The sequence below is a fragment of the Arthrobacter sp. Soil763 genome, from assembly GCF_001428365.1.
Lineage (GTDB): Bacteria > Actinomycetota > Actinomycetes > Actinomycetales > Micrococcaceae > Arthrobacter.
This window is the reverse complement of the sequence record NZ_LMSH01000003.1, coordinates 402,198-517,540: the sequence shown is the minus strand read 5'-3', so window position 1 is coordinate 517,540 and position 115,343 is coordinate 402,198. Positions and strand designations below refer to the sequence as shown.

Annotated in this window: 99 protein-coding genes, 1 tRNA gene and 1 pseudogene (2 of these 101 cut by a window edge); 61 read left to right on the top strand and 40 right to left on the bottom strand. The window is 68.8% G+C overall.

Annotated elements, in window-relative coordinates; genetic code table 11:
* The 3 genes in view from ASG71_RS12085 to ASG71_RS12075 are tightly spaced (at most 7 nt apart) and all read right to left on the bottom strand, a layout consistent with a single transcriptional unit that may run on beyond the window.
* Positions 1–597, bottom strand: partial view of a COX15/CtaA family protein gene (locus ASG71_RS12085; RefSeq protein WP_056739516.1) — the 5' portion only. The gene continues 351 nt to the left of window position 1, outside the view; only the first 597 of its 948 coding nucleotides appear in the window; it begins with the start codon at positions 595–597; its stop codon lies beyond the left edge, outside the window.
* 7 nt (positions 598–604) lie between these two features.
* Positions 605–1,378, bottom strand: coding sequence for an ABC transporter permease (locus ASG71_RS12080; RefSeq protein WP_056739514.1), 774 nt, complete (start codon positions 1,376–1,378; stop codon positions 605–607).
* The gene (locus tag ASG71_RS12075) at positions 1,375–2,343 is read right to left on the bottom strand and encodes an ABC transporter ATP-binding protein (protein ID WP_056739512.1); all 969 of its coding nucleotides are present in this window, start codon (positions 2,341–2,343) and stop codon (positions 1,375–1,377) included. Before ASG71_RS12075 ends, ASG71_RS12080 begins: the two co-directional genes overlap by 4 nt.
* A 105-nt stretch (positions 2,344–2,448) precedes the next feature.
* Here ASG71_RS12075 and ASG71_RS12070 point away from each other — a divergent pair, with 105 nt between their 5' ends.
* The 6 genes from ASG71_RS12070 (at position 2,449) to ASG71_RS12045 (ending at position 7,657) form a co-directional block, all read left to right on the top strand.
* Positions 2,449–3,294 carry a helix-turn-helix transcriptional regulator gene (locus tag ASG71_RS12070; RefSeq protein ID WP_235564073.1) on the top strand — a complete coding sequence of 282 codons (846 nt, stop codon included), beginning with the start codon at positions 2,449–2,451 and terminating at the stop codon, positions 3,292–3,294.
* Positions 3,294–4,757 (top strand): Fe-S cluster assembly protein SufB, encoded by a 1,464-nt coding sequence (gene sufB, locus ASG71_RS12065; protein WP_056739510.1) that lies wholly within the window; start codon positions 3,294–3,296, stop codon positions 4,755–4,757. The genes ASG71_RS12070 and sufB overlap by 1 nt, the downstream gene beginning before the upstream one ends.
* Entirely contained in the window at positions 4,757–6,043 is a 1,287-nt protein-coding gene (sufD, locus tag ASG71_RS12060) for a Fe-S cluster assembly protein SufD (protein WP_056739508.1), read from the top strand. Before sufB ends, sufD begins: the two co-directional genes overlap by 1 nt.
* Positions 6,044–6,070: 27 nt before the next feature.
* Positions 6,071–6,430: a non-heme iron oxygenase ferredoxin subunit gene (locus ASG71_RS12055; RefSeq protein WP_056739506.1), complete on the top strand. Its 360-nt coding sequence runs from the start codon at positions 6,071–6,073 to the stop codon at positions 6,428–6,430.
* Between the two features lie 83 nt (positions 6,431–6,513).
* On the top strand, positions 6,514–7,311 hold the full coding sequence (sufC, locus tag ASG71_RS12050) for a Fe-S cluster assembly ATPase SufC (RefSeq protein ID WP_056739504.1): 798 nt from the start codon (positions 6,514–6,516) through the stop codon (positions 7,309–7,311).
* A gap of 13 nt (positions 7,312–7,324) precedes the next feature.
* Positions 7,325–7,657, top strand: a complete 333-nt coding sequence (locus ASG71_RS12045; protein WP_056739502.1) for a metal-sulfur cluster assembly factor — start codon at positions 7,325–7,327, stop codon at positions 7,655–7,657.
* 140 nt (positions 7,658–7,797) lie between these two features.
* Here ASG71_RS12045 and ASG71_RS12040 read toward each other — a convergent pair whose 3' ends face one another.
* A complete protein-coding gene (locus ASG71_RS12040; protein ID WP_056739500.1) occupies positions 7,798–8,682 on the bottom strand; it encodes a neutral zinc metallopeptidase in 885 nt (294 codons plus the stop codon).
* A gap of 58 nt (positions 8,683–8,740) precedes the next feature.
* Between ASG71_RS12040 and ASG71_RS12035 the strand changes: the two genes are divergently transcribed.
* On the top strand, positions 8,741–10,162 hold the full coding sequence (locus ASG71_RS12035; protein WP_056739498.1) for a class I adenylate-forming enzyme family protein: 1,422 nt from the start codon (positions 8,741–8,743) through the stop codon (positions 10,160–10,162).
* On the top strand, positions 10,155–11,405 hold the full coding sequence (locus tag ASG71_RS12030) for a thiolase family protein (RefSeq protein WP_235564072.1): 1,251 nt from the start codon (positions 10,155–10,157) through the stop codon (positions 11,403–11,405). Before ASG71_RS12035 ends, ASG71_RS12030 begins: the two co-directional genes overlap by 8 nt.
* 111 nt (positions 11,406–11,516) lie before the next feature.
* On the opposite strand, the gene ASG71_RS12025 is transcribed toward ASG71_RS12030, so the two are convergent.
* The 3 genes from ASG71_RS12025 to ASG71_RS12015 are packed head-to-tail and all read right to left on the bottom strand — an operon-like array spanning position 11,517 to position 13,581.
* Positions 11,517–12,146: an energy-coupling factor transporter transmembrane component T family protein gene (locus ASG71_RS12025; protein WP_056739496.1), complete on the bottom strand. Its 630-nt coding sequence runs from the start codon at positions 12,144–12,146 to the stop codon at positions 11,517–11,519.
* A complete protein-coding gene (locus ASG71_RS12020) occupies positions 12,143–12,916 on the bottom strand; it encodes an energy-coupling factor ABC transporter ATP-binding protein (RefSeq protein ID WP_056739493.1) in 774 nt (257 codons plus the stop codon). Before ASG71_RS12020 ends, ASG71_RS12025 begins: the two co-directional genes overlap by 4 nt.
* Complete coding sequence (locus tag ASG71_RS12015) at positions 12,913–13,581, bottom strand: biotin transporter BioY (RefSeq protein WP_056739999.1); 669 nt, start codon at positions 13,579–13,581, stop codon at positions 12,913–12,915. The genes ASG71_RS12020 and ASG71_RS12015 overlap by 4 nt, the downstream gene beginning before the upstream one ends.
* 476 nt (positions 13,582–14,057) lie before the next feature.
* Between ASG71_RS12015 and ASG71_RS12010 the strand changes: the two genes are divergently transcribed.
* A complete protein-coding gene (locus tag ASG71_RS12010; RefSeq protein WP_056739491.1) occupies positions 14,058–15,656 on the top strand; it encodes an ABC-F family ATP-binding cassette domain-containing protein in 1,599 nt (532 codons plus the stop codon).
* Positions 15,657–15,889: 233 nt separating this feature from the next.
* Here ASG71_RS12010 and ASG71_RS12005 read toward each other — a convergent pair whose 3' ends face one another.
* Genes ASG71_RS12005 through ASG71_RS11990 form a run of 4 tightly spaced genes read right to left on the bottom strand, consistent with a single transcriptional unit; the run spans position 15,890 to position 18,001 of the window.
* On the bottom strand, positions 15,890–16,357 hold the full coding sequence (locus tag ASG71_RS12005) for a YbaK/EbsC family protein (RefSeq protein ID WP_056739490.1): 468 nt from the start codon (positions 16,355–16,357) through the stop codon (positions 15,890–15,892).
* A gap of 10 nt (positions 16,358–16,367) precedes the next feature.
* On the bottom strand, positions 16,368–17,255 hold the full coding sequence (locus ASG71_RS12000; protein ID WP_056739487.1) for an SURF1 family protein: 888 nt from the start codon (positions 17,253–17,255) through the stop codon (positions 16,368–16,370).
* Positions 17,256–17,549 carry a hypothetical protein gene (locus ASG71_RS11995; protein ID WP_056739485.1) on the bottom strand — a complete coding sequence of 98 codons (294 nt, stop codon included), beginning with the start codon at positions 17,547–17,549 and terminating at the stop codon, positions 17,256–17,258. It lies immediately after the preceding gene.
* Positions 17,546–18,001: a DUF3099 domain-containing protein gene (locus ASG71_RS11990; RefSeq protein ID WP_056739483.1), complete on the bottom strand. Its 456-nt coding sequence runs from the start codon at positions 17,999–18,001 to the stop codon at positions 17,546–17,548. Before ASG71_RS11990 ends, ASG71_RS11995 begins: the two co-directional genes overlap by 4 nt.
* A 151-nt stretch (positions 18,002–18,152) precedes the next feature.
* On the opposite strand from ASG71_RS11990, the gene fabG reads away from it, so the two are divergent.
* Positions 18,153–18,878 (top strand): 3-oxoacyl-ACP reductase FabG, encoded by a 726-nt coding sequence (fabG, locus tag ASG71_RS11985; protein ID WP_056739481.1) that lies wholly within the window; start codon positions 18,153–18,155, stop codon positions 18,876–18,878.
* A gap of 193 nt (positions 18,879–19,071) precedes the next feature.
* Complete coding sequence (locus ASG71_RS11980; RefSeq protein ID WP_056739479.1) at positions 19,072–19,491, top strand: Hsp20/alpha crystallin family protein; 420 nt, start codon at positions 19,072–19,074, stop codon at positions 19,489–19,491.
* Positions 19,492–19,510: 19 nt separating this feature from the next.
* Here the strand turns inward: ASG71_RS11980 and ASG71_RS11975 are convergent, their stop codons facing one another.
* Complete coding sequence (locus ASG71_RS11975) at positions 19,511–19,903, bottom strand: DUF5655 domain-containing protein (protein ID WP_056739477.1); 393 nt, start codon at positions 19,901–19,903, stop codon at positions 19,511–19,513.
* 329 nt (positions 19,904–20,232) lie between these two features.
* On the opposite strand from ASG71_RS11975, the gene ASG71_RS11970 reads away from it, so the two are divergent.
* Complete coding sequence (locus ASG71_RS11970) at positions 20,233–20,997, top strand: SDR family oxidoreductase (protein ID WP_056739475.1); 765 nt, start codon at positions 20,233–20,235, stop codon at positions 20,995–20,997.
* Positions 20,998–21,070: 73 nt separating this feature from the next.
* Here the strand turns inward: ASG71_RS11970 and serB are convergent, their stop codons facing one another.
* A complete protein-coding gene (gene serB, locus ASG71_RS11965; RefSeq protein WP_056739473.1) occupies positions 21,071–21,976 on the bottom strand; it encodes a phosphoserine phosphatase SerB in 906 nt (301 codons plus the stop codon).
* 122 nt (positions 21,977–22,098) lie between these two features.
* Here serB and ASG71_RS11960 point away from each other — a divergent pair, with 122 nt between their 5' ends.
* From ASG71_RS11960 to ASG71_RS11940, 5 genes are all read left to right on the top strand, one after another.
* Positions 22,099–22,884, top strand: coding sequence for an ABC transporter ATP-binding protein (locus ASG71_RS11960; protein WP_056739471.1), 786 nt, complete (start codon positions 22,099–22,101; stop codon positions 22,882–22,884).
* An 18-nt stretch (positions 22,885–22,902) separates the two neighbouring features.
* Positions 22,903–23,688: a sulfite exporter TauE/SafE family protein gene (locus tag ASG71_RS11955; RefSeq protein ID WP_056739469.1), complete on the top strand. Its 786-nt coding sequence runs from the start codon at positions 22,903–22,905 to the stop codon at positions 23,686–23,688.
* A 7-nt stretch (positions 23,689–23,695) separates the two neighbouring features.
* Positions 23,696–24,505, top strand: a complete 810-nt coding sequence (locus ASG71_RS11950) for a TrmH family RNA methyltransferase (protein WP_056739467.1) — start codon at positions 23,696–23,698, stop codon at positions 24,503–24,505.
* A 155-nt stretch (positions 24,506–24,660) separates the two neighbouring features.
* On the top strand, positions 24,661–24,918 hold the full coding sequence (locus ASG71_RS11945) for a type B 50S ribosomal protein L31 (RefSeq protein WP_056739465.1): 258 nt from the start codon (positions 24,661–24,663) through the stop codon (positions 24,916–24,918).
* 100 nt (positions 24,919–25,018) lie between these two features.
* Positions 25,019–26,122 (top strand): biotin/lipoate A/B protein ligase family protein, encoded by a 1,104-nt coding sequence (locus ASG71_RS11940; RefSeq protein WP_056739462.1) that lies wholly within the window; start codon positions 25,019–25,021, stop codon positions 26,120–26,122.
* Between the two features lie 19 nt (positions 26,123–26,141).
* On the opposite strand, the gene pepN is transcribed toward ASG71_RS11940, so the two are convergent.
* Positions 26,142–28,748, bottom strand: a complete 2,607-nt coding sequence (gene pepN, locus ASG71_RS11935) for an aminopeptidase N (RefSeq protein ID WP_056739460.1) — start codon at positions 28,746–28,748, stop codon at positions 26,142–26,144.
* 68 nt (positions 28,749–28,816) lie between these two features.
* Complete coding sequence (locus tag ASG71_RS11930; protein WP_056739458.1) at positions 28,817–29,851, bottom strand: YeiH family protein; 1,035 nt, start codon at positions 29,849–29,851, stop codon at positions 28,817–28,819.
* A 158-nt stretch (positions 29,852–30,009) separates the two neighbouring features.
* Between ASG71_RS11930 and ASG71_RS11925 the strand changes: the two genes are divergently transcribed.
* From ASG71_RS11925 to ASG71_RS11915, 3 genes are read left to right on the top strand one after another with little or no spacing between them, the layout of a single operon-like run.
* Positions 30,010–31,605, top strand: a complete 1,596-nt coding sequence (locus ASG71_RS11925; protein WP_056739456.1) for a circularly permuted type 2 ATP-grasp protein — start codon at positions 30,010–30,012, stop codon at positions 31,603–31,605.
* Positions 31,598–32,524 (top strand): alpha-E domain-containing protein, encoded by a 927-nt coding sequence (locus ASG71_RS11920; protein ID WP_056739454.1) that lies wholly within the window; start codon positions 31,598–31,600, stop codon positions 32,522–32,524. Before ASG71_RS11925 ends, ASG71_RS11920 begins: the two co-directional genes overlap by 8 nt.
* Positions 32,521–33,372: a transglutaminase family protein gene (locus ASG71_RS11915; protein ID WP_056739453.1), complete on the top strand. Its 852-nt coding sequence runs from the start codon at positions 32,521–32,523 to the stop codon at positions 33,370–33,372. Before ASG71_RS11920 ends, ASG71_RS11915 begins: the two co-directional genes overlap by 4 nt.
* Before the next feature lie 40 nt (positions 33,373–33,412).
* Here ASG71_RS11915 and ASG71_RS11910 read toward each other — a convergent pair whose 3' ends face one another.
* Entirely contained in the window at positions 33,413–33,913 is a 501-nt protein-coding gene (locus ASG71_RS11910; protein WP_056739451.1) for a pyridoxamine 5'-phosphate oxidase family protein, read from the bottom strand.
* Between the two features lie 161 nt (positions 33,914–34,074).
* Here ASG71_RS11910 and ASG71_RS11905 point away from each other — a divergent pair, with 161 nt between their 5' ends.
* The gene (locus ASG71_RS11905; protein WP_056739998.1) at positions 34,075–35,775 is read left to right on the top strand and encodes a GAF domain-containing sensor histidine kinase; all 1,701 of its coding nucleotides are present in this window, start codon (positions 34,075–34,077) and stop codon (positions 35,773–35,775) included.
* A gap of 57 nt (positions 35,776–35,832) precedes the next feature.
* Here ASG71_RS11905 and ASG71_RS11900 read toward each other — a convergent pair whose 3' ends face one another.
* Complete coding sequence (locus ASG71_RS11900; RefSeq protein WP_056739448.1) at positions 35,833–36,588, bottom strand: response regulator; 756 nt, start codon at positions 36,586–36,588, stop codon at positions 35,833–35,835.
* 421 nt (positions 36,589–37,009) lie between these two features.
* Between ASG71_RS11900 and ASG71_RS11895 the strand changes: the two genes are divergently transcribed.
* Entirely contained in the window at positions 37,010–37,453 is a 444-nt protein-coding gene (locus ASG71_RS11895; protein WP_056739446.1) for a universal stress protein, read from the top strand.
* Positions 37,454–37,514: 61 nt separating this feature from the next.
* On the opposite strand, the gene ASG71_RS11890 is transcribed toward ASG71_RS11895, so the two are convergent.
* The 3 genes from ASG71_RS11890 to glgC all read right to left on the bottom strand — a co-directional run bounded on the left by ASG71_RS11890 (position 37,515) and on the right by glgC (position 41,049).
* Entirely contained in the window at positions 37,515–37,982 is a 468-nt protein-coding gene (locus ASG71_RS11890) for a pyridoxamine 5'-phosphate oxidase family protein (RefSeq protein ID WP_056739444.1), read from the bottom strand.
* Positions 37,983–38,052: 70 nt separating this feature from the next.
* Positions 38,053–39,546 (bottom strand): SDR family NAD(P)-dependent oxidoreductase, encoded by a 1,494-nt coding sequence (locus tag ASG71_RS11885; RefSeq protein ID WP_056739442.1) that lies wholly within the window; start codon positions 39,544–39,546, stop codon positions 38,053–38,055.
* A gap of 84 nt (positions 39,547–39,630) precedes the next feature.
* The gene (glgC, locus tag ASG71_RS11880) at positions 39,631–41,049 is read right to left on the bottom strand and encodes a glucose-1-phosphate adenylyltransferase (RefSeq protein ID WP_056739440.1); all 1,419 of its coding nucleotides are present in this window, start codon (positions 41,047–41,049) and stop codon (positions 39,631–39,633) included.
* 102 nt (positions 41,050–41,151) lie between these two features.
* Between glgC and glgA the strand changes: the two genes are divergently transcribed.
* Positions 41,152–42,351: a glycogen synthase gene (gene glgA / locus ASG71_RS11875; RefSeq protein WP_056739438.1), complete on the top strand. Its 1,200-nt coding sequence runs from the start codon at positions 41,152–41,154 to the stop codon at positions 42,349–42,351.
* An 80-nt stretch (positions 42,352–42,431) separates the two neighbouring features.
* Here the strand turns inward: glgA and ASG71_RS11870 are convergent, their stop codons facing one another.
* Entirely contained in the window at positions 42,432–44,585 is a 2,154-nt protein-coding gene (locus ASG71_RS11870; RefSeq protein WP_056739436.1) for an acyl-CoA dehydrogenase, read from the bottom strand.
* Positions 44,586–44,685: 100 nt separating this feature from the next.
* Positions 44,686–45,444 carry a TetR/AcrR family transcriptional regulator gene (locus tag ASG71_RS11865; protein WP_082575091.1) on the bottom strand — a complete coding sequence of 253 codons (759 nt, stop codon included), beginning with the start codon at positions 45,442–45,444 and terminating at the stop codon, positions 44,686–44,688.
* 95 nt (positions 45,445–45,539) lie between these two features.
* On the opposite strand from ASG71_RS11865, the gene ASG71_RS11860 reads away from it, so the two are divergent.
* The 3 genes from ASG71_RS11860 to ASG71_RS11850 are packed head-to-tail and all read left to right on the top strand — an operon-like array spanning position 45,540 to position 49,129.
* Positions 45,540–46,859 carry an acetyl-CoA C-acetyltransferase gene (locus tag ASG71_RS11860; RefSeq protein WP_200947995.1) on the top strand — a complete coding sequence of 440 codons (1,320 nt, stop codon included), beginning with the start codon at positions 45,540–45,542 and terminating at the stop codon, positions 46,857–46,859.
* A gap of 9 nt (positions 46,860–46,868) precedes the next feature.
* Positions 46,869–48,218, top strand: coding sequence for a 3-oxoacyl-ACP reductase (locus ASG71_RS11855; protein ID WP_056739432.1), 1,350 nt, complete (start codon positions 46,869–46,871; stop codon positions 48,216–48,218).
* Entirely contained in the window at positions 48,215–49,129 is a 915-nt protein-coding gene (locus tag ASG71_RS11850) for a MaoC family dehydratase (RefSeq protein WP_056739430.1), read from the top strand. The genes ASG71_RS11855 and ASG71_RS11850 overlap by 4 nt, the downstream gene beginning before the upstream one ends.
* A gap of 83 nt (positions 49,130–49,212) precedes the next feature.
* Here ASG71_RS11850 and ASG71_RS11845 read toward each other — a convergent pair whose 3' ends face one another.
* The 5 genes from ASG71_RS11845 to ASG71_RS11825 all read right to left on the bottom strand — a co-directional run bounded on the left by ASG71_RS11845 (position 49,213) and on the right by ASG71_RS11825 (position 53,886).
* Positions 49,213–50,373 carry an FUSC family protein gene (locus ASG71_RS11845; RefSeq protein WP_082575089.1) on the bottom strand — a complete coding sequence of 387 codons (1,161 nt, stop codon included), beginning with the start codon at positions 50,371–50,373 and terminating at the stop codon, positions 49,213–49,215.
* A gap of 65 nt (positions 50,374–50,438) precedes the next feature.
* Complete coding sequence (locus ASG71_RS11840) at positions 50,439–51,572, bottom strand: serine hydrolase domain-containing protein (protein WP_056739428.1); 1,134 nt, start codon at positions 51,570–51,572, stop codon at positions 50,439–50,441.
* 3 nt (positions 51,573–51,575) lie between these two features.
* Positions 51,576–52,643 carry a glutathione S-transferase family protein gene (locus tag ASG71_RS11835; RefSeq protein ID WP_056739426.1) on the bottom strand — a complete coding sequence of 356 codons (1,068 nt, stop codon included), beginning with the start codon at positions 52,641–52,643 and terminating at the stop codon, positions 51,576–51,578.
* Positions 52,644–52,749: 106 nt separating this feature from the next.
* Entirely contained in the window at positions 52,750–53,523 is a 774-nt protein-coding gene (locus ASG71_RS11830; protein ID WP_235564070.1) for a M50 family metallopeptidase, read from the bottom strand.
* Positions 53,524–53,532: 9 nt separating this feature from the next.
* The gene (locus ASG71_RS11825; RefSeq protein WP_056739424.1) at positions 53,533–53,886 is read right to left on the bottom strand and encodes a TraR/DksA family transcriptional regulator; all 354 of its coding nucleotides are present in this window, start codon (positions 53,884–53,886) and stop codon (positions 53,533–53,535) included.
* A 153-nt stretch (positions 53,887–54,039) separates the two neighbouring features.
* On the opposite strand from ASG71_RS11825, the gene ASG71_RS11820 reads away from it, so the two are divergent.
* The 4 genes from ASG71_RS11820 (at position 54,040) to ASG71_RS11805 (ending at position 62,428) form a co-directional block, all read left to right on the top strand.
* Positions 54,040–54,642: a hemerythrin domain-containing protein gene (locus ASG71_RS11820; protein ID WP_082575087.1), complete on the top strand. Its 603-nt coding sequence runs from the start codon at positions 54,040–54,042 to the stop codon at positions 54,640–54,642.
* A 6-nt stretch (positions 54,643–54,648) separates the two neighbouring features.
* On the top strand, positions 54,649–56,862 hold the full coding sequence (gene malQ, locus ASG71_RS11815) for a 4-alpha-glucanotransferase (RefSeq protein ID WP_056739420.1): 2,214 nt from the start codon (positions 54,649–54,651) through the stop codon (positions 56,860–56,862).
* Between the two features lie 263 nt (positions 56,863–57,125).
* The gene (locus ASG71_RS11810) at positions 57,126–59,729 is read left to right on the top strand and encodes a LuxR C-terminal-related transcriptional regulator (RefSeq protein WP_056739418.1); all 2,604 of its coding nucleotides are present in this window, start codon (positions 57,126–57,128) and stop codon (positions 59,727–59,729) included.
* An 11-nt stretch (positions 59,730–59,740) separates the two neighbouring features.
* Positions 59,741–62,428 (top strand): LuxR C-terminal-related transcriptional regulator, encoded by a 2,688-nt coding sequence (locus tag ASG71_RS11805; RefSeq protein ID WP_056739416.1) that lies wholly within the window; start codon positions 59,741–59,743, stop codon positions 62,426–62,428.
* A 90-nt stretch (positions 62,429–62,518) separates the two neighbouring features.
* Here the strand turns inward: ASG71_RS11805 and cysC are convergent, their stop codons facing one another.
* Positions 62,519–63,850 (bottom strand): adenylyl-sulfate kinase, encoded by a 1,332-nt coding sequence (cysC, locus tag ASG71_RS11800; RefSeq protein WP_056739414.1) that lies wholly within the window; start codon positions 63,848–63,850, stop codon positions 62,519–62,521.
* Complete coding sequence (locus ASG71_RS17005) at positions 63,847–66,669, bottom strand: TSUP family transporter (protein WP_157366407.1); 2,823 nt, start codon at positions 66,667–66,669, stop codon at positions 63,847–63,849. The genes cysC and ASG71_RS17005 overlap by 4 nt, the downstream gene beginning before the upstream one ends.
* A gap of 637 nt (positions 66,670–67,306) precedes the next feature.
* Here ASG71_RS17005 and ASG71_RS11790 point away from each other — a divergent pair.
* The 7 genes from ASG71_RS11790 to ASG71_RS11760 are packed head-to-tail and all read left to right on the top strand — an operon-like array spanning position 67,307 to position 74,662.
* Positions 67,307–68,866, top strand: coding sequence for a sugar transferase (locus ASG71_RS11790; protein ID WP_082575085.1), 1,560 nt, complete (start codon positions 67,307–67,309; stop codon positions 68,864–68,866).
* A gap of 10 nt (positions 68,867–68,876) precedes the next feature.
* Positions 68,877–69,686 carry a 3'(2'),5'-bisphosphate nucleotidase CysQ gene (locus tag ASG71_RS11785; RefSeq protein ID WP_056739985.1) on the top strand — a complete coding sequence of 270 codons (810 nt, stop codon included), beginning with the start codon at positions 68,877–68,879 and terminating at the stop codon, positions 69,684–69,686.
* Positions 69,673–70,599, top strand: coding sequence for a sulfate adenylyltransferase subunit CysD (cysD, locus tag ASG71_RS11780; RefSeq protein ID WP_157366434.1), 927 nt, complete (start codon positions 69,673–69,675; stop codon positions 70,597–70,599). Before ASG71_RS11785 ends, cysD begins: the two co-directional genes overlap by 14 nt.
* Positions 70,599–71,840, top strand: a complete 1,242-nt coding sequence (locus tag ASG71_RS11775) for a sulfate adenylyltransferase subunit 1 (RefSeq protein ID WP_056739410.1) — start codon at positions 70,599–70,601, stop codon at positions 71,838–71,840. Before cysD ends, ASG71_RS11775 begins: the two co-directional genes overlap by 1 nt.
* A gap of 52 nt (positions 71,841–71,892) precedes the next feature.
* Complete coding sequence (locus tag ASG71_RS11770) at positions 71,893–72,399, top strand: hypothetical protein (protein ID WP_056739982.1); 507 nt, start codon at positions 71,893–71,895, stop codon at positions 72,397–72,399.
* A 5-nt stretch (positions 72,400–72,404) separates the two neighbouring features.
* Positions 72,405–73,748 (top strand): glycosyltransferase, encoded by a 1,344-nt coding sequence (locus ASG71_RS11765; RefSeq protein ID WP_162254054.1) that lies wholly within the window; start codon positions 72,405–72,407, stop codon positions 73,746–73,748.
* A gap of 5 nt (positions 73,749–73,753) precedes the next feature.
* Positions 73,754–74,662, top strand: a complete 909-nt coding sequence (locus tag ASG71_RS11760; RefSeq protein ID WP_056739978.1) for a glycosyltransferase family 2 protein — start codon at positions 73,754–73,756, stop codon at positions 74,660–74,662.
* Positions 74,663–74,668: 6 nt separating this feature from the next.
* Here ASG71_RS11760 and ASG71_RS11755 read toward each other — a convergent pair whose 3' ends face one another.
* Positions 74,669–76,138, bottom strand: coding sequence for a carbohydrate binding domain-containing protein (locus tag ASG71_RS11755; RefSeq protein ID WP_082575081.1), 1,470 nt, complete (start codon positions 76,136–76,138; stop codon positions 74,669–74,671).
* A 276-nt stretch (positions 76,139–76,414) separates the two neighbouring features.
* On the opposite strand from ASG71_RS11755, the gene ASG71_RS11750 reads away from it, so the two are divergent.
* Entirely contained in the window at positions 76,415–77,758 is a 1,344-nt protein-coding gene (locus tag ASG71_RS11750) for a hypothetical protein (protein ID WP_056739404.1), read from the top strand.
* 22 nt (positions 77,759–77,780) lie between these two features.
* Here the strand turns inward: ASG71_RS11750 and ASG71_RS11745 are convergent, their stop codons facing one another.
* From ASG71_RS11745 to ASG71_RS11735, 3 genes are read right to left on the bottom strand one after another with little or no spacing between them, the layout of a single operon-like run.
* Positions 77,781–78,671, bottom strand: coding sequence for a sulfotransferase domain-containing protein (locus tag ASG71_RS11745; protein ID WP_056739402.1), 891 nt, complete (start codon positions 78,669–78,671; stop codon positions 77,781–77,783).
* Between the two features lie 56 nt (positions 78,672–78,727).
* Entirely contained in the window at positions 78,728–80,314 is a 1,587-nt protein-coding gene (locus ASG71_RS11740; protein ID WP_056739400.1) for a lipopolysaccharide biosynthesis protein, read from the bottom strand.
* The gene (locus ASG71_RS11735) at positions 80,311–81,882 is read right to left on the bottom strand and encodes a hypothetical protein (protein WP_056739398.1); all 1,572 of its coding nucleotides are present in this window, start codon (positions 81,880–81,882) and stop codon (positions 80,311–80,313) included. The genes ASG71_RS11740 and ASG71_RS11735 overlap by 4 nt, the downstream gene beginning before the upstream one ends.
* A gap of 228 nt (positions 81,883–82,110) precedes the next feature.
* Between ASG71_RS11735 and ASG71_RS11730 the strand changes: the two genes are divergently transcribed.
* On the top strand, positions 82,111–83,463 hold the full coding sequence (locus tag ASG71_RS11730) for an O-antigen ligase family protein (RefSeq protein WP_056739396.1): 1,353 nt from the start codon (positions 82,111–82,113) through the stop codon (positions 83,461–83,463).
* Positions 83,464–83,519: 56 nt separating this feature from the next.
* Positions 83,520–83,975 (top strand): serine acetyltransferase, encoded by a 456-nt coding sequence (locus tag ASG71_RS11725; RefSeq protein ID WP_082575077.1) that lies wholly within the window; start codon positions 83,520–83,522, stop codon positions 83,973–83,975.
* Between the two features lie 18 nt (positions 83,976–83,993).
* On the opposite strand, the gene ASG71_RS11720 is transcribed toward ASG71_RS11725, so the two are convergent.
* Positions 83,994–85,073, bottom strand: coding sequence for an alkaline phosphatase family protein (locus tag ASG71_RS11720; protein ID WP_082575075.1), 1,080 nt, complete (start codon positions 85,071–85,073; stop codon positions 83,994–83,996).
* A gap of 350 nt (positions 85,074–85,423) precedes the next feature.
* Between ASG71_RS11720 and ASG71_RS17145 the strand changes: the two are divergent.
* Both ASG71_RS17145 and ASG71_RS16995 read left to right on the top strand, forming a co-directional pair.
* Positions 85,424–90,347: pseudogene (locus ASG71_RS17145) on the top strand (PKD domain-containing protein); the annotation flags it as partial.
* 1 nt (position 90,348) lies between these two features.
* Positions 90,349–91,824 (top strand): PKD domain-containing protein (locus ASG71_RS16995; RefSeq protein WP_235564068.1); only part of this gene is annotated, 1,476 nt, incomplete at its 5' end.
* A gap of 103 nt (positions 91,825–91,927) precedes the next feature.
* Here the strand turns inward: ASG71_RS16995 and ASG71_RS16705 are convergent.
* Entirely contained in the window at positions 91,928–92,602 is a 675-nt protein-coding gene (locus ASG71_RS16705) for a hypothetical protein (RefSeq protein WP_157366403.1), read from the bottom strand.
* 319 nt (positions 92,603–92,921) lie between these two features.
* Here ASG71_RS16705 and ASG71_RS11700 point away from each other — a divergent pair, with 319 nt between their 5' ends.
* Positions 92,922–93,554, top strand: a complete 633-nt coding sequence (locus tag ASG71_RS11700) for a GNAT family N-acetyltransferase (RefSeq protein ID WP_056739388.1) — start codon at positions 92,922–92,924, stop codon at positions 93,552–93,554.
* Positions 93,555–93,565: 11 nt separating this feature from the next.
* On the opposite strand, the gene ASG71_RS11695 is transcribed toward ASG71_RS11700, so the two are convergent.
* Positions 93,566–93,970, bottom strand: coding sequence for a nuclear transport factor 2 family protein (locus ASG71_RS11695; protein WP_056739386.1), 405 nt, complete (start codon positions 93,968–93,970; stop codon positions 93,566–93,568).
* A gap of 120 nt (positions 93,971–94,090) precedes the next feature.
* A tRNA-Leu gene (locus ASG71_RS11690) sits at positions 94,091–94,173 on the bottom strand.
* Between the two features lie 168 nt (positions 94,174–94,341).
* On the opposite strand from ASG71_RS11690, the gene ASG71_RS11685 reads away from it, so the two are divergent.
* Together ASG71_RS11685 and ASG71_RS11680 are read left to right on the top strand one after the other, a co-directional pair.
* Positions 94,342–95,646 carry a M20/M25/M40 family metallo-hydrolase gene (locus tag ASG71_RS11685; RefSeq protein ID WP_056739384.1) on the top strand — a complete coding sequence of 435 codons (1,305 nt, stop codon included), beginning with the start codon at positions 94,342–94,344 and terminating at the stop codon, positions 95,644–95,646.
* Positions 95,647–95,663: 17 nt separating this feature from the next.
* Positions 95,664–96,839 carry an acyl-CoA dehydrogenase family protein gene (locus ASG71_RS11680; RefSeq protein ID WP_056739382.1) on the top strand — a complete coding sequence of 392 codons (1,176 nt, stop codon included), beginning with the start codon at positions 95,664–95,666 and terminating at the stop codon, positions 96,837–96,839.
* Positions 96,840–96,855: 16 nt separating this feature from the next.
* Here ASG71_RS11680 and ASG71_RS11675 read toward each other — a convergent pair whose 3' ends face one another.
* Positions 96,856–97,089: a DUF5703 family protein gene (locus tag ASG71_RS11675; protein ID WP_056739380.1), complete on the bottom strand. Its 234-nt coding sequence runs from the start codon at positions 97,087–97,089 to the stop codon at positions 96,856–96,858.
* A gap of 39 nt (positions 97,090–97,128) precedes the next feature.
* Between ASG71_RS11675 and ASG71_RS11670 the strand changes: the two genes are divergently transcribed.
* Both ASG71_RS11670 and ASG71_RS11665 read left to right on the top strand, forming a co-directional pair.
* Positions 97,129–97,398, top strand: coding sequence for a hypothetical protein (locus ASG71_RS11670; protein ID WP_056739378.1), 270 nt, complete (start codon positions 97,129–97,131; stop codon positions 97,396–97,398).
* A 304-nt stretch (positions 97,399–97,702) separates the two neighbouring features.
* On the top strand, positions 97,703–99,346 hold the full coding sequence (locus tag ASG71_RS11665) for a N,N-dimethylformamidase beta subunit family domain-containing protein (RefSeq protein ID WP_157366401.1): 1,644 nt from the start codon (positions 97,703–97,705) through the stop codon (positions 99,344–99,346).
* Positions 99,347–99,374: 28 nt separating this feature from the next.
* On the opposite strand, the gene ASG71_RS11660 is transcribed toward ASG71_RS11665, so the two are convergent.
* On the bottom strand, positions 99,375–100,310 hold the full coding sequence (locus ASG71_RS11660) for an aldo/keto reductase (RefSeq protein WP_056739373.1): 936 nt from the start codon (positions 100,308–100,310) through the stop codon (positions 99,375–99,377).
* A gap of 50 nt (positions 100,311–100,360) precedes the next feature.
* On the opposite strand from ASG71_RS11660, the gene ASG71_RS11655 reads away from it, so the two are divergent.
* Entirely contained in the window at positions 100,361–101,194 is an 834-nt protein-coding gene (locus tag ASG71_RS11655) for an undecaprenyl-diphosphate phosphatase (protein WP_056739371.1), read from the top strand.
* Positions 101,195–101,209: 15 nt separating this feature from the next.
* The gene (mshC, locus tag ASG71_RS11650; RefSeq protein WP_056739369.1) at positions 101,210–102,490 is read left to right on the top strand and encodes a cysteine--1-D-myo-inosityl 2-amino-2-deoxy-alpha-D-glucopyranoside ligase; all 1,281 of its coding nucleotides are present in this window, start codon (positions 101,210–101,212) and stop codon (positions 102,488–102,490) included.
* A 10-nt stretch (positions 102,491–102,500) separates the two neighbouring features.
* On the opposite strand, the gene ASG71_RS11645 is transcribed toward mshC, so the two are convergent.
* Positions 102,501–103,406 carry a PAC2 family protein gene (locus ASG71_RS11645; RefSeq protein WP_056739367.1) on the bottom strand — a complete coding sequence of 302 codons (906 nt, stop codon included), beginning with the start codon at positions 103,404–103,406 and terminating at the stop codon, positions 102,501–102,503.
* Between the two features lie 134 nt (positions 103,407–103,540).
* Between ASG71_RS11645 and ASG71_RS11640 the strand changes: the two genes are divergently transcribed.
* From ASG71_RS11640 to ASG71_RS11585, 12 genes are all read left to right on the top strand, one after another.
* Positions 103,541–104,251, top strand: a complete 711-nt coding sequence (locus ASG71_RS11640) for an HAD family hydrolase (RefSeq protein WP_056739365.1) — start codon at positions 103,541–103,543, stop codon at positions 104,249–104,251.
* Positions 104,252–104,322: 71 nt separating this feature from the next.
* Entirely contained in the window at positions 104,323–105,489 is a 1,167-nt protein-coding gene (locus ASG71_RS11635) for a site-2 protease family protein (RefSeq protein ID WP_157366432.1), read from the top strand.
* A 98-nt stretch (positions 105,490–105,587) separates the two neighbouring features.
* Positions 105,588–106,688: a tRNA (adenine-N1)-methyltransferase gene (locus tag ASG71_RS11630; RefSeq protein ID WP_056739360.1), complete on the top strand. Its 1,101-nt coding sequence runs from the start codon at positions 105,588–105,590 to the stop codon at positions 106,686–106,688.
* 81 nt (positions 106,689–106,769) lie between these two features.
* The gene (gene arc, locus ASG71_RS11625; RefSeq protein WP_056739973.1) at positions 106,770–108,566 is read left to right on the top strand and encodes a proteasome ATPase; all 1,797 of its coding nucleotides are present in this window, start codon (positions 106,770–106,772) and stop codon (positions 108,564–108,566) included.
* Between the two features lie 56 nt (positions 108,567–108,622).
* Positions 108,623–110,233 (top strand): depupylase/deamidase Dop, encoded by a 1,611-nt coding sequence (gene dop, locus ASG71_RS11620; protein ID WP_056739971.1) that lies wholly within the window; start codon positions 108,623–108,625, stop codon positions 110,231–110,233.
* Between the two features lie 100 nt (positions 110,234–110,333).
* Positions 110,334–110,534, top strand: coding sequence for a ubiquitin-like protein Pup (locus ASG71_RS11615; RefSeq protein ID WP_056739358.1), 201 nt, complete (start codon positions 110,334–110,336; stop codon positions 110,532–110,534).
* Between the two features lie 63 nt (positions 110,535–110,597).
* Positions 110,598–111,434, top strand: coding sequence for a proteasome subunit beta (gene prcB / locus ASG71_RS11610; RefSeq protein WP_056739356.1), 837 nt, complete (start codon positions 110,598–110,600; stop codon positions 111,432–111,434).
* Position 111,435: 1 nt separating this feature from the next.
* On the top strand, positions 111,436–112,143 hold the full coding sequence (prcA, locus tag ASG71_RS11605; RefSeq protein ID WP_056739354.1) for a proteasome subunit alpha: 708 nt from the start codon (positions 111,436–111,438) through the stop codon (positions 112,141–112,143).
* 1 nt (position 112,144) lies between these two features.
* Complete coding sequence (gene pafA / locus ASG71_RS11600) at positions 112,145–113,509, top strand: Pup--protein ligase (protein ID WP_056739352.1); 1,365 nt, start codon at positions 112,145–112,147, stop codon at positions 113,507–113,509.
* A 112-nt stretch (positions 113,510–113,621) separates the two neighbouring features.
* The gene (locus ASG71_RS11595; protein ID WP_056739350.1) at positions 113,622–114,551 is read left to right on the top strand and encodes an FKBP-type peptidyl-prolyl cis-trans isomerase; all 930 of its coding nucleotides are present in this window, start codon (positions 113,622–113,624) and stop codon (positions 114,549–114,551) included.
* Between the two features lie 40 nt (positions 114,552–114,591).
* The gene (locus ASG71_RS11590) at positions 114,592–114,987 is read left to right on the top strand and encodes an FKBP-type peptidyl-prolyl cis-trans isomerase (protein WP_056739347.1); all 396 of its coding nucleotides are present in this window, start codon (positions 114,592–114,594) and stop codon (positions 114,985–114,987) included.
* A 93-nt stretch (positions 114,988–115,080) separates the two neighbouring features.
* Positions 115,081–115,343: the beginning of a helix-turn-helix transcriptional regulator gene (locus tag ASG71_RS11585; protein ID WP_056739345.1), read on the top strand. It continues 1,756 nt past the right edge of the window; only the first 263 of its 2,019 coding nucleotides appear in the window; its start codon is at positions 115,081–115,083; the stop codon falls past the right edge of the window.

Sequence of the window (115,343 nt, the reverse complement as noted above, 5' to 3'; positions counted from 1 at the left end):
GAGGCACACGGCGACGGCGGCCATCAGCGCCGTGGCGGTCAGCACCGGGCGCGCCGCGCCGGGCAGTGCAGCCAGGTCCCTGGTCCGGGCCCGGCCGGTCCGGCCGTAGGCACGGTTGACCAGCAGGGTGGCCAGCACCACGAGCGCCATGGAAACCAGGAAGTGCAGCCCCACCACCCACGGGTTGAGCTGGGTGAGTACGGTGACGCCGCCGATCACGGCCTGCGCCGGGATGCTCGCCAGCAGGCCCAGCGCCAGGCCGAAGAGGTCGCGCCGTTCCTTGCGCAGGTTCCACAGGAACACGAGCATGGCGACGGCGACGGCGGCCAGGGCGAAGGTCAGCGTCCGGTTGCCGAACTCGATGATGCCGTGGATGCCCATTTCGGGGGTGTTCACCAGCGAGCTGTCCGTGCAGCGGGGCCAGGTGGGGCAGCCCAGTCCGGAAGCGGTGAGGCGGACGGCGCCGCCGGTGACCACCAGCACGGTCTGGCCGATGAGGGACAGCACGGCCAGCCGGCGCACCGTCTTGTCGACGGTGACGGGCAGCCGGGAGGACACCCGGGATACGAGCCGGGAAGGGCGGGAGGCCGTACTCACAGTTTTCTCAATTCCACTTGAACCAACGGGTTGCCGCGAGGCCGGCCAGCGCCGTCCAGAGCAGCAGGACAAAGGCGGCGGCCAGGTTGACGCTGCCGTGCAGGAAGGCGTCCCGCAGCGCCTGTCCCAGCGCGCCGGAGGGCAGGAAGTGCACCACCGCCTGCGCGGCTGCGGGGAGCCGCTCGGCCGGCAGGACGATGCCGCCCAAAGCTCCCAGCAGGATCCACAGCAGGTTGGTGATCGCCAGCGTTGCCTCGGGCCGGACGGTCCCGGCCACGAGGAGACCCAGCGCGGTGAAGGCCGCGGCCCCGAGGACCAGCAGCAGCAGTCCCGGCAGCAGGCCCGGCAGGGAGGGGCGCCAGCCCAGCGGCAGGGCGACGGCGGCGACCACCAGAACCTGCAGCACCAGCACCGCCAGCACGGCCAGGACCTTTCCGAGGATGAGCCCGGTCCGGCCCAGCGGCGTGGTGGACAGGAAGCGCAGGACCCCGTAGCGGCGGTCGAAGCCGGTGGCGATGCCCTGGCCGGTGAAGGCGGTGGACATGGCGCACAGGGCCAGGATGCCCGGGACGGCGATGTTGACCCGGCTTGAGCCGAGGCCGTCCAGCAGCGGGGTGACAGTGAGTCCCACCAGCGCCAGCAACGGAAGGATGACCGCCAGGATCAGCTGCTCGCCGTTGCGGAGCATGGTGACGGTCTCATACCGGCCCTGCAGCAGGACGCGGCGCAGCAATGATGCGGGCCTGCTGCCGAGCGTCGCCGCGGCGGGGGAGGTACTCATCGGGTCTCCCTTCCGGAGATGTCGAGGAAGACGTCTTCCAGGCTGCGGGCCGCCAGGCTCATCGAGGCGGGCATGATGCCGCGGGCGGCCCACCACGCCGCCACGGCGGAGAGGTCCGCCGGCGTCAGCGGGCCGGTGGCGCTGTAGCTGCCGGCGCGTGTTTCGCGGACGTCGACGGCGTCCGGCAGCACACCGGCGAGGTCCAGGCCCGGTTCGGCCTCGAAGAGCAGGGTGCGGATGTGCTGCCCCGCCGTGTCCTCCGTCAGCTCATGCCGCAGCAACTGGGCGACGGTGCCCTCGGCGACGTTGCGCCCGGCGTCGATGATGTAGACGTAATCCGCCAGCCGCTGGGCGTCGTCCATCAGGTGGGTGGTCAGGACAATGCCCATGCCGCGGTCGCGCAGCTCGCCGATCAGCTCGAACACGAGCTGCCGGGACTGCGGGTCCAGGCCGGCGCTGGGTTCGTCGAGGAAGAGCACCTCGGGCCGGCCGACCAGGGCCGCCGCGAGGGCCAGGCGCTGCTTCTGCCCGCCGGAGAGCCGCCGCACGGAGGTGCGGCTGAAAGCGTCGATGCCCAGCCGGGCGATCAGGTCGTCCACCGGCCACGGGTCCTGGTACATGCCGGCGATGTGCCGCAGCAGCGGCACGGGACGGGCCGACGGCGGCAGCCCGCCGTCCTGGAGCATCACGCCCACCCGGGCGCGCAGTTCGGCGCCGGCGGTGTCAGGGTCCGCGCCAAGCAGGCTGATCGTGCCGCCGGTCCGCTTCTGCAGCCCCTGGGCGCACTCGATCGTCGTGGTCTTGCCCGCGCCGTTGGCGCCCAGCAGCGCCGTGACCTGGCCGCGTTCGGCGGTCAGGGACAGCCCGCTGACCACCCGCAGCATCTTGCCGTCAAGGCTGGGCAGCGGGCCAACATCCTTGATGAGCCCGCGGATGGTGAGGGCGGGGGATTCGGGAGATCGCACCTGAGCATTCTACGCGATGTAGTAGCCGCGGAGCCGAGCCCGGCCCGCGGCGCGGGAAGCCATGCCTTACTGGATCGGGGGAGTAAATTACGACATGATTGTGTTGTGTATTCCATGAGCCCCTCGACGTCCGCTGTGCCCGCAGCCGAGCCTGTCGCCGCGCCCGTGCGCGCGGAGCCGCTCGCGGCGGGCCGGGCTGCGCACGCGCGCGAGGCCGACGAACGCACCCGGGACCGGGTCCAGGCCGCGGTGCTGGAGCACGGGCCGATCAGTGCCGCCGAGCTGGGCGAGATGCTAGGCTTCACCCCGGCCGCGGTGCGCCGGCACCTGGACCATCTCTCCCGCAACGGCGTCATCGAGGTCAAGCGCGCTGCCCGGGCAGGCGCCGGCGCGGGCCGGCCCGCCCGCCGCTACGTGCTCAGCTCGCAGGGCCAGTCCAGCCTGGGCAACGACTACCTGGACATTGCCGGGTCCGCCCTGCGGCGGATCGGTGACCTGGCCGGCCCGGAGGCGGTGCGCGAGTTCGCCGTCGAACGGTTCGCGCAGATGGAACGCCGCTACGCGCCGGAGATCGAGGCCGCGGGGGCTGACATCACGGCCCGCGCCCGGGCGCTGTCCGCGGCCCTGAGCCGGGACGGTTTCGTCGCCTCGGCGCAGTCCATCGAGGCCAAGGCACCGCTCCCGGCGGCGCTCTCGAGCGTGCAGCTGTGCCAGGGCCACTGCCCCATCCAGCAGCTGGCCTCGCAGTTCCCGGTGTTCTGCGAGGCGGAGACGGACGTCTTCTCCCGGCTGCTCGGCGTCGACGTCCGCCGGCTCTCCACGCTGGCGCGCGGCGGACACGTCTGCACCACCCACATACCTACGGGCCGTCCGGCCGCTCCCGGGGCCACCAGCCTCGCGGGCCAGGACAGTCCGGACGAAGTATCCAACCATCTGCAAGAAAGGCCGTGATGACGGACCAACTATCAGAGAAGAAGGTTGCTGAATCCACGGTGATTTCGGAGATTCTGGAAAAGAATCCCGAGCTCCACGGAATCGGCACCTACGAGTACGGCTGGGCCGACAAGAACGACGTCGGCGCCAACGCCCGCCGTGGTATCGATGAAGAGGTCGTGCGTGACATCTCGGCCAAGAAGGGCGAGCCCGAATGGATGCTCGACCTCCGCCTCAAGGGCCTGAAGTACTTCGACCGCAAGCCGATGCCCACCTGGGGCGCCGACCTCTCGGGCATCGACTTCGACAACATCAAGTACTTCGTGCGCTCCACGGAGAAGCAGGCCGCCAGCTGGGAGGACCTGCCCGAGGACATCCGCAACACCTACGAGAAGCTGGGCATCCCGGAAGCCGAGCGCAGCCGCCTCGTCTCCGGCGTCGCCGCCCAGTATGAATCCGAGGTGGTGTACCACCAGATCCGCGAGGACCTCGAAGCCCAGGGTGTCATCTTCCTGGACACCGACACCGCGCTGCGCGAGCACCCGGAGATCTTCCAGGAGTACTTCGGCACCATCATTCCGGTCGGAGACAACAAGTTCGCGTCGCTGAACACCGCTGTCTGGTCCGGCGGCTCCTTCGTGTACGTGCCCAAGGGCGTCCACGTGGACATCCCGCTGCAGGCCTACTTCCGCATTAACACCGAGAACATGGGCCAGTTCGAACGGACCCTGATCATCGCGGACGAGGACTCCTACGTCCACTACATCGAGGGCTGCACCGCGCCGATCTACACCTCGGACTCGCTGCACTCCGCCGTCGTGGAGATCGTCGTGAAGAAGGGCGCCCGCGTCCGCTACACGACCATCCAGAACTGGTCCAACAACGTGTACAACCTGGTCACCAAGCGCGCCGTCTGCGAAGAGGGCGGCACGATGGAGTGGATCGACGGCAACATCGGTTCCAAGGTCACCATGAAGTACCCGGCCGTGTACCTGGTCGGTGAGGGCGCCAAGGGCGAAACCCTCTCGATCGCGTTCGCCGGCGAGGGCCAGCACCAGGACACCGGCTCGAAGATGGTGCACATCGCGCCGAACACGAAGAGCTCGATCATCTCCAAGTCCGTGGCCCGCGGCGGCGGCCGTGCCGCTTACCGCGGCCTGGTCCAGGTCCGCGAAGGCGCCAAGCACTCGGCCAACACGGTCCGCTGCGACGCGCTGCTGGTCGACACCATCAGCCGCTCGGACACTTACCCGTACATCGACATCCGCGAGGACGACGTCGTGATGGGCCACGAGGCCACGGTCTCGCGCGTCAGCGAAGAGCAGCTGTTCTACCTGATGTCCCGCGGCATGCGTGAGGACGAGGCCATGGCGATGATCGTGCGCGGCTTCATCGAGCCGATCGCCCGCGAGCTGCCGATGGAATACGCGCTCGAGCTGAACCGCCTGATTGAACTGCAGATGGAAGGATCGGTCGGTTAATGACTGACATCACTACTGAAAAGGCGCGCATCGGCGCGCCCTCATCCCAGCCGTTCATCGACGGTTTCACCGAGGAAGGCGAAAGCCTTTCGCCGCTCAACTCCGCCGAGTCGAAGGCACCGCTCGCCGGTGACGCCGTCAAGGCGCACTCGCACGGCGGCGGCGTCGGCGTCCCGGACAGCTCGCGCGCCGGCCGCCTGACCTCCTACACCCTGGCGGACTTCAAGCCGCTGACCGGCATGGAAGAGGACTGGCGGTTCACCCCGCTCAAGCGCCTCCGCGGCCTGCACACCGAGGTCCTCGGCGGGGCCGCACCGGCCGTCGCCGTCACCGCGCCCGAGGGCGTCCGGGTCGAGACGGTCGGCCGGGACGATGCCCGCATCGGTTCCGCGGCCATCCCCGAGGACCGGGTGTCCGCCAACGCCTGGGAAAACTTCGCCGAGGCCACGGTCATCACCGTTCCCGCCAACGTCCAGACCGAAGGCGAGGTCAGCGTGGTGCTGACCGGTCAGGGCGAAGCGGCCTCCGCGCAGCACCTGGTCATCATCGCCGAGAAGTTCTCCCGCGGCGTCGTCGTCCTGGACCACCAGGGCAGTGCCGTCGTCTCGGAGAACGTGGAAATCCTCGTTGAGGACGGCGCGGAACTCACCGTCATCTCGCTCCAGGAATGGAACGACGACGCCGTGCACGCCTCCTCGCAGCAGGCGAAGCTTGGCCGCGACGCCAAGTTCAAGCACATCGTCGTCAGCCTCGGCGGCGACCTGGTCCGCGTCACGCCGTCGGCCCGCTTCACCGCGCCCGGCGCGGAAGCGGAAATGTTCGGCCTGTACTTCGCCGACGCCGGCCAGCACCTGGAGCAGCGCCTCTTCGTCGACCACGCGGTCGCGAACTGCAAGTCCAACGTCCTGTACAAGGGCGCCCTGCAGGGCCGCAACGCGCACACCGTGTGGGTGGGCGACGTCCTGATCCGCAAGGAAGCCGAAGGCACCGACACGTACGAGGCCAACCGCAACCTGGTCCTCACCGACGGCGCCCGCGCCGACTCCGTGCCGAACCTGGAAATCGAGACCGGCCTGATCGCCGGGGCCGGCCACGCCAGCGCCACGGGCCGTTTCGACGACGAGCACCTGTTCTACCTGATGGCGCGCGGCATTCCGGAGAAGGTCGCCCGCCGCCTGGTGGTCCGCGGCTTCCTCAACGAGATCATCCAGCAGATCCGGGTTCCCGCCATCGAGGAACGCCTCACGGCCGCCGTCGAGCGCGAGCTCGCCGCCACGGACAACTAGACGACGGACCAACGGAGAGGACACGGGATGACGGAACAGCCAAAGGGCGAGCTGGTGTGCAACGCCGCGGAAATCCAGGTGAAGCAGGCCCTGCGCATCCTGATCGACGACTACCCCGTAGCGGTCGTGAAGGATTCGATGGGGGAGATCCACGCGATTGGTGACACCTGCTCGCACGCGGACATCTCGCTCTCCGAGGGCGAGGTGGAAGGCTGCACGATCGAATGCTGGGGCCACGGCTCCCAGTTCGACCTGCGCAGCGGCCAGCCCCTGCAGCTTCCCGCCTACGATCCCGTGCCCGTCTTCGCGGTCACCGTCCAGGACGGCGGCGTCTATGTAGACGTCAGCACGGTCCTGAACGGGGCCGAGGCTCCGAACGCCGGCTGACCCGGCCACCCAGCTCCACAAAACTTTAACGACCAGAAAACCGCACCGCCGCCGAGCCGGCGGTGCAGAGGAGAACGAGACATATGTCTACTCTTGAGATCAAGGACCTGCACGTCAGCATTGACACCGAGCAGGGCACCAAGGAAATCCTGAAGGGCGTCAGCCTGACCATCAAGACCGGCCAAACCCACGCCATCATGGGCCCGAACGGTTCCGGCAAGTCCACCCTGGCCTCCACGATCGCCGGCCACCCCCGCTACAACGTCACCGGCGGCACCATCACGCTCGACGGCGAGGACGTCCTGGCGATGAGCGTCGACGAGCGCGCCCGTGCCGGCCTGTTCCTGGCCATGCAGTACCCGGTCGAGGTCCCCGGCGTGAGCATGACCAACTTCCTGCGCACCGCCAAGACCGCGATCGACGGCGAAGCGCCCAAGCTGCGTACCTGGACCAAGGACGTCAAGGAAGCCATGGCGAAGCTGCGGATCGACGCCGACTTCACCCAGCGCAACGTCAACGAAGGCTTCTCCGGCGGTGAGAAGAAGCGCGTGGAGATCCTCCAGCTCGAGCTCTTCAAGCCCAAGTTCGCCATCCTCGACGAGACCGACTCCGGCCTGGACGTTGACGCCCTGAAGGTCGTCTCCGAGGGCGTCAACCGCGCCCACGCCGAAGGCAACATGGGCACCCTGCTGATCACCCACTACACCCGGATCCTGCGCTACATCAAGCCGGAATTCGTGCACGTCTTCGTCGACGGCAAGGTCGTCGAAGAAGGCGGCCCCGAGCTGGCCGACCGCCTGGAAGAAGAGGGCTACGACCGCTACGTCCAGGGCGCCGGAACCGCCACCATCGCCGCAGCAGACGCCGCGGCACAGGCCTAGTTAGGACTACGCCATGACCGAAACCAACACGGCCCGCACGGGCCTCGAGGACGTCGAAGAGGCGCTCAAGGATGTGATCGACCCTGAACTGGGCGTGAACATCGTTGACCTGGGCCTGCTCTACGGCCTCAAGTACTCCGATGACGACGGCGCCCTGCTGATCGACATGACGCTGACCACCGCCGCGTGCCCGCTTACCGACGTGATCGAAGAGCAGGTGGGCAAGGCCCTGGACGGCATCGTCGACGACTGGCGCCTTAACTGGGTCTGGATGCCGCCATGGGGTCCGGAGCGGATCACCGAGGACGGCCGCGACCAGATGCGCGCCCTCGGCTTCAACATCTGAGTTCCTCCCCGGACGCACAGACGGCGGCGGGCCCACCTCGTGAGGTGGGCCCGCCGCCGTCTTTTGCGCCGTGCCGGCATCGGGTGCGCCGTCACCGCCATTCAGCCCGTCATAAGGGCGGTGACGCAGCAGCCGCCCGGCTACGGGGTTGCGACTTTAAAGGTGTCGCACTGGTTGATGTCGCCGGTCTTGTAGCCCTGGTAGAACCACTTCTGCCGCTGGGCGCTGGAACCGTGGGTCCAGGACTCCGGCGACACTCGGCCGGTGGCGGCCTTCTGGATCCGGTCGTCGCCGACCGACGAGGCCGCGGACAGGGCGTCCTGCAGGTCCTGGGTCTTCAGCGGCTCCAGGAACGGCTGGCCGCTCTTCGGGTCCTTGGTGGTGGTGGCGTACCTGACCCACAGGCCGGCGTAGCAGTCCGCCTGCAGTTCCACGCGCACCGCGCCTGACTCCGGTCCCTTCGGGTCCTGCTGGGCACGGTCGATCGTGCCCAGCACGTTCTGGATGTGGTGGCCGAACTCGTGCGCCACCACATACTCCTGGGCCAGCGGGCCGCCGGAGGAGCCGAACCGGTCCACGAGTTCCTGGAAGAAGCCGGGGTCGAAATACGCCGTCTGGTCGGCGGGGCAGTAGAACGGGCCCACCTCGGACGTGGCGCTGCCGCAACCGGTGTTGGTGGCACCGCGGAACAGCACGGTGTCCGGCTGCGGGTACTTGCGGTTGTACTGGGCCAGGTATTCCGGCCAGAACGCGTTCAGGCTGTTGACCGTGCCCACGATCCGGCACTCAAGGTTGGCATCAGCGTCGGCGCCGGTCTTGCACGCCGGGGCGGTGCTCTGGGTCTGGGACTGGTCGCCGGTGGTGCCGGCCAGGCCCTCGAGCAGTTGCGGGTTGATACCGAACAGGGCGGCCAGGAGCAGCACGATGCCGCCGCCGATCCCGCCGCCGATTTTGGTGCCGCGGCCCATGCCGCCGCGGCTTTGGACCTGGGAAGGGTCCAGCTGGACGTTGTCATTGAAACTCATGCTGAAACAATATCCCCTGCCACCCGCGGCGGAGAGTCCGGCCGGTAAAGTTGATCCGATGCCTTTCCTCGACCGACTCCAGCGCTGGGCCGACGACCGTCCCGACGGGACGGCCGTCGCCGTGGCCGGAAAGCGGCTGGACTGGGCCGGGCTGCGGGACGCGGCGGCGGCCCGGGTCCCGGCGTCGCCGGCCGTCACCGTGCTGGCGGAGCCGAATTCCCTGGATTTTGTGGTGTCGTTCGCGGCGGCTGTGGCGGGCCGGCGCCGCTGTGCCGTCCTCGACCCGACCTGGCCGCCGGAGCTCCTCGAGGGGCTGCGGTCCAGGATCTTGGCGGCGCCGCCCGGCGGGATGGGGGACCTCGGCGCCAGCGCGGGGCTCACGGACGGGCCGCCGGATACGCCGTTCCTGGTGGGGCTGACCTCCGGGACCACGGCCCTGCCGAAGGCCTTCAGCCGGTCGCGGCGTTCGTGGCAGGTCTCCTTCGATTCCTCGATCGAGTTCTTCGGCCTGACCGCCCGGGACCGGACGCTGGCCCCGGGACCGCTTGCCGCCAGCCTCAACCTCTACGCTCTTGCGGAGTGTCTGTACGCCGGCTCCGAGTTCCATGCCCTGGAGCGCTTCGACGTCGGCGATGCGCATACCGCCATCGCCCACGACGGCATCACCCGCCTGGTGCTGGTACCGACAATGCTCCGCCTGCTCAGCGAGCGCGGCCTGGCCGGCGGCGTGGACGCCTCCGGCCTCCGAAGCATCATCTGCGCCGGGTCAAAGCTGGACGCCCGGACGCTGGAGGCCGCCCGCCGCTGGGCGCCCAGCGCCACCATCTTCGAGTACTACGGCGCCGCCGAACTCAGCTTCGTCGCCGGCGCCGGTCTCGCCCCGGCCGGAGCCCCGGCGTCGAACGCAGGCCCTGAGGGAACCGGCATCGGCCGGGCGTTTCCCGGCGTGGACATCAGGATCCTCGACGGCGCGGGGAGGCCGCTCCCGGACAGCGAGGTCGGCAACGTCAGCGTCCGCAGCGGCATGGTCAGTGACGGGTACCTGTGGGGCGACGACGGGGAGGCGCTGCGGTGCTTCGACGGCTGGTACACGGTGGGGGACCAGGGGTACCTGGCCGACGGCATCCTGCACCTGCTCGGCCGCCGCTCGGACATGATCAACACCTCCGGTACCAACGTGTACCCCCACGAGATTGAACTCGCCCTCGCCTCGGTCCCGGGCGTCGCGGCGGCCGTGGCGGCCGGTGCGCCGGACGGCCTGCGCGGCCAGCGGGTCGTAGCCGCCGTGCTGGCCTCGCACGGCGGCCTGACCGCGACCCAGCTCCGGGCGGGTCTGGAGGACATCCTGCCGCGCAGCAAACGCCCCCTGGACTACTACGTGGTGTCCGAACTTCCCCTGACCGACCGCGGCAAGCCCAGCCGTCCGCTCCTGCTCGCGTGGATCGCCGGCAACGATCCACGCCTTCGGCGCCTTGGCTGACAACCGGACCCGCGTGCGGACCCGCGCGGCAGCCGCCGGGCCCGCGGCGCTCCCGGATGACCGGCAGCCCGTCATCATCGCCGCCCGCCGGACCCCGGTCTGCCGTGCCCGGGGAGCCCTGAAAGCTGTGCCGGCCCAGGAGCTGCTGGCCCCGGTCCTGCGCAGCCTGCTCGCCGACTCCGGAGCCGCGCCCGGGTCGGTCGCCGACGTCGTGGCTGGCAACGCCGTGGGCGGCGGCGGCAACGTTGCCCGGCTCTCGGCGCTGGAGGCGGGGCTGCCGGCGGCCGTCCCGGGACTGACCGTGGACCGGCAGTGCGGCTCAGGGCTCGATGCGATTGTCCTGGCGTCCCGGATGGTCGCGTCCGGTGGCTCCTTCGGCGGCAGCTCTCTTGGCGGCGACGGCGCCGTCTACCTCGCCGGCGGGGTGGAAAGCATCAGCACGGCCCCGCTGCGGGCGTTCCCCGGCGCCGACGGCCCCCAGTTCTTCAGCCGCCCCCGGTTCGCCCCCGACAGTTTCGGGGACCCGGACATGGGCGTGGCGGCCGAGAACGTCGCTGCCCGCTTCGGTATCAGCCGGCAACGGCAGGATGACTTCGCCCTGCGCAGCCACCGGCGTGCCCTCGCCGCCGCGGCCGCCGGAGCGTTCGACGGCGAAATCACCGCCGTGCCTGTCGCGGGCGGCACCGCGGCCGCGGATGACGGGCCGCGCCGGTCCCTCACTGCCGCCACGCTCGCGCGGTTTCCGGCCGCCTTCGTCGCCGGCGGCACCGTGACGGCCGGCAACTCCTGCTTCGACGCGGACGCGGCAGCCGCCGTCCTCGTCACCTCCGTGGCGCAGGCCCGCGCCCTGGGGGCCCGGGACGGGCTGCTGGTGCGGGCGACGCGGACCGCGGGCGTGGACCCGGCCCTGCTGGGGATGGGGGCGGCGGCCGCCGCGGAGCGCCTGTTGGCGGATACCGGAATCTCGGCCTCGGAGCTCGGCCTGATTGAGTTCAACGAGGCGTTCGCCTCCCAGACCCTGGCGTGCCTTGACCAGCTCGGCATCGACCCGGAGCGCGTCAACCTCGACGGCGGAGCCCTCGCCCTCGGCCACGCCTACGGCGCCTCCGGTGCGGTGCTCGTGACCCGGCTCCTGGCCCAGGCCCGCCGGCAACGCGTGGACGGCCTGCTGGGACTGGCGATGATCAGCATTGCCGGCGGGATGGGGACCGCGGCGCTGTTCGAGTACTGCACGCTGTCCTAGCCGGCCCTTCCATCCCGACGGACATGCTCATTCTTCGGGACGGTGAGTGGGCATAATCCGGTATGCCCAGTGGTCGGCCCCGACGACGGGCATGTCCCGTGGCGTTGAGGCTCAGTCTTCCGGGCCGGTCTCGCCGAGCCCGCGGGCGGCCAGGGCTTCGCCGGTCTGCCGGGCGAAGGCCACCGTCGTGATGAATACCGGCAGCACCAGGGCCCGGGGATTCCGGTCCAGGCCGCGGGCCCGGGCGGAGTCCCGCACGTCCGCGTAGGCCCCGGCGATAAACGGAATGCTGCGCAGCATGACGGCAATCGTCAGGGCGAAGCGCTCCGGATCGGCGCCCAGCCGGCGGAATGGCCGGGCCAGTGAGGCGACGCCGTCCAGCAGCGCCTGGACCGGAGTCGAAACTGTCAAAATCGACGCGGCCACGACACAGACCAGGATATTCAGCACGATCCGGGCCGCCGTCGGACCACCAAGCTGCCACCACTGGAACAGCCCGACCATGGCCAGCACCGGAAGGACCGGCCGGACCGCCCGGAACAGCCGGCGGCCGCCGGCGCCCGTACCCAGAAAGACGGCACAGAGGAGCGCGAGGACCACGGCGGCGACGGCCCAGTCGGCGACCAGGAAGGACGCCATGCCGCAGACCAGCACCAGCAGGAACTTCAGCCACAAGGGGGACCGGTGCAGCGGCGACGCGCCGGGGACGTACTGGGCAGAGAGGAAGCCATGGCCTCTCACGGGCCCGCCTCCGGCAAACCAGCACCGGACGCTGCCGGCCCCGGCGCCGCTGCTCCGGGAGAGTCCCCGGGGTCCGCCGTGCACAGGGCACGGTAGAACCCCACCGCCTCCGCCGGGCCGCCGTCGAACACAATCCTGCCGGCGTCGACCACCAGCACGCGGTCCAGGTCGAGGGCGAGGTCCAGGTCGTGGGTCGAGAGGATGACCTGCTGCTCGAGGCCGGCCAGGGTCCGGCGGAGCAGTTCCCGGTTCCGCAGGTCCAGCAGGGTGGACGGCTCATCGAGGACCAGGATGTCCGGGTCGACGGCCAGCACGGCGGCGAGAGCCATCAACTGCCGTTCGCCCCCGGAAAGCTCATAGATGCTCTGGTCCGCGAGCGCCAGCAGCCCGAACCGTGCCAGCACCGCCTCCGCCCGGGCGCGCCGCTCACGCCCGTCCCGCACCGAGCGGCGCAGCGACAGCTCCACGTCCTCCCGGCCGGTCGGCATCACGAGCTGCGAGAGCGGATCGGTGAAGACGAAGCCCACCCGGCGCCGCACCGACCGCACCCCGCGGACCGTGTCGGCGCCGTACACCGTGACAGAGCCCGAGCTCGGCGCGACGAGGCCGTTCAGCAGCCGCAGGAGGGTGGATTTGCCGGAGCCGTTGGCGCCGATCACGCCGATGCGGCGCTCGGACAGCGTCAGCGAGACCTCGTCCAGGAGCGTCTTCGGCTCCGCCCGGCCGTCGACGGCGACCCGGACGGCCGCGCGGTCGATGACAATGCTCACGCGGCGCCGTCCGCGCGCCGGATCCGCCGCAGCAGCAGGTCCGGGAACGCCTTGTGCAGCGCCAGCGCTATGGTCACTGCCAGGATGTTCTTTAGCACATCGCCGGGGTAGAAGGCGAGGTCGGCAAGGAACGCCGCGCTGAAGCTGAGCTTGGCGTTCACCGCCATGCCGAGGATGCCCAGGCCGTGGACGAAGATGATGCTGCTCACCATCGCCGCGCAGAAGAGCAGCACGGCGCGCACCTTCCCGGAGCCGGCACGGGTGCGGCGGAGCACGACGACGGTCAGCGCACCCAGCGCGGTGGCAGTCAGCAGGAAGCCGAAAATGTAGCCGGCGGAGGGCCCGGCCAGGACACCGAGGCCGCTCCGGCCGCCGCTGAAGATCGGCAGCCCGGCGAAGCCCAGGAGCAGGTACAGCCCGACGGCGGCGAAGGCGCGCCCGGGGCCCAGGGCGAGTCCGGTAAGCATGACCGCGAGGGTCTGCAGGGTGATCGGGACGCCGAGGCCGCCCACGGGGATGGCCGCGATCAGCGCCGACACGGCGATCAGGGCGGCGAAGACGGCGATCAGCCCCAGATCGGTCGCGTCCCACCGGCGCGGCCGGGCAGCCGTGGCAGCGGATGGTGCGCCGGTTCCCGGAGTAGCAGCCTGTGCGGCGGTCGGCATGGCTGCGGACTGGGTGGCCGCGGGCGCGTCGGGCCCGGCGGCGGCAGGGGCGGCGGGACCGGGCGTCTGCGCAGGGGAGGCGCCGCCTCCCGGCTGGCTGGTGTAGTTCATGGTGTGTCCTTCGTGCGGGCGGTAAGGGGGCCTTTCTTCCGACGATACGGCCGCGGTGGCGGCCCCATTTTGTAGGCCTCCCACTAAACCGGAGCCCCCGCTCTGGACAACCACTCCAAAGGGCCGGGACGGGCCGTGCCACTGCGCCGGGACGGGCCAAGCCGTAGCGCCGGGGGACCGCGGCCCAGGGGACGGACGGCCGCGGCCGGCGCCCGCCGTCGGCCGCCGTGCCAGGCGGATGTCACCCGGCGCGGACTCGGCCGGTAGACTGGTTAAGGCCGTTGTTCCGGCCATTCTGCCCCGGCCCCGTTCAGACTCCATCCGTTGTGCCGCGGCGTTCCCTGTTGTGAAAGGCCTTAGCTGCATTGATTACCGTCCAGGATCTCGAACTGCGCGCCGGCGCCCGTCTGCTTATGGACCAGGTGAGTTTCCGGATCGACAAGGGGGACAAGATCGGCCTGGTCGGCCGTAACGGTGCAGGCAAGACCACCCTGACCCGTGTGCTCGCCGGCGAAGGCCTGCCCGCGGCCGGCAAGGTCACCCGCAGCGGCGAGATCGGCTACCTGCCCCAGGATCCCCGCACCCCGGACATGGAGCAGCTGGCCCGCGACCGCATCCTCTCCGCCCGCGGCCTGGACATCGCCGTCGGCAAGCTCCGCGCCGCCCACGAGGAGATGGCCAGCGAAGATGCCGCCGTCCAGCGCAAGGCCATGAACCGCTACGACCGGCTGGAGTCCGAGTTCCTCGCCGCCGGCGGTTACGCCGCCGAGGCCGAGGCCGCGGCGATCTGCTCCAACCTGGCCCTGCCGGACCGGCTGCTGAACCAGCCGCTGAAGACCCTCTCCGGCGGCCAGCGCCGCCGCGTGGAGCTGGCCCGCATCCTGTACTCCGACGCCGAGACCATGCTCCTCGATGAGCCGACCAACCACCTCGACGCCGACTCGATCGCCTGGCTCCGGGACTTCCTGAAGAACCACCAGGGCGGCCTGATCGTCATCAGCCACGACACCGAGCTGCTCGAGGCAACGGTGAACAAGGTCTTCCTGCTGGACGCCAACCGCGCCCACATCGACATCTACAACATGGACTGGAAGCGCTACCAGGTCCAGCGCGAGACGGACGAGCGCGCCCGCAAGCGCGAACGCGCCAACGCCGAGAAGAAGGCCCAGGTCCTCATGGACCAGGCCAACAAGATGCGCGCCAAGGCCACCAAGGCCGTGGCCGCGCAGAACATGGCCAAGCGCGCCGAACGCCTGCTCGGCGGCCTCGAGGCGGTCCGCGAAACCGACCGCGTGGCGGCCCTGCGCTTCCCGGATCCGTCCCCGTGCGGCAAGACCCCGCTGACCGCGGACGGGCTGAGCAAGTCCTACGGCTCCCTGGAGATCTTCACCGACGTCGACCTCGCGATCGACCGTGGCTCCAAGGTGGTCATCCTGGGCCTCAACGGCGCCGGCAAGACTACGCTGCTGCGGATGCTCGCCGGAGTGGACAAGCCCGATACCGGCGAGGTCATCCCCGGGCACGGGCTGAAGGTGGGCTACTACGCGCAGGAGCACGAGACCCTCGACGTGGACCGCACCGTACTGCAGAACATGCGCTCGGCGGCCCCGGACATGAACGACGCCGAGGTCCGCGGCATCCTGGGCTCGTTCCTGTTCTCCGGCGACGACGTCGACAAGCCCGCCGGCGTGCTCTCCGGCGGCGAGAAGACCCGGCTGGCCCTGGCAACGATCGTCGCCTCCAGCGCCAACGTGCTGCTGCTCGACGAACCCACCAACAACCTGGACCCGGCCAGCCGCTCTGAGATCCTGGGCGCGCTGCGCAACTACACCGGCGCCGTCGTGCTGGTCAGCCACGACGAAGGCGCCGTCGAGGCGCTCAACCCGGAACGGGTCGTCCTGCTGCCCGACGGCGTCGAGGATCTCTGGAACGACGACTACCTGGACCTGATCACGCTGGCGTAGGCGCCCGGCCTCGGTCGCCGTCCGGCTTCTGGTGAGCCCTGCTCACCTTCGCGCCTCACGCGAATGATTTGCCGCGTGCTCGCTCGTGCCTCGCTTAGACGCACGCTACGCAAATCATCCGCGCTCGGCGCTTTCATGGACGTCGCCGCTGCGCTTATGGACTCCGCGTTCGGCGTTCTCACGCATGTCACCGTTACGCTTGCGCCTTCATTACCGCCCCGTCTGTGCGGTTTTTAGCGGACGGGCATTGCTTCCGCGTTGGTGATCCTGCGGAGCTCTTTATAGGTGATGGAGAACATGGAGTTGTGGTCCCCGGCGCCGGCCCAGAGGACGGGGTGGGCGGCCAGGGATTCGTCCAGCAGCGTCCTGATTTTGTTGCGGTGGCCGACCGGGGCGACGCCGCCAACGCGCTGGCCGGTGTGCAGCAGCACGAATTCGGGATCGGCGCGGCGGATTTTCCCGGACCCCAGGGTCAGCGCCACCTTGCGGACGTCCACCTTCGCGGCGCCGCTGGCGAGGATCAGCAGGGGAGCGCCGTCGAGGTCGAACACCAGGCTGTTCGTGATCGCCGCGACGTCGCAACCCAGCGCGGCCGCTGCCGCCGCCGCGGTCGGCACGGCCGTGTCGAAGACGGCCACGGTGTCCTCCGCGCCGGCGGCGTCCAGGGCGCGGCGGACATTCGTTACAGCGTCGGGGTGCATGCTGTCCTCCCTAAAAACCTTGGGCGTCGAGGATGGCGTCTTCCTCTTCCTCGGCCGTCGCCTTCCTGCCCTGGCGGGGCAGCGGACGACGGCGGGGCGCGGCGTTGCTGCCGTCGTGCAGGTACGGCCCGGTTCCGCCGTCCGCGGCGGCCGCCTCGTCCTCGGCGTCGATGGCGGCGTTGCGCGCCTGCTGGCGCGCGGCGTAGCCGAAGCCGACAAACATCAGCACACCGAAGGCGAACCACTGCAGCGAGTAGGACAGGTGCGTGCCTTCCTCGGTGGACGGCTTGGGGAACCCGATGGGCATGTCCGCCGCCGGCGGCGTCTCGGAGGCCAGCTGGCCGTAGGCGCCGGTGAGCAGCGGGTACCCGAGCTGGGCCGAGTAGGCGGCCAGGTCGATGGACGCCAGCTGGCCGTCCGGGGCGCCGCGGTTCAGCTCAGGTTCGGTGTGTTTCAGCCGGGCCACCACCGTGACCTTACCGGCCGGGGGCGCCGGCACCGAGTCCGGGCTGCCGGGGGTCTTGTTGCCGATGGGCAGCCAGCCGCGGTCGATGACGACCGTCTCACCGGACTCCAGTTTGAACGGAACCACCACCTCGTAGCCGGGCTGCCCGTTCAGGGGACGGTTGCGCACGATCCGCTGGCCTGCGGCGTCGTAGCTGCCCCGCAGTTCCACCTGGGTCCATTCACGCTCGGGATCGAGCCGGACGAACTGGTCCCTGGCGTCGGCGAAGGGGATCGGCGTGGCCGAGTAGTTCGAAACCACGCGGTTGATCTCCGCGAGGGTTTCGGCCCGGCGGTCCATCTGCCAGCGGCCCAGGAACACGCAGGCCGTGGCGAAAATTGCGGCCAGCAACAGGTAGCCCAGCCATTTGCTGGAGAAGAGAAAGCGGTACATTCAGCGTGCCCCGCCGCTTTCCGCGGCCGTTTCCGTCCGCGCCGCATCCCGGCCGGTGTCGGGGGAATCCGGATCGAGGGCGACCGTGTCTTTCCAGAGCCCGCGGGTCCGCAGGTAGTCCTCCAGCCAGTCGCGGTGCTCCGGGCAGGCCAGCCAGACCTTGCGGCGCTCGGGAGTGTGGATGCGGGGGTTGTTCCACAACAGCTGCCAGGCGGCGTCGGCGCGGCACGCCTTGCGCGAGCACATGGCCGCGGCGGGCTCCCCGGGGGAGCCGGCCAGGTCAAGAAGATTCATGAAGCAGCCCGTCCGTGGTCCTCGTCGTCGTCAATCAGTTCGCCCTGCAGCAGCGTCGCGGAGGGATCCTCCGCGAGCCCTTCCTTCGGGCCGGTGCCCGGGGTGCCTGCCGGGGATTCCAGTTCGGCCAGCGGAACGTAGTCGATCAGGGACTCGCTGTGCACTTCGGCGTGGTCGCTGCCGTTGGCGATCACCACCGCGACCCAGGGCAGGAAGACCGCCCCGATCACCGGCAGCACCTTGAACCAGCCGTCCACCACGAACACGAGCACCAGGCAGACCATGCGGATCCCCATGGCCACGGCGTACTTGATCATGCGCTGGCGCATTTCTTCCGAATGCGCGGCAGCGGCGTCAGTGATGCTGTGGACCTCGGCGTCGCCGGAGTTCCCCCCGGGAGTCCGCTCGCCGGGTCGGGTCTTGTGTGTCACGGCTGTCAGATCACGCTCCATAGGCTTCCTTTAATTCTCTCACCATCGGCGGAGGGCCCCAAACAGGGCCCGCCCTGCAAGGAGGCCCGCCGCGCCTGCGGCTAAGATCGGAGGCAGGAAAATCCAGCCCATCCACCGCGGTACCAGTGCGCCGCAGAAACCGGAGTCCTCCATGTCTGAAGCAACCGCGACCGGCCGCAGTGTCCTGATCACCGGCGGCAACCGGGGCATCGGCCTCGCCATCGCCGAGGCGTTTCTCGCCAACGGGGACAAGGTGGCCGTCACGTACCGCAGCGAAACGGCGCTGCCGGAGGGGATCCTGGGCGTCAAGGCCGACGTCACGGACGAGGCCTCGGTGGACGCGGCGTTCGCCGAGGTGGAGGCGGCGCACGGCCCCGTCGAGGTTCTCGTCGCGAACGCCGGCATCACCAAGGACACGTTGCTGCTGCGGATGAGCGAGGACGACTTCACCTCCGTGATCGACACCAACCTCACCGGCGCGTTCCGTGTCATCAAGCGCGCCTCGAAGGGCATGATCCGGGCACGGAAGGGCCGCGTGGTACTGATCTCCTCGGTCTCCGGACTCTACGGGGCGCCCGGCCAGATTAACTACTCCGCGTCCAAGGCCGGCCTTGTCGGTATTGCCCGGTCGCTCACCCGCGAACTCGGCGGCCGCGGTATCACCGCGAACGTCGTGGCACCGGGATTCATCAACACGGACATGACGGCCGAGCTCCCGGAGGCCACCCAGAAGGACTACCTGTCGAAGGTGCCGGCGGGCCGGTTCGCCGAAGCGTCGGAGGTTGCCGGCGTCGTGCGCTGGATCGCCAGCGACGAAGCCGCCTACATCTCCGGCGCCGTCATCCCGGTCGACGGCGGCCTCGGCATGGGGCACTAGGGGCGCCGTTCCGACGACGGCGGCAGGTGGCGGAGGGCGCATAGCGTCCGTCGGGCGCCGCCGCCGTTTTCGCGCCTCCCGCCGGCGCCCAGCCGGGGCCTTTGGTCCTTGGCGCCGCGGCGGGCCGGGCGTGTAATGGGGGTACAGCCCCCGACCATGCCTCGGCGGGGGCGTGGACCCAGGAGGACAAATCATGACTGATCTCAGCAAGTGGACGCCCTCGGACATGCTTGAGCCGGTCCGCCGCTTCCTCGACGGCGACCTGACGATGGCGTCCAGCATCAAGGTCGAACAGTTCCAGGACGGGAACACGCTGGTGGTGCGGGCGGAGGTCCCCGGAATCGACCCGGAGAAGGACGTCGATGTCTCGGTCAGTAACGGCATGCTAAACATCAAGGCCGAACGCGAGGAGAAGACCGAACACAAGAGCAAGACAGGTTACCGCTCGGAGTTCCGGTACGGCTCGTTCGTGCGCAGCATCGCGTTGCCCGCCGGTGCCAGGGAGGAAGACATCACCGCCAGCTACAAGGACGGCGTGCTTGAAGTACGGGCTCCGGCTCCCGTCGCGGCCCCGGCCGAGACGACGAAAAAGATCCGGATCGACCGCAGCTGATCCGGCCGGGTCCGGGCGCTCAGCCTGCCTCGTCCCGGGCCCGCCGCAGCCAGTCCGCGACCTCGGCGTCGAGGTCCTCCTCGGAATGAAGCTCAAGGTGGTGCATCCAGAGACTGGGGGAGACCTGCACCACGGATTTGAACCGGGGTGAGGCGAGGCGCTCGTGGAGCGCGATCGAGAGCACGGCCGGAACCGTGGATCGCACATAGCGCCCCGGCCACCAGACGTAGGCGAAGCCGCGCCGGGCCCGGAAAGCGACCTGGCTCTTGGTGGCACGGACGTGCACCTGGCCGGATACGGCCGCCGGGCCTAGCGTCACCAGCAGCCCCTCCACCGCCCGGAAGAGAGCCAGGCCGCGCGGAGACCCGCTGAAAACTTCCTCCGGCGTGGACTCGGTACCTCGCAGTGCCATGCCCGGATCCTACGCCGCCACCCAGGGCCGGGACAGGCCCGGTTGCCAAAGCTGCCACTAGAACACTGCGAACGACCCACCGGGTGACGGACATGCCCATCTTTTGCGCACGCCGGTGACGGACATGTCCATTCCTAGCCGCGGCGGGTGGGCATGCCGCGCTATGCCCACCCGCCGCGGCGCGCGACGGACATGTCCGTCGGAGGCCAGCCCTGAACTAGCCGGGTGCGTCTTCTTTGTGGATCCGGTACAAACGGTTTGCCCGGGGACGCTGGCATGATGGACAGCAGACCCCACCGTATTTGGATGTTTGGAACAAAGGAGCTCGTATGGGACTGCTGGAGAACAAGACCGCGATCGTTACCGGTTCATCGCGTGGCATCGGCGCCGAGGTTGCCAAATTCCTCGCCGCGGAGGGTGCCGCCGTCGTCGTGAACTACCGCCAGAAGGCACCCCGCGCCAACAAGGTCGTCGCCGAGATCGAGGCCGCCGGCGGCCGCGCCGCAGCCGTGGGCGCAGACCTCACCACCCAGGAAGGCGTCCAGGCCCTGGCCAGCGCCGCGATGGAGAACTTCGGCGCCTTGGATCTGCTGGTACTGAACGCCTCCGGCGGAATGGAATCCGGCATGGAGGAGGGGTACGCGCTCAAGCTCAACCGCGACGCGCAGGTCAACATGCTCAACGCCGCCGTGCCCCTGATGTCGGTGGGCTCCCGGGTGGTCTTCGTGACCAGCCACCAGGCCCACTTCATTGAGACCGTGCCCACCATGCCCGAGTACGAGCCGGTCGCCCGCAGCAAGCGCGCCGGCGAGGACGCACTCCGCGACCTCATCCCTGCCCTGGACGAGAAGGGCATCTCTCTCCTGGTCGTCTCCGGCGACATGATCGAAGGCACGGTCACCGCCACGCTGCTGGACCGCTCCAACCCCGGCGCCATCGAGGCCCGCCGCGCCGAGGCCGGCAAGCTCTACTCGGTCAAGGAATTCGCCGCCGAGGTCGCCAAGATGGCCACGGCCGACGTCGAGACCGGCCACACCGAGTACGTCGGCGGCGCCGATTACTTCGACAAAGCGGACGGCGCAGGCACCAACTAGCCGCTACCGGGATGGCACTTGGCGGCAATGTTCCTGAAGAACACTGCCGCCAGGTGTCATTTCGCGTTTAAGGTCAGACGCCCGCGATGTGGCGGACGGCGTCCAGGTATGGCATCTCCACGGCGGCGTCGGCCGCGGCGCGGACGGCGGGCTTGGCGTTGAAGGCCACCCCGATGCCGGCAGCGCCGAGCATGTCCAGGTCGTTGGCGCCGTCGCCCACCGCAATGGTGTGTTCCATCGGGATGCCCTCGGCCGCGGCCCACTCGCGCAGGTACTTTTCCTTCGCGGCGCGGTCCACGACGTCGCCGAGCACCCGCCCGGTCAACGCCCCGTCGACGATCTCCAGCTCGTTCGCGATCCAGTAGTCCAGGCCCAGACCCTCGGCAATCGGGCGCAGGATCTGGTTGAACCCGCCCGAAACGACGGCGACGGCGTGGCCTGCCGCTTTGAACGCGGCCACCAGGGCCTCCGCGCCGTCGCTGAGCTGCACCTCGGCGCGGACGGAGTCAACGACGTCGGCCGGCAGCCCGGCGAGCACCGCGACCCGGGCGTGCAGGCTCTGCGCGAAGTCCAGTTCACCGCGCATGGCCGCCTCGGTCACGGCCGTCACTTCCTCGCGTTTGCCGGCGTAGGCGGCGAGCAGTTCAATGACTTCCTGCCGGATCAGGGTGGAGTCCACGTCCATGATCAGCAGTTTCCGCGGAGCCTGCCGGAGGGCCGCGGGCACGACGGCGGTTCCCACGCCGGTGCCGGCGGCCACGCCTGCGTCGGTGACCGCGCGGCGGACCTCCGCCAGGCCGGCTTCGGTCAGGGGTTCCGGGGCCGTGCACTCGATGGTGTGGACGTCGAAGCGTCCGTCGCCGGAGCCGGACTCGTGGCCCACGGTCAGGCCCGCCGAGGCCAGGGCGCGGTGGAGCTGCTGCACGTCGGAGGGGGACAAATGGACGCCGTAGCTGACCGCGGTCACGTTCGAACTCATGGCTTCAATCCTAGCGATCGGCCCGGCGCGGCCCTGAATTCGTTTCCGCCCGGTGACGCCCCCGGCCGGGGCGCCGCTGCCGGTTATCAGTAGCCCGCTTTTTTGTCCTAGTGTCTACTCCTATGAGTGAAGTTCTTGAATTGGCCGCCGTCAGCGTTGTGCGTGGGGCGAAGACGCTCCTGGACAAGGTTGACTGGCAGGTCAAGGAGGGCGAGCGTTGGGTCATCCTCGGCCCCAACGGCGCCGGCAAGACCACTCTGCTCCAGGTCGCCGGCGCGCGGCTGCACCCGACCAGCGGCATGGCGGGCATCCTCGAAGAGGTCCTCGGCGCCGTCGACGTCTTCGAACTCCGCCCCCGGATCGGCCTGTCCTCGGCCGCCCTGGCCAACCAGATCCCCGGGCATGAGACGGTCCTCAACGTCGTCGTGACCGCCGCGTACGGCGTCACCGGACGCTGGCGCGAAGGCTACGAGAAGGACGACGAACGCCGCGCCTTCGCACTGCTGAACGAGTGGGGAATGGGCCCGCTGCTCAACCGCCCCTTCGCGTCCTTGTCCGAAGGGGAGCGTAAGCGCGTGCAGATCGCCCGCGCCCTCATGACGGACCCTGAACTGCTGCTCCTTGACGAGCCCGCCGCCGGCCTGGACCTTGGCGGCCGCGAGGACCTCGTGCACCGGCTCAGCGGGCTGGCCCGGGACGAGGCCGCACCGGCGATCGTCCTGGTCACGCACCACCTTGAGGAGGTGCCGCCGGGCTTCACCCACGCCCTGCTGATGCGCGACGGCGGCATCGTCGCCTCCGGCCCCATCGGGGACGTGCTCACCGCCGGGAACCTCAGCGACACCTTCGGAGTGGACCTGGACGTCACTGTCACCGGCGGCCGGTACACCGCCACCGCCCGCCGCTAACGGGGCCGCGCACAGCACGTGGAGTTCCTCAGCAGCATCTTCATCTTCTTCGCCGGGCTCTGGGCCGGCACCATCAACAGCGTGGTCGGCTCGGGCACCCTGGTGACCTTCCCGGTCCTCATCGCGCTGGGCTTCGCGCCGGTCACCGCCTCGATCAGCAACGCCATGGGCCTGGTCGCGGGCAACGCCGCCGGCGCCTGGGGCTACCGCAAGGAGCTCGCGGGGCGGGGGAGGCAACTGTTGCGCCTGCTGCCGGCGTCCCTCGCCGGCGGCATCACCGGCGCCTACCTGCTGCTGCACCTTCCCGAGGCCGTCTTCCATTACGCGGCCCCCGCCCTGATCGTCGTCGCGCTCCTGATGGTGGTCTTCCAGCCGCGGCTCCAGCGCTGGGTCCAGACCAGGGAAGAGAACCCTGCGAACGCCCTCCGCGACAAGGGGCACTCCGTCCTGCTGGTGGTCCTCGTCTATCTCGCGGGCGTGTACGGCGGTTACTTCGTTGCGGCCCAGGGCATCCTGCTGGTCGGCATCCTGGGCGTGTTCATGGCGGGCACCATGCAGAACGCCAACGCCATGAAAAACATCCTCGTCCTCGGCGTGAACGTCGTCGCCGCCGCGTCCTACCTGTTGTTCGCCTTCGACCGGATCAGTTGGACCGCGGTCGGCCTGATCGCGGTCAGCTCCCTGATCGGCGGCCTCATCGGATCCAAGGTGGGCCGCCGGCTGTCCCCGCCGGTGCTGCGCGGAGTCATCTTCACCCTCGGCGTCGTGGCGCTGGGCTTCATGATCGCCAAACTGCTGAATTGACCGCGCCGTGAACTTCCAATACCTGAACTCCGCCGACGATCCGCGGGTCGCGGACTACACGCAACTGACCGACGTGCACCTGCGCAAACTCCGCGAACCCGCCGAGGGGATGTACATCGCCGAATCATCCCGTGTCCTCCGCCGCGCCCTCGCCGCAGGACACCGGCCGCGCTCATTCTTCCTCGCCGAAAAGTGGCGCGAGGACCTCGCCGACGTCTTCGAGGCCTACCCGGACGTGCCGGCCTACATCGGCTCCGCGGAACTCCTGGAACAGATCACCGGCTTCCACCTGCACCGCGGCGCGATGGCCGCCATGCACCGCCCGGCGCCCGTTCCGCTGCCCGAGCTGCTCGCCGGGGCCCGCCGGGTTGCCGTCCTCGAAGACATTGTCGACCACACCAACGTCGGCGCGATCTTCCGCTCCGCCGCCGCCCTGGGCCTCGACGCCGTACTCATCTCGCCGCGCTGCGGTGACCCGCTGTACCGGCGCAGCGTGCGCGTCAGCATGGGAACGGTGTTCCAGGTCCCGTGGGCCAGGCTTGATGAATGGCCGGGGGACCTGGCGGTGCTGAAGGACCACGGCTTCCTTGTCGCCGCCATGGAGCTCACCCCGGACGCCGTCGACGTCGATGACCTCGCGGCCCGGAACCCGGAGCGGCTGGCGCTGGTGCTTGGCACCGAGGGTGCGGGCATGAGCGCGGCCACCCTGGCCGCCGTCGACCTCGCCGTGAAGATCCCCATGCGCCCCGGCGTCGACTCGCTCAACGTCGCCGCGGCCTCCGCCGTCGCCTTCTGGGAGCTGCGTCCCCGCGGCTGAACGCGGCCGGCCGCCCCGGTCCGGCCGGTTCGTCGGAGCCGCGGATCTGGGCTATCATTGGTAGCTGGCCGTTCAGCGCTTTCCGGCGCCGCACGCCCACTCCCACTCATACCTGGCAGCTGGCAAAATCCAGTTGCGCGAACAAAGGTCCAATTATGCAGTCTGATATCCACCCGAAGTACGAAGCTGTTGTTTTCAACGACCTGGCTTCCGGCGTCAAGTTCCTGACCAAGTCCACCGTGTCTTCCTCGAAGACCATCGAGTGGGAAGACGGAAACACCTACCCGGTCATCGACGTCGAAATCTCCTCCGAGTCCCACCCGTTCTACACGGGCAAGCAGCGCATCATGGACTCCGCAGGCCGCGTCGAGCGCTTCAACGCTCGCTTCAAGGGCTTCGGCGGCAAGAAGTAACCTTCTTCTTCCCAAGGTCTTGTGGAAAGCCCGCACCGGAAACGGTGCGGGCTTTTTGCGTCCCGGCAGGAGGGCGGCGCGGCGTGGCAGGATGGAGGGTATGACTTCCTCTCCCGCCTTCGACGCCGCCAGCACCGAGGACGACGGCGGCCGCCGCCACGGCGAGTACAAGGTGCCCGGCGGCAAACTGGTCGTGGCCGACCTCGACGTCGTCGACGGCGTCCTGGCCCACGTCTCGATCAGCGGCGACTTCTTCCTCGAGCCGGATGAGGCGCTGCCCGAAATCAACCGGAGCCTCACCGGACTCCCCGCCGATACCGGCGCGGCCGACCTCGCCGCCGCCGTCACGGCGGCCCTGCCGGCGGACGCCGTCCTGTTCGGTTTCTCCGCCGACGCGGTCGCCATCGCGGTCCGCCGTGCCCTGGCCAAGGCCACCGGCTGGGGCGACCACCGGTGGGACATCATCGGCCCCACGGTCCTGCCCACGCACGTGAACGTCGCCCTGGACGAGGTCCTCACCGAGGAAGTCGGCGCCGGCCGCCGCAACCCGGCGCTGCGCTTCTGGGACTGGGAGGAGCCGTCCGTGGTGATCGGCAGCTTCCAGTCCGTCCGCAACGAGGTCCACCCCGAGGGGGTCAGCCGGCACGGGATCAGCGTCGTCCGGCGGATCAGCGGCGGGGGAGCCATGTTCATGGAAGCCGGCAACTGCATCACCTACTCGCTGTATCTGCCGCAGACGCTCGTGGACGGCATCAGCTTCGCGGACTCCTACGGGTTCCTGGACGCCTGGGTCATGGCCGCCCTGGAAAAGGTCGGCATCAGCGCCTACTACGTGCCGCTGAACGACATCGCCACCGAACACGGCAAGATCGGCGGCGCCGCACAAAAGCGGCTCGCCAACGGCGGCATGCTGCACCACGTCACGATGAGCTACGACATCGACGCCGACAAGATGGTCGAGGTGCTGCGGATCGGCAAGGAGAAGCTCTCCGACAAGGGCACCACGAGCGCCAAGAAACGCGTCGACCCGCTGCGCCGGCAGACCGGGCTGGCCCGCGCCGAGATCGTCGCGGCCATGATGGAGGTCTTCAGCGAACGCTACGGGGCGGCGCCGGCCGAGCTCACCGACGCCGAACTGGACGCCGCCCGCCGCCGGGTGGAGACCAAGTTCGGCACCCCGGAGTGGCTGCACCGGGTCCCGTAACCGCAGCTCGGTCGGGGCGTTAGCCTGCGGCCTGGGCTGTCAGCGCCCGGAGCAGCTGGCTGCGCTGTTCGACGATGATCCGGCGCAATGCCCGCGGGGCGTCCGGGTGTCCGGCCAGCCATGCGTCCGTCCTCACCAGCACCGGGTGCCCGGCCGGGGAACCGGCGCCGTCGAGGTCCTGTCCGGCCGGGAAGAGGCCGCGGACGATCCTGCTGGCAATTTCGATGCTGCGGGTGGCCCAGACCCGCTCCAGGCACTCGAAGTACGGTTCCACGTAGCCCGCCAGCAGGGATGCCGGGGCGGTGTTGAAGCCGGCGATCGTTGCGCTGAGCAGCTGGTTGGACAGGGCCGTGCCGTGCACCGCGGCGTCCCAGGCGGCGTCTTTGACGGCCGGGTCCGGCCGCGCCGCGAGGGCCGTGGCGTGACCGGACTTCCCGGACGCGGTGTTGTCGCGGGCCAGTTCGGCTTCGAGATCCTCCGGACCGGCCTGGCCGTGGGCCGCCAAAGCGTGCCAGAGGTTCCAGCGCAGTTCGGCGTCGACGGCGAGCCCTTCGATGACGGTGCTGCCGTCCAACAGGCCGCGGAGAAGGTCCAGTTCGCCGGCGTCGAAACGGCTGGTGGCGGCCAGGGTTCTGGCCCAGGCCAGCTGCTGGTCCGAGCCGGGGGCCGCGGCGGCCAGTTGCGCCGCGGCGGTGGCCAGGAACGCGTGCCGGACCGCGCCGCGGCGGCGGGCCGGAACGTAGCGTTCAATGGCCGTCGAGGCGTTCCCGAGCACGGCCAGGAGGACCCCGATGCCGGGTTCGGCGGGGGCGAAGCGTTGCACGGCCTCGACGTAGCGCTCCGCCGGGGCGGCCGCGTCGCGCGCCGCGTCCCACAGTGCGGTCCAGCACAGCGCCCGCGCCATCGGGTCGCTGATCGCGTCGAGGGAGCTGCGCACCGTGGCTTCGGACTGCGGGTCCAGCCGGACCTTGGCGTAGCTGAGGTCCTCGTCGTTGACCAGCAGCAGCGCCGGCCGGGCCTTCCCGGCGAGAGCGGAGACCACGGTGCGGCCGCCGTCGACGTCGGTTTCGACGCTGTCGGTGCGGACCAGGGCGCCGTCGGCGTCCGGGTTGTAGAGGCCGATCCGCAGCCGGTGCGGGCGCGGTTCCTGCCGGCCGGTGGCGGGGTCTTCCGCCTGCTGGGTGATCGCCACGGAACCCATGACCCCGCCGTCGTCGTCGATCTCGGCGGTCAGCGTTGAAATGCCGGAGGTCTGCAGCCACTGCCGGGCCCAGGCGCCGAGGTCCCGGCCGGAGGCGGCGCTGAGCGCGGCCAGCAGGTCCGCGAGGGTGGTGTTGCCGTAGGCGTGGTCGCGGAAGTACCGGCGGGAACCGGCGATGAAGGCCTCGAAGCCCACATAGGCCACCAGCTGCTTGAGCACCGAGGCGCCCTTGGCGTAGGTGATCCCGTCGAAGTTCTGCTTCGCGGCCTCGAGGTCCGGGATGTCCGCGACAATCGGGTGCGTGGTGGGCAGCTGGTCCTGGACGTAGGCCCAGGCTTTGCGGTTGTTGGCGAAGTTGACCCAGGCGGTGTCCCAGTCCGTGGTGCGGTCCACGCCCAGGGTCCCCATGTAGTCCGCGAAGGATTCCTTGAGCCACAGGTCGTCCCACCACCGCATCGTGACCAGGTCACCGAACCACATGTGCGCCATCTCGTGCAGCAGCGTGTTCGCCCGGCCCTGGTACTGCGAGTCGGCGGCCCGGGAGGTGAAGACGTAGCTCTCGGTGAACGTCACCAGTCCGGGGTTCTCCATCGCGCCGAGGTTGTATTCGGGGACGAAGGCCTGCTCGTACTTGCCCCAGGGGTAGGGGTAATCGAAGAGGCGGTTGAAGAAGTTCAGCCCGTTCCGGGTCAGCCGGAAGAGTTCCTCCGGGTCAAAGGACGGCCCCATCGACGCGCGGCAGTACAGCGCCAGCGGCACCTCCAGCCCGGTTCCGTCCGCCAGCGTCCCGTGCCAGGTGTCCTCGGCCTTGAAGTAGGGGCCGGCGAGGACGGTGGTGATATAGGTGGACATCGGCTTCGTCGGTGCGAAATCCCAGCGGGCCGCGGCCGGGTCGCCCGGCACGGGCGTCCGCTGCGTTTCGGTGCCGTTCGAGGACACCGCCCACCCGGAGGGGGCGGTGACGTGGAAGGTGAATTCGGCCTTGAGGTCGGGCTGTTCGAAGTTGGCGAACACCCGCCGCGCGTCAGCCGGCTCATACTGGGTGTAGAGGTAGCACTGCCCGTCGGCCGGGTCGAAAAACCGGTGCATGCCCTCACCGGAGGTGCTGTAGAGGGCCGTGCCGGTGACCGTGACCTGGTTGTCCGCCTGCAGGTCATCCAGCCGGATCCGGGAGCCGTCCACGACCTCCGCGACCGCCAGTTCCCGGCCGTTGAGGGTGACCGCCTGCACCTCGCCGCCGATGAAGTCCAGGAACGTCGCGGCGCCCGGTTCCCGGGCGGAGAAGGTGATCGTGGTCCGGCTTGGGTAACCCGTCACGGCCGGGTCCGCCGCCTGCCGGACGTCCAGCCAGACGTCGTAGCTGTGGGTGCTGATCAGGGCTGAGCGGGCCGCCGCTTCGTCGCGGCTGAGGTTCTGGTTCGACACCCCGCTATCTAATCATGGGCGGCCCCGCGGGCCGGGTACCGGCGAACTCCGGGCAGCGATGAACTCCGTCAGCCGGCGGGGATGAGCACGACGGCGGCGCCGAGTCCCAGCGCGGCGATCAGCAGCCACGACGCCAGGGCGGCCAGCAGGGCGGGCGTGCCCGTGTGCAGCAGCTGCCGGACGCGCACGGCCGAGCCGAGGCCGAAGAGTGCCATGCCCAGCAGGCCGTCCTGCAGGACGGCCGCCGCCGCGAGCACCTCCGGGGCCAGCCAGCCGGTGGACCGCAGCGCGGCCAGGGCGATGAAGCCCAGGACGAACAGGGGAACCAGGGGAGGACGCCGTCCGCCGCCGTCGGCGCCCCTGCGGTGGTGCAGGCCGGCGGCGGCGACCATCGGGGCGAGCAGCAGCACGCGGGTGAGCTTGACGACCACGGCGACGGCGAGCGCCGAGGCGCCCGCGGTCTGGGCTGTGGCCACGACCTGGCCGACGTCGTGCACCGACGCGCCTGCCCACGCACCGAAGGTCTCCGGTGCCAGCCGCAGTGGTCCGACCAGGAGCGGCAGCGCGCCGATCGCGAGCGTGCCGCACAGGGTAACCAGGGCGATCGGAAGCACGGTGTCCTGCTGCCGGATCCGGCGCACCGCGGCCATCGCACCGATCGCCGAGGCACCGCAAATGGCGAAACCGGTCGCAATCAGCAGCGACACCGGCGGCGGCAGCCGGAACAACCGGCTGATCCCGTAGGTGCCGGCAAAAGCCGCCAGCACCACCGCGGTGATCAGCAGCAGCGCGGGCCAGCCCAGGCCCAGCACGTCTACCACGCTGACCTTGAGCCCGAGCACCACGATCCCGGCGCGCATCAGGTGCTTGCCCGCGAAATCCAGGCCGGCACGGCCCCGCCCGGCGCTCCACCCCGCGGCCCCGGGCAGGTTCGCGGCGAGCAGGCCCAGCACCACAGCGGCCGTCATCGCCGGCAGGGCGGGCAGCGCCGCGTGCACGGCGAGGGCTACACCGACGGCGGCGGCGCAGCCGAGCAGGCCCGGCAGGAGGCGCAACGCAGCCCCGCCGGCCGGCGGAAGCGAAGAGGGGCGGGAAAGGGGCACGGCTTCCACCCTGCCCTATGAAGGCGCCAACGGCCGCACGCAACACCGCACGCACCAGGGTGCACAACGCCGCGCGCACCGCCGCCCGCCCCGCGCGCACGGCGCGGCGGCCGTGGACCGAAATGATTTCGTCACGAAAAGATGGTTGGCTAGTGGGCATGTCTGACCTTTTCGAGGATTACTCCGCGGCTGCCGGCCGCAGCGGCGCCTACGACGAGATGTTCGCCCCGGGCCAGCAGGCCCGCAGCTCGTACGGCCAGGTCGCCGGCGCGCTCCGCGAACTGTCGCTGGCCGACGTCACCGCCCGGGCCGACTCCATGGCCCGGACCTTCCTGGACCGCGGCGTCACCTTTGACTTCGCGGGGGAGGAACGGCCGTTCCCGCTGGACATCGTGCCCCGCGTCATCCCGGCCGACGAATGGAGCGTCCTCGAACGCGGCGTCGCCCAGCGTGTGAAGGCCCTGGAGGCGTTCCTCAACGACGTCTACGACAAGATGGCGGTCGTCGCGGACGGCGTCATCCCGCGGCAGCTCGTCACCACCAGCGCGCACTTCCACCGCCAGGTCCACGGCTTCGAGCCGGCCGGCGGCGTCCGGGTGCACATCTCCGGGATCGACGTCGTGCGCGATGCGGCGGGCACGTTCCGGGTCCTGGAGGACAACGTCCGGGTCCCCTCCGGCGTCAGCTACGTCCTGGAGAACCGCCGGGCCATGGCCAAGGGCCTGCCGGAGGCGTTTGGGCAGCAGCTCATCCGCCCGGTGGAGGAGTACCCGCGCCGCCTGCTCTCCGCGCTGCGCAAGACTGCGCCGGCCGGCGTCGACGATCCCACCGTCGTGGTCCTGACCCCCGGCGTGTTCAACAGCGCCTACTTCGAGCACACCCTGCTGGCCGGCCTGATGGGCGTCGAACTGGTCGAGGGCCGCGACCTGATCTGCCGCGGCAACCGGGTCTACATGCGCACCACCGCGGGTGAACAGCGCGTGGACGTGATCTACAAGCGGATCGACGACGAGTTCCTCGACCCGCTGCAGTTCCGCTCCGACTCCATGCTCGGCTGCCCGGGCCTGGTTAACGCCGCCCGCGCCGGCGGCGTCACGATCGCCAACGCGGTCGGCAACGGCGTCGCGGACGACAAGCTGGTGTACAGCTACGTCCCGGACCTGATCCGCTACTACCTGGGCGAGGAACCGGTGATCGCCAACGTCGACACCTTCCGGCTTGAAGAGCCCGAAGCCCGCGAGCACGTGCTGGACCGGCTCGATGAGCTGGTGGTCAAACCGGTCGACGGTTCCGGCGGCAAGGGCCTGGTGATCGGCCCGGACGCGTCCCGGGACGAACTGGACGCCCTGCGCAAGCGGATCATCGCGGACCCGCGCGGCTGGATCGCGCAGCCGGTGCTGCAGCTCTCCACCGTGCCCACGCTCAGCGGCGACAAGTTCGGACCGCGGCACGTGGACCTTCGCCCGTTCGCGGTGAACGACGGCGACGACGTCTGGGTCCTGCCCGGGGGCCTCACCCGCGTGGCGTTGAAGGAGGGCTCGCTGATCGTGAACTCCAGCCAGGGCGGCGGCTCCAAGGACACCTGGGTCCTGGCCGACTCCCCGCAGGTGCCGGTCGAGTCAATCCCGCGGCCGTCGATCGCGGTCCGCGAACGGGTCTCGGTCTGGCCGGTCGAGAGCAACTGGCGCGACAGCCAGAAAGAGCAGCAACAGCAGCAGATGTCCGACGCGCAGGAGGTAGCCGCGAATGCTTAGCCGTATTGCCGAGTCACTGTTCTGGATTGGCCGTTACGTCGAACGGGCCGACGGCACCGCCCGCATCCTGGACGTCCACCTCGAACGGCTGAACCACCTGCCGATGGAGGAGCAGCGCAGCGTCGCGCAGGAACTGCTCGCCGTCATGGGAGCGCGGCCGCAGTCCGAGGAGTTCGGCCTGGACGAGCTGCTGCACGCCCTGGCCTACGACAAGCACAGCGCCACCTCGATCGCCGGTTCCCTCGGCGCGGCCCGGGAAAACGCCCGCCGCGCCCGCGAGACCGTGTCCTCCGGGCTCTGGGAGAGCCTGAATACCACGTACTACGGCCTGAACCAGCACCGCAAGGACGTCGTGGGGACCTACCGGTTCTGCAACTGGGTGCTTGAGCGCACCGCGATGGTCAGCGGCCTCGCCGACACCACGGTCAGCCACGACGAGAGCTGGCTGTTCCTGGTCCTGGGCCGGTCCCTGGAGCGGGCCGACATGACCGCGCGCATGCTCTCGACCCGGGATGTGCTCTCCGCCGGCATGTCCTGGGTGAACATGCTCCGCTGCGCCGGCGCCTACGAATCCTTTTTGCGCACCCGCCGCGCCGCATTCGGTGACCAGCACGCGGCTGAATTCCTGCTGCTGGATCGGCTCTTCCCCCGCTCCATTGTCTACGCCCTGCGCGACGCCGACGACTGCCTGGCCAAACTGGACCCCTCGGCCCAGCGTGTCGGCTTCATCAACGACGCGCGCCGGATCGTCGGCCAGGCCCGGACCTTCCTGGAGTTCCACCGCACCGACGACCTGATGTCCGAGCTGCCCGAGCACATGGAACGGGTGCAGAAGGCCGTTTCGCAGGCCTCGGACGCGATTTCCCGTAAGTACTTCAATCAGGCAGACGAACTGGCCTGGGTGGGAGAAGTTTCATGACCCGGCTCAGCATCACGCACAGGACCGCGTACAAGTACAACCGGCGGGTCACGCTTTCCTACAACGAGGCGCGCATGACGCCGCTGACCGACCCGCAGCAGGTGGTGCTGGAGTCCTCGATGAAGGTGTCCCCGGCGCAGGCGGCGGTCAGCAGCTACCGGGATTACTGGGGAACCCGGGTGACGGCCTTCGACATGCAGATGCCGCACGAGTACCTGGAGGTGCTCTCCACCACCACCGTCGAGGTGCACCGGGTGGAGCGGATCCCGGCGGAAGCTGACATCGTGGCCTGGGAAGACCTCGCCTCGGCGGAGACACTGAACCGGTTCAGCGACTGGATCCCGCAGTCCCAGCTCACCGGACCCGGCGCCGAGGTCCTCGGCATCGTGCCCGGGGTCGTCGCCGGGCGCAACCCGCACGAAGCCGCCATGGCCGTGTTCGAGTGGATGCGCGGCGAAATGAGCTACATGAAGGGGTCCACCGGGGTCACCACCAACGCCGAGCAGGCGTGGAACCAGCGCCAGGGTGTCTGCCAGGACCTCGCCCACCTGGCCATCGGGGCCCTGCGCAGCTGCGGGATCCCGGCCCGGTACGTCTCCGGCTACCTTCACCCGCGCTCGACGGCGGAACTGGGGGAGACGGTCGCGGGCCAGTCACACGCGTGGCTGGAATGGTGGGACGGCGAATGGCGCAGCTGGGACCCGACGAACCACAAGCCGGCCGGGGACTTCCACGTCACCGTGGCCCGGGGCCGCGACTACCGCGACGTGCCGCCGCTTAAGGGCATCCTGTCCGGCGGCGGCGGGTCGGACCTGTCGGTGAGCGTGGAGATCACCCGGCTGGCCTGAGCCGCACGGGCAGCCCTGCTACCGCCGCAGCCGGTCCCGGCTATTCGAGGCCGGAGCGGGTGGCGTCATCCAGCGGGGTCCACCAGGTCAGGGGCGGCACGATCTTGAACCGCCGGCCCGTGATGGTGTCCGGCGTGATCCGGACAAAGTGTTCTTTCTTGCCGGCCTGCCAGGGGAAGAGCAGCAACCCCACCGTATCCAGGACTTCTTCCTGGTTCTTCACCGCGGCGGCCTGGCCCTTGACAACCACGCTCCAGGCGATGCCGCTGTCCGAATCCACACCGTCGGCCTCGACCGCGACCGGGGTGTCGCCCGTGGCGGCCTGCAACTTGGTCCCCTCTGCGGTACGGAACACCAAGGTGCCGTGGTCCACCTTGTAGTTGATGGGGAAGATATCCGGGTGGTCGTCGACCCAGACGGCCATCCGGCCCACCGTGACGCTGCGGAGCAGCCGCCAGCACTCGTGGGAGTCCAGATTCTCGACGTCGTGGGACTGGCCTGGGTTGGACTGGCCGGCGGCCGGATTCGGATCAGTGCTCATGGCGCCGAGCCTACGACAGCGGCCGCGGCAGAAGCTAGGGCATAACGGCCCGGCGGCCGAATAAACGTTCCTTCATCCACGGGATGATCCCCGCGGATGGGGGTATTCTGGCCTCACGGCATCGGCGTGGATGTCCGGCGTGAGAATTGGGGCCAATGAAGATGCATTCACCTGGTAACAGCACGGAAACCACCGGTTCGGGAAATCCCCGGATCGAGGATCTGCTCAAGGACGTCGTCTCCCGCGCCGGGGAATTGCTGCAGTCCAAGGAACGCATGGCAGGCCTGCTCGAGGCCGTCGTGGCCGTCGCCGAGGACCTCAGCCTCGATGCCGTACTCGAACGCGTGGTGCAGTCCGCCTGCGGCCTCCTCAAGGCCCGCTATGGCGCCCTCGGCGTGATCGGTGACGACCACGCCCTGAGCCACTTCATCACCGTCGGCATCGACGGCGAGCTGGCCCGGCAGATCGGGCCGCTGCCGACCGGGCACGGCGTGCTCGGCCTGCTGATCAGGGACCCCCGGCCGTTGCGGCTCCACGACCTGAGCAAGCACCACGAAGCCTACGGCTTTCCTGAACACCATCCGCCCATGCAATCCTTCCTGGGCGTCCCGGTGCGGGTCCGGGACACGGTCTTCGGCAACCTGTACCTGACCGAGAAGGAGGGTGGCGGGGACTTCACCGACGCGGACGAGGGGCTCGCCAACGCCCTGGCCGCTGCGGCCGGCGTCGCGATCGAAAACGCCAAACTGTACGACGACGCCAGGCGGCGGGCCCGCTGGCTGGAAGCCTGCATGGACGTTTCCGGGCTGATGCTCGGGTCCGACCGTGACTGCACCGCCGGCGGCCTGGATCCCATCGCGGCGCGCGCCCTGCAGGAGTCGGGTTCACGGTTGACCTTGGTCGCGGCCACCTGTTCCGACGGCCCCGGCTATATCGTTGTCGGCGCCGCGGGGGAGCGCGCCCGGGAGTTCACCGGGGCAGCACTGGCCCTTGATGCGCCCGGGCTGCAGGACGTGCTCGCCGGCGGCGAACCCGTGATGCTGGAGCACCCCGCGGAGGTTCTGGGGGCCGCCGGTGCCGAGGGGCTGGGCCCGCTGCTCGCGGTGGCGCTGAGTACCCAGGGCGCCCACCACGGCCTGCTGCTGATGGCGCGGAAGAAGGAGGAGCTGAGGTACGCCCGTACCGACATCGAGATGGGCGCGGTCTTCGGCTCGCACGTGGCGCTGGCGCTGGAACTCGCCCGCGTCCACCGGCTCCGCGAGGAACTGCTCGTCTTCACGGACCGCGACCGGATCGCCCGCGACCTGCACGACTTGGTCATCCAGCGCCTGTTCGCGGCAGGCCTGAGCGTGCAGAGCCTGACACGGTTCACCAAGGACGAGCTCGCCACCGACCGGATCCGGAACATCACCGGAGAACTCGATGAGGCGATCCGCAGCCTCAGGGACACAATCTACTCGCTCAAGAACAGCAGCAGCGGCGAACCCGAGATGCTCAGCGGCCGGATCCGGCGCGTCACGCGCAGGTCCGCCAAGTCCATGCCGTTCACGCCGCGGCTGACGCTCACGGGACCGGTCGACGCGGTCACCCCGGAGAAAGCGGACAACGTCGTGGCCGTGGTCTCGGAGGGTCTGAGCAACGCGATCCGGCATTCCGGAGCGGACGCCATTTCCGTCTCGGTGGCAGTGATCAAGGGCCGCGTCAACGTGGTCATCACGGATAACGGCTCCGGGTTCAACGACTCCCTCGAGCGCAACGGCTTGGCCAACCTGGAGGACCGGGCCCGGATGCTCGACGGCGAGTGCACCATCACGACGGCGCCGGAGGAAGGCACCAGTGTCGAATGGTCCGTCCCGCTCTAACGTGTCGCCGCCTCGGCGGCGGATCAGTGCTGCGTTAGCGGGGGACCAATGCCGCGTTCAGCGGCCGGTCTGGCCGGAAGCGCCGCCGTGGACCCCGTGCAGCCTGCCTCCCTCTGCGGACCGGCTGGCCGAAGACCCGGCGAGGGCAGGGCTGGCGATGAACACGGCCGCCTGGGTGCGCCGTTCGAAGCCAAGCTTCGCCAGCAGGGACGAGACGTAGTTCTTGACGGTCTTCTCAGCCAGGAACATCTCGGCCGCAATCTGCCGGTTCGTCAGACCGCCCCCGACGAGCTCCAGCACCCGGCGTTCCTGCGGCGTCAGCGCCGCAACCCGGGGATCGATTTCCTCAGGTTCGATCAGGCTTTCGACGATTCCTGCGGCGACGCCCTCGTCAAAGAGGGATTCGCCGGCTGCCGCCTTCCGGAGGGCACCGACGAGGTCGGTTCCGCCGATCTCCTTGAGCACGTAGCCGGACGCGCCGGCGAGGACCGCCCCGCGCAGGGCCTGGTCGTCGTCGAAGCTGGTCAGGATGATGCAGTTCAGCGACGGGTCCACCGACCGGACGTCCCGGCATACCTCAATGCCCGTCCCGTCGGGAAGCCGCGCGTCCAGGACACAGACGTCAGGATGCAGCGCCGGTATGCGGCGGGTCGCCTCCACCGCCGAGCCGGAGCTGCCGACGACGAGGAAGCCTTCGCCTTCGAGCAGTTCCTGCAGTCCGCGGCGGACCAGCTCATGGTCGTCGAGGATAAAGACCCGCAACGGGGCCGTCTGGCCTTCTGCCGCGAGACCGGCGTCTTCCCAGGCATACATGATTCTCCTGTCCGGCCGCCCTTGCCGCCGCCATCTGCTGCGGAGCTACCCCAGCTCCATGTGCAGCGCGGCGGCGGACAGCGTCCGTCCTTCTTGGTGCGGGACCGGAGGCCGGCCTGCGGTACTGAAAGTCGTATGTTCCATTGTGGCCCCGGAGGAGCCGCCACGGTTGCGATGCGACAATATTTCTTCGCGGCGCACAGCCAGTCTCCGTTGGCCAGCGCTGCCGGGGCAAGGGCCGTTCGGCCCCGGACCGCGGCCGTGCCGGTGTGGGAGCTGGTTTCCGCGCTTGCGCTCCATCCGGCAGGCCCCCGGCACCATGACGGGGTGACTTTGGGCCCTAGCGTCGACCCGGTGGGCACAGCTACCCTGAGCGACGTGCCGCAGCGCGGCGATCGGGCGATGGGAAAGGGGCCAAGCCATGAGTGAATCCACGGGGATCGGGACCATTGTGGTCGGAGTCGACGGATCGGACGCTTCCGTGGAGGCCCTGCGGCAGGCGCAGCGGCTCGCCGGGCCGCTGTCGGCCCATATTGTGGCCCTGGCCTGCTGGGACGTGCCGCCGGTCTACGACGGTTATGTCGCCATGGGCATCAACGATTTCGACGTGCGTGCCGGGGAGATCCTGCAGGAGACGGTGGCGAAGGCCTTTGGCGGCGAGACACCCGCGAACGTGGAGACCCGTCTGGTGCAGGGGCATCCCCGGCGCACCCTGATCGAGGAGAGCCGCACGGCGGACCTTCTGGTGCTGGGCCGGCGCGGCCATGGCGGGTTCGGCGGGCTGCTGCTTGGCTCGGTCAGCTCCGCCCTCGTCGCGCACGCGCACTGCCCGGTCCTGGTGGTCCACACCCCGGAAAAGCGGTAGCCGCCCGGCGGGAACACCCAGGCCGGGCCGAAACCCTGCCTGCCCGAAGCGGCGGCCCGGCCTACTCGAACGAGGTGCGGCGCGGGTCGGCGAGCCGGGTCCGCCAGACGTCGGGCTGGTTGACCTTGAAACGGCGCCCGGTAAGGGCCTTAGGCGCCAGCCGGACATAGTAGTTCTTCTCGCCGGGCTGCCAGGGCTCCAGCAGCAGCCCGTCCACCGCGTCCTTTTCGGTCTGGTCCTCGATGAGCTCGGCCTCGCCGCGCGCGACCACGCTCCATGCTGCCTGCTCGTGCGAGTCGTAGCCGTCGATTTCGAAGGCCACCGGTTTGGCGGTGATGGCGCCCCAGAGCTTGGTGCCGCCTGCCGTGCGGAACACGATCGAGCGGCGCTGGAGGACAAAATTCACCGGGAACACCTCGGGATGGCCGTCGACGATCAGCGCGATCCGTCCCACCACCTCGCTGTCGAGCAGGGCCCAGCACTGGTCGATGGACAGCTGGAAGTTTGGCGGCGGCGTCGTCGTAGTCACAGCTCCACGTTACGGACGCTCCCGCGGGCGGATCAGGGCCATTTGGCCCTTGGCGCCCCGGGGCGGTGTCCTACCAGGGGCTGGGCTTGTAGTCCTTGAGGAAGACGCCGTACTGGTCCTCGCCGGCTTCGCCCATCACGATCGGGTCGTAGACCCGGGCGGCCCCGTCGACCAGGTCCAGCGGGGCGTGGAAGCCTTCCTCCATCAGCCGGACCTTCGTGTAGTGCGGCCGTTCGTCCGTGATCCAGCCGGTGTCGACGGCGGTCATCAGGATCCCGTCGGACTCCAGCATTTCCTTGGCGCTGGTGCGCGTCATCATGTTCAGCGCCGCCTTGGCCATGTTCGTGTGCGGATGGCCGGGACCCTTGTAGGCGCGGGAAAACTGGCCCTCCATGGCGCTCACGTTCACGATGTACTTGCGCCGCGCATCAGAACGCTTCATCGCTCCGCGCAGCCTGCTGACCAGCAGGAACGGCGCCGTGACGTTGCAGAGCTGGACCTCGAGCATTTCCAGCGGGTCGACCTCGTCCACCACCTGGGTCCAGCTGTTGATGGTGGCGAGGTCCGGGACCAGGCCGCCGGCGTCGATCGCGGTGCCGGAGGCGATCCGCTCCAGCGACGCCGAGCCGGTGGAGAGCGCCAGCGAGGTGATCGCGTCGCCGGCCAGGACCGGGTGCTCCAGAACCGAACTGGCCAGCGCCAGCGGGTGCTTGTCGTGGGCGTGGCCGAAGGTAACCAGTTCGGGTCCGCCGTTGGCCGCCTGCAGCTCCGCCGGCAACGGCTCGTCCTCGGCATCGACCAGCGGCTTGTAGGCGTTTCCGGAACGCCGGACGGTCTGGGCGGCGTTGTTGATGATGATGTCGAGCGGCCCGGCGGCGTCGAGCGAGTCCGTCAGTGCCATGACCTGGGAGGGGTCGCGCAGGTCGATGCCCACGATCCGCAGCCGGTGCAGCCAGTCGGCGCTGTCCTCCATGGCGGCGAAGCGCCGCGCGGCGTCCTTGGGGAATCGGGTGGTGATGGTGGTGTGGGCGCCGTCGCGGAGCAGCCGCAGGGCGATGTACATGCCGATCTTGGCCCGACCGCCGGTCAACAGGGCACGCCGGCCGCTCAGGTCAGTCCGCGCGTCGCGCTTGCTGTGGCTGAAGAGCGCGCATTCGGGGCAGAGCTGGTGGTAGAAGGCATCCACCTGCGTATAGTGCTGCTTGCAGATGTAGCAGGGCCGGGACCTGATCAGGTGCCCGGCGACTTCGCCGGTGGCCGAGGTCGCCAGCTTGTTGCCGCGGGTCTCGTCGTCAATCCGGTCCGGCGCGGCGGTCGCGGTCTGGGCGATCACGGCGCGGTCCGCCTCGGCGATCATGTCCCGTTTGGTGACCCGGCGGTGCCGCTTGACCGCCTTGAACATCTTCCCGGTGGCGCGGCGCACGGAGACGTAATCCGGGTGCTCCTCGTCGTAGGCGTGGATGTTGTTCAGCACCTTGAGGCAGGCGGCAATGTCCTCGGGGGTCAGTCCGGCGGCAGGCGTCGCGTCGCCGGCCGGGTCGGGCTGTAGGTCGGGGGAGCTCATTGGCCCAATTTTACAGCCTGGCTGCCGCCCGCCCGGACGCCCGCGGCGGCGGCCGGTCCGGCAGGCCGGCCGGCGTCCGCCGCGTCAGGCGCCGGCGCCGGGCTTGTTGGCGGACGGGTCGACGCCGACGGCGGCGGCGTGCACTTCGCCGACCTTCTCGACCGACTCGCGGCCGGCCGGCCAGTTCTCCGTTGCCGTCTTGACGGCGTTGGGGACCAGGTACAGGTTGGCGGCGGAAAGCGAGCGTTCGGCCTCGCCGGGCTCGGGGACCTCCTGGCCCTTGGCGAGCACGGTGATGCCAGAGTCCGTGACCTTGAAACCGCGTGCCCGGTCCAGTTCGGGATCAAGCCCGATCGCGGCACCGGCCGGGATCCGGACGTTCTTGTCGATGATGGCGCGCTTGATCACGGCGCCTGCCCCCACCTGGACTTTGTCCATCAGCACCGAGTCCAGGACCCGGCTGGCCGTCCCGACATAGACGTCGTTGGAGAGGACCGAGCCTTCGACGATGCCGCCGGAGATCACCACGCCGCTGGCGACGATCGAATCCAGGGCGGTTCCGACCGTGGAACCCTCGCCGCGGACGAACTTGGCCGGCGGCGAGATGCTCTGGCGGGTGTAGATCGGCCATTCGGAGTTGTACAGGTTGAAGACCGGCACGGGGGAGATCAGGTCCATGTGGGCGTCGTAGAAAGAGTCGATGGTGCCTACGTCGCGCCAGTAGGTCCGGTCCCGCTCGGTGGAGCCCGGGATGTCGTTGAGGGTGAAGTCGTAGACCCCGGCCTCACCCTTGTCGACGAAGTAGGGGATGATGTCCCCGCCCATGTCGTGCTTGGTATCGAGCCGTTCGGCGTCGACGTGCAGCGCCTCGACGAGGGCATCGGCGTCGAACACGTAGTTGCCCATGGAGGCCAGGAACTGGCTGGGATCCGCGGCCAGGCCCGGGGTCGAGGATGGCTTCTCGACGAACGCCGCGATCTTCTCCGGGTTCTGCTGGTCCACCTCGATCACGCCGAACTGGTCGGCCATGTGCAGCGGCTGGCGGACGGCGGCGACCGTGGCCTTGGCCCCGCTGGCGACATGCTGGTCCACCATCTGCGCGAAGTCCATCCGGTACACATGGTCGGCGCCGACGACGACGACGATGTCCGGGTTTGCGTCGTGGATCAGGTTCAGGGACTGGTAAATGGCGTTGGCGCTGCCCAGGAACCAGCTTTTGCCCACGCGCTGCTGCGCCGGCACCGACGCAATGTAATTCCCCAGCTGGGTGGACATGCGCCAGGTTTCGGAAATGTGCCGGTCAAGGCTGTGGGATTTGTATTGGGTGAGCACAACAATCTGCAAATACCGGGAATTCACCAGGTTGGAAAGCGCGAAATCAATGAGCCGGTAACTGCCTGCGAACGGGACGGCCGGTTTGGCCCGGTCTGCCGTCAACGGCATCAGCCTATTTCCCTCGCCACCTGCGAGGACAATGGCCAAGACTTTCTTCTGCTGCGGCATGATATCGCTCCTGAACGCCTTCGATGCTCCCCAAAAACCGCCCGGTGTGCCCGGACCTCTTCACACTAGAACAGATCAGCCGGAAGGACTACCTTGGGGTTTGTGCGAATAGACATTGTGACCAAGGAATTCCCGCCCGAAATCTATGGCGGCGCCGGCGTGCACGTAGCCGAGCTCAGCCGTGTGCTGGCCCGGAAGGTGGACCTGCGGGTCCGCGCCTTCGGCGCCCCGCGTGACCCGGACTACCACGGCGCGGCCGTGTCCTCCTACCCGGTGCCGGGGGACCTCTCGGACGCCAACGCCGCGGTGCAGACGCTCGGCGTGGACCTGCGGATCGTGCCGGACGTCGCCGGCGCCGACCTTGTGCACTCGCACACCTGGTATGCCAACATGGCCGGCCACCTCGCTTCGCTGCTGCACGGCATCCCGCACGTGCTCAGCGCCCACAGCCTGGAACCGCTCCGGCCCTGGAAAGCCGAGCAGCTCGGCGGCGGCTACGCCCTGTCCTCCTGGGTGGAGAAGACCGCCTACGAGGCCGCCGCCGCCATCATCGCCGTCTCCGAGGGCATGCGGCAGGACATCCTCCGCAGCTACCCGGAAGTGGACCCCGCCAAGGTCCGGGTAGTCCACAACGGGATCGACGTCAGCCTCTGGAACCGCGACGAGGACCACGACGCGGTCCGCGCCCTCGGGATCGACCCCGAGCGGCCCAGCGTGGTCTTCGTCGGACGCAACACCCGGCAGAAGGGCGTGCCGTACCTGCTGCGCGCCGCCGCGAAGCTCCCGGCCGACGTCCAGCTAGTGCTGTGCCTGGGCGCGGCAGACACCCCGGAACTGGCCGCCGAGACCGCGAAGCTGATCGATGAACTGCAGGCCCAGCGCAGCGGCGTCGTCCTGATCGAACGGATGCTCCCGCGCCGGGAGCTGATCCAGGTCCTCAGCCACGCCACCGCCTTCGCCTGCCCGTCCATCTACGAACCCCTCGGGATCGTTAACCTGGAGGCGATGGCCTGCGGCGCCGCCGTCGTGGCCAGCGCCACCGGCGGTATCCCTGAGGTGGTCCAGCACGGCGAGACCGGGCTCCTCGTGCAGCTCGAACAGGTCACCGACGGCACCGGCACCCCGCTGGACCCGGAGAAGTTCGTCACCGAGTTCGCCGCCGCCCTTACCGAGGTGGTCACCGACCCGGAGCGGGCCGGGGCCATGGGTGCGGCCGGCCGCCGCCGGGCCGAGGAGCACTTCTCCTGGGAATCGATCTCGGAAACCACCCTCGAGGTCTACCGCTCGGTCCTTCCGCAGTAGTTACGCCAGATGACGACGGCGCCGCCCCGGCTCGGGGGGCGGCGACGTCGTCGTGCGGGGCTGCTAAGCGGTGCTGTGGATCAGCCCCGCTTCACCTTGCCGGACTGTGATTTGCCCGACTGGGCCGTGCCGGACTGTGCCTTGCCCGCCTGGGCCGTGCGGGCCAGCAGGATCTTTTCGTCCACCGGAGCCTGGCCGCTGGCGCGCTGGCTGCGGAAGAACTCCCGGGCCTCGTCCTGGCGGGCCTTTTCCGCGCCGGTGGCGATGGCGGCGCGCAGGTGCTCCGGGCCGTACCCAAAGGCATCCACCAGGTCCAGGGCGTGCGGCCGGATCTTCACCAGCAGCCGGTTGATGTACTCGCCGACGGTGCGGGCGCGCTGCATGGAGAGCCGGCCGTTCATCAGGTACCAGGCCAGGTTCTTCTCGATCAGGGACAGCCCGAACAGGTCGCGTAGCCAGGTCAGGACGGTCTTGGTGCCCGGATCCGAGGTGTGGCCGAGGGCCTCGGTGAAGGCCTCCCACTGGAGCAGCTCGGCGTGCGCCTGGGCGGCCTCGATCAGTTCGTGCTGGTGGCTGTTGAACAGGGCCGCGGCCTGCTGCTGCGGCAGCTTGTTCGCGCCCTTGAGGGCCGCGCCGACCTCGGCGACCATGGCCTGCACGCGCTCGGTGAGCAGGGCGCGCTGCCCGGCCTCGTCCTTGAGCGCGGTGGCGGCCTTCTGCACCGAGCCGGAATCCGCCACGAACTGGGCCACGCCGCGCAGGCCGGTCCGGTGAATGGCGGCGCCGGTGGCCTGTCCGACGACGTAGCGGGCCAGCACGCCGAAGTCGACGTTGCGGAACTCCTTGGCGTAGTCGGCCAGCAGGCGCTTGGCGACCAGCTGCAGCAGGACGGTGTTGTCGCCTTCGAAGGTCGCGTAGACGTCCAGGTCGGCGCGCAGCGACGCGAACCGGTTCTCGATCAGGAACCCGGCGCCGCCGCAGGCCTCGCGGCATTCCTGCAGGGTGTCGAGGGCGTGCCAGGTGCTGAGCGGCTTGAGCGCGGCGGCCAGCGTCTCCAGGTCCTGGCGGTCCTCGTCGGTGTTGTTCCGGCCGGAGAAGACGTCGTCGAACTTCTGCAGCAGCTGTTCGCTGGCGAAGCCCGCGGCGTAGGTGGTGGCGAGGCGGGTGAACAGCCGGCGCTGGTGGCGCTGGTAGTCCATCAGCACTTCCTCGTCCGTGGCGGAGGAGGCGTTGAACTGGCGCCGTTCGGTGGCGTACTGGATGGCCGTCTTCAGCGCCAGCCGGGACGCGGCGACGGCGGCGCCGTCCAGGGAGACCCGGCCTTGGACCAGGGTGCCGAGCATCGTGAAGAAGCGGCGGCCCGGGCTGGCGATGGGCGAGCTGTACGTGCCGTCGGGGTCGACGTTGCCGTACCGGTTGAGCAGGTTGGTGCGCGGGACCCGGACCTCGGTGAAATGCAGCCGGCCGTTGTCGATGCCGTTCAGGCCGCCCTTGACGCCGTCGTCCTCGCCGCCGATGCCGGGCAGGAACTCCTTGGTCTTCGGGTCGCGCAGCTGCACGTAGAAGGCGTGCACGCCGTGGTTGACGCCCTGGGTGATGAGCTGGGCGAAGACGACGGCGGCCAGGCCGTCGATCGCCGCGTTGCCGATGTAGTCCTTCCAGGCCGCGCGGAACGGGGTGTGCACGACGAACTCTTCGGTGGCGGCGTCGTAGGTGGCGGTGGTGGCGATGCTGGCCACGTCGGAGCCGTGGCCGGTTTCGGTCATCGCGAAGCAGCCCGGGATCTCCAGGCTCAGGATGCCCGGCAGCCACTTCCGGTGGTGCTCTTCGGTGCCAAGATGGTTCACGGCGGAGCCAAACAGGCCCCACTGCACGCCGGCCTTGATCTGCAGCGAGGGGTCGGCGACGACGAGTTCCTGGAACCCGGCGATGTTGGCCCCGTGCTCGTCGGCGCCGCCGAGCTCCACCGGGAAGGCCCGGTGCACGGCTCCGTTGTCGACCAGGATCCGGAGCTGGTCGAAGGTCCGCTTCCGGTGCTCGGTGTGGGTCAGGCCCTCGGTCTTGTGCAGCTCGGGCCTCCCGGCCAGCGCGCGGGCCTCGCGGCGGACCGCGGCCCATTTGCCCAGCAGCTGCTCGCCGAGGGCGGCGACGTCGACGGCGGGGGCAGCGTCCGGGGCGGCCGCGCCGGCGGCGGAGGAGGAGGTGCCGGCGGGCCGGTTGGCTAGTTCAGTCATGTCGATTCCTTCGTTGGCACTGACATCGGTCAAACAGTTGGTTCAGGGGGTGGCGGGGCCGGTTCGGTGCGCGGCACTCCGCCGGTTCAGGACGGGCGGTTCATTCGGGCCGGTCCCGGAGCTCAGGGGCGATGCCGAAGCACAGCCAGTCGGTGATCTGGCGGGCCATGGCTTCCTGGCCCGGTTTGGCGGGGGAGTCGGGGCTGGCAAGCCACTGCTCGCCCGCGTTGCGGACCAGGCCGATCGCGGCATTGGGCCAGTACCCGATCACGGCTTCCTTGCCGGCGACGGCCCGCAGCTGCTGCCGCATGGGCGCCGCCATCATCTCGCTGATCGCGTCGAAGAAGTGTCCCAGTGCGCCCGCGGCGGCGACCGAACCGTGGTCCACGCCCGGGTCGCCGGGGGCATACCGGGTCACGAAGGTGTAGACATTCGGACTCGTCTCGGCCATCTGCAGGTAGGCCGAGACCATGGCGTAAAGGCCTTCGCGCGGCGTCTGGGCGCCCTGTGCGGCCTCGAGGATCCGGCGCTGCATCTGGCTCAGCACCACTTCGCCGACGGCCTGCTGCAGGCCGGCCTTGTCGCGGAAGTAGCGGTAGAACACCGACTTCGAGGTGCCGGCTGCTGCCGCGATGTCCTCCATCGAGGCTTCGCTGCCCAGCGCGTGCACGGCTTTGCGGGCCGACTTGATCAGTTCCCGGCGGCGCTCCTCGCGGTGCGACTGCCAGCGTGAGACCCGCCCGTCGACGGCGCCCGGGCCGCCGTCGGCAACGCCGCCGTCGGGCGCGCCGGACCCGGCGCCGTTTACGGCGCCCGTCTCACTCTGCGGCGCACCAGGCCCCGCCGGAAGGATGTTCACGATACCCAGCGTATCAGGTACGCTGGGTATCGGTAACCCGCTTTGATCGAAGGAGACAGCAGATGCCCGACAATGGAACCCCCGCGCCCGGAGCGATGACAACGCCCGCGGCCGCCACGCAACTCCGCAAGGCCGTCGTCGTCGGAGGAAACCGCATCCCCTTCGCACGCACCGGCGGCGCCTACACGAAGTCGTCCAACCAGGACATGCTCACCGCCGCCCTCGACGGGCTGATTGCCCGGTTCGGTCTGCAGGATGAGCGGATCGGCGAAGTCGCTGCCGGCGCCGTGCTCAAGCACTCCCGGGACTTCAACCTCACCCGCGAAGCGGTGCTTGGATCCGCGCTTTCCGCCGAGACCCCCGCCTACGACCTGCAGCAGGCCTGCGCCACCGGCCTGGAGACCGTGCTGGGCCTGGCCAACAAGATCAAGCTCGGCCAGATCGACTCCGCTATCGCCGGCGGCGTCGACTCGGCCTCGGACGCCCCGATCGCCGTCAGCGAGGGACTGCGCGAGGTCCTGCTTGACCTGAACCGCGCTAAGACCCTGCCGCAGCGGCTCCAGGTTCTGAGCCGGCTCCGCCCCAAGGACCTGGCCCCCGACGCCCCGAATACCGGCGAGCCGCGCACCGGCCTGTCCATGGGCGAACACCAGGCCCTCACCACGGCGCAGTGGAAGATCAGCCGTGAAGCCCAGGACGAGCTCGCCTACAACAGCCACCGCAACCTCGCCGCCGCCTACGACGCAGGGTTCTTCGATGACCTGATGACGCCGTACCGCGGACTCAGCAAGGACTCCAACCTCCGCGCCGACACCACGCCGGAGAAGCTCGCCGGCCTCAAGCCGGTCTTCGGCAAGAACCTGGGCGCCGAAGCGACCATGACCGCCGGCAACTCCACCCCGCTCACCGACGGGGCGTCCACCGTCCTGCTCGCCTCCGAAGCCTGGGCCGACGCCCACGACCTGCCCAAACTGGCCACCGTGCTCGACGGCGAGGCCGCCGCGGTCGACTTCGTCCACGGCAAGGACGGCCTGCTGATGGCTCCGGCCTTCGCCGTTCCGCGCCTGCTGGCCCGCAACGGCCTGGGCTTCGGGGACATCGACTTCTTCGAAATCCACGAAGCCTTCGCCGGCACCGTCCTGAGCACCCTGGCAGCCTGGGAGGACGAGGAGTTCTGCCGCACCCGCCTCGGCCTCGACGGTGCCCTGGGCAGCGTCGACCGCGCCAAGCTCAACGTCAACGGCTCCTCGCTCGCCGCGGGGCACCCGTTCGCCGCGACCGGCGGCCGGATCGTCGCCTCGCTCGCGAAGATGCTACACGCCAAGGGCCAGGCCGACGGGCGTCCGGCACGCGGGCTCATCTCCATCTGCGCGGCCGGCGGCCAGGGCGTCGTCGCCCTTCTCGAAGCACACTAAGGGGACCCAATGAGTGACAAATACACCCAGTTCGTCAGCCGGGGCCTCGGCCGGGACCTTGCCCGGAAGCTCGGGCTGCCGCAGCCGGTGGAGCTCCGCCGTTACCGGCCCGGCCAGCCCCTCGTCGAAGGGCCCGTGCTCATCCAGGGCGCCGGTACCGGCGCGGATGAGCTTGCCGCTGCCCTGCTGGCCTGGAACCTCGACGTCCGGCGCCACGCCGTTCCGCGGGAAAAACTCGGCGCGATCATCCTGGTGCTGGACGAAGCCTCCCGGCCCGAGGACCTGGAAAAGCCGGTCCTCACCGCCGGTGCGTCGCTCCGCGACCTGGCCGCCAACGGCCGCGTGATCACCATCTCCCGGGACGCCGCGGAGGCCGCCGAAGCCGCCATGCCCGCGGTGGCAGCCGCCCGGCAGGGCGTCGACGGCCTGCTCCGTTCACTGGCCAAGGAGCTGCGCGCCGGCGCCACCGGCAACGGCATCATCCTCGCCGACGGCGCACAGACCACCAGCCCCAGCGCCCTCGGCGCCCTGCGGTTCCTCCTCTCCGGCCGTTCGGCCTTCGTCGACGGCCAGTTCCTTACGGTGTCCTCCGCCGCGGGGCAGCTGCCCGAAGACGCCGACAGGCCGCTGGCCGGCAAGGTTGCCGTCGTGACGGGTGCGGCCCGGGGCATCGGCGCCGCGATCGCCCGCACGCTGCACCGCGACGGCGCCACCGTCGTCGCCGTGGACATTCCGGCCGCCGGGGACCACCTCGCGGCAGTCGCCAACGACGTCCATGGCACTGCGCTGCAACTGGACATTAGCCGGGATGATGCCGGCCAGCGGATTATCGACCACGCGGTGGAGCGGCACGGCAGGCTGGACATCGTGATCCACAACGCCGGCATCACCCGGGACAAGCTGCTCGCCAACATGGACCAGGGTCGCTGGACCTCGGTCATCGCCGTGAACATTGCCGCCCAGCTGCGGATCAACGAGGCCCTGCTCGCCTCGGAGCACTTCCGGAACACTCCGCGGATCGTCTCCGTCGCCTCCACCAGCGGCATCGCCGGCAACCGCGGCCAGACCAACTACGCCGCGTCCAAGGGCGGCGTCATGGGCATGGTCCGCGCCACCGCGCCGCTGCTCGCGGCCCACGGCGGCTCGATCAACGCCGTCGCGCCGGGATTCATCGAGACCGAGATGACAGCGCGGATCCCGTTCGCCACCCGGGAGGTCGCACGACGGCTCAATTCGCTGCAGCAGGGCGGCCGGCCCCAGGATGTGGCCGAGGCGATCGCGTTCCTGGCCAGCGACGCCGCCGGCGGTATCTCCGGCGGGGTGCTGCGGGTCTGCGGACAGAACCTGGTGGGCGCATGAGCGCTCCCCGGACGGTCCGGCTGGGCGAGATGCCGTCGCTGTCCAAGCTGTACGTCAACGCCGCCGCCACCGCGGCACGGCGCCGGGTGCTCGGTGCGCAGTCCGGGTCCGAGCTGCCCGGCTGCGGCCACGAGGTCCGCGGCGTCACGGCCGGCGTCGGGAACCTGACGGCCTACCAGCATCTGGTCGGTGAAACCGCCAGCGACGTGCTGCCGGCCGGCTTCATCCACGCCCTGGCGTTTCCGCTGGCCATGTCCGTGATGAACCGCGAGGATTTTCCGCTGCCACTGCTGGGCATGATCCACCTCAGCAATAAGGTGGTGCAGTCCGTTCCGGTGCAGTTCTCCGAGGCACTGGACATCCGGGCCTGGGCGGAAAACCTCCGCGGGCACCGGGCGGGGACCCAGCTGGACCTGGTCGCCGAGGTGCGCGGGGCAGGGGAGGACACCCTGCGCTGGCGCGGTGTCTCCACCTACCTGGCCAAGGGGGTGTTCCTGCCGGGAATCGACAAGCCCTCCGCCGCTGCGGCGCCGGGAGACTTCACGGCACCGGACCCGACGGCCCTGTGGCAGCTGGGGGTGGACACCGGCCGCGCCTACGCGGCCGTCTCCGGTGACTTCAACCCGATCCACCTCAGTGTGCTGAGCGCCAAGGCGCTGGGCATGCGCCGTTCGATCGCGCACGGCATGTACCTGGCCTCCAGGGCGCTGGCGGACGTCGGCGCCGCCAAGGGCGACGCGTTCAGCTGGGATGTGGTGTTCGAGGCGCCGGTGTTCCTGCCGGCCAGGGTGGCGCTGGACATCAGCACCGTGCAGGACGACGACGGCGCGTGGCTGCGCTCGGACTACGTGGCGTGGAGTCCGCGTTCGGGCCGGAAGCACTTCAGCGGATCGGTGGCGTCGCTGAAATAGTGTCCCTAGGGCACACGACGACGGCGTGCCTCCCCGGGACGACGGCGGTTTCCAGGGGGAGCCGCCGTCGTCCGTGCCCCGGGTCAGCCGGCGTCGGTGGCGGTGGTATCCGGTTGGCGCTTGGCGTCGCCGGACTTCAGCACGCGCAGCATGCGGTGCAGGCTGAGCAGGATCGACTCCACGGCATTCGGCGCGCCGGGGGCATGCTCTTCGGCCGCGATGCGTGCGGTGAACTCCTGGACCGCGGCATCGGCCTGCTCGATGAGCTCGGCCTGGCGCTGCGGCTCCTCCTCGTCGACGGCGCGCAGCGCATCGCCGACCAGCGCCATGGCGTCCGCCAGCGGCGCGGCCTGGCCGTCGGGGATGACGAAGGGGTGGTCCGTGGCCCAGATGACGTCCGAGAGCACCTGCGTGACGTCCTGGATATGGAACGTCAACCGTTCCAGGTCCCGCAGGTCGCGGTAGTCCCCCTCAACGTCCCGAGGGTGCAGGCGGCGGCGCGGGTTGGCCCGGCGGCTGGCGTCGGCCTTTTGCACGGCAGCGCGAACCGAGCGGGCGTGCGCGGCCAGTGCCTCCGAGCGGCGCGACCAATCCTCGTGTTCCGGCGGCCAGTTTTCCTGCAGCGCCTTGCTCATGTCCCGAAGCTGCCGGGCCAGGGCCAGCCGCAGTTCGGCCAGGCTCAACGCGGCGGCCTTGAAGTGCAGCGGCGGGAAGACCAGCAGGTTCACGAGGATGCCGACGCTGACCCCGACGCCCATCTGGAACAGGTAACCGAAGGAAAACTTGTCCGGGTTGTGGCCGCCGACCAACAGCACCAGCAGCGCCGCCGTCGGGATCCAGTCGCTGCCTGAGCCGATGCGCGGCAGGCCGGCGAGGATCACGCCGAGCCCCATCACGATCGCGACGGTCAGCGGCGACGGGTCCCCGAGGCTGAAGAGCATGAAGGCCAGGCCGATGCCGATGGCGAGCCCGACGAGGGTCTGGAACCCCTGGCGCATGGAGCCGGAGACGTTCTCGTACATGGCCACCAGTGCGCCCAGCGGGGCGTAGTACGGGTAATCCGCGGCGGAACCCGGCATAAACGGGGCGATGAAGAACGCCACGCCAGCTGCGATGGCGGCCTTGGCGGCCAGCTGCAGCCTGGGCCACAACAGGGCGGCGGAGACGCTGGCCCGCACGGCCCGTCCCGCCTTGCCGAGCCGGGTGGGATGGCTGCCGCCGTCGGGTTTGTCGTCACTAGCCATCCGGCCAACACTAGGGCCGCGGCGTTGGTGCTACAAGTGGACAAACCCGCCCGCGCCCTGTCCGGCTAGTCCTCGGCGGCGCAGGCCTTCCGGACGGCGGCGGACAGGCGCTGCGCCCGACCGCTGGTGCGGCCTTCCTCGGCACGCCGGGGGACGTAGCCGAAACCGATGCCGTGGGCCGGGTCCGCATAGCCCAGGGCGGCATTGGCACCCTCATGCCCGAAGGCGAACGCACTGCCGAAGTCCCGCTCGGGCTGCGGTTTCATGAAGACGACGGCGAACGCGTTGCCCTGGGCCGAACACCGGTCAAGGCCCCAGACCTGCTCCTCGGCCATGAGTGCGGCGGTGGCCGGAGCCAGGAACGCGGGGAGACCGTCGACGCCGGTGAGCGCGGCGGCGTAGAGGCGGGCCAGGCCGTCCGCGGAGCCGATCCCGCCGGCGCTGCTCATCCCGCCGGCCCGGATGACGCGGTGGTTGGGCAGTTCCATGATGGTGCTGACCGGGGCATTGCTGGTGATCCCGTCGAGGCTGAACGGATCCGCCGGCGGTTCCTCGTCGTAGAGTACCGGCCGGAACCGCGGCTCCTGGTCCAGGGGCAGGCCCAGGAAGAAGTCCAGGCCGTAGGCCAGCCGCAGCCGTTCGTCGAAGAGCGCCTGCAGGGACCTTCCCGCCACCCGCCGGCACAGCTCCTCCATGATGATTCCGATCGTCAGGGCGTGGTAGCCGAAGGCTGTGCCCGGGCGCCAGAGCGGAGCCTCGGCGGCGAGCCGGCGCGCTGCCTCGGAGGTGGGGAAGTCGGCGAGCGCCAGGCCTCCGGCGATGCCGGGGACCCCCGCCTGGTGGGACAGTGCCTGCCGGACGGTGACCCGGTCCTTACCGTGCGCCCCGAACTCGGGCCAGTAAGCGACCAGTGCGGCGTCCAGGTCCAGCAGCCCCTCCTGGACCAGCAGGGCGATGACCATGGCACCGGCACCCTTGGAACACGAGTACGTGCCGGTGATCTCTCCGGGGCCCAGTCCGGTGCCCGCGCTGAGCTCCAGCACCCTGGCGCCGTGCCGGTAGACGGCGAGCTGGGCGCTGTAGGCGGGGTCCTCGGCCAGGAAGGAGTCGAAGAGTTCCCGGACGGCCGTGAACCCGGGCGCCGCGAATCCGGACGAGGAAGGCGCGTTTGCCGCGTCGCTGGTTGCGGTGTCCGCCACGGCTCAGCCGGCTCCGTGGCCGGCCGCGACCTCTTCGCCGGCCCGCACCGGCCCGGGCGGGGTGCCGTTGCCGAAGGGCCGGCCGCCGAGGGCCTCCCGGCCGTGCCCGGTCAGCCAGTTCCCCAGGTCCGGGCCCTTCGGGACGATGCCGGTGGGGTTGATGTCCTCATGGACGATGTAATAGTGCTGCTTGATCTGCACAAAGTCGATCGTGTCTCCGAAGCCGGGGGTCTGGAACAGGTCCCGGGCGTAGGCCCACAGCGCCGGCATCTCGCTGAGTTTCTGCCGGTTGCACTTGAAATGTCCGTGGTAGACCGCGTCGAAGCGGGCGAGGGTGGTGAACAGCCGGACGTCTGCCTCGGTGATGGTGTCGCCGACGAGGTAGCGCTGGCCGGTGAGCCGCTCCTCGAGCCAGTCCAGGGCTGTCCAGAGCCGGTCGTAGGCCGCGTCGTAAGCTTCCTGGGAGCCGGCAAAGCCGCACCGGTAGACGCCGTTGTTGACTTCGGTGAACACGCGCTTGTTCACGGCGTCGATCTCCGCCCGGAGGGCCTCGGGATACAGCTCCGGCGCGCCGTCACGGTGGTACTCGGTCCACTCGGTGGAGAAGTCAAGGGTGATTTGCGGGAAATTGTTGGTCACCACGGCTCCGCTGGGAACATCGACGATGGCCGGAACGGTGATGCCGCGGGGGTAATCCGGGAAGCGGCGGAAGTAGGCCTCCTGGATCCGCTCGATCCCTAGGACCGGATCCTTCCCGCCCGGATCCAGGTCAAAGGTCCAGGAACGGGCGTCGTGCGTGGGCCCCGGCTGGCCGAGCGAGATGACGTCTTCGAGGCCCAGCAGCCGCCGCACGATCACTGTGCGGTTCGCCCACGGGCAGGCCCGCGCCGCGACCAGCCGGTAGCGGCCCGGTTCAACCTTCCAACCCGGCTCACCGTTGGCGCCGGGGGTGCCGTCCCGGGTGATCCGGTCCTCGATGTAGTTGGTGTCGCGGTTGAACTCCGCCCCGCCGGTGACATAGGCGCCGCGCGTGCTGAAGGCCTGGTCCGTCTTCGTGGTTGACTCACTCATGCCCCCAGCCTAAACCTCCGGTCCAACGAGGAGCCGCCGGGGCTGCCCGGGACGCCCGACCGGCACAACGCCACCGGCACAGCGCCACCGGCAGAGCCCAGCAGGTTCAGCGCAGCAGGCCTGCCAGCACCGGGGCGATCGGCTGCCAGGCTACCCACCAGGCGGCGGCCACAGCAGCCGTGAACAGTCCGATCCAGAGGAAGGCCGGAACCCGGGTGGCGCGGGCCAGCAGGTACGCGTCCGACGTTGCCAGCCGGTTTCGGTGCCGGGTGTGCACCGTGATGAGCTTCCCCAGGTCGCGGACGGCCGCCACCAGCAGCGCCAGGCCGAGCCCGATCATCACGTGGCCGATCAGCACGGCCGGGACGAACAACACCAGCAGGACGGCCGCGAGCACTGCACCGGCGGTGATCAGCACCCCGGCGGCGTTGCGCAGGAAGATGAAAGACACCAGCAGCAGCACGGTCCCCGCCGACATGGCGGCCGGCCCCCAGCCGGTGAACCCGCACCAGACCATCGCCGCGCCCACCACGGCAGGGACCGGGTAGCCCCAGAACGTGGACCAGACTACAGCGGCCGGCCGCCGGCTGTAGCTCGTGGTCGTGCCCGAATGGTCCAGGTTCAGCCGGATGCCGCCGAGGCGCTGGCCGGTCATCAGGGCGGCAACAGCATGGCCAAGTTCATGGGTCACGGTGGCCAGCAGACCGAAGTAACGCCAGGTGGCGCTCGGCAGGGACAGGATGACGGCGGCAGCGGCGACTATGAGGAGCTCAGTGGCGGTCACCGCAGGGACCTGGGCGTGGCTGAAGCCGGCCACCAGCCGTTCCCACCAGGTGCCGGCCAGGTCAGCGGCGGCGACGCCGGGCAGTCCGCTACCCACCGCCGGCACTCAGGCCTTACCGGCGGAATGCTGAATGCAGTACGGCGTCCACGGCCTGGCCTCAAGCCTGCCCTCGGCAATGGGGCCCCAGCAGACCGCGCAGATTCCGTAGGTGCCGGCGTCGATCCGGGCCAGGGCCGCGTCAATCTGAGCCAGCCCGGCGCTGCTCTGGGCGAGCAACGCGGAGGCCTGGGAGAGTTCAAAGGCGATCGTGGCGCCTTCGGGGTCGTGCTCGTCGTCGACGTTGGAATCCTGCCGGGCGGCGTTGACCGAGGTGATGTCCCGGCGCAGGGCGGGGAGCAGGGCAAGCTTGCGTTCGCGCTCCTGAGACAGGAGGATGCGGAACCGTTCGACGTCGACCATAGGGTGCAAGGCTAGCGCGGGCAGCCGGACCGCGTCGAAACCGCCCCCGCGGTCAGGGCAGGCACGGCCGGTGCGCCGGGCCGAAAGCCCTGTCCCCGGGGATCGGACCGGCAGTACAGTGAAAACCCGATCTCACCCAGCCAGGGAGATACCATGGACCCCTCCGCCGCACAGACCCCTGCCCCGCAGGACCCCGCTTCACCACCACCTGTTCCGACGCCCGCGGTGTCACAGCCCGCCGAGGACGATGCCCGGGCGTTCGCCGCCGTGGAGAAACACCACGCCGGGATGCTCAAGCGTCTCGACGCCCTGGTCTCGGCCCTTACGCACGCCGTGCAGGCCCACGACACCGTCGCCGAGCATGACGCCCACGAGGTGCTGGTCGAGTGGTGCGAGACGGAGCTTGTACCGCACGCGCTAGCGGAGGAAGGCCCGCTCTACGGCGGGGCGGGCGGAACCCCCGAGGGCCGTCTGCTGGTGGCCGGCATGCTCTCCGAACACCAGGTCATCGTCGGGCTCGTGGAGCGGCTCCGTGCAGCCCACGGCGTTGAGGCCGCCGTCGCCGCAGGGGCCATCGGGCAGATCTTCGCACTGCACCTGCAGAAGGAAAACGGCTTGCTGATGCCGTTCATCATGGACTCGCCCGGACTCAGCCTCGCGGACGCCGTCGCCGGCCTGCACGAACTGGTGGGGGAGGCGCACGTGCACGGCCTGCACGACCGCACCGTCCCGGACGTGCCGCCGGCCAACGGCTGACCTGCCATGGCCGGCCATCCCGTGTCCGAGGGTCCCGCCGCGGGTACGGAACAGGTCACCGACGCCGACACGGCGTTGCGCGAACTGGCCGCCGTCCACGGGGTGGGGATCTCCTACCGCGGCTGGGACGGCCTCGAACACCCTGTAGCCGCCGGAACCCTGCGCCGGGTCCTCGGCGCCCTTGGGGTTGCCGCCGGGGATCCCGGCCACATCCGGCGCTCGCTGGAACAGGCCCGGCTGGCCCCGTGGCGGCGGCTCCTGCCACCGACCGTGGTGGCCCGCGAGGGCGTGGCTGCGTCCTTTGACGTGCACGTCCCGCACGGCAGCGCCGTCAGCGTCCTGGTGGTCGCCGAGGACGGCACCCGGTACGTCGTCGCGCAGCTGGAGAACTGGGAAACGCCCGTCGAGGTCGACGGCGTGCTGACCGGGCGCGCGAGTTTCGCCGTCCCCGAGGGGCTCGGCCCGGGCTGGCACACCATCCTGGCGGATACTGCCGGAATGACCGCTGAGTGCCCGCTCGTGGTGGCACCGGCGCAACTGCGCACCACCGGCACCCTGGCCGGGCGGCGCGCGTGGGGCCTCACCGCCCAGCTCTACTCCGTCCGGTCCGCACGCTCCTGGGGCATTGGCGACCTGGCCGACCTGGCAGACCTCGCCGCGGTGGCGGCCGGGGAGGGCGCGGACTTCCTCCTGGTCAACCCGCTCCACGCCGCCGAACCGAGCCCACCCGTGGAGGATTCGCCCTACTTGCCGGCCACCCGGCGCTTTTTCAACCCGCTCTACCTCAGGGTCGAGGAGATTCCGGAGTACGCCTACCTTGAACCCCGGGCACAGGCCGCCATCCACGAGTCGGCCCTCCGGTTGCAGTCCGGCAACCGCCAACCGGACCTGCTGGACCGGGACGCCGGCTACGCGGCTAAGCTGGCGGCGCTGGAGCTGATTTTCCGGGTCAGCCGCGGCCCCGACAGGGCCCGCCGCTTCGGCGAATTCTGCCGCAGCCAGGGTAAGGGGCTGGACGACTTTGCCCTGTGGTGCGCCATGGCGGAGCGCCTGGACCCCGCGTCCCCGGAATGGGCAGAGGAAGCAGCCTCACCGGGCACGGGCTACTGCACGACCCAACGGACGGCGCTCGCGGACCGGATCGAGTTCCACCGCTGGCTGCAGTGGCTTTGCGACGAACAGCTTGCAGCAGCCCAGCAGGCGGCACTGGATGCGGGGATGCGGATCGGCATCGTCCACGACCTCGCGGTCGGGGTGAAGCCCGGCGGCGCCGACGCCTGGACCCTGGCCGGGGTGCTCGCCTCCGGCGTCACGGTGGGCGCGCCGCCGGACGTGTTCAACCAGCAGGGCCAGAACTGGACCCAGCCGCCGTGGCACCCCGGCAGGTTGGCGGAATCCGGGTACGCCGCCTACCGGGACATGCTGCGCACCGTGCTGCGCCATGCCGGCGGCATCCGGGTGGACCACATCCTGGGCCTGTTCCGGCTCTGGTGGATTCCGGAGGGTGCGACGGCGGACCAGGGCACCTACGTCTACTACGACCACGAGGCGCTGATCGGGATCCTGGCCCTTGAGGCCCAGCGCGCCGGAGCATTGGTGATCGGCGAGGACCTTGGGGTCTTTGAGCCGTGGGTGCGGGACTACCTTGCTGCGCGCGGCATCCTTGGCACCTCGATCCTGTGGTTCGAACGCGACTCCAACGGCCCCCTCGACCCGGAAAGCTACCGGGAGCAGTGCCTGACCAGCGTCAACACGCACGACCTGCCGCCCACGGCAGGCTACCTGGCGGGCGAACACGTGACCCTGCGGGAGTCCCTCGGGCTGCTGCGGCGGCCGGTGGCTGAGGAGCGTGCCGCGGACGCCGCGGAGCAGGAAGCGGTGCTGGCGCGGGTCAGGGAGCGCGGGCTGCTCCCGCCGGCTGATGCTCCGCCTCCGGGTGAGCAGGCGACGGTCGAGGCGCTGTACGCGTTCACCGGGCTGACGCCGTCGGTTTTGCTGGGTGTGGCCCTGGTGGACGCCGTCGGGGAGCGGCGGACGCAGAACCAGCCCGGCACCGGTTCCGAGTATCCCAACTGGCGTGTGCCGCTGGCGGGCCCGGATGGCGTCGTCCTGCTTGAGGACCTGCCCCGGAATCCGCGGTTCCGGTCACTGCTTGCCACGATCCGGAGGGCACTGCGCCCTGTTCCGCCTGGCGACGGGAGCGGGTCGGCGGGCAAGTAGTGGCTGCCGGAAGGCGAGTACTGTCGCCGCGCCCATGCAGGAGCGGGGCAGGTTATTCGAGTACCCGTTACTCGTGCACCTCTACTGGGCAGTTTCTAGGGTTTGGCCTACTGGGTCTCAACTGAATACGAAGGTCTCACATCATGTCCACGCTTAGCGCTCTTGTCCCAAATTTTGTTGCCGTAGGCAACCCTATAAAAGCTAAATCCGTAATTCCCCGCACCGGGGGGAGTTCCCGTCCAGGATGGTGCCGGCAGGAGCTGGTGGGGGAAATTCTGGGCTCCCTCACCGGCGACGGCAGCACCGGCGGCTCCTGCGGCGCGGTAGTCGTCGGGGCGCCGGGAGTGGGTAAAACCTTTCTCGCCCGCAAAGCGCTGGAGCATCTGGATAGCAGTTTCCTGGTGGTGCAGGTGGAGGGCCGTTCGGCCCCGGCCTCGACGCCTTACGGCGCCCTGGGATCGCTCATGGAAGACCTCGACGAGGGATGCCTCGACCATCCGCTCAAGGTGGTCGCCGGACTTGCCCGGTTGCTGCGGGAACGGGCCGGGGGACGCGATGTTGTCCTGTTCGTGGATGACGCTGAGGGCCTTGACGATCTGGCCGCCCTCGTCATCAACCGGCTGACGGTCCACGGCACCGTTCGATTGCTGGCCACGGGAGAGGACCTGCTGGCGGCTCCGGGGGAGCTGGTGTCGCTGTGGAAGGACGGCGTCGTCGGCCGGACTGACATTGGCGCTTACAGTCGGGCCGAGGCACGCCAATGGCTGCGCTCCTATTGCGCAGCCCAGGTCTCAGCCGCGGCGGCGGCGGCATTTTGGGCAGCCAGCCGTGGAAACCCCAGGGTGCTCGAACTGATCGTGCGGGATCAGATTGACGCGGGCACGTTCATTGAGGACGACGGTATCTGGGTGCTGACCAACAGCGCCTTCGTGGACGGTGCGAACTCCAGGGACGCAGTCTGCACCTGGATCAACCCGGAATCCCGCGCGGAGCGGCAGGTCCTGGAACTGCTGGCCCTGAGCGGCGGCATGCCCTTGAACTCCCTGCTGCAGCTTTGCAGCGCTGAAGCCGTTGATGCCCTCACCGCGAGGGGCTGCCTCGAGCGGGCAACCGGCCGGTGGTCCGTTATCCGGCTGGGGAACCCGCTGGCGGAGCGGGCTCTCCGCGAGCGTGTTCCCAGGCGCCGGAGCCGGGAGCTGTACCTGCGCGCTGCGCAGGCCCGGCACGGAGCCGAGGGCTCGGCCGCGGAAGTCCTGGCGATGGCCCGGTGGGCGCTCGACTGTGGGGAGGCGTTGTCCCCGCAGGAGGCCAGGGAGGCAGCGTGCCTGGCCAACCGCGCCGGCCAGCCTCGGGAAGCGTTGCGGTTTGCGGAACTGCTGGCGCCGCAGGAACGAGGCACCGCTTTGATCCTCCGGGCCCGGGCCTACCTGGCGCTCGGGGAGAACGCGAAGGCGGAACAGCTCATCACCCCGCGTGACCTTGACGCGATGGACCTTTCGCTGGGCTGCTGGGTCGAGGCGACGCTGGTGCGCAGCCACGTTCTTGCCTCCTGTCCCGGCCGCGGGTCGGAAGCCCGGGCCGAGCTGGACCGTGTGGAGGTGCGGCTGAACGGAATCGAAACCGGCTCCAGCCAGGACGGCGCCGAAATAGCCGCACTGCGTGAGGACCTCGCGTTGGCCGCCGCCGAACTGGACTTCAGCGAGGGCAGGTACCGCCAGGCGACGGAGGCGCTCGTTCGGCTGTATCCAGCCTGCACGGACAGAAAGAAACTGGTCCACGCTGCCACGCTGTTGTGGCAGGCCTGGACGATTGCGGGACGTCGGACGGATGCCCGGACCCTGGTCCAGGACATGCAGGTGCGCTTCACCGCAGAAGAGCTGGCGATGGTCGGCGCAGAGACCACTGAGCAAGCACTGCTGTGCCGCTTTGTCGGGACATCCCCTGTTCCCCGGCTCTTCCGCGGTCCCGACGCCGGGCGGAGCACCGGCGGAACCGCCGCCGTCGCCGTTGCCCTGGGCGAACTCGCCCAGGGCGTCCTGGACGCCTACTGCGGGCGGGCGGAGCGTGCGCTGATGCGGCTGTTGCCGGCACAGCGTCAGCTCGGGCAGCTGGACACGTCCGGGGGGCAGGCACTGGCCGGTGCAGCTATCGCGTACTGCTACGCGCTGCTTGGGAAGAACGACAAGGCCCTGCAGTACTTGCTATCCGTGGAACTCGACGGCCGCTGCCCGTCGCAGCTCTCGTTGAGCGTGCGTTCTTTCTTCCAGGTGCTCGCCTCTGCCGAACTCGCGTCCAAGGAAAAAGCAGGCGTGCGGCTGCTGGGACTGGCCGAGGAGGAACGCCGCCGGGGTGCGAAACTGCCCGAGCTGGTTCTCCTCTGCGCGGCTGTGCGGCAAGGATGCCACGGCGCCGCCCCGCGGCTGGTCGCGGCGTCGGCTTCCGTCCAGGGGGTATTTGCCGACGTTTGCCGCCTGTTCGGAACGGGCGTTCAGGACCAGGACAGCTCCGTGCTGCTGGAGGCCGCCGAAGCCGCCGCCGCTATGGGCGATGACCTGTTCGCCAGGGACGCGGCCCGGGAGGCCCAGAAACTTGCCGCCGCGGCGGGGGACCGGGCTGCGGCCCGCGCGGCCCGGCATCGGATCAGCAGCAGCGTCCAGAAACTGGGGGTCATGCCGACGGAGGAAGACGGACCGACGCTCACGGCCCGTGAGCAGGAGGTGGCCCGGCGGGCGGCCGCGGGCGAGAGCAACAAAACCATCGCTGCGAAGATGCAGATCTCCGTCCGGACCGTTGAAGGACACCTCTACCAGATCTACGGAAAGCTCCTGGTGACCAGCCGTGCCGACCTGAAGATGACCTTCGCGTAGGGGCCACGGACATGGATACGGGCGGTCTTTCCCAGGACCAGCCGGGCTGCTCCGGGCTGGTGGCGACCATTGTGGCCGCGCTGCAACATCCGGACCGGAAGGGAGTCCTGCTGGCGGGCGACGCCGGACTGGGAAAAACCGCCCTCGCCCGCGGGGTGCTCCGGCAACTCGGACCGACGGTCAAGCCCTTCTGGATCTTTCCCGCGGCGGCGATGGCGCAGCTGCCTTTCAGCGCGTTGGCCCCTTACCTGGACTCGTTCCCTCTGCCGGAGCCTGCGTCATGGCTGGCGGTGCTGCGCCGACTGGAGGAGGTGCTCCGCCGGCAGCTCGACGCCGGCGAACCCAAGGCATTCGTGATCGTGGAAGACGCCTGGCACCTCGATACAGACAGTTCCAAGGTGCTGGCACACCTGGCGGCGACCGGGCTGGTGAAGCTGGTGGTGCTCTCCCGGAAGAAGCCCGAACCGCCGGCGGCTTTTGTCTCCCTCTGGGACGAGGGGCTGCTGCAACGCTTTGACCTCTCGCCGCTGACGGATGCGGAGGCGGCCGAGCTCTGCGGTCAGGTGCTCGGCGGTGAAATGGTTGCCGGCGACAGTACCGCCCTCAACAGGATTGCCGGTGGAAACCCGCACTTCCTGCTGTCGCTGATCCGGCAGGGCCAGCGGTCGGGCGAGTTGGTGCTGCGCAACCATGTGTGGATGCTGAGGAACTTTCATTTGCGGGTCGATCAGCAATTGCGGGATCTGGTCCGGGAACAGCTGGCCGCCAGACCGGCGGCGGAGAGGACGATCCTCGAGGCTGTGGCGCTCGCAGAACCCCTGCCCCTGGCCTGGCTGCAGCGGCTGGCCAGGGAATCGGACGTCGACACCCTGGAAGAGGACCGGCTTATCACCATCGCCCGGGGGCCGCACAGGTTAGTGCGGCCGGCCTCCCCGCTGCTGGGAGCGGTGCTGCGTGACCTGGTTCCGCCGGCCCGCAGCATGATGATCCGCTCCCGGGTCCTCGCTGCAGCAGACGGTGTGGTCCCGGAGGAGACCCAAACCAGGCTGGTCTGCTGGTCGTTGGAGTGCGGAGCCGCCGTCAGCGATGAGCAGCTCCTGGCTGCGGCCGCCAGCGCCAACCGGCACTTCGAGCCCCAGGTGGCGCTGCAGGCGGCCGAAGCGATGACCGGGGAATTGTTCCGGGCGGCAGCGAAGGTCCAGCTGGCTGAAGCGCATTATCACCTTGGTGATCTTCCCCGCGCGGCGTCGTTGCTGCGGGACTGCATAGAGTCGGCAGCGGACCCCGCGACTGCGGAGGCAGCCTCACGGCTCGCCGCCCGCGTGCATCTGGGGATGGGCGGCCATGTCCTGGGGCTCCGGGACATTGCGGCGTCCTGGCGCGCGTCGGAGCGGCGGCTGTGCACAGGGAGCGGGGGTTCCGCGGCGACCGGCCCCGATGGGAGCCGGCTGCTGATGCTGCATGCACTCCATCTGGAGGGACGTTATGCCGACATCGAGACTGAGCTGGCGGCCGGGGTGGCCGACACCGGGGCGGACCCCGTCACCCGCGCCAGGATCCTTTACCTCTGGGCCGAATTGCTGGCGGCCACCGGGCGGCCGGACAGTGCCGCCCGGGCGAGCGGCGAAATCCTGCAGCTGCTGGGCGGGAGCTCGACGGCCGAGTTCCGGGCCTACGAACTTGCACGCTTCAAGTATTCGTTGGCGCTGGTTCGGCTGGGGCGCTGGAACCTGGTCGCCCGGCCGCTGGAAGAGGCGCCGTGGCATGGCTTTCGCAGCGGGTTGCACTTCGGCGGCGGGCAGCCCCTGGTAGCCGGGCTGGCGGCACTGAGGCAGGGCGACATGGTGACCGCGCTGAGCAGGCTTTCGGTTGCCGTCGAGGCCCTGCTCGAATCCGATTTCGACCAGCTCCTGCCGTACGCCCTGGGCCTGGCAGCCTACGCGGCGTCCCTGCTCGGACGAAGCGACATGGTGGACCGCTACGGTGAGGCCTACAACCGCGTCCCCTATCAGGGCTCATTGCACTTTCAGCTGCTGGGCGAGGCCCACCTCGCGGCAGCGAACGCCGTCGTGCAGGGCGCAGCGGCCGGCATCTGTGCGCTGGCCGGGCTGGCCGATCGGGCCCAACGCGCGGGACTGCTCGCGGCGGAGCGGGATGTCCGTGAACTGGCCCTGCGGCTGGGCGATAACGGCCAGTTGCCCCGCCTGGTGGAACTGACGGACCGCGGGGAGGGACCGGAGGCCGAGTGCCTCAATGCCTACGCGCGGGGACTTCTCGAGCGTGATGCCGAGCAGTTGCTCGCGGCCGGGGAAAGGGCGCAGGAGCGGCGGTACTTCCTGCTCGCGGCCGAATGCCTCGGCAAGGCGGTCTCATTCCTCAACGGCAGCCGGGATCCGAGGCGCGGGCGGGCGGTGGCCCAATTGCTCCACCTCAGGCGCAACGAGTTGGCGGGCATCAGCGCCCTGCCGTTGTTTGGCCCCGATGACACGACGTCCCTGACAGCCAGGGAACGCGAAATTGTCACCATGGTGACCAACGGCAACACCAACCGCGAGATTGCCGAGCTTTCCTCACTGTCGGTCCGCACTGTTGAGGGTCACCTCTACCGCATCTTCAGCAAGCTCGGCATCAATCGCCGCGAAGACCTGAAGACCGTTGGCCTGACGACCGTGCGAAGCGGCACGCTCAGCCCCCGCTGAAGCCCGCGCCGAAATGCGGGCGGGGCAGCGGTAGGACTTGCGCAAGTGAGTCCGCGACCGGTCAGGCCACATCCCGAATTGCCGGCGGGGTTACTGGCTGAGTTCGGCCAGTTCCGGGGCACCGAGGCTCATCGCTGCCAGGATCGCGTCGACCGCGGCATCCACCGGGGTGGTGCCGGTATCAAGCACCAGGTCGGCGTCGAGGGGCGGTTCATAGGGGGAGCCGATCCCGGTGAAGTCCCCGAGGTCTCCGGCACGGGCCCTGGCGTAAAGTCCCTTCCGGTCCCTCGCCTCGCAAACCTCCAGCGACGTCGCTACGTGCACCAGGACAAAGGAGCCCACACTCTCGGCCATCTCCCGGACCTCCTGACGGGTGGACTCGAACGGCGCGATCGGCGCGCAAACGGCAACTCCGCCGGACTTGGAGACCAGGGAAGCGACCCAGCCAAGCCGGCGGACGTTGAGCTCGCGGTCCTGCCTGCTGAAGCCCAGCCCCGATGACAGGAGCCTGCGGACGTCGTCCCCGTCCAGCAACGTGACAGGGCGGCCGTCCGCCAGCTGCAGCCTTTCCACCAGTGCACGGGCGATGGTGGATTTGCCGGAGCCGGAGAGACCGGTCAGCAACACGACGGTTCCCGGCGCCGGAGTGGCTCCTGCCAGTGGTTCGGGATTCGCCGCACGGCGCCGACGCGGCCGCACCCCTGCCGCGGCGGCCGCGTCGGAGGTGTAGTTGAGCAGGATGGAGGCGCCCAGCCGGCGCAGCACGTAGTCGCGCAGGGTCCGGTCCGGGCCGGCGGATGGCCCCTCATACGCGGGCAGGACCAGCAGCCCGGTCCGCGCGCCGGACAGCTGCTCCGAGCAGTGTTCCAGGACGGTCAGCAGTTCCAGGACCGTGTAGCTTCCGTGCTTCTGGCTGCCGGCGACCGCTACCAGCCACAACGTGGCATGATGGCGGACCGCCATACCCATGGCTTCGGCAAGCTGGGCCGGCTCCGGCACCCGGTCAAACGCGGCCACCAGGATCGGGTCTGGAGCGCGTTCCGGCTGCGCGCTTCCGACCCCCGTGAGCGGCCGCGTCAGGCGCAGCCTGCGGACGGGCGGGTGCTCGGCGGGCTGAAGTGCTTCCAACCGTCCGGCCACGTGCATGGTGTCGTGCCCCGAGTCCTGGCCGGCGATGACGCTTAGCCGGGCCAGGGGAGTGCCATCCGGATCCGTGATCACCAGGGCACCGCGGTCCACGGCCAGCTTCCCGACGGCGGCCGGCACCGGAAGCGTGAACGGCCAGGGCCACTCCGCGGGAACGCTGGAGGGCAACGCGTAGCCGTCCGCGGGGCCGTACAGTCCGCCCAGGAGGAGCTCCAGCTCGTCCAGTCGGGCGCCGGTCAGGACGTGCGATGGTTCCGGACCGGACAGCAGGCTCACAGTGTCCCCCCGATCCCGCCGGCCGGATTCATGAGAGCGGCCGCCTCACGCCGCCGTCGGCTCTCCACACTGGCCAGCGCCGGGAAACCCTTCTGCCGCCGCAGGTACATCCAGGCCAGGGGCGCGACCAGCAGTGCGGTCCCAAGGACCCCGGCTGTCACCGCGTCCGGGACGGAGAGCATCTTCAGCGCCGAGGCAAGCAGCACAAAGGCCAACGCCCTGCGCACGAAGCCGCCCGAGAGGCGGGAAGACAGCATGGCCCCCAGGTAGACGCCGGGGATGCTTCCCAGTACCAGGGGAAGAGTCAGGCCCAGGTTCAGGTCGCCGAAGAAGGTGTGCCCCACGGCCGCTGCGAAGACCAGGGGAACGGCCTGCAGGAGGTCGGTACCGACCAGCTGGTTGGCTTTGAGACCAGGGTAGATGAGCATCAGCCCGATGATGATCAGGGACCCGCTTCCCACGGAGGTCATTCCCACCACCGTGCCGCCCACAATCCCCAGGAGGACGGTGGGCACAACCCGGACCGCCACGTGCGGCCGCTCTGTCGGCAGCTCCGCGCCGCGCCCGTCCGCGCTGCGCGCGCGCTCGGCAAGCCGGACGTAGGCCCGCACCACCAGCAGGATGGCGCTCAAGAGCAGGGCGAAGCCAAGGGCCATCTTCACGTTCTGCTGGACTTCCTCACCGGGGCCCAGCCACTTCAGGATCAGCACACCGCAGAAGGCTGACGGCACCGACCCCACCGCCAGCCACTTGACCACGTCCAGGTTCACCGTCCGGCGCCGCAGGTGGACCAGCGAACCCACCGGCTTCATGACGGCGCTGGCCACAAGATCGCTGGAGACCGCGGCGAGCGGCGGGACGCCGAAAAACAGCACCAGCGCGGGAGTCATCAGGGCGCCGCCGCCCATACCTGTGAGTCCAACGACGACGGCTATACCGAAAGCTGTCAACGCCAAGGTCAGGTCCATACTCCAGATCCTTGCACCGCGGCAGCGGACGATAAACACGTAGTCCGGCGGGCCGAAGAGTAGTCGCTGGGACCGGGGAAACGCCGCCCGACGGAGCGGGTCCGTGGTGGTGGTTGCGGTGAGGTCGAAGCTGATGTCTTTGGTGGCGTGGTAGTTCAGGTGGGTTTCGGCGGCGATGGTGTTGGTTCCGTCAACCAGCAGGGAGAGCGGGACGTTGAAGGTGACCGGGGCGGCGTTGGCGTTCGTYGTCGAGATGGAGGCGGTGGCGTAGGAGTTGATGGTGACCGTGCCGGTGGGCATGCGGGTGCGGCCGACTTCCGTGCCGTTGACGTAGACGACGACGCCGTCGTCGGCAACGRTGGTGAGTTTGAGCGCGGTGACCGCGGAGGCGCTGGGGATGGTGAAGCTGCGCAGGAAGTAGGCGGCCAGCGGGCGGGCGCTGGTGGTGGCGGAGGGGTTGAGGTTGGTTCCCAGCGGGGTTGAGCCGTAGCCCAGGGCGCCCGGTCCGGTGGTCCAGGCGGAGGAGTTGTAGCCGGGGTTTTTCCAGGCCGGGTCCGGTGCGGTGCTGCTGTACCGGTATTTCCAGGAGGATTTGGCGGGCACGACCACGGAGGTGACAGACCCGGACGAGGTGGAGACGGTCACCGGCGAGGTCTTCGTGCCGGTCGCTCCCTGGCTGTCGGTCACGGTCAGGGTCACGTTGTAGGTCCCCGCGGCGGCGTAGCTGTGCGAGGGCGCGACGCCGCCGGTGCCGGTGCTGCCGTCGCCGAAGGTCCAGCCGTAGCTGGTGATGCCGGCGTCGTCAGTGGAGGCGCCGGCATCGAACGCCGCGGCCAGGCCCGAYACCGAGGACGTGAACGACGCCACCGGAGCAGCATTGACTTTAAAAGGAACCCGCTGCACCGCAAGGACAGCGGAGGTGTCGACGACGGTCACCTTCAGCCATTCGTCCCCCGTCGATCCGCCCTTCACCGTGATCCGGGAAAAATTGGGAACCGGGGTGGTGAGGCCGTAGTACGACAGCCACGTCGACGAGGTGAGCGGACGGTCGCTGGCGAAGCTGTGCGTGTCGCCGTTGAACAGGAAAACCGGGAGCTGGAAGCTGAGGGATTCGGAGGCGAAGGCCTTCACCAGCGGCTCATAAGCGGTGCGGCTGGGCGTTCCCTTGAACATGTCGGCCTGGGTGGTGAAGACCACCGCGCGGCTGCCGTTCGCCCTGGCGCGTTCGAAGGCAGCACGAATAAGGGCGATGCAGGCGTCGGTGCGTGCCTTGACCTCGGCGGTCTGGGCACTCGTCGGCGCCGAGTAGCCGCTCCAGGTTGCCAAATCGTTGGCGGAGCCCACGATGTGAACGGCGGCAAACGTGAGGCCGCCCCGGTCGTAGAGCACGTTCTCCGGATAGCCGGCCTGCGCCGTCACGCTCGCCGTGCTTCGCCCGAGGGTTGCGCCGGGCACGGGAAAGAATACCCGGCGTATAGCGTCCAGGCGTTCCAGCGGGTTGGCGGCCCCTACCGAGGCACCGGAGCAGTCTGCCCACTCGTTATCGCCGGGTGTATAGACCAGCGGGTCGGCAAAAGTGTCAAACTTCGCCCTGATGGTGGCGTAGTAGGAGTCGGAGCAGTTGGGCGGGCCGCCGATGTCGCCCAGATGCGTCACGAGCTGCACCTGGGTGTCCGCATTGATCTGCCCGATCCGGTCCGGGAAGACACTCAACTGCGCGGATCCGTACGGGGTGTCACCGATGACGGCGAAACTGAACGGTTCGGCGGCCGAGAGGGGCCCGGCGGCGGCTGCGGTGAAACCCACGGATAGTGCGATGGCGGCCAGAGCCGAAACGAGCTTGCGTTTCACCGGTGTCTCCTCGCATTTGGAATTGCCAAGCCGGGAGACCGTTCCCGCCGCTACCACTGTTCGTCCGCTACAGATCAGTCCAGTAGCACACCGTCCAGTAGCCGCCCCTCACCGTCTCGGGTATCGAAAGGGTACAAGTGGCTCACCAGCTTGTCCATGACTCCCTGGCGGGGAACCCGCCCGCCTTCGGCAGAGCAAATCCGCACCGGGGAACCGCGGCGGCGCGGCCGGTTCGCAGGCCGGCCGGACCACCGGCGGTCGGGATCAAGTAGGCGGAGGTCCAACAGAGTGGTCCGTACCCGGACACAAACTGGCAGCCCAGTAGGCGGTGCGGATTTAGCAGTGAGACGCCCCCGGAAGACCCGTACCGTTTACTCGCGTGCCCCGGCCGGCGTCCTCCTAGGTTGGATCTATCCAGTCGATAAACAGCTACGGGTACTAAGTAGGTCTCGACAATGTGCTCTTCGAAGAAAAGTTCCGTCACGGGTTTTCACAGCAGCGCTTCCTGGCGCGTCCCGGCGCGCCCCGGCCACCGGCCGGCTCCTGGGGCGACGGCAGCCGGGCCGCCTGGGGCCGGCGTTGATCCCGGCCCGTTACAGGCTTCCTGCCTGCCGTGTGGCGAAGGGCGGTGCAACCGATGAGTCCGCTGGATGATTCTGCGGCCCTGGCCGTAGACCTTCGTTTCGACCGTCCCGCCCGCACGGCGGGGCACAGCTATCCGGCCTTCCGTGCCCCGAAGACTAAGAGCGCCTGGACCCGTGCCGCCGGTTCCGGACAGGCCTGGGCCGGCCATTACCGCCGTCTCCTGTGGGTCACCGACGCTGCGGTGCTCTGCATCGTGGCGATTGCCGCCCAGCTCTTCCGCTTCGGCGGCAACAGCTCTGAAATCGAAGTCGGCCGGTCCGGTTTCGATTACGGTTCCCTGTCCGTGGGCATCGCCGTGGCCTGGATGACAGCACTCGGGGTCTACCGCAGCCGCGATCCCAGGGTGGTCGGTATCGGCACGGATGAGTACAAGCGGGTAATCAGCGCCACGGTTACGCTGCTGGGTGTCATGGCCATCGCCTTCCTGGTTTTCAAGGTCGATGTGGCGCGCGGGTACTTCGCCCTGGCAGTTCCGCTCGGCGTCGGGGGCCTCATAGCGTCCCGCTGGAGCATGCGTCAATGGCTGACCCGGCAGCGCGCCTACGGCCACTATCTGTCGCGCGTCGTCGTCCTGGGCAGCTACAAGGACGTCCGGTACGTGGTCAGCCAGATCCAGAAGAAATCCGGAGCCCTCTATGAAGTCGTCGGCGCAGCACTGCCGCCCGGCGACGATCGGATGAGCGTAGCGGTTGGCTCCGCGGCCGTCCCCGTGGTCTCGGACACCGGCTCGGTGGTCGCTGCTGTGAAGCAGCTCAACGCGGACGCAGTCATCGTGGCAGGGCGGGTCAAGGGCGGCAGCAAATTTGTGCAGGAACTTGGTTGGAAACTCGAAGAGTCCCGCACCGAGCTCGTCCTGGCCACCGGCCTGACCAACGTCGCCGGCCCGCGGATCCGTTTCCGTCCCGTCGAAGGCCTGCCGCTGATGCACGTGGAGCTTCCCCAGTACACGGGGGCAAAGCACGTGCTGAAGCGGATGCTCGATATCGTCCTCTCCGCCGGGGCGCTCCTGGTACTCGCCCCGCTGTTTATCGTGCTGGCCATCCTGATCAAACGGGATAGCCCGGGCCCGGTGATCTTCCGGCAGGAAAGGATCGGCCGCGCCGGGGAGAAATTCATGATGTACAAATTCCGCTCCATGGTCCAGACCGCCGAAGAGGACCTTGCCGCCCTGATGGACCGCAACGAGGGCGCCGGCGTGCTGTTCAAGCTGCAGAACGATCCGCGCGTCACCCGCGTCGGCACGTGGCTGCGGCGGTATTCCCTGGATGAGCTGCCCCAGTTCTGGAACGTCCTGCGCGGGGACATGTCGCTGGTGGGTCCCCGACCGCCTCTGCAACGGGAGGTGGACGCGTACAAATCCCGGGTTCACCGGAGGCTGTACATCAAGCCGGGACTGACCGGCATGTGGCAGATCAACGGCCGCTCTGAGCTTAACTGGCAGGACAGCGTCCGCCTCGATCTGTACTACGTCGAAAACTGGTCTCTCGCCGGCGACATCATCATCCTGTGGCGGACAGCCAAGATGATGAAGAACCCGGTAGGCGCCTACTAAAGGGGGAATGATGTTGTCGCTCAACCGCGAGCGTGTCATCAGCGCCAAACTTTCGGATGCTGAGCTGGCCGCAGCCCTGGCTGAAGGGGCCGGAGACATCCTCAAGACCCTGCAGGGCCAGCCCACCGCACCGCCTGCCGGTCCGCTCGGCGCCGAGGGCGACAGGCGCTCCCAAGAGTTCCTGAAGAAAATGTTGCTCCGCAGCCGCCCCGGAGACCAGGTCCTTTCCGAGGAGGCCCCGGACCAGCCGTCGCGGCTGCGGGCCGACCGGGTCTGGATCATTGACCCCTTGGACGGAACCCGCGAATTCTCCGAAGGCCGGCGCGACTGGGCAGTACACGTGGCGCTGTGGGAGAAAGGGAACCTGGTAGCCGGCGCGGTCGCGCTGCCCCGGCTGGACATGGTCCTCACCGGCGAGGACAGCGGCGAATCCGCAGCACCCCATACCGGCTTGAGAATGGCCGTCTCCCGGAGCCGGGCGCCGGAGATCGCCGGTCCCGTGGCCACCGCAATCAACGCCCGGGTCATCCCCATGGGCTCGGCCGGGTTCAAGACCTGCGCCGTCGCCAGCGGTGAAGTCGACATCTACCTGCACGACGGCGGCCAGTACGAATGGGATTCCGCCGCGCCGGTAGTCGTCGCCCGCGCCGCCGGGCTCCATGTCAGCCGGCTCGACGGCTCCGCGCCGCAGTACAACCAGGAAAATCCGTACCTCCCGGACCTGCTGGTCTGCCGCCCGGACCTCAGCGGCATGGTCCTGGCGGCCGTTGCCAGGGCGCGGCTGGAACGCCTCCAGAAAGAAGGACATACCGGTGAGTGACGTGACCGACAGCCCCAGGCGCATCCTGTCCCAGCTCGAGCTTCTCGAGTCCGAGGCGATTTACATCCTCCGGGAAGTGGTGGCCGAGATCGAGCACCCGGCGATGATGTTTTCCGGCGGGAAGGATTCGATCGTCATGCTGCACCTGGCGGCCAAGGCGTTCGCTCCTGCCCGTATCCCGTTCCCGATGCTCCACATCGACACGGGCCACAACTTCCCGGAGGTGCTCGAACTCCGGGACCGGTTGGTGGCCCGGTACGGGGTGAACCTTGTGGTCGGTTCCGTCCAGGACGCCATAGACCGCGGGATAGTCCGGGAGGAACCCAACGGCTCCCGCAACCGGATCCAGACGCCGGTACTGCTGGAGACGGCGGAAAAGAACGGCATTACCGCCCTGCTCGGCGGTGCCCGCAGGGACGAGGAAAAGGCCCGCGCCAAGGAACGCATCTTTTCCTTCCGCGACGAGTTCGGCCAGTGGGACCCCAAAAAGCAGCGCCCCGAGTTGTGGAACCTGTTCAACGCCAAGGTCCACCTGGGCGAAAGCATCCGGGTGTTTCCGCTCTCGAACTGGACCGAGCTTGATATCTGGGAGTACATCGCCGCTGAAGGCATCGAAGTCCCCTCCATCTACTACGCCCACCAGCGCGAGGTTTTTGAACGCAACGGCATGCTGTTCGCGGCCAACGAGCTCTGCCGGCCCACCGCCCAGGAACCGACGTTCCTGGAATCGGTCCGCTACCGCACGGTGGGGGATGCCACCCTCACCGCCGCCGTACGCTCCCACGCCGACACTGTCGAGCGGGTCCTCGCAGAAGTAGCTTCGTCGCGGATCACCGAACGGGGGGCAACCCGCGGCGATGACCGGGTCAGCGAAGCGGCGATGGAAGACCGGAAGAAAGAAGGCTACTTCTGATGGACCTCCTGCGTTTTGCCACTGCCGGATCGGTCGACGACGGGAAGAGCACCCTGATCGGGCGTCTGCTGTACGACTCCAAATCCATCTTCAGCGACCAGCTGGAGGGAGTTGAGCGGACCAGCCGCGAAATGGGCTCGGAATATACAGAGCTGTCCCTGCTGACGGACGGCCTGCGGGCCGAGCGGGAGCAGGGCATTACGATCGACGTCGCCTATCGGTATTTCGCGACCCCGTCCCGGAAGTTCATCATTGCGGATACCCCCGGCCACCTCCAGTACACCCGGAACATGGTGACCGGAGCGTCCACCGCGGACCTGGCCATTGTGCTGGTGGACGCCAGGAAGGGCCTGGTCGAGCAGAGCCGCCGCCACGCCTTCCTGGTGTCCCTGCTCCAGGTTCCCCACCTTGTGCTGGCCGTCAACAAGATGGACCTTGTGGGCTACTCGCGCCAGGTTTACGAGGACATCCGACGGGAGTTCACGGAGTTTGCGGCGAAACTGCAGATAGCGGACCTGACCGTCATACCCGTCTCCGCCCTGCACGGGGACAACGTCGTGGACCGCTCGCAGAACATGCCATGGTACGAGGGCAGTTCACTGCTCAACCATCTGGAGAATGTTTACATCGCCAGCGACAGGAACCTCGTGGACGGACGGTTCCCGGTGCAATACGTGATCAGGCCGCACACCAGCGAGCACCACGACTACCGCGGGTACGCGGGGAAGATCGCCGGCGGCGTGATGCGGACCGGCGACGAGGTCATTGTGCTGCCGAGCGGCCTGCCGAGCCGCATCGCATCCATTGAAACCGCCGACGGTCCGGTGGCGGAGGCTTTTGCGCCGATGTCGGTCACGGTCCGGCTGGAGGATGACATCGATATTTCCCGCGGGGACATGATCTGCCGCCCGCACAACCAGCCCAGCGTGTCGCAGGACATCGACGCCATGGTGGCGTGGATGAGTGAGGAACCCCTCCGGCCCGGGCAGAAGCTGGCCCTTAAGCACACCACCCGCAACACCAGGGCGCTGGTGCAGTCCGTGCAGTACGAACTCAACGTCAACACCCTGCACCGGGATGAATCCGCCCCTGAACTGGCACTGAACGCCATCGGCCGGGTCCGGCTGCGGACGACGACGCCGCTGCTGACCGACGAGTACCGGCGGAACCGTGAAACAGGCGGTTTCGTCCTGATCGACGAAAACACTCACTGCACCGTCGGTGCCGGAATGATCATCTGAAATGCAAGGCTGGCGCCACCACGCACCACTCATTGGGGAGGATTTGAGAGCGATGATTTCAGGAAGAGGTTTCCCGGACGGCGGGCCGGCCGCAACGCCGGGACCGGAGCGGATCCTGTTGGTAGGTTCCAGCGGCGGTCATCTGGCGCAGCTGATGTCGCTGCGGTCCTGGTGGTCTGCGCATGCGCGGGCCTGGGTCACCTTTCCCACCGAGGATGCGAAGGCGAACCTCGAAGCGGAGGCCGATGTGTCCTGGGCGCACTCGCCCACGACCCGCAATATCCCGAATCTGCTCCGGAACGCCCGGCTTGCCTACCTTGTGATCCGCCGCTTCCGCCCCACCGTCGTCGTCTCCACCGGTGCCGGCAGCGCTTTCCCCTTCTTCGTCGTGGCCCGGGCCATGGGCATCGCGACCGTCTATATCGAGGTTTACGACAGGGTTGAGAGTCCCACCCTGACCGGCCGGCTTTGCCGTCCCTTCTCGGATCTCATGCTGGTCCAATGGCAGGAGCAACTTGGCCTGTACCGGGGGGCGCAGCTGCTGGGGAGGCTCCTGTGACGGGCATGGCAGGCAGGACAATCGGGGTACTCGTGGGAACCGACTGCCATCCGTTCCAGAGAATGATCGACTGGGCCGACGAGTGGGCCGGAGCCAACCCGGCGGACCGCGTGATCGTCCAGTACGGCCACAGCGCTCCGCCGCGTACCGCCTCAGGCCGGGACTTCATCTCGCCCACGGAACTGACCGCCTTGCTGGAGACCAGCGACGTCGTCGTCATCCACGGAGGCCCGGCCACGCTTTCGGAGGCGCGCAAGGCCGGCCACCTGCCGCTGGTGTTTCCCCGGGATCCCCGCCACGGGGAACACGTCGATGACCATCAGCAGCGGTTTTCGCGCTGGTCCGCCGGGAGGGACCTGGCCATCTGCGTGGAATCGGTGCAGGAACTCGACGCCCGAGTGGCCGCTGCGGCGGAGGATGAATCGGGAACCCGCCGCCTGATGGAGGCAGACACCTTCGGCGCCGACGAGGCCTCGCGGAAGTTGGCCGCCCTGCTGCATAAGCGCCGGACCTCGGCGAACGGCGCCTCCGCCGGCGCCCCCGTTGTCCTGTATGTCGCCGCCCCTCCCGCCGCCGTGGACACCACCCTGCTGGAAATCGCCGGGGGCTGGGCCTCGGTGGCTTTCCTCGGCGACACGCGCCGGCTCTGGCAGCGCGGCATCGTCGACAATGAGGAGTGCAGTTGCGGCCTGCCCTTTCATGAGTGCAGATTCTGGCGCGCCGTCGGGAAGACCGCGTTCGGTGGGTGGGCGCACGTCGATGTCGCCGGTTTCACCGGGTTGGCAGGCGCCGCCGGCCCGCCACGGTACCTGGGCCCCGCGGCACCGGCCGGCAGGCTGGAGCGGCGGCAGCAGCTGGCCAGGTACACCGGCTACTACCAGGCGATCTACGCCGCCGCCAGGGACGTCTCAGGTGCGGACGTCCTGATCGACACCGGCGGGGACCCGATGCTGGCCTACGCGCTGAGCCACAACCGCGAGATCGACCTGCGCTTCCTCGAACTCACCCCGCCCGCCACGTCCTGGACGCCGGTGCGAATGGCAGCACGGCAGGACAAGTCGTCCCGGCTGGGCGCCGCACGGGTGGCCCGGGCGCTGAGCCGCCACGGCATCCCGCAGGCCAGCCTGCCGCCGGCCGCCGTCGGCAATAAGGACGCCGTAGCGCTGACCTGGGCCCGGTTGGGATTACCCGTTGACGGGGCAGCCGGCACGCTCGGCGCCGTTTCGCGGCCACCGTACGGCGTGGCATTCCACGCCGTGGCCGCCCCACGCAACGACGTCGGGCGTGGCAGTGCCGCCGCGCCCGGCAACGCAGGAGCCCGTGCCCGCGCAGCCGGAGCCAGGTGGTGACCGCCATGGACCGCGTCACGGCGATCATCGCCACCAGGGACCGCCCGGAGATGCTGCGTCAGGCGATCAACGCCGTGAAGGCGCAAACCTACCCCGGGTTCATCGAGGTCCTGGTGGTCTTCGACCAGTCGGATCCTGACTACTCCCTTGCCGAGGATTCCGGGTCCCGAAGCGTGCGCGTCCTGACCAACGGACGGGCCCCGGGGCTGGCCGGCGCCCGCAACAGCGGCATCGAGGCGGCCACGGGGGAGTTCATCGCCTTCTGCGACGACGATGACCTCTGGCTGTCCCACAAGGTGGAGGCGCAGGTGAAGCTGCTCGCGGACAATCCCGGCACCGAGTTCTCCACCTGCGACATTGCGGTTTCCTACGACGGACAGACCCACGACCGGCCGCTGGGCAAGTCCTGGATCAGCTTCCCCGAACTGCTCCGCGACCGGCACACCGAACTCCATCCCTCTACGTTCATGATGCGGCGCTCCGCCGTCCTGGACGGCTTTGGCCTGGTGGACGAGGCCGTCCCGGGCGGGTTCGGCGAAGACTACGAGTTTCTACTGAGGGCCTCCCGCCGGGCACCCATTGCCCACGTCCGCAGGGTGTCGGCGACCGTCAGGTGGGGGAGCCAGTCCTTCTTCTTCCGCCGCTGGCAAACGATGTGCGATGGCTTGTCGTGGATTCTGGAAAAGTACCCTGAATTCGATACGGTGCCCGCGGGCTCTGCCCGGATCAGGGGCCAGGTGGCGTTCGCGCACGCTGCCATGGGGGAGCGGCGGGAGGCGCTGCGCTGGGCCGCATCGGCTGCCCAGCGCAATCCACTGGAGCCGCGCGTGCCGCTGGCCGCCGCCGTCGCCTGCGGGATTGTGACACCGGCCCGCGTCATGGAGGCACTCCACAAACGGGGCCGCGGCATCTAGCCGCAGTCACTCCCGGCCGCTGACCAGCTTCCGCCAGGCCGCAGCCGATGGCGCGTCCGTCAGCCGGTAGTCGCCGACACCGACCGCGGAGTCCCAGTACGCGACGAAGAGGGCCTTGTGGTCCTTCAGGTATGAACCGACCCTGGTGAGCCACGCGGCTCGTCCTTGCCCGCCGGGGTCCGAGGGAGTAAGCCGGCTTCCGGTCTCGGCAATGCCGAACGGCTTTCCCGCGGCCTTGGAGACCGCAATGACGTCCCCGAAGACCTGGGCCGGGTCCGGGTAGGTCGAGGGACCGGCAACGCTCCCGGCGTCGTTATAGGGGTCCCAGGCCAGGACGTCGATGGAGCCGTCACCCGGGTAGTAATCCTTCCAGTTCAGCTTTGAGGCAGGGTTCACGGTCCACCCCATGAGGATCAGGGTGGAGTGCAGGTGCTCGTTGTCCGCCTGGTCCTCCAGCCGCGCAATGTGCTGCCACGCCGCCCGGTAGTCGGCCGCAGTGAATTTGCCGCGGGCGACTTCCGCCTCGGGTTCGTGGACGTAAGACCAGTAGGTTTCCTGATCCCGCGGGGCCGCATTAAACCAGGCCAGCAGGGCCTCATCGAAGGTGCCGGCCAGTACGTCCGCCGGCGCCGGGCGGAAGGAGATCACCAGGGACTTACCCTTGAACGTTTCCAGCGATGACCAGCTGGACGGAAGCGCATCGTCGAAGAGCCGGACGATGCCCAGCGGGCCGAACCGGCATTCCTCCCGCGCCAGGGCTTCTGCACGCGTCCCGCCGGAGCTCGATTGTCCCAGGCTGGAGCCGAAGACGGTCCCCGACGGCGGCGCAGGGGCGGGGGCCGGCGCACCGGCGGCTACCTCCTGCATGGAGACGTCATCCACCTGGAGAGACTGGCCCGGTGCCAAGTCCCACGCCAGGATGTTCAGGTCCATGGACGAACAGTTGTAGGCGGCCGTGACATCGAAGGCGATCTTCGTCCAGTGTTCGGTCCTCAGGTGAAAGGTTGACCCGGTGAGCGGGACGTCACCCTGTTCCTCGCGGACCCGCACCTGACCCGATATCCCGGGGGTGTCGGTACGGACCCAGGCACTTACGGTGTAGCGCGTTCCGGCTTTGGTGGCTCTGACGGTATTGAGCCCGTCGTTCAGGACGGCTGTTTGCTGGCGTTTCGTTGTGAGCTCGACGGCGTGCCCGCCACTGTGTCCGCCGCTAACCACGGCCAGTTCCTGGGTGCTGCTGTCATTGGTCCGCCAGCCGGAGGTGCCAGCTTCAAAACCGCCGTTAACCACCTGCTCTGCCGCGCCGGCCTCAACCGGAGCAGAGCCGGCCTCGGCCAATCCCAGGACAAGTGCCAGTGCCGTGCAGCTGCCGGCTACTAACCGCCGGCGGCGGCTCCGGTGCGCGGAGCCTGACCGGGGCAGGGTCACGACGGCACCGGTCCCTGGCGTGTCCCCGGTGTCCCTCGAGCGATTCATAGGCTTGCTCCTGCGCCCGAGGGCGTTGGTCACGGCGCACAGCGAGACCCGGCTGCAAGGGCTTGCGAATCAGGTCAGGGCGGCCGTGTTGGTGTGAAGAGACTGTACAACTCTTCGTCACTAATTCCCACAGTTGGTACGCGGGAGGCGCCCCAAATTACCCGTGTTTCACGGAGGCAATATCGTGCAGAATGGGACCACATGCCGCAGGCGGCAGTTTTGGGGGAACCGGCGAAGGGACCGATGATGAGCAACCCGTGGCGTGGACAACGCGTTGTGAGCGGCACAGGCACGTCACCGCTGGACAGCCTGGTTGAGCAACTCTGGCACCACCCCGTCTCGGCCGGCCAGGTCCGTGTTGTCCTCAACCCCGCTCCCGACGACGGGTGGCGCGAGGTGGAATCCTACTGGGTGCTTCCCAACGCTTCACGCGCGCGGCTGCTGGTCCCGCTGGCGACGCCGCGGGTCACCGCCGCTAGCTTGCTCCAGTACCGCTCGCTGCGCCGCGGCAAAGTCAATACCGCACGGATCCTGCTGGGATCATTGGCACGGCTGGGTCTGCGGCCGGTGCAGGACAGGCTGTCGGTGCAGGAACGAGTGGTTCCGCTGCCCGGAGCGCGGCTCGCGCTGCCGCTTGCCGCCGTGGCGGCCAGGCTCCAGGGGGGCGGCACGACGGCGGAAGAGGACGCTCCGGCGGCCGGCCGTGCCGGGCGGCAGTTGTTTGCCTCGATCGGTATCCGGGAGGGCGACAACCGCAAGCCGACGCTGCAGCTGGTGGACGGTGCCGGAAAGCCGGCGGGGTACGCCAAGCTGGCCTGGAACGAGAGCAGCAGCGAGTTCATCCGGACGGAGATTGGCGCCTTGAGCGCCGTCGGCGGGTCAGCGGGGGCGGTCCGGGCACCGACGCTGCTGGCCGTCGGAACCCGCAGCGCCTTTCCGTATCTGGTGACCGAGCCCCTGCCGCTGGATGTGCGCGCCGTACGCGGCCGCGTGAAGGGCCCCACCCCCCAGGAGCTTTTCGCCCTGTGCCCGGTCAGCAGGGTGGACCGGCTCTCCTCCACCGGGCACTACCAGGCGCTGGGCCGCCGGCTTGCTGCCCTTGATCCGGCGGCCGAGCCGCAGTTGGCGCAGGCCCTGGACCGGCTGGCCGAACTGCTGCGTGAGCGCGATCCGTTGCTGCCGGTGGCAGAGCGCTGGCACGGTGATCTGGTTCCCTGGAACACGGCACGGGACGCAGCCGGGCTTTTGTGGTGTTGGGACTGGGAGTCGTGCGAGCCTGATGCGGTCGCAGGCCTGGACGCAGTGCATTGGATGTTCAGTGTCAGGCGCGAGCGCGGCGACGGCCCGATGGCTACCAACCTGCTCCGTGCCATGACGGACGCCGGTTCCTTTTTCGAGGCCGCAGGCCTCTCCCGGGAGGTCTGGCCGGTGGTAGCAGGCGTCTACGCGATGGTGGTCGCGGAACGGGCCTGGACGCTGGCTGTCCGCAATGGCGGCTGGGCCTCCTCCTGGATCACTGTGCCGGAGTTGGTCAACCTCCTCGATGCCGCCCACGGCCTGCTTGTCACTCCGGACGCGCAGGGTTCCATGGGGGCCTCCCCGGCCGCCCCGGCGATATGACACCCGCGGCCCGGGGGTCGGGCTAGGGCCAGAGCGGTTCCCGCTGGAGATATTCGGCCAGTGCCTTGTTGTGCGGGGCGTAATAGGCGGTGAGTTCTGCCCTGGCCTCCGCGGGCATCGTGGAGCGGGCGCTGGCGTTGAAGGTCCTGGTCGTCGGCAGGTCGTAACGGGGGAGGCCGAGGAACCCGCATACCCGGTCGAAGGCACCCTGCACGTCGTCGTACATATCCTCGCTGCGCAGGACCAGCAACTGGCCCTCCGGAAACGCGCGGTGCCAGTTTTGCACCTGCGGCAGATACACGCCCCGGGCCCGGTACGAGTAGAAGTCATGGGCGGTGCTGTAATACCAGGAGTCCGCCGCCATCTTCCCTAGCTCGCCCGCCAGCCTGGTGTCCTCGGCGGCCAGCGCCGCTTCAAAGCCCAGCGGCTCGACGCCGTTCTGGACTCTCTCCTGGTAATGGGAGTACGCGCGTTCCACCGGGTCCCGCAGCAGCGCGATCGCCTTGATGTTAAGCGAGACGGCGCGCGCCTGCATCGCGATCCGGGGGTCCCAGAGGTAATACGGGGACGCTTCACCGCTCAGGGGACGATAACCCAGTTTCCGGGACAACAGATTGCGGTACGCCTCCGTGTGGAAGTGCGAGCGATACCAGAGCTCGCCCCGCCCGCGCTCCTTGAAGAAGTAGTCGGTGCTCTTCTTGCCGCGAATCTGCGGGAAAAGCCCCAGAACCCCCGGGTGCATCAAGAGGTAGTTGTACAGGGACGTCGTCCCGCCACGCTTGGTCCCCACGATCAGGAAATCCGGTGCCGGCCTTGCTCCCACGGTGCCCTTTGCGTAGGACCGGGTGACCACGTCCCCGGCATCCTTCATCCACCTGGGTGCTGCGTCTTTGATGCCGCTTAGTCCAAGCATTCCGGCTCCCTCATAGGTCTGGTGGGTGGTTTGGGGGGGGGGGGTTGGGCGGGGGACTAGGGCGTGGCGGGGCCCTTACGCCGCCCGCTGCGGGAGAGGAGGGCAAGGTCGTCCAGGTGCAGCCGTTTTCTGTCGAGCCAGCACCATGCGGCCAGGGCGGCCATGCTGGTGGCCCCGGCTACAAAGACGGCCGCCGTCGACTGGCCCATCAATGCCCTGGTCAGCAGGCTTACCGGTACAACACAGGCAGCGGCGACGAAGAGGGCATAGAAGACCCGCCGCGCACCAAACTTGATGCCCAGGAAGATGCGGCTCTCTACGGAGGCCAGTACGGAGTCCAGCAGCAGGCTGAAGGCCCAGGACACTGCCGCCCCCGTGATGCCCCAGAGCGGAACCAGCCACAGGTTCCCCAGCACGTTCAGGACCAGCACGATGACTTTGTTGACGGCCATCCACCCGCTTCTGCCGCTCATCATGAGCAGGGCATCCACGTTGCCGGCCATCAGGAACGTCAGGGCACCTACACACAGTACGATCAGGGCCGTGCTTCCGCTCTCGAAACCGGAGCCCAGCCAGCCCAGGACGGTCGGGGCGAAGAACATGAACAGCGCATAGATCGGCGCCCCCAGCAGCACGATCCAGCTGACCGTCGTGGAGTAGAGATCCTGGACCTGGCGCGTCTTGTTCTCGCCGAGGAGTGCACTGAACCGCGGCGAGACCACCATCCTCATGGCCGTGGCAACGATGAGCCCTACGCTGACGAACCGGCTGGCGGCCCCGTAGACGCCGGCCGCTCCCGCCCCGGCGATCAGGCCAACCAGCACAACATCGAACCAGATAATCGACTGTTCCACCCCCGATGAGAACCAGCGGGGCAGCGCGAACTTCCAGATCTGCACATTGAGATCACGGGAGGGCCACAAGGGCACACGGCTGCCGGCGCCCTGCTCGTGCGCCTTGATGCGGCGCCTCAGAATCATCAGGGCCGCCAGCATCGCGATTGCCACCGGTGCAGCCCAGGCGATGGAGGCCAGCACCGGAAGCGTGCCCAGGCCGAGGGCCCCAAGCCCCAGGGCCCCCAGCACCAGCAAGGGCCGGGCTACCGGGAGCCCGATGTTGCCGATCGCCGCATACGGCACGATGCTTCCCAGGGCGCGGGTTGCAGCCAGCGCCACCATCATGATGGCGGCCGCGGGCAGGAACCAGCTTGCCCCCTGGACGGCCTGCACCAGCTGCTGGCTGTCGGCGTCGCCCCCGTCGCCGAGCCGGGGAGCCAGCACGGCCAGCAGCAGTGCCAGCAGGCTCCCGACTACGGCAGCAGGCACGAGCAAGGCCATCGTCGCACCGCGGAGCGAGGACCGGTCCGAGAGCTGAAGTCGGGGGAGCAGCCACACCGCGGCGGTATCCATGCCGGCCTTCGCCAGGCCCAGCACGATGGTGAAGATAGCGATGGTCTGCAACACGACGCCGGAGCCCGCTTCGCCCAGTGAACGCGCCAGGATGAAAGTCAGGGCGAAGCCCATGACGGAGCCGATGGCGGCGCCCGCGATTCCGATCACGCCGCCGCGGGCGGCCTCCCGGCGTTCGGCGCTGTGCGGGGAGGCCCCCCGGTCAACTGCCTGCTTCTCCCCGGTAATGCTCACGACGACTTGCGGCTTCCGGCCCTGGATGCTGACTCAGAATAGGACGCGGCGGGCGCCGACTCCGCGAGGACCGCCTCGGATTCAGCTCCCTTCTTGACCGTCGTGGGAAGGCTGACGACCTCCCGGTGCCGGGCCTCCTTGGCAGGGTTTTCAGGATCAACGATCCTGCGCCCCGCGGGGACCAATACGGTACCGGCGAGCTGGGCCTCAACGTCATTCATTTCGGCAGCGTTCAGGGCCAGGGCGTCAATCCGGGTCCGCTGGCATTCCCCGACGAGCAGAACCAGGTCGGAGAGACGGCCGGCCGCCAGGCGGCTTGCGTGCGGCGCGGAAGGCGGCAGGGCCAAAATGATCACCTGGCCGGACTCACGTCCGATCAGCTCCCGGCGGACTGCTTCGGTCACGAACTCGTCCGCATCGAGGATGGTCCTTCCGCATTGGGGCCGGAACACCGTGAGGGACTGGACGAGGGCGGAGCGGAGAATGCGGCCATCGGTTCCGGCACCATGGCTGTTGAGCTGCAGTCCCGTCGTCAGGACGCCCAGCTGTGCGTCCGAGGCCCCCATCAGGACGAGTTCGACGCGGGTTCCGGCCTCCGCGAGCACGACGGCGAGGTTGGCGGCTACGTCCGAGGGCCTCGAATTACGCGTTTCGTCGATAACTGTCAGGGTGCGCAGCCTGTTGTTTGAGCTGGCCAGCAGCCGCTCGCGCACCACCCGGAACTGGTCAAGGTCAGCGCCGGTGGCAGGCATCGACGCACGGGACGCGGCGAACCGGACCAGGAGGGGGCCTGCGCCTGCTCCGCGGACGTCGTACCAGTCCCGGACGCGGCGGTCCAGCATGTTGACCGCGAACGCAAGCACCAGGCCCAACACGAACGCAGCAAGCGAGCCGGTGAGCATCACGGTCGCGGGCTGCGGCTGGACGCTCACCTCGTTCTGCGCTGCCGGGTCCAACACCGTGCCGCCGCTCGTATCGATCAGGGACAGCTGGTTCAGCTGCGACTGGACGCTGCCGATCTGCGCCAGCATGGACGATGCACTGCTGCCTGCACGGGGAAGGGCCTTCTGCAGCCCGGTGAGCTGCTGCTGCAGCTGGTCCTGGAGTTTGGACTTTCGCTCCTCCGCCTGGCCTTGGCGGTAGGCGAGGTATGAGTTGGCAAGCGCGTCCGCGCCGGCCCTGGCATCCTGCGGGGTGCTCGAGGTGTAGGAGATGGTCATCGTCGTGCCGTTGGCCGACGTGGTGACGTTGACCCCGTCCCGGAGCGCCTCCACCGAGTCGCCGTTGGCCAGGCCGGACGCCGCCGCCTGGGCCACCACGTAGGAGCTTGCCAGCTGCTGCTCCGTGGAGGCATCCAGCAGGGCCGAGCTCGCCTTGGCGGGGTTGAACGGATCGGTGGTGATGACGTTGAGGTTGACGACGGTGGAGGCGGTCACGGAGCCGGGCGTCAGGCCGAGGTAGCCCGCGGCAGCGCCGATCCCCAGGGCGGTGACAAGCGCAATTGTTTTCCATTGCCGTCGCAAGACTACTGCGTAGTGACCGAGTCCGACGGAAGAATTCTCGTCCATTTGTTCCTCAATCTGCCGGCAGACCGCCGGCAATATGCCCGAAAGGGAGACCTGACTCAGCGCCGGGCCGGGGCTGATGGCACGACGATATAGCCCGGCACGCCGGGGGCATATAGGTATTGGGGGTAGGTACCGGTGCGGAACTACTCGTTGCCCGGCCATGTACCGGTTGCCATACTGAACGCCGATAGCCAAGGAACCCCCACCCCGTCACGAAGGACGCCAGGCATGAACACGGACCTCCCGGCCGGAAAAGCCGGCGTCGCGGTACTGCGCCGGAGTTCGGTGCAGCGCCCGGACCGGGAGGGAATCGGGGCCACTGCCGAGTTGCCGCGCTGGCCGTTTGCGCTGATCTTCCTGGGTTTCCCCCTTTGGTGGCTTGCCGGCCTCAGCGATCTGATTTGGATCGGCGTCGGCGGCATCATGTTTCTCTACCTGGTGCGCTTCCGTTCGGTCCGGGTGCCTAAGGGGTTTTCGGTGTGGATGCTCTTCCTGCTCTGGATGGCGTGTTCGTCCATCGCGATCGATTCACCCGAACGCATGCTCGGCTTCGTTTACCGGCTGCTGCTTTACCTGGCGCTGACCGTCATCTTCCTATACGTCTACAACGCCCGGGCGCACTTGAAGGTGCAGTACATTCTGGGCTGCCTGACGGTGTTCTGGGCCGTCGTCGTGGTGGGCGGCTATCTGGGGCTTCTCTTTCCCTCCGTGGTGATCCACACCCCGCTGAGCTACGTCCTGCCGCAATCACTGTTGCGGAACGAGCTGGTGAACCAGATGGCCATTCGCCGGCTGACACAGTTCAACCCCGCCTCGTACAACTACATCGACCCGCGGCCCAGCGCGCCCTTCCTGTACACAAACAACTGGGGCGCCGCGTATTCCCTGCTCCTGCCGCTGGTGGTGGGCTACCTCTCGCAGATCCGCAGGAGCCGCCGCTTCTGGCTGGTGCTCGCCGCGATTCCGGTCTCCTTCGTACCGGCGTTCCTGACCCTCAACCGGGGCATGTTCCTGGGACTCGGCATCGCCCTGCTCTACGCCGCCATGCGGATGGCCCTGGCCGGCAACCGGAAGGGCCTCGGCGCGCTGCTTGGCATGGGCATTCTGGTGGCGATCATCGTCCAGGTCCTTCCCGTCACCGAACGCCTGCAGAACCGGCTCGGGGTCAGCAGCACCACCGAGGACCGGGAATCGCTCTATATCGAGGCCCTGAACGAAACGCTCAAGTCACCGGTCTTCGGGTTCGGGGCGCCGCGGCCATCCGTCACCGTAGGCGCACCTTCGGTAGGAACCCAGGGGCAGATCTGGATGGTGCTGTATTCCCACGGTTTCCTCGCGGCCGCTTTCTTCGTGCTGACCTTTGTCATCATGTTCTTTTACACACTGCGGCTCTCGGACCCGGTGGGCCTGGCCTGCAACACCGTTCTGCTGGTGTCGATCGTGGAGGTGTTCTACTACGGCATGCTCGCTTCGGGTCTGGCACTTATGCTGATCGCGGGAGCGATCGGCCTGCAGAAGGCAGCCGCACTGAGACGGGGGCCGCGGCCCCGGGGGAGAGGGGTGTTCCCATCGAACTTCTAAGCGAACTGCGCAACGACCTCAAGGTAAACCGCGGCCAGTCAAAGGGCCAGGTCGTCATGGTCCTCTACCGGCTGGCCCACGCAAGCCGCCGGCCACTGGACAGGCGCCCCCGGCCGCACGCCGTCGTCGTCGGTGCGGCGTACAGGCTACTGGTGGAGTGGGTGCTGGGTGTCGAGATCCCCTGGCGCACCAGGATCGGGTCCGGGGTACGCATCTACCACGGGGTCGGCCTGGTCATCAATGACCGGACCGTCATCGGCAACAACGTCGGCATCCGGCAGAACGTGACCATCGGCAACAAGGGTTCTGCCGGCCCGTGCCCGGTGATCGAGGACGACGTCGAGATAGGCGCCGGCGCGATCATCGTCGGCGGCATCCGGATCGGCAAGGGGGCCCGCATTGCGGCCGGCGCGCTCGTCACCAAGGACGTACCGCCGGGTTTCACGGCGATAGGGAACCCGTCGGTGCTGCGGCCGCCGCGGGCTGTCGCGGCGGACACGACCTCCGCCTGAGCCGCCCTGCGGCCGCCGCTACTTGGTGGCGTTGTAGACGTCGGCGCCGAAGTGGTTCAACCCGGAAACCCCCGCCATCCCCAGATGCGGCAGGGAAAACGTGTCCTCGATGCTGGCGAGCAGGCTGTAGTGGTTGTAGAGCGTGTCGGACGAGGTGTTGGGGCGCACGAACGGCGAGATCACCAGGGCACCTACCTTCCCCCCTCCGGGACCGAAAACCGCCTGCAGCGGTGCCCCCCGGTCGATGTTCTCACCGACTTCCTTGTCGCCCTCGTCAAACGTGATGACCAGCATCCCGTCCGCCTTGAACGCCGGTGAGGAAGTGATTGCCGGTACCCATTTCTTCAACCACGCATCCGCGGTGGCCAGTCCTCCCTCTGTCCCGTCCACGCACGGGGAGTCGTGCCCGTCGCTACAGGTATTGGGGGTGATGTAGGAAAGGTTCGGAGTGGTCGCCGCCGACTTCAGGTCAGCGGTCAGGCCGGACAAATCCACGACGTTCTTGGCACAGTCGGGGGAGCCGGTAATCGCGGCGAAGTACACAAACGGGTTGTGCCTGGTGGCGTACTGGTCACCAACCCTGGGCTTCTTGGTGGGGTCGGCGGCGTTCAACCCGGGGTGCCGGCATGGGGTGCCCATATCCTCCATGTACCCCTTCCAGGTCAGCCCCGCCGAGCTCAGCTGCCCGGCAACGGTCTGCACGCTTTCCGGGTAGACGCAGCCGAAACCGGCAAGCTGGCCGTAGGACGCCGTGCCGGTCTGCGTGAACTCGTGGAAGACGGCGCAGTCATTCATCGTTTTAGGGTTGGGTCCCTGTCCGGAGATCTGGGCGATGTAGTTGGGCAGGGAGCTCGGAGCCACGGCGTAGTAGGAGGTCAGGAGAACGCCTTGCTCCCGCAGCGTCCGGGACAGGTACGGCGCCTGCGATGACTCGCCCCAGGCCCGCCGGTAGCTCGTGTTTTCCAGATTGATGACAAATACGTGGGCCGGCTTGGTCGCCGTCCGAGCGTCTGCGGAGGTACCGCCCGCTCCCGGGCCGGGCCCGGTCACCTGGCCCCCGCAGCCCGACAGGAGGGCGGCCAGGACCAGGACAGCCATGCCCGTAAGCGTCCTTCCGGCGGCGGACCGTCCGGTAGACGTCCTTGCGGCGGCCGCAGCGGCCTTCGGCGCGGGCGCGCCGGAATGACCGGGGTTCGTTCGGGCGGTGGTACTGCGGTGCGGCCTCATCTGGTTTCCGTTCCCTCGGTGCGCTGCTGCAGCGGCTGCAGGCTCTACAGCTAGCACCTGATTGCCTGCCGGTCCATAGGTAGTCCGGCGGCGGACCCGGGACCTCGGTCCGTCGATGAATGCCCGGATGGAGGCGCTCCAGTCCGTCGTGACAGCGTCCAAGGCGGTTCCTGTGCAGCTCCTGTCGCCGCGTTCAGGTGGCGCCGCTTCGCCGGTAAGTAGTGCCGCGGATTAGACGGGTAGCCGCGGGCGGCATTCGGGTAGCCGGATGCCGTTTCCACGCTATTTTTCCGGGATCCGCCGTCATACTCTTGCTTCACTTTCCGGCTCTGAAGAGTGTCAGGTCTCCAGGAGTGTGCGTCTTCCCGGCGCCTTCCGGTCTCTTCCTAAGGGGGCTCCCTGTGTCGAGGGCGCGCGTAATTTCAAAAGTTGCTGGACCGCTGGCCATCGCTTCAATCGTCTTCTCTGCACTGGTGGCCAATCCGTCACCGGCCGCGGCGGCGCCGGTGGTGGTGCGGAACGGCTCGACGGCGGCGACGGCGGCGGCCTCGTGCTGGGAAATCAAGCAGGACGCCCCTGCGGCGGCCAACGGCACCTACTGGCTGCTGACGCCCGCCATGGATGCCCCCGCGCAGTTCTACTGCGACATGACCACCGACGGCGGCGGCTGGGTCCTGATCGGCAAGGGCCGGGAAGGCTGGGTGGTCAACAACAACGGGAAGGGCTCGCCGTCTGCACTGCGCACCGCCGGCCTGAACCCCATGTCATCAGCAACGACGCAATACTCGGCCACCGTCGTGCAGGGATTGCTCAACGGCGGCCGCCCGGACGCCCTGACCGACGGCATCCGCCTCAAGCGGGCGATGAATGCGGACGGGACGCAGTGGCAGGAAGCCCGGTTCAATACGAACAAGGGGGAGCGCTGGGTCTGGACCTTCAGCGCGGAGCACCAGGTGGCCTGGTTCACCTTTGACGGCGTGCGCGGCGGAGGAGGGCTGAGCTCCAACTTTGGCGCAGATGACGCGTACCAGCGGGTCACCACCAACACCCTGGCGGACGCATCGCAGGGCTATACCCAGGGGTTTTCCTTCGGTCCGGCGGTAACCGGCACCAGCAGCAGCACCAGCTACCTCTGGTCGAAGACGGACGGGCAGGGATCCGCCCGTCCGTACACGGAAATGTATCTCCGACCCCGGCTCACCTCCCTGGACGCGGGCTTCACCCGCATCGGAGACGGCGGCACCGCAGCGAAAACGAATGTCCCGGTGGCGTCCTCCCTGGCGCTGGACAGCCCCTGGGGGCTGGCCGACCCGGCGGCTCCGAAACGTGAAGGGGACGTGCTGTCGCAGGCATTCGTCCAGAGCGGCAAGACGATGTACGTCGGCGGCAACTTCACCGCCGTCCAGCGCGCAGCCAATTCCACCGGGGCTGACAAGGTCCCCCAGGCGTTCCTGGCGGCGTTCGACGTCGATACCGGCCAACTGTTGCCCGGGTTTGCCCCTAAGCTCGATGGCTCGGTGATGTCCCTGGCCGTCCTGCCCGACGGCAACGTCGTGGCCGGCGGCATGTTCACGACGGTGAACGGCGCCGCGGCGCCCTCTCTGGTGACACTGAACCCGACGACAGGCGCCACGGCGACCAACTGGTCGGCGGCCGTGGAGGACCGCATCATCGGCGACGTCATGCGGGTCACGGACCTGGCGGTCAACGGCAACTGGCTCTACCTGGGCGGTTCCTTTACACATCTCAGCGGAGGAAGCCGGCCGACCACGCCCGTCTATGCGCGGGACCTGGGCCGCCTGTCGCTGACCGACGGCACACCGGACCCCGAGTGGAACCCCAACATGGACGGGACCGTGATGGGGATCTCGCCGTCCGCGGACGGCAGCCGGGTCTACGCGGCCGGATTCTTCTCCAACGCGGCCGGGGTCACCGCACGCAGGACTGCGGCCGTGCAGACCATCGCCGGCGCCCCGCTCGCCACGCCGGCCTGGAACCCGGTGTGGAGCAACGGCAAGGACTACCAGCAGACCGTGGGGGCCGTCGGAGACCGCGTCTGGGTCGGCGGGTCCGAGCACAGCCTCTTCAGCTTTTCCCCCTCAACGTTTGAGCGGTTGTCCGGGAACATCGGCAAGAACCATGGCGATTTCCAGACGATGGCGTCCAGCACAACGGGCATCCTCTACGCAGGCTCGCACGGCCACGACTGGAACTACTCCAACGCCTTCACCTGGCCGGACGTCGGAACAGGGTGGACCCACGCCGACGCCTTCAGCTACATCGGGGCGTGGGACGCGGCCACGGGCCAGATAGTCCCCACCTTCAGTCCGACCATCACCTGTGCCAAGAAGGCCGAAGGGGTGTGGGCTTCCCTAGTAGACAGCAACGGCACCCTGTGGGCCGGCGGAGACATAGCCACGGCTGCGACACGGACGTCGGTGTCGCGGTGGGCGGGAGGCTTCGCCCGGTTCCAGCAGACCGACGCGACCGCCCCCACCACCCCGGCCGCCGTGACGCCGTCGTCGGACGGATCGACGACGGTAAAGCTTTCGTGGAGTGCGGCGTCGGACAACAGCGGCAGCGTTTCCTACCAGATCCTGCGTAATGACCGGGTGGTGGCAACGACCACCGGCACGAGCATCACCGTTCCGAAGGGCGGCGAGAACCGCTTCTTCGTGCGGGCCGTCGACGCCGCCGGCAATCTTTCGGCCAGTTCGCCGGCCGTGGTCACCAGCGGGGGAAATCCTGCTCCGGTGGCCTCGTTCACCTCTGCCGCCGACGGCTGGGCTCAAAACTTCGACGCATCGGGTTCAACAGACAACGGAACCATTGCCGACTATGCCTGGAACTTCGGTGACGGCACCACCGGCTCCGGCGTCACCGCCAGCCACACCTACACGGCAGCCGGGACCTATCAGGTCCGTCTGGTCGTCACGGACGACGGCGGCGAGCGGGCGGGCCTGATGAAGACGCTGACAATTGTGCAGCCTGCGCCGAAGGATGCCTACGGCGCCGCCGTCTACGGTGAGAAGCCCACACTGTACTACCGCCTGGGCGACGGCAGCGGGACAACAGCGGCGGATTCGGGTGCCGCTGACAGCCCGGGAACCTATTCGGGCGGCGTGACCCTCGATTCCGCCGGGGCGCTGCCGGACGTGCCGGACACGGCCGCCGCGTTTGACGGCACCTCCGGCATGGTGGCCAGTCAGCAGAGCTACGACAACCCCGGCGCCTACACCTTGGAGCTGTGGTTCAACACGACCACCACCACCGGCGGAAAGCTGATTGGCTTCGGCGACCAGCCGGTTGGAACCTCCAACAACTACGACCGGCACGTGTACATGCAGGACGACGGGCGCCTCGTGTTCGGAACCTGGACCGGCCAGCCGAACACGATCACCAGCCCCGCCGCCTACAACGACGGCAAATGGCACCTGATGGCTGCCACGCAATCCGTCGACGGCATGGCCCTTTATGTGGACGGCGCCCGGGTGGGGACAAACCCGCAAACCCAGGCCCAGCCCTACTCCGGATACTGGCGGATCGGCGGGGACACCACCTGGGGATCCAGCAGCCCGTTCTTCGCCGGACTCCTCGACGAGGCGGCCGTCTACCCGACGGCACTGACCGCGGCAAAGGTTGCCCAGCACTACCATCTGGGCGGCGGCAACCTGGCCCCGGCGGCGGTCTTCAGCTCCACCGTCAGCGACGCCTCCGCCGCCTTGGATGCCTCTGCCTCGACCGATGACGGCAACATCACCAGCTACGCGTGGGACTTCGGCGACGGCACCACGGGCACGGGGGTCACCACCACCCATGTCTTCTCCTCGGCCGGCACCTACCAGGTCACGCTGACCCTGACAGACGACCTCGGGCTGACGTCCTCGGTGAGCCACCCGGTTGCCATCACCCGGCCCGCGCCGGCGGATGCCTACGGTGCCGCGGTCTACGCCGGAAACCCCACACTCTACTACCGGCTGGGTGAAAGCGAGGGCCCCGCCGCGCAGGACTCCAGCCCCGCCGGCAGCGCCGGTAACTACTCGGGCGGCGTCACCCTGGGCACTGCCGGAGTGCTGCCGGGAGGGGAGAGCACTGCGGCCTCCTTCGACGGTAACTCCGGCCTGGTCGCCACCCGCAACACGTTCTCCAACCCGACCACCTATTCCCTGGAGGTCTGGTTCAACACCGGCACCACCCGGGGCGGGAAGCTGATCGGGTTCGGCAACAGCGCCACCGGAACCTCCGGCAATTATGACCGGCACGTGTACATGCAGGATGACGGCCGCCTGGTCTTTGGAACGTATACGGGCCAGATGAACACGATCACCACCCCCGGTGCCTACAACGACGGGCAGTGGCACTCGGTGGTGGCGACGCAGTCCGCTGCCGGCATGGTCCTCTACGTGGACGGTGCCGAGGTGGGCACCAACCCGCAAACCGCGGCCCAGGAGTACACCGGCTACTGGCGGATCGGCGGGGACACCACCTGGGGATCCAGCAGTTCGTTCTTCGCCGGCACCCTCGACGAAGCCGCCGTCTACCCCTCGGCACTGACCGCGGCCGAGGTGGCCAGGCACCACCAACTCGGGACCACCGTGGCGCCGGTGAACAAGGCGCCGGCGGCGTCATTCACCTCGACGGCCAAGGACCTGGGGATCACGGTCGACGGATCCGGTTCCTTGGATCCGGACGGCACGGTGGATAACTACGCGTGGGACTTCGGGGACGGCTCCGCCGGCCAGGGTGCCACCGCGACCCACACCTACACGGCCGCGGGCACCTACACGGTCAAGCTCACCGTCACCGACAACGCCGGCCAGGGTGCCACCGCGACCCACACCTACACGGCCGCGGGCACCTACACGGTCAAGCTCACCGTCACCGACAACCAGGGCGCGACGGGGGAGAAGACCGGCCAGGTCACCGTCACGGCCCCGCCGGTGAACAAGGCGCCGGTGGCATTATTCACCTCGACGGCCAAGGACCTGGGGATCACGGTCGACGGGTCCGGTTCCTTGGATCCGGACGGCACGGTGGATAAGTACGCGTGGGACTTCGGGGACGGCTCCGCCGGCCAGGGTGCCACCGCGACCCACACCTACACGGCCGCGGGCACCTACACGGTCAAGCTCACCGTCACCGACANTACGCGTGGGACTTCGGGGACGGCTCCGCCGGCCAGGGTGCCACCGCGACCCACACCTACACGGCCGCGGGCACCTACACGGTCAAGCTCACCGTCACCGACAACCAGGGCGCGACGGGGGAGACGACCGGCCAGGTCACCGTCACGGCACCGGCACCGGTGGACGTGGTGGCCGTTCCGGCAAAGTCCGACTGGAGCTGGCGCTACGAAGCCACCGCGCCGCCGGCCGGCTGGAAGGAACAGGGGTTCGACGCCTCGTCCTGGAAGACCGGGAAGGGCGTCCTGGGCTTCGGCTCGACCGGGCTGGGAACAAACATCGATGTCAGCACCGGCACCAGCACGCGGCCCCTGGCTGCCTACTTCATCAAGACCTTCACGGTGGACAGCGCGGCCAGTGTTTCCAAGCTGGCACTCAAGACGGTCGCCGACGACGGCGTGGTGGTCTACGTCAACGGGACCGAGGTGGGCAGAAGCAACATGCCTGCCGGCACCGTGACGTTCAATACCTACGCGTCAACCGCCACCCGGACGTCGGTGGCTTCGGCCAGCCCGGTGACGGTGGATGTGCCGGTGTACCTCCTGCGGAACGGGACCAACACCATCGCCGTCGAAACGCACCTGAACTACCGCGCAACGGCCGACATCAGCTTCGACCTGAGCGCCACGGCAACAGTCGGCGGAACGGCGCCAAACCAGGCGCCCGTCGCCAAGTTCACCTCGACGGTTTCCGGCCTGGCGGTGGCGCTGGACGGTTCCACGTCGGCGGATGCCGACGGAACGATCGCTTCGTACGCCTGGAATTACGGTGACAACACCACCGGATCAGGGGCGACCGCGACGCACACCTACGCCGCAGCCGGGACCTACACCGTCACGCTCACGACGACGGACAACAAGGGGGCGACCGGTGTGGCAACGGCTCCGGTGACGGTCACCTCGGTGAGCGGGCCGGTGGACGTAGCAGTGGTGCCGGCGAAGGCCCCGTGGAGTTGGCGCTACGAAGGGACGGCGCCCGACTCCGCCTGGAAGAACAACGGGTTCGATGCCTCCGCCTGGAAGATCGGCAACGCCGTCCTCGGGTTCGGCACAACGGGCCTGGGCACCAACATCGATGTTCCGCCTCCGACCAGCAGCCGGCCGCTGGCAGCGTACTTCCTCAATCAGTTCAACGTGGATGACCCCGCCAAGGTATCCAAACTCACGTTGAACACCGTGGCCGACGACGGGGTCGTGGTCTACATCAACGGAACCGAGGTAGCCCGGAAAAATATGCCCGCGGGGGCAGTGACGTTCTCCACTTACGCTTCGGTTGCGACCAGCACGGCCAAAGCCAACGCGGCGCCGCTGACCATCGACGTGCCTACGTCCCTGTTGGTGGGAGGCATCAACACCATCGCGGTGGAGACCCACCTGAACTACCGGGCCACGCCCGACATCAGCTTCGACCTGAAGGCTACGCTGACGAAGCAGCCATGAGTCCCCGGCGGGGATTCTCCGCACCATCTGATCAGGCGGCCCCGCCCGCAGCTGCACCGGCTGCGGGCGGGGCCGCTTCTGTGCGCCGAGGGGGCCGGGGCCATCAGCAGTCCGGGTTGTCCGGGAAGGTTACCTGGCTGACGAGCCACGTGCGGGTCGCGGACTGTACCAGCGTCATCACGTTCAAGGACCTGTCGTTGGCGCTGCCCTTCTGGACGGTCGCTCCGGCGCTCGTCAGCACCGACACTGCCGAGGAATCGACGCAGACGTTGAGGGTCACGGTGGGCGGCTGTGCGCCCGGCTGGTAGCGGACAACCTTGGTTGACACCACCTTCGGTTTGCCGTCGAGGTGCCAGCCGTTGGCCTTGTACTCGCTGGCCTTTGCGAGCAGGGAGTCGTAGGCGGAGCCGGTGGCCAATGCTGAGAGTTGGGCCTTGCTGGGCGGGTTTACCGCGGCGAGAGCCGCGGCAGTGGTGCCCACGTACGCGGCGGCGTTCCTGGTCGCCGCAGCCGCGACGGGGGCCGGAACGGCAACGGCGGGCGCGGCGCTTCCCGGCGGGGCTGGCGACGGTGTAGTGGCCGCCGACGACGGCGGGGGAGACGCCGTGGCGGATTGCGTGGCGGACTGCGAAGTACCGTTGGGGGCGTCTGTCCGGACGGCACCGGGGCTGGCTTGCGTGACGATCAGCAGGACCACCAGCGCGGCCAGAACGGCTGCTGCGGCAACGATGCCGATGGTGCGCGTCCTGGCTTTTGGTGCCTGATCCGGTGCTGCCATAGTTTCTCCCCCTCGATGACCGCCCTCTGCACCGACGACCCCGGGTCCTCGGAGGACAATGATCCAGTATCGTACACGGCTGGTTGTGCTGACTATAGCGGGCACAGGACGGCTGGAGCGGGTACGCGGCGGTGCGCCGGCAGGCCTTCGCGAACCTCCCGGCGCGCCTGTCCGGCGGCCCCCAAAAAGCCGCCTTCCGCGTGTCGTTGCGGGGTGTGGCACCGGGGTGATAATTTCTCTTGCCGCCTCAAATTTTCTGGCCAGGACGGCGCCCGTCCCACCCGTTCCCCCTGCATCCCCGCGCACCAGAAAGGCCGCAATGGCGCTGTTCCTTCCTGAGACCCTGCCGACCCTCCAGACGGTCACCGGCAGGTTCGTTTTGGCCCCGTTCACACCGCTCGATGTCGAGCCGCTGGCCCGGCTCCTTGCCCGGGATGAGATCTGGTCCCAGGGGTTCAGCGACAGCGAGGCACGGCCCGCGGGGGAGGCCGAGCTGGCGGCGTTCGTGGATCGCCGTTTCGCCGGTCTGCAGGTCTTTTCGGTGTACCGGCAGCTTCCGCAGGGGCAGTCGCGGTTCGTCGGGACCACCGGCATCACCGACCACGACGACCTCTCCGAGCGCGTCAAGATCGGGCGTACCGTGATCGATCCGGATCTCTGGGGAGCCAAGGTGAACCACGAGGTGAAGATCACCCTGTTGGACTGGCTGTTCTCGTGCGGGGCCGGACGGGTCGAGTGCGACGTGGACGCCCGCAACCAGCGCTCCCTCTCGTCGCTGGTCCGGTTCGGTTTCACAGCCGAAGGTACCCGCCGCCGGTCCTCGCGCAACATCGACGGGCTGTGGCGGGACTTCGTCATCCTGTCGCTGTTGACCGAGGAGTGGCCGGACGTGCGGCCGCGGGCGCTGGCGGCGCTGGCCGGTCCGAGCCGCGCCGACCTGCTGGCTGTGTAGCCCGGCGGGGGTCAAGCCACCGGGTTGACCGTGTCCCCGTGCCGGTGGGCGACCTTCCATTCCCCGTCTTCCCGCCGGTACACCTGGGTGGCCCGCAGCGTGTAGCTGCGCGGTTCACCGTCGACCGAGGCGGTGATGTGCTCCTGCCCTGCCGTGTAGGCCAGGTCGCCGACGACGTCGAAGGCCTGCAGTTCGAAGCTGTAGGCGGTGCAATCGGAGAAGCTCCGCCCCAGCGCGGCGAAGAGTTCATCCACCTGCTCCAGCCCCGAAGCGTTACGCCAGGCCCCCAGCACGCTGACCGGCTCGTGGCGGGACCAGATCGCGCGGCGCGGGCCGGCGTCCCCGTTGTGCAGCGCCACTTCGGCCCGGTACAGCACCGAGGTCACCCAGACCAGGAAATCATCGCGGTCGGTCATGCTCCCAGTATGCGCCGCTGCCCGAGGCGCCGCCATCGGGCAGCGGCGCCCTGGGCAGCGCTGCTCCCGGACAACAAAAAAGCCCTCGGAATCCGAAGATTCCAAGGGCTTTTCCTTGTGTGCGCGGAGGGGGACTTGAACCCCCACCCCCTTTCGAGGACTAGCACCTCAAGCTAGCGCGTCTGCCATTCCGCCACCCGCGCAGGTGGTATTTCCGGGAAAATTTCGCCTTTCAGCGTTTTGCTTTTCTCGGAAGCAGCGAGAAAGACTCTACACGAAGTTTTCGGAAACAAATAATCGGGGCCTGCCGGGGCGGTGTGGGTAGGCTGAAGCCAGTACCGAGCCCCACCACCGGATCCCTGAGGAGCGATATGACTGAAGTTCGGCCTGAAGACGAAGTTGTCCGGATCTGCCAGGAGCTGATCCGGATCGACACCTCCAACTACGGCGACGGCTCCGGGCCGGGGGAGCGCGCCGCGGCCGAGTACACGGCCGGGTTGATCACCGAGGTGGGTCTGGAGGCCGAAATCTTCGAGTCCGCTCCGGGCCGTGCAAGTGTCGTGACCAGGATGGCGGGCGAAGACCCGTCCGCCAGCGCGCTGGTGGTCCACGGCCACCTCGACGTCGTTCCCGCCCTGCGCGACCAGTGGTCCGTGGACCCCTTCGGCGCCGAACTCAAAGACGGCCTGATCTGGGGCCGCGGGGCCGTGGACATGAAGGACATGGATGCCATGATCCTCGCCGTCCTCCGTGACTTCGCCCGCACCGGCCGCAAGCCCAAGCGCGACATCGTTTTCGCGTTCTTCGCCGATGAGGAGGCCGGCGGCAAGTACGGCGCCGGTTACGCCGTCGAGCACCGGCCGGAGCTGTTCGAGGGTGCTACCGAGGCGATCTCCGAGGTGGGCGGGTTCTCGGCGACCATCGGCGGCCAGCGCACCTACCTGCTGCAGACCGCCGAGAAGGGCCTGTCCTGGCTGCGGCTGGTCGCCCACGGCAGGGCCGGCCACGGGTCCCAGATCAACACCGACAACGCCGTGACCCGGCTCGCCGGCGCGGTCTCCCGGATCGGGGACTACCGCTGGCCGGTGGAACTGACGCCGACCACCCGGCAGTTCCTGGACGGCGTGACCGAACTCACCGGCGTCGAGTTCGACGCTGACGACCCGGAGAAGATCCTCAAGGAACTTGGCACCGTGGCCCGCTTCGTCGGCGCCACCCTGCAGAACACCACCAACCCGACCCTGCTCAAGGGCGGCTACAAACACAACGTGATCCCCGAGTCCGCTGAAGCCCTGGTCGACTGCCGCACGCTGCCCGGCCAGCAGGACCAGGTCCTCGAGATCGTCAGGGACCTCGCCGGTGCGGGCGTTGACGTCAGCTACGTGCACCAGGACGTCTCCCTCGAGGTGCCGTTCGCCGGCAACCTCGTCGACTCGATGATCGACGCCCTGCACTCCGAAGATCCGGGCGCGAAAGTCCTGCCCTATACGCTGTCCGGCGGCACGGACAACAAGGCGCTGAGCCGGCTCGGCATCACCGGATATGGTTTCGCGCCGCTGATGCTGCCGGAGGACCTGGACTTCACCGGCATGTTCCACGGCGTCGACGAACGCGTCCCGGCCGAGTCGCTAAAATTCGGCACGCGCGTGCTCAAGACCCTCCTAAGCAACTACTGAGCGGACGTTTCAGACCGATGGCATCCCAAGACCGCACACCGCACACCATCCTGCCCGACGCGCTGCTGGAACGGATCCGGGGCCGGGCCGCCGGCTACGACCGGGACAATGCGTTCTTCACCGAGGATCTCCGCGAGCTCGCCGACGCCGGTTACCTGAAGGCCTTCGTCCCGGTCGAGGACGGGGGACTGGGACTGGGCCTGGCCGGAGCGGCGCAACTGCAGCGCCGGCTGGCCACCGCGGCGCCGGCCACGGCGCTGGCGATCAATATGCACCTGGTGTGGACCGGCGTCGCGTACGTCCTGGCGGCCCGCGGCGATTCGTCCCTGGACTTCGTCCTGAAAGAGGCCGCGCAGGGTGAGATCTTCGCCTTCGGCAACTCGGAGGCCGGCAACGACTCAGTCCTGTTTGATTCGAAGACCGAGGCGACTCCGCTGCCGGACGGCAGCTACGGGTTCACCGGGACGAAGATCTTCACGAGCCTGTCGCCGGCCTGGACCCGGCTGGGCATTTTCGGCAAGGACGCCACGGGCCGTGGCGGCGAAGGCGAGCTTGTCCACGGCTTCATCGACCGCGAAACCCCCGGCTACCAGATCCTGTCCGACTGGGACACCCTGGGCATGCGGGCCAGCCAGTCCAACACCACGGTGCTCGAGGGAGCCGTCGTCCCGCCGGAACGGATCTTCCGCAAACTCCCGGTCGGCCCGAACGCCGACCCGCTGATTTTCGCGATTTTCGCCTGCTTCGAGACGCTGCTCGCAGCGGTCTACACCGGCATCGGCGAACGGGCACTGGAGCTGGGGGTGGCGTCGGTCAAGCGGCGGACCTCGTTCAAAAACGGCGGCCGCAGCTACGCCCAGGACCCCGACATCCGCTGGAAAATTGCGGAGGCTGCGATGGCGATGGACGGCCTCTACCCGCATCTCGCGGCCGTGGCGTCCGACGTCGATGCCCTCGCCGACCACGGCGGGCAGTGGTTCCCCAAACTGGTGGGGGTGAAAGTCCGGGCCACCGAAACGGCGCGCACCGTGGTGGATCTGGCCATCAGGGTCTCCGGCGGGTCAAGCTATTTCCGCGGTTCCGAGCTCGAGCGGCTCTACCGGGACGTCCTGGCCGGCATGTTCCACCCGTCCGACGACGAGTCGGCGCACAACACGGTGGCCAACGCCTGGCTGGGCCCGCTGGAAGGCTGACCGGCGGGGCGGCGGGTCAGACGGTGCGCTGGACCTGGAAGACCTTGCGGCGGAGCCAGAACCGCCGGCCGCCGCCGACATACAGGACGCTGCGCTCCAATTCCCACTTCCCGTACTCGGAGTGGGCGGCGAGCAGGCGGCGGGCTTCGGGCAGGGAATCCTCAGGGCTGACGGTCAGAACGAGATACTCGTACTGCCTCGCATAGTCCCGCTCCCGACGGACCGAGCTGTTCAGAAATTGTTCCCTCATCGCTCTCCATTTTCGTCTTTTTCGGGCTAACGTGAAGTCATGAGCATCGATCCGCGTGTCGCGCTTCAATCCCTGACCGCCGCCCTCGAGGAGCATTTGGCCGCTGCTGCGGCGCGGCGGGGAGAAGGGGATCCCGCGGTCGAAGCGGCATTTTTTGCTGTCGCCGATGCCTTCGAAGTCTATGACGACTCGCTCTACGAAGCGTACGGCGAAGTGACCCCGCTTGAAGTCATCGAGGAAGAAGATGACGAGGACGAGGACGAAGATGTCGACGACGAGGAAGACCTGGAACTGCTCCGCGACAGCTAGTCCCCGTCTCAAAGCTGCTCTACCGCCGCATCGTGGCCTAACACCTATCTGGTGCCCAGCACCCGCCATTTGCCACGCCCTGCAAGGAAAACGAGTACACATGGAGCGCCGCCGCAACTGCGACCGGAAAAAACACGTAGTCACTACGCCTGCCACCATGCACCGGCCTTTATACATTTATGAAGGGCCGTGGGCCGGAACGTGCAGTGCCGCTAGGTGGCGCTACCCGGTTTCATGAAAACGGCCGGCATGGATCGAGGCCGCAATGGACGCGAATTGCACCCGTCCCGGACGGAGAGCCGTAATGGGAGCGGCGGTAGCAAGCCTTTCCTATTTCGCATCAGGGGCGGCCGCGGGGGATCGGAAGCCGTCCGGCCACTTGATGCATGACCCGACGCTGACGTCTCTCCCGGCGATGCCGGTGCCACAGCCGGAAGCGACGCCCAAAGCGGTGGGTCAATCGTCGCCGCTCGGCACGGTGGCGGCCTTCAATGCCGCCAGCGAGAACCTGCTCCCCGGCACGCCCCGAAGCGAGTTCCCTTCGAAATGGTCGACCTCCCCGATGTTGGAGGGTTTCCTGGGCCAGCACGCATCCACTGCCAGCCGACGCATTGTGGATGTCTACGTCAACTCCACGCTAGGCAGTATCCGAATCAAGGCCTACCGGATTGGGTACTACCACGGGACAGGTCAGCGTCTAGTTTGGACGTCCGGCATCGTGCATGTCTGGCGGCAACGGCGCCCCACCTTTCGGCCCGTGACACGGATGGTTTCGTGCCCCTGGAAAGTGACGACATCAATTGACACGACGGGCTGGCCCGAGGGCTTCTACTACCTGGTCCTGGCAGGCGCATCCGGGCAGAACCACCTGATCCCCCTCGTGGTTGAATCCGCATCAGTCAAGGGAAAGGCGGTGTTGGTCTTCAACGACTGCACCATGCAGGCATACAACATCTGGGGTGGCCGCAGTTTGTACACCGGGCCCGGCCATTCACGCGCGGCCCGGGGCAGCTCCCGGTCATACAAGGTCTCCTTCGACCGGCCGTACAGGAACTTCATAGAGTTCGAGGCGCAAAATGTACCGCTAATCCGCGCCGCCGAGGCCATCGAAGACGTCAATCTCACTCTCGCTTACACCACTGAGGCCAGGATCTGCGGAAACGCCGACCTCGTCCGCGGTGCCGCTGCCGTTGTTTTCTCAGCCCATTCTGAATACTGGTCGCCAACATTGCGCCGGACCATCGAGGGTGCCCGGGACAGGGGCGCCAACATTGTCTTTTTCGGAGCCAACAACGTGTATTGGCGTACCCGGCTGGAACGCGGAAGCACCGGCAAGGACCGCATCTTGGTTTGCTACAGGAAGGCGCATCTTGACCCTGTACGGCGTAAGCACCCGGCGGCCGTGACTACTCAATGGCGTCAGGAGCCCGCCTCCCGTCCGGAATCAACCCTGACAGGGTCCCTCTACGGCGATCTTCGGTCCAAGGGAATGTTTACAGTGACAGATCCAGACTTTTTTGCCTTCGCTGGCACCGGCGCAACCCGTGGCGCAACGTACGCGGGCCTCACCGGGGGCGAAACCGACCGGGTCTACCCGACGTCGGAGTACCCCGGGTTCAAGTATCCGGAAGATCTCCACATTTTCGCGCATTCGCCGGAGTCGGGTGGCCACACCCGGCATGGCTGGTCGGATTCAACCTTTTACACGGTCCCGTCCGGGGCGGGGGTGCTCAACATGGGCACCATGAACTGGCTCCAGGCTCAGGTCGACGCCGCCGTTCCGGCGCGTTCCCGAGCCTTCGCCCGCCGGGTCACCCAGAACATCATCCGCAAAGCATCGCTTGGGCCCCTCGGTGCCCCGCCCAAGAGTCGGGAGCGGCCACAGCGCCCCCCGGGCGAAGTCACGGCCAAGGGAACGAGCAGCGCCAGAGGCCCGATCCCGTTCTAGGCGGGACCCACCGCTCCTCCCCTCCGGATCATAGCGGCGCGGACACGTCCTCCAGGGCGGTTGCGATTTCCGGCGGCAGCGGTTTCAGGTCCGCGTCCAGGATCTCCTTCAACTGGACCGGTGTCCGGGCACCCACCACGGCGGAGGCCACCCCGTGCTGGGACAGCAGCCAGCTCAGGGAAACGTCCAGGACGCTCCGGCCCAGGCCCTTGGCCGCCATCGCCACGGCCTCCACCACCCGGGACGCACCGCCCTCCAGGTAGGGCTCAACGTAGCCGGCCAGTTTCTGGCTGGCCGCCCGGGAGTCTGCCGGCATGTGGCCGCGGTACTTCCCGGTCAGGACACCGCGCCCCAGCGGGCCCCACGCCAGCAGGCCGAGGCCGGCGTCTTCCACCGCGGGAATGAGTTCCTCCTCGGCACGGCGCTGCAGCAGCGAATACTCCGCCTGGCACGCGACCAGCGGGAACCCGGCGACGGCCGCCGCCTTGGCGGTCTGCCAGCCGGTGAAATTGGAGACGCCGGCGTACCGCGCCCGGCCGGACCGGACAGCGAACTCCAGGGCGGACAAGGTCTCTTCCAGGGGCACATTGGGATCCCAGGCCTGGGCGAACCATAGGTCCACGTAGTCAGTGCCCAGCCGGGCCAGGCTGGCGTCCAGCGAGGACAGCATTCCATTGCGGGAAGTGTCCACGCTCCGCCGGCCGCCGGAGGCCCCCAGGCCGGCCTTGGTGGAGATCACGACCTCCGAGCGGGCCACGACATCACCCAGCATGCCGCCGAGCAGGACCTCGGCGCCGCCTCCTCCATAGGACGCTGCGGTGTCGATCATGGTGCCGCCGCCGTCGACGAACGCCCGGAGCAGGCCGGCGGCGTCTTGCTCGTCGGTTTCACCGGCCCACGACATGGTGCCAAGGGAAAGGGACGAGACACGCAACCCACTGTTGCCGACATAACGCTGCTGCATGCCTGCAAGCTTACGGTGCTTCGGAACTCCATAACGTAGGGTCTATAAACGTGAACTGGTTAGAAGCGGCCTTTCTTGGCCTTGTGCAGGGACTGACGGAATTCCTTCCGATTTCTTCAAGCGCCCACCTGCGGATCGTGGGGGAGTTCCTGCCCAACGCCGCGGATCCGGGAGCGGCCTTCACCGCGATCACCCAGCTGGGGACCGAGACCGCCGTGATCGTCTACTTCTGGCGCGACATCGTCCGGATCGTCAAGGCCTGGTTCGGCTCGTTGACCGGCAAGGTATCGCGGCAGGACCCGGACGCGCGGATGGGCTGGCTGGTGATCCTGGGCAGTATCCCGATCATCATCCTCGGCCTGCTCTTCCAGGACCAGATCGAGTCCGTGCTGCGCAGCCTCTGGATCGTCGCCACCACCCTGATCGTCTTCGGCATGATCCTCGCGGTCGCCGACGCCGTCGGCCGGCAGGAGCGTGAGCTGACGCAGCTGAGCTACAAGCACGGAATCCTCTACGGGCTCGCCCAGGCGATGGCCCTGATTCCCGGCGTCTCCCGCTCCGGCGGCACCATCACCGCAGGCCTGCTGATGGGCTACACCAGGGAGGCGGCGGCCCGCTACTCCTTCCTGCTGGCCATCCCCGCCGTCTTCGGCAGCGGCCTGTACCAGCTGTACAAAGTCGTCTCCAAGGACGGTCTCACCGGTCCCTACGGGTTGCCGGAAACCGCCCTCGCGACCGTCATCGCCTTTGTGGTGGGCTACGTCATCATCGGCTGGTTCCTCAAGTACGTCTCCACCCGCAGCTACCGGCTCTTCGTCTGGTACCGCATCTTCCTGGGCCTGGCGCTGTACCTGCTGCTCGGTTTCAATGTCATCAGCGCCTAGCACTAGGCTTGGGGTGTGAAATCCTGGACTTCCCGCCCCGTTCCCCAGCTGCCGGGCAGCATGCCCGCGCTGCGTCTGTTCGACACCGCCGAGGGCGGCCCGGTCACCCTTGACGCAGCGGGGGAACAGTCCCTGTACGTCTGCGGCATCACCCCCTACGACGCCACCCACATGGGCCATGCGGCCAGCTACGTCGCCTTCGACCTGCTGAACCGGGCCTGGCGCGACGGCGGCCAGCAGGTCTCCTACGTCCAGAACGTCACCGACGTCGACGACCCGCTGCTGGAACGGGCGACGGCGACCGGCGTGGACTGGCGCGAACTCGCCGCCAGCCAGATCGAGCTGTTCCGCACCGACATGGAAGCCCTGAACGTGCTGGCACCGGACAACTATGTCGGCGCCGTCGAGGCCATTCCCCTGATCGTCCCCGCCATCGAGTCCCTGCTGGAGCGCGGCCTGGCGTACCGGGTCGCCGGAACCGACGGTGAGCCCGACGGCGACGTCTACTATGACGTCGAGGCGGCCGGGAAGCACTCCGCCGCGGCCCGCGACGCCTGGACCCTGGGTTCCGTTTCGCACCTCTCCGATGCCGAAATGCTGGAACTTTTCGCCGAGCGCGGCGGCGACCCCGGCCGCGCCGGAAAGCGCCAGGCCCTGGACCCGCTGCTGTGGCGGGTGGCCCGCGAGGGTGAACCCAGCTGGCCCGGCGCCAGCCTGGGGGAGGGGCGGCCCGGCTGGCACATCGAGTGCACCGTGATCGCGCAGAAATACCTGCCGGCTCCGTTCACCGTGCAGGGCGGCGGCTCGGACCTGGTCTTCCCGCACCATGAAATGGGCGCCGGGCATGCCTACTCCCTGGCCGGGGTTCCGCTGGCCAAACACTTCGCCCACGCCGGCATGGTGGGGCTGGACGGCGAGAAAATGAGCAAATCCAAGGGCAACCTGGTGCTCGTGTCCCGGCTCCGCGCCGCCGGTGAGGAACCGGCCGCAATCCGGCTGGCGATCCTGGCCCACCACTACCGCAGCGACTGGTCCTGGACGGCGGAAGGCTTCGAGGAGGCCAAGGAGCGGCTGCGCGCTTGGCGTGCCGCCGTCGACCTGGCACCCGCGGGCTCCGCCGGGCCGCTGATCGGACAGCTGCGCGCCGCCCTCGCCGATGACCTTGACGCCCCGCGCGCCCTCGCCGCCGTGGACGCCTGGGCCGCAGCCGCCGCGGCGGCGCCGGACGGCGCGTCCCCCGTGGACGCCGCGCTGGTGCGCGACGCCGTCGACGCGCTGCTCGGCGTCGAACTCTAGGCCGAGGCCCCTAGGGCTTGTCCTTGCCGCGGCGCTTCAAATAGCGCTCGAACTCCCGCGCGATGGACTCGCCGCTGGCCTCTGGAAGGTCAGCGGTGTCCTTCGCTTCCTCGAGCTGCCGGACGTACGCGGCGATCTCCGGGTCCTCGGTGGCGAGCTCATCGACGCCGCGTTCCCACGCGTCCGCATCCTCCACCAGGTCCCGGGTGTCCAGGGGTACCTGCAGGAGCTCCTCGATCCGGTTCAACAGCGCCAGCTGCGCCTTCGGCGACGGGGCCTGGGCGACGTAGTGCGGCACGGCGGCCCAGAGCGAAATGGTCGGCAGTCCGGCCAGCAGCGCCACCTCCCCGAGCACGCCCACGATCCCGACGGGCCCCTCGTACTGGGAGGCTTCCAAGTCCATCCGCTCCCGCAGGGCCGTGTCGTCCGTGGACGTGCTGACCGGAATGGGCCGGCTGTGCGGCACATCCGCCAGCAGCGCACCGACCAGGATCACGTAGTCGACCTTCAGCGCCTCGGCGTGGACCAGCAGTTCGGCGGTGTAGGCCCGCCACTTGTAGGACGGTTCGGTCCCCTGGACGAAGATGACGTCCACATTGGTCTCCGGGACGCTGGCCTTGAAGATGCGGGTGGAGGGCCAGGAGATCTTCCGTTCACCGGAGGCGGTCCGCCGGATGGTGGGCCGGGTGAACTGGAAATCGTAGTACTCGTCCGCGTCGATGGTGCCGACTTTCTTGCCGCCCCAGAGCTTGTTCAGGTACCGCAGCGCGTCGCTGGCGGCCTCGCCGGCGTCGTTCCAGCCTTCGAAGGCGGCCAGCATCACCGTGACACGGCGGCCCTCCGGGACGGGCTGCAGCAACCGCTCCGGCTCGGGCGCGGCGTCCTCTTCCGTGATCTCTGGCTCGAAGCTGTTCATGGGTTCACCCTACGTCGAACCGGCCGGGCCGCGCAGGAAGCCGGGGGAGCGGAGTTCCACGTATTCGCCCTCGGCGTAGCCCCGACAGCAGCTCCCGCCCGGTACGGCAGGGACCGGACCCGTAGACTTGGGGCATGCGATCGCCAGCCTCCCAGCCCCTGCTCAAAGCCGCACTATGGGACATGGACGGCACCATCGTCGATACGGAGCAGTACTGGATTGAGGCCGAGCACGCCCTGGTCTCCGCCCACGGCGGACGCTGGTCGCACGAGAAAGCCATGCAGCTGGTCGGCCAGTCGCTCGTGTTCTCCGCCGGCATCCTGCAGGAAGCCGGCGTGGACCTTGAGGTCCGCGAGATCATCGACACGTTGACCGGGCACGTGGTGCACCAGGTCCGGGAATCGGTGCCGTGGCGGCCCGGCGCCCGGGAGCTGCTGGACGAACTGCACACCGCGGGCGTCCGCTGTGCCCTCGTGACCATGTCAGAGGCCCCGCTGGCCCGCGAGATCGTTGCCAGCCTGCCCAAGCCGTACTTTGAATTCCTGGTCACCGGCGACACCGTGGCCCAGGGCAAGCCGCACCCGGAGGCCTACCTGAAGGCCGTCGAACTCCTCCAGCAGCACGACCCGGAACTGGACCACCGCCACTGCGTCGCGCTGGAGGACTCCGCCCCCGGCGTCGCCGCCGCCGTGGCGTCCGGTGTCCTCACCGTGGCCATCCCGCACATCGTGCCCCTGCCGCACGACCCGCGCCGCGCCACCTGGGACACCCTGGCCGGCCGGACCGTCGCCGACCTGGAGGGGCTGCTGGCCCTCCGCCACGAGTTCACCGGGGCCGGCCTGTGACTGAGCCGTCGGCGCGGCGGCCCGCGCCGCCAGAGGCCCGGGACACCCCGGACAAGGAACGGCCGTTCTCCCTGCGCGGCGGCATCCCGCTGGGCAGGATCGCCGGAATCCCGGTTATCCTCGCCTACTCGTGGTTCGTCATCGCGGCTTTCACCGTGGTCGCGTACGGCCCGGTCCTGGCCAACAACTACCCCGGGGCCGGCGCCACCGCCTACCTTGCCGCGTTCGCCTATGCCGTGCTGCTGCTGATCTCGGTGCTGGTCCACGAACTGGCCCACGCGCTCACTGCCCGGCTCTACCACTGGCCCACGAGCAAGATTGTCCTGAACCTCTGGGGCGGCCACACCCAGTTCGAGAACTTCACCGCCTCGCCCGGGAAGTCCGTTCTGGTGGCCATGGCCGGCCCGGCCGCGAATTTGGTCCTTGCCGGAGCCGGCTGGCTCGTCGTTGCCCCCGGCCCGCTTCCCGGCCTCGCGGACCCCCTGGTCAACATCTTCGTCTGGGCCAACCTCCTGATCGGTATCTTCAACGTGCTCCCCGGCCTGCCGCTCGACGGCGGCCGGCTGGTCGAATCCGCGGTCTGGAAAGCCACCGGAAGCCACGAGCAGGGCACCATCGCGGCCGGGTGGGCGGGCAGGATCATCGTGATCGCCCTCGCCGTCTGGTTCGTCGTACTGCCGCTGTTGAGCGGCAACCGCCCGGACACCTCGCTGATGCTGATCACCGTGCTCGTCGGCAGCTTCCTGTGGATGGGGGCGAAGGCGTCGATCCAGCAGGCCCGCTACCGGAGCCGGCTTCACCTGGTCGACGCCGCGGCCCTGGCGGAACCGGCCGTCGGCCTGCCCGGCGCCGCCACCGTCCTGGACGTGCTGCGGAATTCACCGCGCGGCGTTCCCGCCGTTGTGCTCTTCGGCCCGGACGGCCGGCCCGCAGCGGTGATCGACGAGACCGCCGCGGCGGAAGTTCCCGCCGAACTGGCCGCCGCCACCCCGGCGACCGCCGTCGCCTACCCGCTCGCCGCCGGAGCGTACGTCAAGGAAACCGACCGCGGCGCGGAACTGCTGGCCTACCTGGCCCAGCTCGAGGGGTCCGACTACGCCGTCATCGACGACGACGGCACCGTCACCGGCCTGCTCCGCCAACTGACCGTGCTGAACGCCATCACCGGCAAGCAGCCACCCGGTAACGAGAGCGCCCGCTCCGGGACCGAGGGCCGGGATCAGGGCCCGACCCGGTAGAGTTACCTGCCGGTCGTGAATTCTCCGGCCCCCGACCACGGAGCGGCGCCAGCCGCCACATCCGCGACCCCGGCTTTCACAGGAGCGAGGAACATCCCATGAGCAGCGACACTGCCGCCAACGCCACCCCCGACGGGACCAGCCCAGCCGCGGAGAGCACCGCGGCAGCCGCCGCCACGCCCACACCGGCGGCAGCCCCGGCCGCTCCGGTCGGCGCCAACCGCCGGCGCGGACCGTTCCGCGAGGGCGAGCGGGTGCAGCTGACGGATGAACGCGGCCGGATGAACACCATCAGCCTGGAGGCCGGCGGCGCGTTCCACACGCACCGGGGCTTCCTGAACCACGACGAGATCATCGGCAAGCCCGACGGCTCCGTGGTGGTCAACAACGTCGGCCAGCAGTACCAGACCCTGCGTCCGCTGCTCTCGGACTTCGTGCTCTCGATGCCCCGCGGCGCCGCCGTCGTCTACCCCAAGGACGCCGGCCAGATCGTGACCATGGCCGACATCTTCCCGGGCGCCCGCGTCGTGGAGGCCGGCGTCGGTTCCGGCGCCCTGTCCATCTCGCTGCTGCGCGCGGTCGGGGACAGCGGATACCTGCACTCCTTCGAACGCCGCGAGGAGTTCGCCGACATCGCCCGCGGCAACGTTGAGACGATCTTCGGCGGCCCGCACCCGGCCTGGCAGATCAGCCTTGGCGACTTCCAGGAGGAAGTCCTCAAATCCGAGGCGCCGGGGTCCGTGGACCGCGTGGTGCTGGACATGCTCGCCCCCTGGGAATGCCTCGACGCCGTCGCCACCGTGCTGGCCCCGGGCGGGGTGTGGATCAACTACGTCGCCACGGTGACCCAGCTGTCCCGCACCGCCGAGGCCATCCGCGCCGACGGCCGGTTCACCGAACCCGACGCATGGGAATCCATGGTGCGCGGCTGGCACCTGGAGGGCCTCGCCGTGCGCCCGGACCACCGGATGGTCGCCCACACCGGTTTTCTGCTGGTCACCCGCCGGCTGGCCGACGGCGTGACGGGCATCTCCGTCAAGCGCCGGCCCTCCAAGACCGAATTCGACGCCGATGACGTCAACGCCTGGACCCCCGGCGCCGTCGGCGAACGCGCCGTCTCGGACAAGAAGCTGCGGCGCGCGGCCCGCGACGCGATCGCCGGCACCAACGTCGTGGACACCCCGGAGGTTACGAACTAGTCCGTATTTCGGAAGTCTTCAGCGGCAGCCGACGTCTTGGGGCTATGGTCTTAAGAGAAGTACGGAAGGGGCTGGTGCATGATGGAGACTCCGAACAACGACCACGGCCGGACGCCGGAGGACGAGGCGGCCGACGCCGGCCAGGAGACGGCCGGCGCGGCCGCCGAACGCTACGCGGCGAGTGAACTCTCGGTCGCCGAACGGCAGGTCAACATCCTTCGGGACAAGCTGCGCCACATCGACCGGCAGCTCGCCGCGGCCACGCAGAACAACTCGAAGCTGGTCGGCATGCTGGAGACCGCCAAGGCGGAGATCCTGCGGCTGAAGAACGCCCTCGACCAGGAAGGCCAGCCGCCGTACAGCTTCGGCACCATCCTGCAGCTGAACCCGAAGCGGCCGCCCGCACCGGGAAGCAGCGGCCAGGCGGCCACGGAGGAGTCCGTGGATATCTTCAACGCCGGACGGAAGATGCGCGTCGGCATCAGCCCGCTGGTGAACCTCAACCAGCTCGCCGTCGGGCAGGAGGTCCTGCTCAACGAGGCCCTGCTGATCGTGGCCGGGCTCGGCTACGAGCGGGCCGGAGACCTGGTCACGCTCAAGGAACTGCTCGGCGCCGACCGGGCGCTCGTCGTCGGCCGCGCGGATGAGGAGCGGGTGATCCGGCTCTCCGGCGCCCTGCGGGCGGAGAAGCTGCGGGTCGGCGACGCGCTCTCGATCGACAGCCGCACCGGCTATGCGCTGGAGAAGATCCCGCGCTCGGAGGTGGAGAACCTCGTCCTCGAGGAAGTCCCGGACATCACCTACCAGGACATCGGCGGCCTCGGCCCGCAGATCGAACAGATCCGCGACGCCGTCGAACTGCCGTTCCTGCACCCCGACCTCTACCGCGAACACGGCCTCAAGGCCCCCAAGGGCATCCTGCTGTACGGGCCCCCGGGCTGCGGCAAGACCCTGATCGCCAAGGCCGTCGCCAACTCACTCGCCGCCCGCGCCGCCGAACGCGCCGGCAAGACGGACATGAAGAGCTACTTCCTGAACATCAAGGGACCGGAGCTGCTGGACAAGTATGTCGGCGAAACCGAACGGCATATCCGGCTGATCTTCGCCCGGGCCCGCGAAAAGGCCTCCGAGGGCAGCCCCGTGGTGGTGTTCTTCGACGAAATGGATTCGCTCTTCCGCACCCGCGGCACGGGCATCTCCTCGGACGTCGAGACCACCATCGTCCCGCAGCTGCTCAGCGAGATCGACGGCGTCGAGCGGCTCGACAACGTGATCGTGATCGGCGCGTCGAACCGCGAGGACATGATCGACCCGGCCATCCTGCGGCCGGGCCGGCTCGACGTCAAGGTCAAGATCCAGCGCCCGGACGCCGAGGCCGCGGCCGACATCTTCAACAAGTACATCACCACGGACCTGCCCTTCCATGAACAGGACCTCGCCGAACACAACGGCGACGTCCAGGCCACCGTGGACGCCATGATCCAGCGCACCGTGGAGTCCATGTACTCCACCGAAAAGTCCAACGAGTACCTCGAGGTGACCTACGCCAACGGCGACACCGAGATGCTGTACTTCAAGGACTTCAACTCCGGCGCCGTGGTGCAGAACGTCGTGGACCGGGCCAAGAAGTCCGCCATCAAGGACCTGCTGACCACCGGGCAAAAGGGCCTGCGCATCGACCACCTGCTCCGCGCCGTCGTCGACGAGTTCCGCGAGCACGAGGACATGCCCAACACCACCAACCCTGACGACTGGGCGCGCATCTCGGGCAAGAAGGGCGAACGCATCACCTACATCCGCACCATCGTCCAAGGCAAAGCCGGCCAGGAGCCCGGGAAGTCCATCGAGACGATGCCGAGCACGGGCCAGTACCTGTGACCGGCGGCTCCGCGACCGCAGGCCTGCCCGCCGGGGGTCTGCCCGCCGGGGGCGCCATGCGCGTCATGGGTTCCGAGACCGAGTACGGCATCCACGCCCCCTCGGCCCCCGGCGCGAACGCCACCATGATGTCCGCCCGGGTGATCCAGGCCTACGCCCAGGTCACCCGGCAGCGTGCCGCCGGCGGCGCCGAAACCCGCTGGGACTACACCGACGAGGAGCCGCTGCACGACGCCCGCGGCTGGACCCTGGAACGCAGCGCCGCCGAGCCGGAACAACTCACCGACCGGCCGCCGGTGCTCGACGCCGAGGCGGTCGCCCTCGCCTACGGGCGGGCGGAACTCGACCACGACGGCGAGGAAGAATCCGGGTCGCTGCTGATGAACATGGTCCTTGGCAACGGCGCCCGGCTCTACGTGGACCACGCCCACCCGGAGTATTCCAGCCCCGAGGTCACGAATCCGCGCGACGCCGTGACCTGGGACGCCGCCGGGGACCTGGTGGCGCTGGCCGCGGTCCGGCGGCTCGCCGCGGACCCGGAGCTGCCGCCGATCAATCTCTACAAGAACAACACCGACAACAAGTCCGTCTCCTACGGTTCGCACGAGAACTACCTGATGCCCCGGTCCGTGCCGTTCGGTGAGATCGTCCGCGGCCTCACCCCCTTCTTCGTCACCCGCCAGGTCATGTGCGGCGCCGGGCGCGTCGGACTGGGCCAGGACAGCTCCCGGCCGGGCTACCAGATCAGCCAGCGCGCGGACTTTTTCGAAACCGAAGTCGGCCTCGAAACCACCATCCGGCGCCCGATCATCAACACCCGGGACGAGCCCCACGCCACCGCTGACAAGTACCGGCGGCTGCACGTGATCATCGGCGACGCCAACCTCAGCGAGACCGCGAACTTCCTCAAGTTCGGAACCACCGCCATGGTGCTGAGCCTGATCGAGGCCGGCCTGGCTCCACGGGTGGAACTCCACGAACCGGTCGCGGCCCTGCAGGCGGTCAGCCACGACACGTCCCTGACCGCCACGCTGCGCCTGGCCGACGGCCGCCGCGTCACGGCCCTGGACCTGCAGTGGATGTATTACGAGGCGGCCGCCAAGCTCGCCCAGGACACCGGGGTTGCGGACGCCGTCGACGGCGACGGGCACACCCACGAGGTGCTCGAGCGCTGGTCCGCGACGCTGACCGCCCTCGACAGCGACCGCGCGGCCGCTGCGTCGTCCGTCGAATGGCTGGCGAAACTGTCCCTCCTGGAGGGGTACCGGCAGCGCGACGGGCTGCAGTGGTCCGACGCCCGGCTGGGACTGGTGGACCTGCAGTGGGCCGACATCCGCCCCGAGAAGGGCCTCTACCACCGCCTGCTGGCCCGCGGCCGCATGCAGCGGATCACCGACGACGCCGCGATCGGGCGCGCGGTGACGGAGCCGCCGTCGGACACCCGGGCGTTCTTCCGGGGCCGCTGCGTCAGCCGGTTCGGCGCCGACCTGGTCGGGGCCAGCTGGGATTCGGTGATCTTCGATCTCCCCGGCCACGGGAAGCTGCAGCGGGTGCCGACCCGCGAACCGCTGCGCGGCACGGAAGCCCTCACGGGCGGCCTGTTCGCCCGGCACCGCGAAGCCGGACCATTCCTGGCCGAGCTCCTGGGCCGAAGCCCCGGCTCGTAGGTTCAAACGGCCCCGTTGGGGGCCCAAGCGTGGCAATATGGCTTTAAAGGCCGTCCTGTGCAGGATGGGGCGGACGGTGGGATGAAAGAAGGAGAGCACGATGGCAGGCCAGGAACAGCAGCAGCCGCAGTCCCGGGACACCGAGGTTGCGGAGGACCTTCCCGCCCCGCCGGCGGCGCCGGAGGCCCAGGCTTCGGACGCGACCCAGGGCGTGGATGACCTGCTGGACGAGATCGACGGCGTCCTGGAATCCAACGCCGAGGAGTTTGTCCGCGCCTTCGTCCAAAAGGGCGGCCAGTAAGCCCGGAGAACACAGGGCTGTGGGCCGGAAGCCATTGATCCACTACGTTGAGGGAGTGCACCAGTGCAGGAATCGTCAGCCAACCAGCTAGCAGCGGACGCCACGTCCTCCTTCACCGAGCACCTGCGGCGCTCCCGGCCCGAACTGCTGCCCTATACCGCCCTCCCGGCCGCCGCGCCCGGCGCTCACGGGGCGCCCGGCGCCGGCCCGCTGCAGGCTCCGCACGCCACCACGATCGTGGCCATGACCTATGCCGGGGGAGTGCTGATGGCGGGGGACCGGCGGGCGACGATGGGCAACGTGATCGCCAGCCGGCACATCGAAAAGGTGTTTCCCGCGGACCAGTACTCCGTCCTGGGCATCGCCGGCACGGCCGGCATCGCCCTGGACATCACCCGCCTGTTCCAGGTCGAACTGGAACACTACGAGAAGATCGAGGGCACCCAGCTGAGCCTCGACGGCAAGGCGAACCGGCTTGGCGCCATGATCCGGAGCAACCTCCCGATGGCCATGCAGGGCCTCGCCGTCGTCCCGTTGTTCGCCGGCTTCGACCGCGCTGCCGGCATCGGGCGGCTCTTCTCCTACGACGTCACCGGCGGCCGCTACGAGGAACAGGAACACCACGCGGTCGGATCCGGCTCGATGTTCGCCCGCGGCGCGCTGAAGAAGCTCTGGCATCCCAACCTCTCCGAAGCGGAAGCCGTCCAGGTGGCGGTGGAGGCCCTCTACGACGCGGCCGACGACGACTCCGCCACCGGGGGACCGGACCCCGTCCGGCAACTCTGGCCGGTCGTGTACACGGTCAGCCGCACCGGCGCCTTCCGGGTGGCCGAACCGGTCCTCGCGGCCGCCGCCGGCACGGTCATCGAGTCCCGCGCCGCAGCCCAGCGGGAGGCCTGAGATGACCCAGCAGTTCTATGTCTCCCCGGAACAGTTGATGAAGGACCGGGCGGACTTCGCCCGGAAAGGCATCGCCCGCGGCCGCTCCGTCGTGGTGATCAGCTGCCGGGACGGCATCGCCCTGGTCGCCGAGAACCCCTCACCGTCCCTGCATAAGATCGGCGAAATCTACGACAAAATCGCATTCGCCGCCGTCGGCAAATACAACGAATTCGAGAGCCTCCGCCAGGCAGGGGTCCGTTACGCCGATGTTCGCGGCTATTCCTACGACCGCGGGGACGTCACGGCCCGCGGCCTGGCGAGCGTCTACGCACAGAGCCTCGGCGCCGTGTTTACCGCCGAGCAGAAGCCCTTCGAGGTGGAGCTGGCCGTCACCGAGGTGGGGGAGCGCCAGGAGGCGGACCACCTGTACCGGCTGACCTTCGACGGCTCGATTGCCGACGAGCAGGCTTTCATCGTGATGGGTGGCCAGGCGGAGAAGGTCTCCGAGGCCGTCGCGGCCGGCTGGCGCAGTGAACTGGACTTCGCCGGGGCGATCAGGCTGGCCCTGGCCGGCCTGGTCGCGGACAAGGAAGACGCGCAGCTGCCGGCGTCGGCCGTGGAGGTCGCCGTGCTGGACCGCGGCTCGGAAACCAGCCGCGGCACCCGCCGCGCATTCCGCCGCCTCGACGACGCCGACGTCACGGCACTGCTGGGTGAGGAGAACTAGGATGGACAAGCGTATTTTCGGCATTGAAACCGAGTTTGGAATCTCGTATTCCAGCCCGGAATCCCGCCCGCTGGCACCGGAGGAAGTGGCCCGCTACCTGTTCCGCAAGGTGGTCAGCTGGGGCCGGTCCTCCAACGTCTTCCTCACCAACGGTTCCCGGCTGTACCTCGACGTCGGGTCGCACCCGGAATACGCCACCGCCGAATGCGACGACCTGGCCCAGCTGATCGCGCATGACCGCGCCGGCGAACTGATCTTGGACGACCTCGTGGACGAGGCCCAGGAAAGGCTGGCCGCCGAGGGATTCAACGGCACGGTCTACCTCTTCAAGAACAACACCGACTCCGCCGGCAACTCCTACGGCAGCCACGAAAACTACCTGATCCCCAGGCGGGGCGAGTTCTCCAGGCTGGCCGAGATCCTGATTCCGTTCCTCGTCACCCGGCAGCTGATCGCCGGCGCCGGCAAGATTCTGAAGACCCCGCACGGCGCCACCTACGCCTTCTCCCAGCGCGCCGACCACATCTGGGAGGGCGTGTCGTCGGCCACCACCCGGTCCCGGCCGATCATCAACACCCGGGACGAGCCGCACGCCGACGCCGAGTTCTACCGGCGGCTGCACGTGATCGTCGGCGACTCGAACATGTCCGAGACCACCGCCCTGCTCAAGATCGGCACCGTGGACCTGATCCTGCGGATGATCGAAGCGGGGGTGATCATGCGCGACATGCGGATGGAGAACCCAATCCGCAGCATCCGGGAAATCTCGCACGACCTCAGCGGCCGGGCGCTGGTCCGCCTCGCCAACGGCCGCCAGCTCACCGCACTGGAGATCCAGCGGGAGTACCTGAACAAGGTGACCGAGTTCGTGGCGGACCGCGGCCCGCACAACGCCCATGTTCCGCTCATCCTCGACCTCTGGGAGCGCACCCTCGACGCGATTGAAAGCGGCAACACCGCCGGAATCGACACCGAGGTGGACTGGGCGATCAAGAAGAAGCTCATGGACAGCTACCGGGAACGGCACGGGCTGGAACTCGACTCGCCCCGGATCGCCCAGCTGGACCTCACCTACCACGACATTTCCCGCAGCCGCGGCCTGTTCTACCTGCTCCAGGCCCGCGGCGCGGCCCGCCGGGTGGTCGACGAAACCGCGGTCAAGGACGCCGTCGACGCGCCCCCGCAGACCACCCGCGCGAAGCTGCGCGGCGACTTCGTCCGGCGGGCGCAGGAACTGGGCCGGGACTACACCGTGGACTGGGTCCATCTGAAGCTCAACGACCGGGCGCACCAGACCATTTTGTGCAAGGACCCGTTCCGCAGCGTGGACGAACGGGTGGACGCCCTGCTGGACTCTATGGGCTGATACCCAGCTTTCCGCGTTATTCTGGGTGAGGTGCCTTTCCACGGCCACCGCATGCTCTGCCGCCGGCGACAGCCCGGCACAGCGTCCATCCTGCCCCGACGAAAGTTCTTACGTGCGCCGACTATTAGCAATTCTCCTGCCCGGACTGCTGCTGCTCACCGCCTGTGGTGGCGGCGAGCCTGCCGCTCCGGAGCCCACCAGCCAGTCCGCCGGCGAGACAGCGAAGCTGGACTCACTGAAACTGACCGACAAGGGCGACAAGAAAGCCCCGGGCGTCGAATTCACCAAGCCGCTCGAGGTCAAGGACCCCACGGTAAAGGTCGTCACCGAAGGCGACGGCGACCGGGTCAAGGCCAACCAGGTCGCGGACATCTCGATCGTCGCCTTCAACGGCAAGGACGGCTCCACCCTCGAGGACACCTTCGCCAAGGATCCCGAGAAGCTTGAGCTGAACGACGAGCTCAAGACCGGCAGCGCCGTCATCTACAACGCCTTCGTCGGCGCCAAGGTCGGCTCCCAGCTGGCCCTCGCCGTTCCCGGCCAGGCCGCCGAGGGCGCTCCGGCACAGCCCACCCAGCTGCTGGTCATCAAGATCCTCGCTGCCAAGGACGCCCCCAAGGTCCTGGACAAGCCCGAGGGCGACGCCGTGACCCCGCCGGCCGGCCTGCCCACCGTGAAGGAAAATGACAAGGGCGTCCCGGAGATCTCCGTCAAGGGTGTCGCCGCGCCGAAGTCCCTCATTTCCCAGGACCTGATCAAGGGCAAGGGCCAGGCCGTCAAGGCCAGCGACACGCTCACCGTCAACTACGTCGGCGTCGCCCTGGCCAGCGGCAAGGTCTTCGACTCGAGCTTCGCCAGCGGCAAGAAGGCGTCGTTCCCGCTCACCGGCGTGATCAAGGGCTGGACCCAGGGCCTCACCGGCAAGACCGTCGGGTCCCGCGTGCTCCTGGTCATCCCGAAGGACCTCGCCTACGGCGACCAGGGACAGGGCGACGCCAAGGGCGACCTCGTCTTCGTCGTCGACATCCTCGGCGTCAAGTAGCCAGCACCACTCACCGCAAGCCACCGAAGAAGGAGCAACCATGTCATTTGGACAGCGCAACCTCGACCGCCAGAAGCCGGAAATCGACTTCCCCGAAGGCGACGTACCCACCGAACTCGTCATCACCGACCTGATCGAGGGCGACGGCCCCGAGGCCAAGGCCGGCGACACCGTCTCCACCCACTACGTCGGCGTGGCCTGGTCCACCGGCGAAGAGTTCGACGCTTCCTGGGGCCGCGGCGCCCCGCTGGACTTCCGGGTCGGCGTCGGCCAGGTCATCCAGGGCTGGGACCAGGGCCTGCTGGGCATGAAGGTCGGCGGCCGCCGCCGGCTCGAGATCCCCTCCGAGATGGCCTACGGCTCCCGGGGCGCCGGCGGAGCGATCGGCCCGAACGAGGCCCTGATCTTCGTCGTGGACCTCGTCGCCGTCCGCTAACCCCACCGAAAGCGCGGTAACAATCGGAAAGCTCTTCCGGTTGTTGCCGCGCTTTCGCGTTCACGGCAGCCATGACTTTAGTACCCTTGCGGAGTGTCCGCCTCACGTACTGAACGCCTCCTGAACCTGCTGATCGCGCTGCTCAACACCAAATACGGCCTGCGCCGCAGCGAGTTGCGCGAAAAGGTCTACCACGACACCACCAGCTCGGACGACGCCTTCGGCCGGCGGTTCGAGCGGGACAAGGTCGAGCTGCGGCACTTCGGCTTCGACGTCGAAACCGTCACGGACCCGGGCTGGGGCTCCGACGATCCCGCCACCACCCGGTACCGGATCGGCAAGGAATCCAACCGCCT

Bases quoted from the DNA above. Each gene is read 5' to 3' on its own strand.
- ASG71_RS12080 (WP_056739514.1), bottom strand. From the start codon at position 1,378: ATGAGTACCTCCCCCGCCGCGGCGACGCTCGGCAGCAGGCCCGCATCA.
- sufB (WP_056739510.1), top strand. From the start codon at position 3,294: ATGACGGACCAACTATCAGAGAAGAAGGTTGCTGAATCCACGGTGATT.
- sufD (WP_056739508.1), top strand. From the start codon at position 4,757: ATGACTGACATCACTACTGAAAAGGCGCGCATCGGCGCGCCCTCATCC.
- ASG71_RS12055 (WP_056739506.1), top strand. From the start codon at position 6,071: ATGACGGAACAGCCAAAGGGCGAGCTGGTGTGCAACGCCGCGGAAATC.
- sufC (WP_056739504.1), top strand. From the start codon at position 6,514: ATGTCTACTCTTGAGATCAAGGACCTGCACGTCAGCATTGACACCGAG.
- ASG71_RS12045 (WP_056739502.1), top strand. From the start codon at position 7,325: ATGACCGAAACCAACACGGCCCGCACGGGCCTCGAGGACGTCGAAGAG.
- ASG71_RS12040 (WP_056739500.1), bottom strand. From the start codon at position 8,682: ATGAGTTTCAATGACAACGTCCAGCTGGACCCTTCCCAGGTCCAAAGC.
- ASG71_RS12035 (WP_056739498.1), top strand. From the start codon at position 8,741: ATGCCTTTCCTCGACCGACTCCAGCGCTGGGCCGACGACCGTCCCGAC.
- ASG71_RS12015 (WP_056739999.1), bottom strand. From the start codon at position 13,581: ATGCCGACCGCCGCACAGGCTGCTACTCCGGGAACCGGCGCACCATCC.
- ASG71_RS12005 (WP_056739490.1), bottom strand. From the start codon at position 16,357: ATGCACCCCGACGCTGTAACGAATGTCCGCCGCGCCCTGGACGCCGCC.
- ASG71_RS12000 (WP_056739487.1), bottom strand. From the start codon at position 17,255: ATGTACCGCTTTCTCTTCTCCAGCAAATGGCTGGGCTACCTGTTGCTG.
- ASG71_RS11995 (WP_056739485.1), bottom strand. From the start codon at position 17,549: ATGAATCTTCTTGACCTGGCCGGCTCCCCCGGGGAGCCCGCCGCGGCC.
- ASG71_RS11990 (WP_056739483.1), bottom strand. From the start codon at position 18,001: ATGGAGCGTGATCTGACAGCCGTGACACACAAGACCCGACCCGGCGAG.
- fabG (WP_056739481.1), top strand. From the start codon at position 18,153: ATGTCTGAAGCAACCGCGACCGGCCGCAGTGTCCTGATCACCGGCGGC.
- ASG71_RS11980 (WP_056739479.1), top strand. From the start codon at position 19,072: ATGACTGATCTCAGCAAGTGGACGCCCTCGGACATGCTTGAGCCGGTC.
- ASG71_RS11975 (WP_056739477.1), bottom strand. From the start codon at position 19,903: ATGGCACTGCGAGGTACCGAGTCCACGCCGGAGGAAGTTTTCAGCGGG.
- ASG71_RS11970 (WP_056739475.1), top strand. From the start codon at position 20,233: ATGGGACTGCTGGAGAACAAGACCGCGATCGTTACCGGTTCATCGCGT.
- serB (WP_056739473.1), bottom strand. From the start codon at position 21,976: ATGAGTTCGAACGTGACCGCGGTCAGCTACGGCGTCCATTTGTCCCCC.
- ASG71_RS11960 (WP_056739471.1), top strand. From the start codon at position 22,099: ATGAGTGAAGTTCTTGAATTGGCCGCCGTCAGCGTTGTGCGTGGGGCG.
- ASG71_RS11945 (WP_056739465.1), top strand. From the start codon at position 24,661: ATGCAGTCTGATATCCACCCGAAGTACGAAGCTGTTGTTTTCAACGAC.
- ASG71_RS11940 (WP_056739462.1), top strand. From the start codon at position 25,019: ATGACTTCCTCTCCCGCCTTCGACGCCGCCAGCACCGAGGACGACGGC.
- ASG71_RS11925 (WP_056739456.1), top strand. From the start codon at position 30,010: ATGTCTGACCTTTTCGAGGATTACTCCGCGGCTGCCGGCCGCAGCGGC.
- ASG71_RS11920 (WP_056739454.1), top strand. From the start codon at position 31,598: ATGCTTAGCCGTATTGCCGAGTCACTGTTCTGGATTGGCCGTTACGTC.
- ASG71_RS11915 (WP_056739453.1), top strand. From the start codon at position 32,521: ATGACCCGGCTCAGCATCACGCACAGGACCGCGTACAAGTACAACCGG.
- ASG71_RS11910 (WP_056739451.1), bottom strand. From the start codon at position 33,913: ATGAGCACTGATCCGAATCCGGCCGCCGGCCAGTCCAACCCAGGCCAG.
- ASG71_RS11905 (WP_056739998.1), top strand. From the start codon at position 34,075: ATGCATTCACCTGGTAACAGCACGGAAACCACCGGTTCGGGAAATCCC.
- ASG71_RS11900 (WP_056739448.1), bottom strand. From the start codon at position 36,588: ATGTATGCCTGGGAAGACGCCGGTCTCGCGGCAGAAGGCCAGACGGCC.
- ASG71_RS11895 (WP_056739446.1), top strand. From the start codon at position 37,010: ATGAGTGAATCCACGGGGATCGGGACCATTGTGGTCGGAGTCGACGGA.
- ASG71_RS11885 (WP_056739442.1), bottom strand. From the start codon at position 39,546: ATGAGCTCCCCCGACCTACAGCCCGACCCGGCCGGCGACGCGACGCCT.
- glgC (WP_056739440.1), bottom strand. From the start codon at position 41,049: ATGCCGCAGCAGAAGAAAGTCTTGGCCATTGTCCTCGCAGGTGGCGAG.
- ASG71_RS11870 (WP_056739436.1), bottom strand. From the start codon at position 44,585: ATGACTGAACTAGCCAACCGGCCCGCCGGCACCTCCTCCTCCGCCGCC.
- ASG71_RS11860 (WP_200947995.1), top strand. From the start codon at position 45,540: ATGACAACGCCCGCGGCCGCCACGCAACTCCGCAAGGCCGTCGTCGTC.
- ASG71_RS11855 (WP_056739432.1), top strand. From the start codon at position 46,869: ATGAGTGACAAATACACCCAGTTCGTCAGCCGGGGCCTCGGCCGGGAC.
- ASG71_RS11850 (WP_056739430.1), top strand. From the start codon at position 48,215: ATGAGCGCTCCCCGGACGGTCCGGCTGGGCGAGATGCCGTCGCTGTCC.
- ASG71_RS11845 (WP_082575089.1), bottom strand. From the start codon at position 50,373: ATGGCTAGTGACGACAAACCCGACGGCGGCAGCCATCCCACCCGGCTC.
- ASG71_RS11835 (WP_056739426.1), bottom strand. From the start codon at position 52,643: ATGAGTGAGTCAACCACGAAGACGGACCAGGCCTTCAGCACGCGCGGC.
- ASG71_RS11825 (WP_056739424.1), bottom strand. From the start codon at position 53,886: ATGGTCGACGTCGAACGGTTCCGCATCCTCCTGTCTCAGGAGCGCGAA.
- ASG71_RS11820 (WP_082575087.1), top strand. From the start codon at position 54,040: ATGGACCCCTCCGCCGCACAGACCCCTGCCCCGCAGGACCCCGCTTCA.
- malQ (WP_056739420.1), top strand. From the start codon at position 54,649: ATGGCCGGCCATCCCGTGTCCGAGGGTCCCGCCGCGGGTACGGAACAG.
- ASG71_RS11805 (WP_056739416.1), top strand. From the start codon at position 59,741: ATGGATACGGGCGGTCTTTCCCAGGACCAGCCGGGCTGCTCCGGGCTG.
- ASG71_RS11790 (WP_082575085.1), top strand. From the start codon at position 67,307: ATGAGTCCGCTGGATGATTCTGCGGCCCTGGCCGTAGACCTTCGTTTC.
- ASG71_RS11785 (WP_056739985.1), top strand. From the start codon at position 68,877: ATGTTGTCGCTCAACCGCGAGCGTGTCATCAGCGCCAAACTTTCGGAT.
- ASG71_RS11775 (WP_056739410.1), top strand. From the start codon at position 70,599: ATGGACCTCCTGCGTTTTGCCACTGCCGGATCGGTCGACGACGGGAAG.
- ASG71_RS11770 (WP_056739982.1), top strand. From the start codon at position 71,893: ATGATTTCAGGAAGAGGTTTCCCGGACGGCGGGCCGGCCGCAACGCCG.
- ASG71_RS11765 (WP_162254054.1), top strand. From the start codon at position 72,405: ATGGCAGGCAGGACAATCGGGGTACTCGTGGGAACCGACTGCCATCCG.
- ASG71_RS11760 (WP_056739978.1), top strand. From the start codon at position 73,754: ATGGACCGCGTCACGGCGATCATCGCCACCAGGGACCGCCCGGAGATG.
- ASG71_RS11755 (WP_082575081.1), bottom strand. From the start codon at position 76,138: ATGAATCGCTCGAGGGACACCGGGGACACGCCAGGGACCGGTGCCGTC.
- ASG71_RS11745 (WP_056739402.1), bottom strand. From the start codon at position 78,671: ATGCTTGGACTAAGCGGCATCAAAGACGCAGCACCCAGGTGGATGAAG.
- ASG71_RS11735 (WP_056739398.1), bottom strand. From the start codon at position 81,882: ATGGACGAGAATTCTTCCGTCGGACTCGGTCACTACGCAGTAGTCTTG.
- ASG71_RS11730 (WP_056739396.1), top strand. From the start codon at position 82,111: ATGAACACGGACCTCCCGGCCGGAAAAGCCGGCGTCGCGGTACTGCGC.
- ASG71_RS11725 (WP_082575077.1), top strand. From the start codon at position 83,520: ATGGTCCTCTACCGGCTGGCCCACGCAAGCCGCCGGCCACTGGACAGG.
- ASG71_RS11720 (WP_082575075.1), bottom strand. From the start codon at position 85,073: ATGGCTGTCCTGGTCCTGGCCGCCCTCCTGTCGGGCTGCGGGGGCCAG.
- ASG71_RS16705 (WP_157366403.1), bottom strand. From the start codon at position 92,602: ATGGCAGCACCGGATCAGGCACCAAAAGCCAGGACGCGCACCATCGGC.
- ASG71_RS11700 (WP_056739388.1), top strand. From the start codon at position 92,922: ATGGCGCTGTTCCTTCCTGAGACCCTGCCGACCCTCCAGACGGTCACC.
- ASG71_RS11695 (WP_056739386.1), bottom strand. From the start codon at position 93,970: ATGACCGACCGCGATGATTTCCTGGTCTGGGTGACCTCGGTGCTGTAC.
- ASG71_RS11685 (WP_056739384.1), top strand. From the start codon at position 94,342: ATGACTGAAGTTCGGCCTGAAGACGAAGTTGTCCGGATCTGCCAGGAG.
- ASG71_RS11680 (WP_056739382.1), top strand. From the start codon at position 95,664: ATGGCATCCCAAGACCGCACACCGCACACCATCCTGCCCGACGCGCTG.
- ASG71_RS11675 (WP_056739380.1), bottom strand. From the start codon at position 97,089: ATGAGGGAACAATTTCTGAACAGCTCGGTCCGTCGGGAGCGGGACTAT.
- ASG71_RS11670 (WP_056739378.1), top strand. From the start codon at position 97,129: ATGAGCATCGATCCGCGTGTCGCGCTTCAATCCCTGACCGCCGCCCTC.
- ASG71_RS11665 (WP_157366401.1), top strand. From the start codon at position 97,703: ATGGGAGCGGCGGTAGCAAGCCTTTCCTATTTCGCATCAGGGGCGGCC.
- ASG71_RS11660 (WP_056739373.1), bottom strand. From the start codon at position 100,310: ATGCAGCAGCGTTATGTCGGCAACAGTGGGTTGCGTGTCTCGTCCCTT.
- ASG71_RS11645 (WP_056739367.1), bottom strand. From the start codon at position 103,406: ATGAACAGCTTCGAGCCAGAGATCACGGAAGAGGACGCCGCGCCCGAG.
- ASG71_RS11640 (WP_056739365.1), top strand. From the start codon at position 103,541: ATGCGATCGCCAGCCTCCCAGCCCCTGCTCAAAGCCGCACTATGGGAC.
- ASG71_RS11630 (WP_056739360.1), top strand. From the start codon at position 105,588: ATGAGCAGCGACACTGCCGCCAACGCCACCCCCGACGGGACCAGCCCA.
- arc (WP_056739973.1), top strand. From the start codon at position 106,770: ATGGAGACTCCGAACAACGACCACGGCCGGACGCCGGAGGACGAGGCG.
- dop (WP_056739971.1), top strand. From the start codon at position 108,623: ATGCGCGTCATGGGTTCCGAGACCGAGTACGGCATCCACGCCCCCTCG.
- ASG71_RS11615 (WP_056739358.1), top strand. From the start codon at position 110,334: ATGGCAGGCCAGGAACAGCAGCAGCCGCAGTCCCGGGACACCGAGGTT.
- prcA (WP_056739354.1), top strand. From the start codon at position 111,436: ATGACCCAGCAGTTCTATGTCTCCCCGGAACAGTTGATGAAGGACCGG.
- pafA (WP_056739352.1), top strand. From the start codon at position 112,145: ATGGACAAGCGTATTTTCGGCATTGAAACCGAGTTTGGAATCTCGTAT.
- ASG71_RS11590 (WP_056739347.1), top strand. From the start codon at position 114,592: ATGTCATTTGGACAGCGCAACCTCGACCGCCAGAAGCCGGAAATCGAC.